Genomic DNA, 113,309 nt, shown 5'->3' on the forward strand with positions numbered 1-113,309 from the left:
CGGGCGGCCTCGGTGGCGAAGGCGCCGCCGCCGCAGCCGATGTCCCAGACGAGGTCGCCGAGGCGCGGTCCGAGCCGGGCGAGTTGGGCGGCGCGCAGCAGGTCGGTCTCGCCCTCGCCGAGGCCGCCGCCGTACTCCTCGGCGGGCAGGCACCAGCCGCGCGGGCCGCCGGCCGGGCCGGGGCCGGCGATCCAGTTGCCGCCGTCGCCCGGGGTGCCGGGTCCGGTGGGGCCGCCGATGACGATGACGACATTGGGGTCGCGCCAGGTGTGGTCGGCGGCCTTGTCGGAGGTGACGACGGTGACCCGTTCGCGGTCGGTGCCGAGTTCCTCGCAGATGACGAAGGTGCGGTGGACGCCGTCCAGCAGCAGCCCGAGTTCGGCGGGGCCGGCGCCGGGGGCGGTGAGGACGGCGACCTTGGTATGGGCCCGGCATACGTTCACCGCGCGGCGCAGGGTGCGGGGGTGGGCGACGACCACATGGGCGTCGTCCCAGGGCATGCCGGCGCGGGCGAAGGCGGCGGCGACGGCGGAGACCGCGGGGACCACCTCGACCTCCAGGCCGAACTCGGGCGCCCGCAGCGTCCGTACGACGCCGAAGAAGCCGGGGTCGCCGTCGGCGAACACGACCGCCGTGCCGCGGTGGGCGGCGATGCGGCGGGCGGCGAGGGCGACGCTGCCGAGGCGGACCCGCTCGGCGGCGGGGGGCACTTCGGCCAGTGCCAGATGGTGGGCGGCGCCGGCCACCAGCGTGGCGGCGCCCAGGGCGGCGCGTGCCGCCTCGGTCAGCGGCGAGCCGTCCCAGCCGATCACCGTGACCCGGTCGGCCATCGTCGTCAGTCTCCTGAGGTTTGCGCAGGTCGTCGTGGGGTCGGGGCCCGCGGGCGGGCTTGGTGAGCGTACCCGGTGCGGCCTCGGTCCATGACGGGGGTGCCGCGGCGGGTCAGCTCCAGTCGCTGAAGGCGGTGAAGCCGTCGCCGCCGGCGAGGTGCTCGGCGGCGCCTTCCAGGTCCTCGGGGAGCAGGCTCCACACGATGAAGTCGGTGCGTACGTCGGTCCAGGTCCCGTCGTCGGCCCGGACGTGCGCTATGCAGGCGTTGCGCAGGACGCCTTCGCTGATGCAGCCGATCTTCTGGGCGACCTGCTGGGAGGCGGTGTTGTCGGCGGCGGTGCGCAGTTCGATGCGCTCGAACTTCTGGTCGCCGAACAGCCATTGGGCGGTGGCGAGGGCGGCCTCGGAGGCGTACCCCTCGCCGCGGGCCCAGTGGGCGACGATGTACGACAGTTCGGTGGCCCGCACGTGCCAGTTGGTCCGGGTGAGCCGGACGACGCCGACCAGGCGCTGGGTGAGGAACTCGGTGACGGCGAGGTCGAGTCCGCGGCCGGCCGCGCGGGCGGCGGGGGCCTGCTCGGTGATCCAGGCGCGGGCGGCGTCCTCGCCGAAGGGCTGGGGGACGTCGGTCCAGGCGCCGACCTGCTCGTCGTTCATCATGGCGGCGAGGGCGGGGACGTCGTCCTCGTCGAGGGGACGCAGCACCAACCGCTCCGTGCTGATGGAGATGTTGGGGAAGGTGCTCGTCATGCGCCGCTCCGTAACCTTCGAACCGTCGTAGCCGTCGGGGCCCTGCCTGCTGAACTGCCCAGCATGCAGCATGGCGGCCCCGAACCGCACCACGGGGTCCGCTCCGGTCGGGAGCGGACCCCGGGGGCGGCGGGCGGGGTGATCAGAAGGAGGGGATCACGGAGCCGGCGTACTTGTCCTCGATGAACTTCTTCACCTCGGGGGAGGTCAGGAGCTTGGCGAGCTTCTTGACGCGCGGGTCGTCCTCCTGGCCCTCCTTGACGACGAGGAGGTTGACGTTCGGGTTGTTCTCCGCGGACTCCAGGACCAGGGCGTCGTCGGCGGGCTTGAGGTCGGCTTCGAGGGCGTAGTTGCCGTTGATGACCGCCGCGTCGACGTCGTTCAGGGAGCGCGGGGTCTGGGCCGCCTCCAACTCCTTGAACTTGAGGTTCTTGGGGTTCTTGGTGATGTCGGCGGTGGTGGCCGCGGTGCCGACGCCGTCCTTGAGGGTGATCAGCCCGCCTGCGGCGAGCAACTGCAGGGCGCGGGCCTCGGTGACGCTGTCGTTGGGGACGGCGACGGTCGCACCGTTCTTCAGGTCCTCCGCCTTGTCGGCCTTGTTGCTGTAGAGGCCGAGGGGCTCCAGGTGCACCGAGGCGACGGACTTCAGGTGGGTGCCGTTCTTCTTGTTGAAGTCCTCGAGGTACGGCTCGGTCTGGAAGTAGTTGGCGCCCACCGAGCCGTCCTCGGTCGCCGTGTTCGGCGTGACGTAGTCGGTGAACTCCTTGACCTCCAGGTCGAGGCCCTCCTTCTTCGCCAGGTTGTCCTTGACGTAGGTGAGGATCTCGGCGTGCGGCACGGGCGTCGCGGCGACGACCAGCGGGCCGGAGGTGTCGGAGGCGGCGTCCTTGTCCGAGCCGCAGGCGCTGAGCCCGAGGGTGAGGGCTCCGGCGGCGAGGACGGCGGTGGTGATCTTGGCGGTGTTACGCACGAAAAGTGCCTTTCCTGAATGGGTGGTGCGACCCCGTCTCGGGTGTTACGGGGGAGTCTGGGGGGTTACGGGAGAGTCCGGGGGCGGTTACGCGATCTTGCCGACGTCGGCCGCGGCGGGCTCCTTGGCCTTGAGCAGCCGGAGCCGGGGCGCGGCTCCGGAGCGTCCGCCGCGCCGGTACAGGGCGCGGGCGGCGAAGTCGCCGGCGAACTGGATGAGGGAGATGACCACGGCGAGGATCGCGACGGTGACCCACATCAGGCCGGTCTCGAAGCGGTTGTAGCCGTAGCGGACCGCGAGGTCGCCGAGGCCGCCGCCGCCGACCGTGCCGGCCATGGCGGAGTAGCCGATGAGGGCGATGACCGTGGTCGTGGTGGAGGCGATCAGGGACGGCAGCGCCTCGGGGACGAGGACCTTGCGGACGATGGTCCAGGTGTTGCCGCCCATCGCCTGCACGGCCTCGACCAGGCCGCCGTCGACCTCGCGCACCGCCGTCTCGACCAGGCGCGCGAAGAAGGGGATGCCGCCGATGGCGAGCGGCACGATCGCGGCGGTGGAGCCGATGGTGGTGCCGGTGATCCAGCGGGTGAAGTTCATCAGCGCGACCATGAGGATGATGAACGGCATCGAGCGGGCGATGTTCACGATCTGCCCGAGCACCTTGTTGACCACGGTGTTCTGCAGCAGGCCGCCCGTGTCGGTGAGGACCAGCAGGACGCCGATGGGCAGGCCGCCGACGACGGCGATCAGGGTGGACCAGCCGACCATGATCAGCGTCTCGGTACACGCCTGCTCCAGCAGGGGCTGCATCTCGGACCAGGTCACCGGGCACCTTCCTTCACGAGTTCCGGGCCGTCCTCGTTCACCACGTCGATCTGCAGTCCCTGCTCGCGCAGGAAGCCGACCGGCACGACGTTGTCCTCGTAGCGGCCGGGCAGTTCGATGCGCATCCGGCCGACCTGGAGGCCGCCGACGGTGTCGATGGCGGCGCCGAGGATCGATATGTCGATGTTGTAGGTACGGGACAGTTGGGAGATGACCGGCTGGGTGGCGGCCTCGCCGTGGAAGGTGACGTCGAGGACGGTGCGGTCCTCGGCCGAGGGGTCGCCGGTGACCGGGAACAGGGCGGCGGCCAGTTCGGAGCCCGGGGTGGCGAGCAGTTCGCTGACGGTGCCGGACTCCACGATGCGGCCGGAGTCCATCAGGGCGGCCGAGTCGCAGATGCTCTTGACGACGTCCATCTCGTGCGTGATGAGCAGCACGGTCAGGCCGAGCTGCCGGTTGAGGTCGCGCAGCAACTGCAGGATGGAGCGGGTGGTCTCCGGGTCCAGGGCGCTGGTGGCCTCGTCGGAGAGCAGCACCTTGGGGTCGCCGGCCAGGGCGCGGGCGATGCCGACCCGCTGCTTCTGGCCGCCGGACAACTGGGCCGGGTACGCCTTGGCCTTGTCGGCGAGGCCGACCAGGTCGAGCAGTTCCAGCGCCTTGCGGGACCGCTCCCCGCCGGAGGTGCCGAGGATCTCCAGCGGCAGTTCGACGTTGTCCTGCACGGTCCGGGTGGAGAGCAGGTTGAAGTGCTGGAAGACCATGCCGATGCGGCTGCGCGCCTGCCGCAGTTCCCGGCCGGCCCGGGGCCCGCGGCCGGCCAGCGCGGTGAGGTCCTGTCCGGCGACGGTGACCGTGCCGGAGGTGGGACGCTCCAGGAGGTTGATGCAGCGGATGAGCGAGGACTTGCCGGCGCCGGACTGGCCGATGACGCCGTAGACCTCGCCTTCGCGGACGTGCAGGTCGACCCCGTCGAGGGCGGTGACCTCGCGGCCGCGTGAGCGGTAGACCTTGGTGAGGCCCGAGGTGGTGATCACTGTGTTTCCGTCACTGTCGAGTGCGCGGGCGCAGGTCTGCCCGGCACGGGTGCATTCGGTCAGGACGCGGCACGGTTCTCGCGGTGGCGAGGTGACCGGGGAGAAGCGTGTGCGCGGGGCGGTGGCCCTCTCGCCGCGAGGGCTCGGGAGCCGGCTCTCGCTTCGGGGCGCGAGGCTCAGATGGTGCGGGGGCCCTCTAGCAGGCGCACATTCGACGCATACACAGACAACGAGCACCGGGCGTCGGGGTCGCCTCGGTCGCAGGGGTGCGTACGCTCGTCGTGGTCATGCGTTCAGTAAAGCAGACGTATGGTCCGGACCGGACGCCGCTGTCCGCATTCTGGACAGGGGTGGGACGGCCGGGGAACGGCGGGGTGCCGGGTCAGCCCCGCGGGGCGATCTCCACTCCCTCGTCGGTGACCTGTACGGACAGGGCGGAGAGGTCCTCGACCACCAGGTCGGCGTCGAGTCCGGCGGCCCGGTGGGTTGTGGCCAACGCCACGGTCCTCATGCCGGCGGCCCGCCCGGAGCGCAGTCCGGCGGGGGCGTCCTCGAAGACGACGCAGTCGGCCGGGTCGACGCCCAGGGCGCGGGCGCCCAGCAGGTAGGGCTCGGGGTCGGGCTTGCCGCGGGTGATGTCGTCGGCGGCGATCAGGGTCTTGGGCAGGATGCCGACGGCGGCCAGCCGGGCCTCGGCCAGGCGCCGGGTGGCGGAGGTGACGACGGCCCAGCGGTCGGCGGGCAGCGCGTCGAGCAGGGCGCGGGTGCCGGGCAGCAGGCGCACGCCCCCGTTGGGCACGTCCTCGACCTCGAGGTCCTCGATGCGCGCGACCGCCTCGGGCACGACCTCGGCGGGCAGCAGGTCGGCGGCTATCTCGGCGGCCGGGCGGCCGTGCAGCTCGACCTTCCCGAACTCCTCCGCGGTGATCCCGTACTCCCCGGCCCACCGCGACCAGCAGCGGTCGACGGACTCCAGGGAGGAGACGAGGGTGCCGTCGTTGTCGAACAGGAGGGCGGTGGCGCGGATCTTCATGCCCCCGACCCTACGGCGTACGCCGGGGTCGGCCGCACCGGGCCATTTCCGCCGTAATAAGGTCACTGCCATGCTTGACGTCCTGACGCTGGTGACCGCGGTCGCCGCGCTGCTGCTCGCCGCCTGGTGCGGCTGGGCCGCGTACCGGAGCCAGCCGACCAAGGACTGGCACTTCATCGGCATGGCCGTGGTGACGGTGCTGGCGCTGGCGCAGTTGGTGATCGGCGTCGTCGAGCTCGCGCAGGGGCAGGACCCGGAGCAGGGTACGACGATCTTCGTGGCGTATCTGCTGGGGGCCTTCGCCTGCGTCCCGGCGGCGGGGTTCATGTCGCTGGCCGAACGCACCCGCTGGGGCTCGGTGACGGTGGCGGCCGGCGGCGTCGTCCTCGCCGTCCTCCAGGTGCGGCTGTACGACATCTGGGGAGGCTGAGGTGGCGGTGACCGAGGAGAAGACACCGAGGACCCGGCTGATCGCCGGCCCCGGCATCCTGCTGGTGTGGCTGTACGGGGTGATGGTCGTCGGCGCGGTGTCGCGCTCGGCGTACCAGATCGCCACCGAGTTCGACCGGGCGCCGCTCGCGTACGCGCTGTCGGCGCTGGCCGGCGTGGTCTACGGCTTCATCACGTACACGCTGGTGCGCGGCGGGGAGACGGCCCGCCGGGCGGCGCGGTTGTGCTGCGCGGCGGAGCTGGCGGGGGTGCTGGTCGTGGGCACCTGGACGCTCATCGAGCCGTCCGCCTTCCCGGACGCGACCGTGTGGTCGGACTACGGGATGGGCTATCTCTTCATCCCGGTCCTGCTGCCGGTCTCCGCGCTGTACTGGCTGCGCGGGTCCCGGCAGCAGGCTGCCGCGGTCTGAGGCTCAGGCCGTCTTGACGTACGCCCCGGCCTGCTTCTCCAGCACGATCATCGGTACGCCGTCGGCGCCCTCCTGGATGCCGACCCGCTCGTAGCCGACCCGGCGGTACAGCCGCAGGTTGCCCTCGCTGCGGTGGCCGGTGTGCAGCCGGAAGCGGGTGGCGCCGCGCTCCTCGGCGAGGGCCGCCTCGGCCGCCCTCAGCAGCCGGGCGCCGATGCCGTGGCCCTGGAGCCGGGGGTGGACGCAGAGCTTGCCGATGGCGGCGGCGCCCTCCTCGGTGATCCGGCCGCGCACCGATCCGACCACCTCGTCGCCGAGCCGCGCCACGAAGACGCAGTCCCCGGCGACCTCCTCGCGCACGGAGTCGAGGGTCTGGACGAGCGGGTCGATGCGGTAGTTGCCGTACAGTGCGGCCTCGCTCTGGAAGCAGAGGTACTGCAACCGGAAGATCTGCTCGGCGTCCCGTTCGGTCGCCGCCGCGATGGTCACGCTCATGCCCATGTGCGCATGCCTCCCGCTCACCTGATCTCCTGTGGTCCCTCACTCCTATCCCCGTCCTCAGCGAGCCGCAACCTCCGGCGTCAGCAATCGGCGCAGACATCCCAGGCATCTGGAACGTTCCGGTCCAAGACTGCCCTGTGAGATACCCAACTCCCCCGCGATTTCCCGGTATGTCAAGTCCTCCGGCGACAGCAGCGCCTCCATCAGCCGGGGGCAGCGGCCGGGCAGTTTGCGGACCGCCTCGTGCAGCGCCCGGTGCCGGGCGGCGGTGAGGACGAGCTGTTCCGGAATGCGGTCGTCGGTGTCGGCGGGCTCGGCCCCGCTCTCGTACGGTCGTTCGTGCCGGGCGGTGCGGCGGGTGCGGCGGGCCTCGGTGCGCACGACGCTGCGCAGCCAGCGGTGCGGGTCGCGGGGCGGGCCGTCGGCCTCCAGGCGTTCCAGGAGGCGGAGCCAGACGGCCTGCTCCAGGTCGCCCGGCTCGGTTCCGATCGCATATGCCTCGGCCGTGGCCTCGGCGGTGAGCAGCGGGCGCAGGGTGATAAGCAGGTCGTCCGTCATATGCAGCACGACGCGACCGCCCTGGGGCGGGTTGCCCCGGGCGGTCGAAGGTCCCCCTACCGGGGGGTGTGCCGCTCAGTTGTTGACGAAGTCCTCGCGGGCCAGCAGGCCGGTGTCGGGCTGGTCGGTGAAGATCCCGTCGATGCCGGTGGCGAAGTACGCCCGGTAGGCGCCGAAGACGTCGCCGTAGCCGTCCGCGTCGGTGCCCCGGCGGAACTCGGCGGGCAGGAAGGGGTTCTCGTTGCGCAGGGTGTAGGGGTGCAGGATCAGGCCCGCGCGGTGGGCGTCGCGGACCAGGGTGGTCGGCTCGGCGAGGCGGCCGGCGGCGTCGCGCGGGATGATCAGGTCCAGGGTGGGGCCGATGCCCTGGGCGTAGGAGGCGATCTCCTTCAGGCCCGCGGGCGTGATGAGGTCGGCGGTGGTGCGGGGGTCGCCGCCCGCGACGAAGTCCCAGGGGCGGGTGGTGGCGCCGGAGAGCAGCACGGCGAGCGGGTTGCCGACCAGCCCGCTCATCCGCCGGATGCTGGTGGGCTCGAAGGACTGGATGACGACCGGCGAGTTCCTCCGGTCCTTGCCGTGCTTGCGCAGCAGCTTGGCGAGGCGTTCCTCGGTGGGCAGGCCGAGGCCGCGGAAGTAGGTGGGGTGCTTCAGCTCGGGGTAGATCCAGACCTGCTTGCCGCGCTTGCGGGTCTGCTCGTCCTGCCAGTGCAGGACCTCCTCGAAGGTGGGGATCTCCCAGCGGCCGTCGTAGAGGGTGTTGCGGGGGCGGTTGGCGGGGATGCGCTCGGTGGCGCGGAGCGTCTTCAGCTCGGCGAGGGTGAAGTCCTCGGTGAACCAGCCGGTGGTGGAGACGCCGTCCAGCACCTTGGTGCGCTTGCGGCCGGCGAACTCGGGACGGGCGGCGACGTCCGTGGTGCCGCCGATCTCCGGCTCGTGCCGGCAGACCAGGTGGCCGTCCTTGGTCGGGACGAGGTCGCCGGCCTCGACGATGTCGGCACCCAGGTCGAGGGCGAGTTGGTAGGAGCCGAGGGTGTGCTCGGGGCGGTAGCCGCTGGCGCCGCGGTGTCCGATGATCGTCGGGACCGGGAGGCCCTTGAGTCCCTTGCCGCCGCCGTGGCCGTGGCCGGTGGCCGCCGCCGTGCCGGACAGGCCCAGTACCGCGCCGCCCGCGCCGAGCACCGCGGCGCCGAGCAGCGCCCGCCGTCCGGTGCCGTCCGCCCGCTCGTTCGACTCCTGCGTTCCCATGAGCGCCCCTTCGCCGTCGCCTGATCGGATGCGGGCCGATCGTAGGGGCGCGGACATGACGGACGGGAGGCTCCGGACCGAACAGGGGGGTGACGGTGGATGTCGTGTGCGGGGCGGGAACTGACCGTCCGTCGGCTTGGCCCGGCGCGGCCCGGGTACCCGGTCGGCGGCCGGTGCCGCAGGGCGTCCGCGGGGCCTCGCCGGACGCGACCTGCCTCACATCGTTCCGGGCGGGTTTCCGGGACGCTACGCGGCTCCGTCCCAGGTGAACCCACGTCAACACGGCGTAAGGTCCGGCGAACCCGACGTGCGCGACCCCCCGCGCCGCGAGTAATGTCCTCACCTGCACAGACTCATACCGCTTCCCCAGACACTTCCCGTACCGGAGGGCCCGTTGTCCCGCTTCGCGCTCATCAAGGCAGTGCTCGGTCCGATCATGCGCCTGATGTTCCGCCCACAGGTGGAGGGCGCGGAGCACATCCCGGGCGACGGCCCGGTGATCCTGGCCGGCAATCATCTGACGTTCATCGACTCGGTCGTGCTGCCGCTGGTGACCAAGCGGCAGGTGGTCTTCATCGGCAAGGACGAGTACGTCACCGGCAAGGGCCTCAAGGGCCGGCTGATGGCCTGGTTCTTCACCGGCGTCGGCATGATCCCGGTCGACCGGGACGGGGCCAACGGCGGGGTCGCGGCGCTGATGACCGGCCGCCGCGTCCTGGAGGAGGGCCGGATCTTCGGGATCTACCCCGAGGGCACCCGCTCCCCCGACGGCCGGCTGTACCGGGGCCGCACCGGCATCGCCCGGCTCACCCTGATGACGGGCGCGCCGGTGGTGCCGTTCGCGATGATCGGCACCGACAAGCTCCAGCCGGGCGGCAAGGGCATCCCGCGGCCGGGCCGGGTCACGGTCCGCTTCGGCGAGCCGATGGAATTCTCCCGGTACGAGGGCATGGACCGCGACCGGTACGTGCTGCGGGCGGTGACCGACTCGGTGATGACCGAGGTCATGCTGCTCTCCGGCCAGGAGTACGTGGACATGTACGCGACGAAGGCGAAGAAGGCCGCGTAAACCGCGGCGGGGATGACGAACGGCGGGCCGCTCCGGGGAGCGGCCCGCCGTCGTCGTACACCGGCTTCACCCGGTCGTGTCCTCCAGCTTCTGGCCGCGCAGCAGGAACCAGGCGGCGACCGCGGCGGCCAGGAGTATCGCCGCGCCGACGCCCGCGGCGAGCGTCAGCCCGTCGACGAAGGACTGCCGGGCGGCGTCCAGCAGTGCCGAGGCGGTGCCGGCGGGCAGGTGGGCGGCGCTCTCCACGGCGCCGCCGAGCGACTCGTGGGCCGCGTCGGGGGTGCCGGGCGGGCCGGTGAAGCCCCGGTAGACGCCGGTCACCACGGAGCCGAGCAGGGCGATGCCGAGGGCGGCGCCGAGTTCGTACGCCGTCTCGGAGACCGCGGAGGCGGCGCCGGCCTGCTCCTTGGGGACGCTGGAGAGGATCACGTCGGCGGTGACGGTGAACGAGAACCCGGCGCCGACGCCCACGACCAGCAGGGCGGTGCCGAGCAGCGGGTAGCCGGTGGACTGCCCGAGGACGGTGAGCCCGGCGAGGGCCAGCCCCACGGCGGCGAGCCCGCCGGAGACGACGGAGCGCACCGAGAACCGGCGGGCCGCGCGTCCGGCGATCAGACCGGCCGCCACCGCGCCGATCGCGGCGGGCAGTTCGGCCAGACCCGCCTCGAACGGCCGCCTGCCCTGCACCAGTTGCAGGTACTGCGAGAGGAAGAAGACCAGCCCGGACAGGCCGAGGACGGTCATCAGGTCGGCCAGCACCGCCCCGCTGAAGCCCCGGCTGCGGAACAGCCGCATGTCGAGCAGCGGGGCCGGCAGGGTCAACTGGCGCCGGACGAACCCGTACAGCGCGGCGGCGCCGAGCAGGCCCGCGGCGAGCGTGGCCCACGCCAAGCCGTGCGCGGCCGTCTCCTTGACGGCGTACACGATGCCGACCAGGCCGGCCAGGGACAGCACCACGCTGGTCAGGTCCCAGGGACCGGGGCTGGGGTCGCGGGACTCCGGCAGCGTCCTGATGCCGACCAGGACCAGCACGGCCATCACGGGCAGGTTGATCAGGAAGACCGAGCCCCACCAGAAGTGCTCCAGGAGGAAGCCGCCCACGATCGGGCCGACCGCGGTGCCGGCGGAGGCGGTGGCGCCCCAGATGCCGACGGCGAGGCTGCGCTCGCGCGGGTCGTGGAAGAGGTTGCGGATCAGAGCCAGGGTGGCCGGCATCAGGGTGGCACCGGCGACGCCGAGCAGGGCTCGGGCCAGGATCAGCAGCTCGGGGCTGGTCGCGTAGGCGTTGAGCACGGAGACCGCGCCGAACGCCGTGGCGCCCAGCAGCAGGATGCGTTTGCGGCCGATGCGGTCGCCGAGGCTGCCCATGGAGACGAGCAGGCCGGCGATGACGAACGAGTACACGTCGCCGATCCACAGCAACTGGGTGCCCGAGGGCCGCAGGTCCTCACTGATGTACGGGGTGGCGAGACCGAGGACGGTCGCGTCGACGGCCACCAGCAGTACGGCGAGGACGAGGACGGCGAGTGCCAGCCAGCGGCCGGGGCGCCTCACCGCCCCGGTCGGGTCGGCCGGCCGCAGGGTGCTGGTCATGGTTCCTCTCTCCGGACGGCGCCGCCGAGCAGCAGCTCGGCGATCATGTGGGTGAAGTCGTTGCGGGCCACGCGGCCCTCGCTCACCGCCCAGGCGCCGGAGGCCAGCAGGCCGTACAGCGCCTCGGTGAGCCAGGCCGGGGTCAGGTCGATGCGGAACTCGCCGCTCTCCTGGCCCCGCCGGAACAGCGCGGCGAGCCGGGCGTCGATACGGAACCACCCCTCGTTCTGCTGCTCGCCCTCGAAGAGCTGGTTCTCCGTGTAGAGGAAGGCGAGCAGACCGGCGGAGGGCTCGATCGCGCGGATCAGCCGGCGCACCGCGTCGGCGGCCGGTCCCTCGTCCGGGCGGGCCGCGTCCAGCGCGGCCTCGCACTCGGCGATGCCGAGGGCCTCCAGGGCGCGGACGAGGGAGTCCCGCCCGGCGAACTGCCGGTGCAGCGTGGCCCGGCTGATCCCGGCGGCGCGGGCGACCTCGTCCATGGTCGCGGTGGCTTTGCGGGTCAGCAGGGCCGCGGCGGCGCGCAGCACGTGGTCACGATCGACAGCCATGAGACAAGCGTAACCCATATGAGACGTCGATGTCTCATCACGGGCATGAGTGACTCACCGGTCGGCGAGGACGGGCGGGCTTTTCAGTGCCAGGGCAGGCGTCCGCGCCGCTCCCAGTACTCGCGGGGTTCCTCGGCGAGCGGGGCGAGGGCGGCTGCCCGGTCGTCGTCGAGGCGGACGGTCGCGGCGCGCAGGTTGGCGCCGAGCTGGGCGAGGGTCGCCGCGCCGGACAGCACGACGCCGGCCCAGGGCTGCCGCAGGATCAGCGCCAGGGCGACGGCGTCGCAGGTGAGGCCGGTCTCCTCGGCCACGGCCCGCAGGGCGGCCGGGGCGTGCGGTCCGGCGAGCCGGCCGTTGGCCATGCCCTCCTTGACGATCACCGTGAGCCCGGCGTCGTGCGCCTCGGCGAGCGCGGGACCGGCGGAGGTCTCCAGCGCGTTGTACGTCGACTGCACGGTACGGAAGAGGGGTTCGCCGCCGACGGTCACGGCGAGGGCGGCGCGGATGGCGTCGGCCTGGGCGGGGCCGCTGGTGGAGAAGCCGACGGTGAGGCCCCCGGCGGCGGCCTCGGCGAGCCGGGCGTGCAGCTCGCGGTCGGTGAGGGCCGGGCTGCCGGGGGTGACCGAGTGGATCTGGTAGAGGTCGAGCCGGTCGCCGAGCAGGGCGTCGGTCTCGGCGCGCTGCCGTTCGTAGGTGGCGAGGCCGTGGTCCTTGACCTCGTGCCGCTCGGCGTCGGTGGTCCAGCCGGCGGTGTAGGTGTAGCCCCACTTGCTGCCGACGACCACGTCGCCGGCGTCGGGCCGGGCGGCCAGCCAGGCGGCGAGGAACTCCTCGGAGCGGCCGTAGGAGCGGGCGGCGTCGAAGTAGCGGACGCCGTGCGCGTAGGCGGCGTCGAGGAGGTCGTGGGTGCGGGTGCGCAGCGCCTCGACGCTGCGGTCCGCTCCGAGGTCCGCCTCCCGGCCGAGGGTGATGTAGCCGGGGCGGGCCACCGCGGCGAGGCCGAAGCCGAGGCGGTTGGGGAGGGTGAGGGGCATCGCGGGTCCGTTCGGTCGGCCGTTTGGGACCAACGTAACCCGCGACGACCTGCGTCCCGGAGGGCGGTTCGGCGGGTGCGGGGGCGCCGTGGTCTCTCGCGGCCGCGCGGCGGAGCAGGAGAGCGATGCGGCCCCGCGCCCCTACCGCGCCTTGCCCTTGGCGCCGGCCCAGAGGTGCTGGTCGGCCACGTCCCGCTTCACCTCCGCCAGTTGCACCGCCACCGCGCTCGGGGCCGTGCCGCCCCTCGCGTCCCGGGAGGCCAGGGCGCCGGGGACGTCGAGGACGGTGCGGACCTCGGGGGTGAGGTGGGGGGAGATCTTGGCGAACTGGTCGTCGGTGAGGTCGGCCAGTTCCTTGCCGTCCGCCTCGGCGGCCTTGACGCACTCGCCGGCCACCTCGTGGGCGACGCGGAACGGCACGCCCTGCTTGACCAGCCATTCGGCGATGTCGGTGGCCAGGGAGAAGCCGGCCGGGGCCAGCTCCTCCAGGCGCTCGCGGTGCACGGTGAGGGTGGCCGTCATGCCGGTGAAGGCCGGCAGCAGGACCTCCAACTGGTCGATGGAGTCGAAGACCGGCTCCTTGTCCTCCTGGAGGTCGCGGTTGTACGCGAGCGGCAGGGCCTTGAGGGTGGCCATCAGGCCGGTCAGGTTGCCGATGAGGCGGCCGGACTTGCCGCGGGCCAGCTCGGCGATGTCCGGGTTCTTCTTCTGCGGCATGATCGACGAGCCGGTGGAGAAGGCGTCGTGGAGGGTGACGAAGGAGAACTCCTTCGTGTTCCAGATGATGATCTCCTCGGCGATCCGGGAGACGTTCACCCCGATCATCGCGGTGACGAAGGCGAACTCGGCGGCGAAGTCCCGGGAGGCGGTGCCGTCGATGGAGTTGCCGACGCTGCCGTGCTGGAAGCCCAGCTCCTTGGCGACCGCCTCCGGGTCCAGGCCGAGGCTGCTGCCCGCCAGCGCGCCCGAGCCGTACGGCGACACGGCCGTCCGCTCGTCCCACTGGCGCAGCCGCTCGGCGTCCCGGGAGAGCGCCTGGACATGGGCGAGGACGTGGTGGGCGAAGAGGACGGGCTGGGCGTGCTGGAGGTGGGTGCGGCCGGGCATCGCCACGTCCGGGTGGGCCTCGGCGAGGCCGATCAGGGCGTCCTGGAGGTCGGCGATCAGACCGCCGATGACCCGGGCGTGGTCCCGCAGGTACATCCGGAACAGCGTCGCCACCTGGTCGTTGCGGGACCGGCCGGCCCGGAGCTTGCCGCCGAGGTCGGGGCCGAGCCGCTCCAGCAGTCCCCGCTCCAGGGCGGTGTGCACGTCCTCGTCGGCGACCGTGCCGGTGAACGAGCCGTCGGCGACGTCGGCCTCCAGTCGGTCGAGGCCGGCGATCATGCGGGTCAGCTCGTCGTCGGTGAGCAGGCCCGCCTGGTGCAGCACACGCGCGTGGGCGCGGGAGCCGGCGATGTCGTAGGGGGCGAGCCGCCAGTCGAAGTGGACGGACGCGGACAGTTTCGCCAGGGCCTCGGCGGGCCCGTCGGCGAACCGGCCGCCCCAGAGTCGTACGTCACCGCTGCTGCTCACTCGAAGCTCCTCACCGTGCCAACGCTGCCTTGCATGATTATGCAGACCTCTGCATGACTCGTCAATTTCGTCCGGCGGGCGGGTCGGGCCCGGACGGACGTCCCGGGCTGCCGCCGCCGCTGCCGCGCCCTACCGTCTGAGCCATGCGTCCCGGTGCCGTCGCCGCCCTCGTCTCCGCGTCCTTCCTGCTGCCGGCCTTCGCCGCGCCGCCGGGACCCCTGCCGGAGCGGATGGCGGACACCGGCGGCGGCACCCAGTTGATCACCGCCGTGGCCCCGGACACCGGCTCCACGGCCGGCACGGTCACCTGGTGGGACCGCCGGGACGGGGGCTGGGCGCGGGCCGGTTCGGCGCCCGCCCGGTTCGGCGCGCGGGGGCTGGCCGACGGCAGGACCCGGCGGCAGGGCACGAACACCACGCCCACGGGCCTGTACGGCCTGCCGTACGCCTTCGGCGTCGAGCAGGCGCCGCGCGGGACGGCGTACCGCTACCGGCCGGTGCGCGAGGACTCCTGGTGGTGCCAGGACAACGGCTCCCGGGCCTACAACCGCTGGACCGAGCCCCGCCCCGCCGACTGCGCCGCCGAGGAGGCCGAGCACCTGATCGCGTACGGCCGGCAGTACGCGCACGCCATGGTCGTGGCGTTCAACTACGCCCGTCCGGTGCGGGGGCGCGGCGCGGGCATCTTCCTGCACGTGAACGGGGCGGGGGCGACCGCCGGGTGCGTGTCGGTGCCGAAGTCGGCGATGCGGCGGGTCCTCGACTGGGCCGACCCGGCGGCCCGGCCGCATCTGGCGATCGGCACGGCGGGCGGGCCGACGGCCGTCACGCGGTACTGAGCGGCTCGCGGTCGCGGCACGTACGGGTGGGCCGAGGCTCTCGTCCCCCGGCGGAGAACCGTGCCCGCCGCGCTCGCCTGCGGCCGTGCCGCCCCCGTCAGTGCCCGTTCTGCGCCAACCGCAGCAGATGGTCCGCCAGCGCCTGCCCGCCCGTCGGATTCCGGCTGATCAGCAGCAACGTGTCGTCGCCCGCGATGGTCCCGAGGATGTCCTGCAGCTCCGCCTGATCGATCGCCGACGCCAGGAACTGCGCCGCCCCCGGCGGCGTCCGCAGGACCACGAGGTTCGCGGACGCCTCGGCCGAGATGAGCAGCTCCTGCGACAGCCGCCGCATCCGCTCCTCCTTCGCCGACTCCCCCAGCGGCGCACGCGGCGTCCGGAACCCCCCCTCGCTGGGCACCGCGTAGATCAGGTCCCCGTCGTTGTTCCGGATCTTGACCGCGTTCAGCTCGTCCAGGTCCCGGGAGAGCGTCGCCTGCGTGACGCTCAGCCCGTCGTCGGCGAGCAGCTTCGCCAGTTGGCTCTGGGAGCGGACCGCCTGCCGGTTGAGGATGTCCACGATCCTGCGGTGCCGGGCGGTGCGGGTCTGCGGCACGGCGGGCCCGGCCGCCGCGCTGTCGTGGTCCTGCGCCTGGCTCATCGTCGTCTCATTCTCCGGATCGTCCGTCCCCGCCTGCCTCGTCGAGGATGCCGGGCAGCGCCCCGAGGAACGCGTCCACCGCGTCGTCGCCGAGGTTCAGCGGCGGCATCAGCCGTACGACATCGGGTGCGGGCGCGTTCACGAGGAATCCGGCGTCCTGAGCCGCCTGCTGCACCTGGGGCGCGAGCGGCTCGGTGAGCACGATACCCAGGAGCAGGCCCGCGCCCCGGACATGGGCGACCAGCGGGTGGCCGAGCCCCTCGACGCCGTCGCGGAGCCTGGCACTCTGCCGCTTGACGTTCTCCAGCAGGCCCTCGTCGGCGATGGTGTCCAGGACGGCGAGTCCGGCGGCGCAGGCGACGGGGTTGCCGCCGAACGTGGTGCCGTGGTGGCCGGGCCCGAGCAGGTCGGCGGCGCGGCCGAAGGCGACGGTGGCGCCGAGCGGCAGTCCGCCGCCGAGGCCCTTGGCGAGGGTGACGACATCGGGCAGCACGCCCTCGTGGGCCTGGTACTCGAACCAGTGCCCGGTCCGTCCGACGCCGGTCTGCACCTCGTCCAGGACCAGCAGCGCTCCCGTCGCGGCGGTGATCGCGCGGGCCGCCTTCAGATAGCCGGGCGGCGGCACGACCACGCCCTTCTCGCCCTGGATCGGCTCGATGATCACCAGGGCGGTGTCCTCGGTGACCGCCGCCGCCAGCGCCTGGGCGTCGCCGTACGGCACATGGGTGACGTCCCCCGGCAGCGGCAGGAACGGCTCGCGCTTGCCGGCCTGCCCGGTCAGGGCCAGCGCGCCCATGGTGCGGCCGTGGAAGCCGCCCTCGGTGGCGACCATGTGGGGCCGCCCGGTGAGCCGGCCGATCTTGAACGCGGCCTCGTTGGCCTCCGCGCCGGAGTTGCAGAAGAAGACCTTGCCGTCCCGGCCGAAGCGCTGCAGGAGCCGCTCGGCGAGGGCGACGGGCGGCTCGGCGACGAAGAGGTTGGAGACGTGCCCGAGGGCGGCGATCTGCCGGCTCACCGCCTCGACGACCGCCGGGTGGGCGTGGCCGAGGGCGTTGACCGCGATGCCGCCGACGAAGTCCAGGTACTCGGTGCCGTCGGCGTCCCAGAGTCGTTCGCCCGCGCCGCGCACCAGGGGGAGCTTCGGGGTGCCGTAGTTGTTCATGAGCACGCCCTGCCACCGCGCCGTCAGGTCCTGGTTCGCGGTCATGACTGGTCCCCCTCGGTCTCGTCGGGCACGACCATGGTGCCGATGCCCTCGTCGGTGAAGATCTCCAGCAGGATCGAGTGCTGGACCCGGCCGTCGATGACCCGGGCGGTGGTGACGCCGTTGCGGACGGCGTGCAGACAGCCCTCCATCTTCGGCACCATGCCCGAACTCAGCTCCGGCAGCAGCTTCTCCAGTTGGGAAGCGGTGAGGCGGCTGATCACCTCGTCGGAGTGCGGCCAGTCCTCGTAGAGGCCCTCGACGTCGGTGAGGACCATGAGAGTCTCGGCGCCGAGCGCCGCAGCGAGTGCCGCAGCCGCCGTATCAGCATTGACGTTGTAGACATGGTGGTCGTCCTGGGAACGGGCGATCGAGGAGACGACCGGGATGCGGCCGTCGGCGAGCAGGGCCTCGATGGCGCCGGTGTCGATGTCGGTGATCTCGCCGACCCGGCCGATGTCGACGCGCTCGCCGTCTATCTGGGGCCGGTGCTTGACGGCGGTGATGGTGTGCGCGTCCTCGCCGGTGAGGCCGACGGCGAGCGGTCCGTGCTGGTTGAGCAGCCCGACCAGCTCGCGCTGGACCTGCCCGGCCAGCACCATCCGTACGACGTCCATGGCGTCCTCGGTGGTGACGCGCAGGCCCGCCTTGAACTCGCTGACGATGCCGTGCCGGTCGAGGGCGGCGCTGATCTGGGGACCGCCGCCGTGCACCACGACGGGCTTGAGGCCGGCCTGGTGCAGGAACACGATGTCCTGGGCGAACGCGGCCTTCAGATCCTCGTCGATCATGGCGTTGCCGCCGAACTTGACGACGACGGTCTTGCCGTTGTGCCGGACCAGCCACGGCAGCGCCTCGATGAGGATCTGTGCCTTGGGGAGCGCGGTGTGCTTCCGCGTGGGAGTGCTCATGAGGAGTAGGCGCTGTTCTCGTGGACGTAGTCGGCGGTGAGGTCGTTGGTCCAGATGGTGGCGGTCTCGGTGCCGGCCGCGAGGTCGGCGACGATGTGGACCTCGCGGTAGCGCATGTCGACCGTGTCGCGGTCCTCGCCGACGCCGCCGTTCTTGCAGACCCACACGCCGTTGATGGCGACGCCCAGCCGGTCCGGTTCGAAGGCGGCCTTCGTGGTGCCGATGGCGGACAGCACCCGGCCCCAGTTGGGGTCCTCGCCGTGGACGGCGCACTTCAGGAGGTTGTTGCGGGCGATGGAGCGGCCCACCTCCACGGCGTCGTCCTCGGTCGCGGCGTTGACCACCTCGACCTTGATGTCCTTGCTGGCGCCCTCGGCGTCCCGGATGAGCTGCTGCCCGAGGTCGTCGCAGACGGCCCGCACGGCCGCGGCGAACGCGTCGTACTCCGGGGTGGTCCCGGAGGCGCCGGAGGCGAGGAGCAGCACGGTGTCGTTGGTGGACATGCAGCCGTCGGAGTCGACCCGGTCGAAGGTGACCCGGGTGGCCGCGCGCAGCGCCTTGTCCAGCGTCGCACTGTCCAGGTCGGCGTCGGTGGTGAGCACGACCAGCATGGTGGCCAGGCCGGGGGCGAGCATGCCCGCGCCCTTGGCCATGCCGCCCACCGTCCAGCCGTCCCCGGTCACGACGGACGTCTTGTGCACGGTGTCGGTGGTCTTGATGGCGATGGCCGCCTTCTCGCCGCCGTGCTCCGACAACTGGCCGGCGGCGCTCGCCACGCCGGGCAGCAGCTTGTCCATGGGGAGCAGCACGCCGATCAGCCCGGTGGAGCAGACGGCGACCTCGCCCGCGCCGATCCCCAGCACCTCGGCGGCCTTCTCGGCCGTGGCGTGCGTGTCCTGGAAGCCCTTGGGACCCGTACAGGCGTTGGCGCCGCCGGAGTTGAGGACCACCGCGGTCAGCTCACCGCTCTTGAGGACCTGCTCCGACCAGAGCACCGGCGCGGCCTTGACGCGGTTGGAGGTGAAGACGCCCGCGGCGGCGCGGCGGGGGCCGGTGTTGACCACGAGGGCCAGGTCGGGGTTGCCGTTCTCCTTGATCCCGGCGGCGATCCCCGCCGCCGTGAATCCCTTGGCTGCCGTCACACTCACGGCGCGACTCCGATCGTCGTCAGTCCGGTGGTCTCGTCCAGGCCCAGGGCGATGTTCATGCTCTGGACGGCACCGCCCGCGGTGCCCTTGGTCAGGTTGTCGATGGCGCTGATGGCGATGATGCGGCCCGCGGCGGCGTCGTACGCGACCTGGATCTGAACGGCGTTGGAACCGTGGACGGACGCGGTGGCCGGCCACTGCCCCTCGGGCAGCAGGCGGACGAACGGCTCGTCGGCGAACGCCTTCTCGTACGCGGCGCGGACCGACTCGGCGGTGGTACCGGGGCGTGCCTTCGCGCTGCACGTGGCGAGGATGCCCCGGGGCATCGGCGCCAGCGTCGGCGTGAAGGAGACGCGGACCCGCTCGCCGGCCGCCGCGGAGAGGTTCTGGATCATCTCGGGGGTGTGCCGGTGGACGCCGCCGACGCCGTACGGGGACATCGAGCCCATGACCTCGCTGCCCAGCAGGTGCGGCTTGGGCGCCTTGCCCGCGCCGGAGGTGCCGGAGGAGGCGACGATCACCGCCTCGGGCTCGGCGAGGCCGGCCGCGTACGCCGGGAAGAGGGCCAGCGAGACGGCGGTCGGGTAGCAACCGGGCACCGCGACGCGCCTGGACCCCTCCAGCGCGTCGCGGGCGCCCGGCAGTTCGGGCAGTCCGTAGGGCCAGGTGCCGGCGTGCGGGGAGCCGTAGAACGCCTCCCAGTCGCCGGGGTCCTTCAGCCGGAAGTCGGCGCCCATGTCGATGACGAGGACGTCCGGTCCGAGCTGCTCGGCGACGGCGGCGGACTGCCCGTGCGGCAGCGCGAGGAAGACCACGTCGTGCCCGGCGAGCACCTCGGCGGTGGTCGGCTCCAGCACCCGGTCGGCCAGCGGCAGCAGGTGCGGCTGGAGCGCGCCGAGACGCTGCCCGGCGTTGGAGTTGCCGGTCAGGGCGCCGATCCGGGCCCCGGGGTGGGCCAGCAGCAGACGCAGCAGCTCTCCGCCCGCGTACCCGCTCGCTCCGGCCACCGCCACACGTACCACCATGGAAACCTCCTCCTGGACGGCATGATTATACGTATCGATGCACGTTTATGCAATCTAGATGCGTACGCCATCCAGGAGGAGTCCGGCCGCGGGGCCTACCGCTGCTTGATCCGCAGGAAGGTCACCGAGTTCGCCGGGAAGGTGTACGAGAACGTCGGCGCGACCCCCGAGAAAGTGGACGTGACCGGGGTGACCGGGGCGTCCGTCTCGGTGTTCACCGCCTCCTGGTCGGCGGCGAGCGTGGTGACCCGGGCCCGGGAGGCGGTCCGCGCGCCGCCGAGGTCGATCTCGGTGCGGGCGACGGTGTCCTGGGCGTTGACCACCTTGACGATCAGGTCGCCGGTGCGGGCGTCCTCGGTGACGACCTGGCGGAACGGTTCGGCCGGCTTGTCGTCGGTGAAGGCGCCCCACTCCTGGCCGTCGAGGTAGAGGGTGACCTGGCGGCCCCGGACCTTGATGTCGATGTCGTAGGCGCGGCCCGTCTCGATCGACCCGGCCTTGGACAGCAGGGTCGACTTGCCGCCGTCGGCGGCCCGCTCCACGGCGGACTGGGTGTTGTTCCAGCCGCCCAGGTTCCACCAGTAGTAGTTGCCGGTGTCCTTGACGCCGAAGGCGACCAGGAAGCCCTCCTTGCCGGACCTCTTGGTGGCCTTCACCTGCAGGTCGTAGTCCTTCCAGGCCGGGTCACCGGCCGTGACCAGGGTGTTCTCGGCGGCCTCGTCGGTCTGCACGTACTGCCCGTCCTGTACGGTCCAGGCGCCGGCGCCGCTGTGCGTCCACCGCGAGGCGTCGCCGGAGAAGTCGTCGCTCAGCAGGGTGGCACCGTCGGCGGAGGTGACCTTCACGTCGTCGTACGCGGCACTGGTCGCCCAGGTCGACAGGCCGACGGCGCCGGTGATGGGGCCGCCGACCCCGGGGGTGGTGGTGGCCGTGGAGGGGACGACCCGGTCGCCGGTGTTGTTCATGAACAGCTTCTGGACCTCGTAGTTCGCCGAGTTCCAGGACGCCCGGTTGTTGAACCAGATCAGGTCGGGGCGCCACTGCACGTAGTCCTCGTTGGCCAGCAGCGGCGCGTAGGAGGCCAGCTCGACGACGTCCGCGTTGCGCTCCAGGCCGGTCATGTACGCGGCCTCGGCCAGGCCGTTCTTCCAGGCGTTGCCCTGGGAGGCGTACTCGCCGAGGAAGACCTTCGGTCCCTGGCGGTCGTAGGAGTCGTAGCGGTCGTTGTTCTGGAGGAACCACTCGGGGCTGTTGTAGTAGTGCTCGTCGACCATGTCGACGCCGCCCTCGCGGTTGAGCTGCCAGGCGGTGTCGAAGACGGTGCCGGAGTCGTCGGGGCCGGAGTTGGAGATGACGGTGATGTCCGGGTACTTCGCCTCGATGGCGGCACGGAACTTCTCGAAGCGGGCGTAGAACTCCCTGGGGAGGTTCTCCTCGTTGCCGACTTCGAGGTGGGTGAGGCCGAAGGGCTTCGGGTGGCCCATTTCGGCGCGGACCTTGCCCCAGGTGGAGGTGGCGGGGCCGTTGGCGAACTCGATGAGGTCCAGGGTGTCCTGGATGTGCCGCTTCAGCAGCGCCTCGTCGTCGACGGCCCTGTTCTGGCCGCAGCCGGTGACCAGGGCGGGGACGACGGGCAGCGGCATGGCGCCGATGTCCTCGGCGAAGCGGAAGTACTCGTAGTAGCCGAGGCCGTAACTCTGGTTGTAGCCCCAGAAGTTGGCGTTGGTGGCGCGTTCCTCGACCGGGCCGACGGTGTCCTTCCACTGGTAGGCGCGCTTGCGCTGGTAGCCACTGGCCGCGCTGTAGTCCGCCATGGAGCCGGTGTTGACCAGGCAGCCGCCGGGGAAGCGGACGAAGCCGGGGTGCAGGGCCTCGATCTTCTCGGCGAGGTCCTTGCGCAGGCCGCCCGGCTGGTTCTTGTAGGTGTCGCGCGGGAAGAGGGACACCATGTCGAGGGCGGTCGCGTGCGTGCTGGCGACGGTGAGTCGGCCCCGGTTGCTGGTGCGGGTGGCGGTGAAGGCGGCGGTGTACTTGCGCCACTCGCCCCGCGCGGCGACCTGGCGGGCAGTGGCCAGCGGGCCGGCCGCGTCCTTCAGGCCGACGGTGAGGGTGGTGCCGGACCCGGCGCGGGCCCAGACCGAGAAGTCGTACCGCTTGCCCTGCTCGACGCGGATGCCGGTGTTGTAGCCGGCGTTGGTGACGGACGAACCGGCGCCCAGGGAGAGGTAGTTGCGGTTGCGTTCGCCGAGCCGCCCGGCGTCGTCGAGCACCTCGGCCGTGCCGTCGGCCGTCCAGGAGGTCAGCGGGGTGTAGGAGGCGTTGTCGGCGGTGGAGTACTCGAAGGACCGGTTCTGCACCAGCTCGGCGTAGAGACCGCCGTCGGCCGCGCGGTTGATGTCCTCGAAGAAGACGCCGTACATCGTGTCGTCGATCGCGGCGCCCTTCGCCGCCGGGTCGAGGGTGATGGCGTAGTCGGCGGTCGCCTCGGCGTGCGCGGGGGTCGGGAGCAGGGCGGCGGCGGACAGGAGGGCCGTCGCCGTCAGCCCGGCTCTCAGCCGGGTGCGGTGCGTGCGTGACATGGATACTCCGCGGCTCTGGCTGGACGCGTCCAGCTATGTTCGAAATATCGAGCATTGATCAGCACTTCGAACGGCAAGATAGGGAGGTGACCGAAGGGCGTCAATGGGTCGCGCGGCGGCGCACGGGGTGCGGGGAGAGACGGATGGACGAGTTCTGGCCGGTGACCGACGTCCTGGCCTATCTGGCCGGGCGCTGGCGGGTGGCCCGGACGGTGCGGGACCTGGCGACCGGCGACGAGGGCCGGTTCACCGGCACGACCGGCTTCGACCCCCTGCCCGGGGGCGGGCTGCTGCACCGGGAGGCCGGGACCTTCACCTGGCGGGGCGTGGCCCGGCCGGCCGAGCGGACGCTGCGCTTCCTGCCGGGCGCGGTGCCGGGGACGGCGGACGTGCGGTTCGCCGACGGGCGGCCCTTCCACGACCTGGACCTGACCTCGGGGCGGTACGTCGCCGACCATCCGTGCGCCGCCGACCTGTACCGCGGCGAGTTCACCGTCCGGGACGCCGGCCACTGGCGGACGGTGTGGCGGGTCGGCGGCCCGCACAAGGACCTGCGCCTGGTCACGGAGTACGCCCGCGTGTCCTGACGCCGGGCCCGGCCCGGACGCCCCGGGCGGCCGCGCCGCGCTCAGATCCCGCCCCGCACCTCGTCCCGGGCCGCCCGCAGCCTCCGTACGCCCTCGGTGATCTCGCCCGTCCCGGCGACCGCCGCGAAGCTCAGGCGCAGGTGGCCGGCCGGGGGCTCGGCGCTGAAGTAGGGACGGCCGGGGGTGACCGCGACGCCCGCGCGGAGGGCGGCGGCGCTCAGCGCGGCCTCGCCGGTGTCGTCCGGCAGCTTCAGCCACAGGTGGTAGCCGCCGGACGGGACGTGCGGCAGGGCGAGTTCGGGCAGATGCAGCGCCAGGGCGCCGGTCATCGCCTCCCGGCGGGCCCGCAGCTCGGCGGAGACCGCCCGCAGATGGCGCGGCCAGGCGGGCGAGCCGACCAGTTCCAGCGCCGCCTCCTGGAGCGGGCGGGGCACGAAGAAGCTGTCGACCACCTGGATCGCGCGCAGCCGCTGGAGCACCGGGCCCCGCGCGGCCAGAGCGCTGACCCGGAAGCTCGGCGAGGTCGCCTTGGTCAGTGAGCAGACGTGCACCACCACGCCGTCGGGGTCGTCGGCGGCCAGCGGACGCGGCAGCGGCCCCGCGTCCTCGTGCACCAGCTTGCGCACGAAGTCGTCCTCGACGACGAACGCCCCGGCCTCGCGGGCGATCCGCAGCACCTCCCCGCGCCGGTCGGCGGCGAGCACCGCGCCGGTCGGGTTCTGGAACAGGGGCTGGCAGACGAAGACCCGGGCGCCGCTGGCCCGGAAGGCGTCGGCGAGCAGTGCCGGCCGCACCCCGTCCGCGTCCACCGGGACCGGCACCGGACGCAGCCCGGCCGCGCGGGCGATGGCCAGCATCCCGGGGTACGTCGGTGACTCGACGAGCACGGGGGCACCGGGCGGCGCGAGCGCGCGCAGCGCGGTGGTCAGCGCGGACTGGCCGCCCGCGGTGACCAGTATCTCGGCGGCGGTGACCGTACCGCCGGGTCCGCCGATGCCGCGGGCGAACCACTCGCGCAGCTCCGGCAGGCCCTCCATGGGCGGCCGGCCCCACGCGCCGGGCCGGCGTCCGGCCCGGGACAGGGCCGCCGCGAGTGCCTGTTCCGGTTGCAGCGAGGGGTGCAGATAGCCGCCGTTGAACTCGATCACGCCGGGCGGCGGCGCGGCCAGCGAGACCAGCACCCCGGAGGCGTCCACCGAGCGCGGGACCAGGTCGCCGGCGCTGTCCGCGCTGAGCGCGACCTCCTGCCAGGAGGTGTCCCCGGCCGGGGAGGCCGGGGTGTGCGGGGCGGCGCGGAACGCCCCCGCGCCCGGCCGGGTCACCACCAGCCCCTCGGCGGCGAGCTGGGCGAGGGCCCGGGAGACGGTGACCGGACTGACCCGGAACCGTTCGACGAGGGTCCGGCTCGACGGGAGCTTTCCGCCCGGTGAGTAGCGGTTCAGCTCCTGCCGCAGGCGATCGGCCAGTTCGGCGACACTGCTACGCTCATGCATGAGAATACAGAGTAGCGCTACCACCCCGGCCGCGATAGCGGTGCCCGGTCCGGGCGGGGCCTGGGCCGGCACCCTCCAGGCCGCACTGGGCGTCACCGCCTTCTCCCTCACCTTCCCCGCCACCGCCTGGGGCCTGGAGGGCTTCGGCCCCTGGTCCCTGGTCACCGTGCGCTGCGTCCTCGCGGCGGCGATCGCGGGGGGCTGCCTGCTGGCGCTGCGCGTCCCGCTGCCCGAGCGACGGCACTGGGCGGGGCTCGCGGTGGTCGCCGCCGGGGTGGTCGTCGGCTTCCCGCTGCTGACCACGCTCGCGTTGCAGACCTCCACGACCGCGCACGCCGCCGTCGTGGTCGGCCTGCTGCCGCTGACCACCGCGCTGCTGTCCGCGCTGCGGACGGGCACCCGCCCCTCGCGCACCTTCTGGGCGGCGGCGCTGGCGGGCGCGGCGGCCGTGGTCGCCTTCACCGTGCGGCAGAGCGGCGGCGCGCTGACCACGGCGGACGCCTGTCTGTTCGCGGCGCTGCTGGTGTGCGCGGCCGGGTACACCGAGGGCGGGCGGCTGGCCCGGGTCATGCCGGGCTGGCGGGTCATCGGGTGGGCGCTGGTGCTCTGCCTGCCGCTGGCCGTGCCGGGGGCCGCGCTGGCACTGGCGTACGAGCCGGTGCACCTGACCGCGCACAGTGTGACCGGGCTGCTGTGGGTGGCGGCCGGCTCGCAGTTCCTCGGCCTGGTCGTCTGGTACCGGGGCATGGCGGCCATCGGCATCCCGAAGGCCAGCCAGTTGCAGTTGGCACAGCCGCTGCTCACCCTGGTCTGGTCGGTGCTGCTGCTGGGCGAGCACCTCACGCCGGCCGCCCCGCTCACCGCCGCGGCGGTGCTGGTCTGCATCGCCGTCACCCAGCGGGCGCGGGGCTGAGCGGCCCCCTCCGGACCGGTCCCGGCCCGGCGTCCGCGCCGTAGACTCGACAGCAGGGACCACTGCTTCCGCGACGGTGAGGAGGCCCCCAGATGCGTGCGACCGTGGGCGACCGGCTTGTCCAGCACGGCAGGGTGGTCGGTCAACACGACAAGGTGGCCGAGATCGTCGAGGTGCTGGGCCAGGGGGGCACTCCCCCGTACCGCGTCCGTTTCGAGGACGGGCACGAGGCGGTGTGCTCACCCGGCCCGGACACCGAGATCCGCCACCCGGAGATCCAGTACTGAGCCGTCCGGGGCGGGCGGATCAGCGCGGGGTGCGGGCGGGCCGCCCGTAGTGGTCGGCGGCCACCCGCGCCATCGCGCCGATCCGGTCCGCCCGGACGTCCCGGGCGCCGAAGAAGACGTGCCCGCGCACCCGCGGGTGGTCCGCGGCCAGGGACAGGTGCCGGGAGAGTTCGTCGGTCCGCTGCCACGCCGGGGCCTGCGCCGGGTCGCCCGCCTTGTAGAGCGCCTCCCCCACGTACAGCTCGGTGCGGCTGCCCTCGGCGACCGCGGCCCACCAGGGCAGCAGCTTCGCGTAGTCGGCGGCCTCCTGCCCGATGTGCCAGTAGAGCTGCGGCACGATGTAGTCCAGCCAGCCCTCCCGCACCCACTTGCGGGTGTCCGCGTACAGATCGTCGTACGTCTGGACGCCCGCCCGGGTGGCCGAGCCGCGCGGGTCGGTGGCGGCGTTGCGCCACACCCCGAACGGGCTGACGCCGAACCGGGCGCCGGGCCGCACCCGCCGGACCTGGGCCGCCGTCTCGCGCACCAGCTTGTCGATGTTGTCGCGGCGCCAGGCGGCCCTGGTCTTGAAACCGCTGCCGTGGGCGCGGTAGGCCGCGTCGTCACCGAAGCTCTGCCCGGCCACCGGATAGGGGTAGAAGTAGTCGTCGAAGTGGACGCCGTCCACCGGGTACCGGCGCACCGCGTCCAGCATCGCCTGCTGCACGAAGGCGCGGACCTCGGGCAGCCCCGGGTTGTAGTACAGCTTCCCGCCGTACGGCAGTACCCACCCGGGGTGCCGGCGGGCCGGGTGGCCGTCGGCGAGCCGGTCGCGGTCGGAGTGGACGGCGACCCGGTACGGGTTGAACCAGGCGTGCAGTTCCAGCCCCCGCGCGTGCGCCTCGGTCACCGCGGTGCCCAGCGGGTCCCAGCCGGGGTCGCGGCCCTGCACCCCGGTCAGGTACTCCGACCAGGGCTCGTGCGGGGACGGCCACAGCGCGTCGGCCGTGGGCCGGACCTGGAGGAACACCGTGTTCAGCCCGTACGCCACCGCCATGTCGAAGTGGGCGATCAGATCCCGGCGCTGTTCGTCCACGGACAGGCCGGGCCTGGACGGCCAGTCGCGGTTGGCCACCGTGGCCAGCCACATGCCGCGCATCCGGGGCGGCTCGGCACCGCCCCCTCCGGGCGCCCCGGCGCCCCGGGTGGACGTCCCGGCGCCCCGGCGGCCCGGTGCCGCGGACGCCCCCGGCGCCATGGCCAGCGCCGAGAGCGCGGCGACCGCGAAGGCCCGGCGCGACATCCGGCTGCCGGGCACCCTGACGGGAAGACTCATGGGAAGGACCCCAAACGCTCCGGATCGCGATCCGCTCGGTCACGGATCGTCCTGGGGCCACAGCATGCCCGACCCGGAGGACCGATCGGCGCCGCCTCGGGGGTAACGTGCACGATCGGAGCAGACGCCGGCGATCCCGGCGCTGCCACAGGCGTAGATCAGCGAAAGGGACGATGTGACCGGCTTCTCGGGAGATATCGCACGCGTCGGAGTGGTCGGCTGCGGTCAGATGGGAGCAGGCATCGCCGAGGTGTGCGCGCGGGCCGGCCTGGACGTCATGGTCGCCGAGACCACCGGTGAGGCCCTGGAGATAGGGCGTACCCGGCTGTTCAACTCGCTGGCCAAGGCCGCCGAGCGCGGCAAGATCACCGAGGAGGAGCTGGCGGCCACGCAGGCGCGGCTCGGTTTCACCACCGACCTGGGCGCGTTCGCCGACCGCGACCTGGTCATCGAGGCCGTCGTCGAGAACGAGCAGGTCAAGACCGAGATCTTCCAGGTGCTCGACCAGGTGGTCACCCGCCCGGACGCGATCCTCGCCTCCAACACCTCCTCCATCCCGCTGGTGAAGCTGGCGGTCGCCACCTCGCGGCCCGACCACGTCATCGGCATCCACTTCTTCAACCCGGCCCCGGTGCAGCAGTTGGTCGAGCTGATCCCGGCGCTGACCACGTCCGAGGGCACGCTGAGCCGGGCCCAGTTGTTCACCGAGAAGGCGCTGGGCAAGCACGCCATCCGGGCCCAGGACCGCTCGGGCTTCGTGGTCAACGCGCTGCTGATCCCGTATCTGCTCTCCGCCATCCGCATGTTCGAGTCGGGCATCGCCAGCCGCGAGGACATCGACAACGGCATGGAACTGGGCTGCGCCCACCCCATGGGCCCCCTGAAGCTCTCCGACCTGATCGGCCTGGACACGGTCGCCTCGGTCGCGCACTCGATGTACGAGGAGTACAAGGAGCCGCTGTACGCCGCTCCCCCGCTGCTCCAGCGCATGGTGGACGCGGGCCGGCTGGGCCGGAAGTCCGGCTCGGGGTTCTACACCTACGTCTGAGCACGCTCCGTCACCACCGTACGGGCCCGGCACCTTCTCCAGGTGCCGGGCCCGCCGGGTTCACACGGTGTGTGCGGGGTGGGCCCGCATATGCCTGTCGCACACTCTCCCCACGCGCCCACCAGGCGAGTTGACTCGTGAGACGTACGGAAGGGATGAGTTCCACTTCCCCCACACGAGCAGAGAGGAGCGGATTCGTGAGCGCCGAACCCCGGCATTCCGTGATGGATGGTGAACTCGCGGAGTTACGGCGCCGCCTCGATGTCGCCCACGCGCGCGTCGAAGGCGGGCTGGCCCTGCTCAGTCATCGCACCGAGGAGACCGTCAAGACGCTGGACGAGCTGAGCACCCGTCTCGTCACTCTTGAACACGCCCGTTGGCCGCTGCGCTCGATCGCGGCCATGACGGCGGTGGGCACGCTCATCGTGGCGGTCTGGCAGGTGTTCGGCCGGTAAGAAGACCCGGGCAGGGACTCGGGGGATCAGGACAGGGCGTCCTGCCCGAGCCTGAGGTGGTGCAGCAGGAACAGTGCGGCCGCCATGTTGGCGGCCGGGACCTCCCCCCGGGCGACCAGGTCGGGAACGAGCTTCAGCGGGACCCACTCCCGGCGGTCCGACTCGAAGTCGTCCACGGGGTGTCCGACGTACTCGCCCTCGTCGGCCCAGTAGATGTGGTGCCGGGCGTCGGTGAGGCCGTTGGACGGCTCCACGCTCATGAGGTGGCGCAGGGGTCCCGGTCGCCAGCCGGTCTCCTCCTCCAGTTCCCGGGCCGCGGCGACGGCGATGTCCTCGCCGTCCTCGACGACTCCGGCGGCGAGTTCCCAGCCGTAGCTGTCGGTGATGAAGCGGTGGCGCCACAGGAGGAGCACCTCGTTGGCCTCGTTCACCACCGTGGCCACGGCGACGGGCCGCAGCCGGATGAGGAAGTGGTCCAGACGGCGCCCGTCGGGCAGCTCGACGTCTGCCAGATTGACGCTGAACCAGCGATTTGAGTACACAGCTTGTTCGTTCTTGCTCATCCACTGCACTGTTCTGCCACCTTCCGTTGGGTAGGTGGCAATATCGCAGGTGAAGCGGTCCGGCAGCAGGCGCACGGTGGTCGTCCGCCGAGCGGCGGCGGGCGCGGGAGCCCGGTCATGGGCGCGCGGTGACGGTGCCGGGGCGCCGGGTCACAGCGGGACGCGCAGCGCCCCGGCGATCAGCTCGGCGGCCTCGGCGGTGCCCGCGCCGCCGCTGCTCACCAGGTGCTCGCGGACCGCGCGGAGCCGGTCCCTGAGACGCTGGGACTCCATTCCCCTGGCCTGTTCGGCCATCCGCACCGCGGTGGCCACCGCCTTGTCGGCGTGGCCCTGGCGCAGCTCGATGGTGCTGAGCATGGCCAGCCGGTGCACCCGGCCCCGGTCGTGGGCGGGGGTGTCGACGGCCGCCGTGGCGTGCTCGGCGGCGGCGGCGACCTCGCCGAGGCTGAGCAGTGCCTCCGCCACCTGCACATTGACCAGGCCCGGCTGGACATAGCCGGTCTCGTCGGGCTCGTAGCCGCGCCTTATCCGCTCGGCGGCCCGCTCGGCCCGCCGGATGCAGGACAGCGCGCTGGTGCCGTCGCCCAGATGGGCGTACGCCTTGGCCTGCATCGCGTACAGGTCGGAGGCGAGCGCCGGGGTGATGTGCCGGCCGGCGGTGCGCAGCGCGGCCTCGGCGAAGGCGACGGCCTGGCGGTACTCCCGCATGTAGAGCGCCTGGTTGACGAGGAGCGCGATGACGTACGCGCCCAGGCCCCGGTCGCCGCTGGCCTTGGCGAGGCGGAGCGCCTGGTGGAAGTAGCGCTGGGCCAGGCCGTGCGCGTCGGAGTCGTAGGCGCAGATGCCGGCGACGGCCACCAGACCGCCGGTGGCGCGGTACAACTGGCGGCCGGTGGCGTCGGTGTAGCCGCCGCGCAGCAGCGGGGCGGCCTCGGCGTTGAGGAAGCCGACGATCCGGGCGCGGGTCGCCACCCCGCCGGCCTTGCGGTACATCTGCTCGTAGTGGGCCCGCGCCGAGCGCGGCATCTCCAGGTCGGCCGGGGTGACCCGGTGCCGGCCGCCGCGGGAGACGTCCACGTCCTCGGGCGGGTTCTCCCACTCCCACACCGGCATCACCGCGGGCGTGCCGGTGAGCGCGGGCGCGCCCAGGATGTGCGGGCGCTGCTGCTGGTCGGAGCGCCACAGCGCGGTGGCGCGCTCCACGAACCCGGACAGCGAGCCGGTGTGCGCGACGGCCGGCTCGCCGGGCACGCCGAGGCCGATGTCGTCGAGGGTGACGGGGCGGTGCAGCCGGACCGAGAGGACCTCGCAGATCAGATCGGGGACCTGGCCGCGGGGCCGCTGTCCCTTCAGCCACCGCGCGACGGCGGTGTGCTCGTATCTCAGGGCGAGCCCGCGGCCGCGTCCGGCCTGGTTGACGTGGGCGGCCAGTCCCGCGTGGGAGATGCCGGCCTCGTCCATGATCGCGTCGAGCAGGGTGTTGGGCTGCATGGGAGCCTCCGGTTGCTCGTTGCCGTGGAGCGTAGTACCGGTGCCTTCGCACGGGGTGTGAACGCAGTACGCGTCTCCGCGCCGTGTGCGCGCTGTCGCGCAGCGTGCCGGGCCGGTTGACTTGGTGGTCTCGCAAGAGGTCGGCCGGGCCGCCGGCTCCTGTCGAACAGAGCGGCGGCCCGTCGTCGCCGTCCGTCCCGCCTCCTGCCCGAACTCCCTGGCGGGGCGGACGGCATGTCGGCCGGGCGCGAGGTCAGCGGGGGTACACCGACACGGCCGGGTCCGCCGGGGTCCGCGTACCGAGCGGGGCGTTCTCCTTCTGGAGGACGAGCAGGGACACGTCGTCGTCCGGGGGCCCGTCGGTGTGGCTCAGCAGGGCGGCCAGGGTGCGTTGCAGCAGCGTGTGGGCGCACAGCGGCTGTTCGCCCACGGCCTCGGCCAGCACCTGGCGCAGGGGGAAGAACCGGCCCCGGGAGTCCCGGACGTCCTTCGCCCCGTCCGTGTGCAGGAACAGGGCCTCTCCCGGCAGCAGATGACGGAAGTGCAGGGCCGGGATCTCCAGCGGCAGCGGGAGGAGCCCGAGGGGCGGCAGGGGGTCGGCGCGGGCCAGCGGGACCAGGTCGGTGCCGCTGATCAGATAGGGCCAGGGGTGCCCGCAGTTGAGGGCGTGCACATCGCCGTCGACGCCGATCTCCAGCAGCAGTACGGTGACGAACTCCTCGGCGGCCGTGTCGTCGCCGAGCCGGGTGCGCAGATGCCGGGCGAGGGTGCGCTCCAGCCGGCGCAGCACGTCCGCGAGGTCCTTCTCGTCGTGCACGGCCTCCCGGAAACCGCCGAGCACGGCGGCGGCCGTCGCCATCGCGGCGATGCCGTGGCCCCGCGCGTCGCCGATCACCACCCGGACCCCGTACTCGGTGCCGACCACGTCGTACAGATCGCCGCCGACGACGGCGTCCCGGTCGGCGCAGAGCTGGGCGGCGGCGACGTGGAGACCGTCGACGCAGGCGGGCGGCGGGCGCAGCAGGGCGCCCTGCAGCGCCCGGACGATCCGGCGGGCCTGGCGCAGCTCCCGCAGCAGCTTCCGCCGGACGTGCAGGACCAGCCCGGTGCCGGCGGTGAAGACCACGGCGGTGGAGACGATCCGCGCGCCGATCCCCTCCTCCTGGGCGAGCGGGCACGCCAGCTTGTACACGAGCGGGGTGGCACCCCAGGCCGTGGGCAGCCCCAGGGCGCGCACCCGACGGGGAACTCCCGTCTTGACACGGATCATCCCGGTGGCCCCCCAAGGCCCAGACAGAATCGGACCGGCTCCGCGGAGCCGGTCCGATTCTGTCGACGGCATGGCCCAGATGAACCATGGGACCGCCGATAGTCACCCATATGAGTGACGGGGTCGGGAACATCCCTCGGGGGGACGGAAAACCGCGCGACTAGCCGCGCAGCACCGCCCCCGTCCGCTCCCCGGCCAGGGCCACCGCCGCGTCCCGGGCGGCCGACGCCTCGTCGACGGTCAGCGTCCGGTCCCCGGCGCGGAACCGCAGCGCGAAGGCCAGGGACTTGCGGCCCTCGCCGAGCTGCTCGACGTTGTCGTACACGTCGAACAGCCGGATGGACTCCAGCAGCTCGCCCGCGCCCTCGCGCAGCGCCGCCTCGACCTCGGCGGCCGGCACGGACGCGTCCACGACCAGGGCGACGTCCTGCGTGGCGACCGGGAAGGTGGAGATGCCCGGCGCCTGCGGGGTGTCGTCGCCGACCCGCTCGACGGCGTCGAGGTCCAGCTCCATCGCGCAGGTGCGCGCGGGCAGGCCGAGCGTCTTCACCACCCGGGGGTGCAGCTCGCCGGCGTGGCCGACGACGTGCTCGGTGCCGTCGGCGGTGACGACCAGCTCGGCGCAGCGGCCGGGGTGCCAGGGCCCGTACTGGCCCTTGCGGACGGTGAGGTCGGCGCCGGCCTCGCGGGCGACGGTCCGGGCGGCCTCGACCGCGTCGGCCCAGTCGGCCGGGCGGCCCTTGCCCCACCAGCCGGCCTGTTCACGGGCGCCGGCGAGGACGACGGCGACGTGCCGGGGCTGGTCGGGCAGCACGGCGTTCAGCGCGGCGACGTCCTCCTCGCTGGGGCGCCGGTCCACGGGGAGCCGGGCGGCGGTCCGCTGCTCCTCGCGCGGCCGGAAGACCAGGCCGGTCTCGAACAGCGCGAGGTCGTGGCTGCCCCGGCCGTCGTTGCGGCGCAGCGCGCCGAGCAGGCCCGGCAGCAGCGAGGTGCGCAGCGCGGGCTCCTCGTCGCTGAGCGGGTTGACCAGCTTCACCACCCGGCGGGCCGGGTCGTCGGCGTCCAGGCCGAGCTGGTCGAAGACCTGCTCGCTGACGAACGGGTAGTTCGGCGCCTCGACGTATCCGGCGCCCGCCAGGGCCCGGCCGACGCGGCGGTGCAGCCGCTGCCGGTGGGTCAGGCCGCGGCCGGAGGGCGGCTTGGGCAGCGTGGCGGGCAGGTTCTCGTAGCCCTCCAGCCGGATGACCTCTTCGGCCAGGTCGTTGGGGTCGGTGAGGTCGGGCCGCCAGGACGGCACGGTGACGATCAGCTCGTCCTGGCCGTACACGTCGCAGCCGATCTCCTGGAGCCGCCGCACGACGGTCTCCCGGCCGTAGGCGACGCCCGCGACCCTGTCCGGATGGTCGGCGGGGAGCGTGACGGTGTGCGGCGCGTGCGGCGCGCTGATCTCGGTGACGCCGGCCTCGGCGGTGCCCCCGGCGAGCAGCACCAGCAGGTCGACGGTGCGCTGCGCGGCGGCCGCCGCGGCGTGCGGGTCGACGCCGCGCTCGAAGCGGCGGGACGCCTCCGAGGACAGCTTGTGCCGGCGGGCGGTGCGCGCGATGGAGACCGCGTCGAAGTGCGCGGCCTCGATGACCACGTCGCTGGTGGCGTTCTGGAGGGTGTCGTGGTCGGCGATCTCGGTGTTGGCGCCGCCCATCACCCCGGCCAGGCCGATCGGGCCGCGCTCGTCGGTGATCACCAGGTCCTCGGCGGACAGGGTGCGCTCGACGCCGTCGAGGGTGGTGAGCTTCTCGCCCGCCTCCGCGCGGCGCACGCCGATGGTGCCCCGGACCCGGCCGCGGTCGTAGGCGTGCAGCGGCTGGCCCAGCTCCATCATCACGTAGTTGGTGACGTCGACGGCGAGGGAGATCGGGCGCATGCCGACCTTCTGGAGCCGGCGCTGGAGCCAGATCGGCGAGCGCGCCTCGGGGCTGAGGCCGGTCACCGTACGGGCGGTGAAGCGGTCGCAGCCGAGGGGGTCGGCGATCTTCACCGGGTAGCCGTAGGCGTTGGGGCCGGGGACGTCGAGGAGGGCCGGGTCGCGCAGCGGCAGGCCGTAGGCGATGGCGGTCTCGCGGGCGACGCCGCGGATGGACAGGCAGTCGCCGCGGTTGGCGGTGACGGCGATGTCCAGCACCTCGTCGACCAGTTCGAGCAGCTCGACGGCGTCCTTGCCGACCTCGGTCTCGGGCGGCAGCACGATGATGCCGTGCGTGCCGTCGTCGCCCATGCCCAGCTCGTCGCTGGAGCAGATCATGCCGTGCGAGACCTTGCCGTAGGTCTTGCGCGCGGCGATCGAGAAGCCGCCGGGCAGGGTGGCGCCGGGCAGGACCACGACGACCTTGTCGCCGACGGCGAAGTTCCGGGCGCCGCAGACGATCTCCTGCGGCTCACCGGTGCCGTTGGCCGCTCCGACGTCGACGGCGCAGGAGCGGATCGGCTTCTTGAAGCCCTCCAGCTCCTCGATGGTCAGCACCTGGCCGACCACCAGCGGGCCCTTGAGGTCGGCGCCGAGGTGCTCGACGGTCTCGACCTCCAGACCGGCCGAGATCAGCTTGGCCTGTACGTCACGGCCGGTCTCGGTGGCCGGCAGGTCGACGTACTCCCGCAGCCAGGAAAGCGGGACCCGCATCAGATCTCCATCCCGAACGGCCGGGTGAACCGGACGTCACCCTCGACCATGTCTCGCATGTCCTCGACGTTGTGGCGGAACATCAGCATCCGCTCGATGCCGAAGCCGAAGGCGAACCCGCTGTACTTCTCCGGGTCGACGCCGCAGGCGGTCAGCACCTTGGGGTTGACCATGCCGCAGCCGCCCAGCTCGATCCAGCCCTCGCTGGAGCAGGTGCGGCAGGGCCGGTCGGGGTTGCCGACGGACGCGCCCTTGCAGACGTAGCAGAGCATGTCCATCTCGGCGCTCGGCTCGGTGAAGGGGAAGAAGTTCGGCCTCAGCCGGGTCTTCATGCCCTCGCCGAACAGCGACTGCACCATGTGGTCCAGGGTGCCCTTGAGGTCCGCCATGGTCAGGCCCTCGTCCACGGCGAGCAGCTCGACCTGGTGGAAGACCGGGGTGTGGGTGGCGTCCAGCTCGTCGGTGCGGTACACGCGGCCGGGGCAGATCACGTACACCGGCAGCTCGCGGTCGAGCAGCGAGCGGACCTGCACCGGCGAGGTGTGGGTGCGCAGCACGGCGCCGGACTCGGTGCCGCCGTCCGGGCCGGCCACGAAGAACGTGTCGGCCTCGCCGCGGGCCGGGTGGTCCGGGCCGATGTTCAGGGCGTCGAAGTTGAACCACTCGGTCTCGATCTCGGGACCCTCGGCGACCTCGTAGCCCATGGCGACGAAGACGTCCTCGATCCGCTCCGAGAGCGTGGTCAGCGGGTGGCGGGCGCCGGCCGGGACCCGGTCGTAGGGCAGGGTGACGTCCACCGCCTCCTCGACCAGGACCCGGGCGTCGCGCTCGGCCTCCAGCTCGGCCTGGCGGGCGGCGAGGGCCTTGTTCACCGCGCCGCGGGCCTGGCCGACGCGCTTGCCGGCCTCGGCCTTGGCGTGCGGGGGCAGGGCGCCGATCTCGCGGTTGGCGAGGGCCAGCGGGGAGGTGCCCCCGGTGTGGGCGACCTTGGCCTCCTGGAGCGCGTCGAGGGAGTCCGCGGCGGCGAACGCGGCGAGCGCCTCGTCCCGCCTGCGCTCGATCTCTTCCGGTTTCAACGCCTCGACCTCGACAGGGTCGTACGACTTATTCGGTGCCGACATCTCTTCCCGTGCTTCCGATTGGCTGGCTGGAGGTCCCCGTCCCGGATCTGTTGACAGATCGTCGCCGACTTCGGGACACAAAGGTGCCAAAGGCCGAGTCTAACGGGGTGGGGCTGGGCGGATGCGCCCGCGGTCGCTCAGGCCAGGTAGGCCGGGGCCGCCACGGGCAGCGTAAATCGGAACTCGGCGCCGCCGCCGGGGGCGCGGCCGACCGTGATGGTGCCGCCGTGGGCCTCGACGATGCCCTTGACGATGTAGAGCCCGAGGCCGGTGCCGCCGCGCTTGCTGCCCCGCCAGAAGCGGGTGAAGACGCGGTTCATGGACTCCTCCGGGATGCCGGGCCCCTCGTCGCTCACCGTGACCGACGTGCCGGTGTCCTCGCCCTCGCGGGGGGACGCCGTGGCCGTGACGTCGATGGTGACAGTTCCCTCGCCGTGCCGCACCGCGTTTTCGATGAGGTTGCTGAGCACCTGGTCGATCTTGTCGGGGTCGGCCCACAGGTCGGGCAGCGGCTGGACGAGACGGAGCAGGAACCGGTCGGCGGGCTGGCCGGCGGCGACGTACGCCTGGATGTGGCGGCCGACGGCGGCGCCGATGTCGACGGGCTGGCGGCGGACCTCCAGGCGGCCGGAGTCGATGCGGGAGATGTCGAGGAGTTCGGCGATGAGCCGGGTGACGCGGTCGGCGTCGGCGTCGACCGTCTCCAGCATCAGCCGCTTCTGGTCGTCGGTGAAGCGCTCCCACTTGGCGAGCAGCGTGGCCGTGAACCCCTTGACGGAGGTGAGCGGGGAGCGCAGTTCGTGGGCGACGGTGGCGATCAGCTCGGCGTGGCTGCGCTCGGTGCGGCGGCGGGCCTCGGTGTCGCGCAGGGTGACCAGGACGCGGCGGACGGGGCCGGTGGGGGTGCCGCGCACGTAGCGGGCGGTGACCAGGACCTCCCGGCCGCCCGGCAGCAGCAGGTTCCGCTCGGGCTGGCGGCTGCGGATGGCGAGGCCGCCGTAGGGGTCGGTGAGCTGCCACCAGCGCCGGCCCTCCAGGTCCTCTAACGGCAGGGCCCGCTCCAGGCTCTGGCCGAGGGCGTCGGCGGCCCGCCGGTCGGTGATCCGCTCGGCGGCGGCGTTGAAGCAGATCACCCGCCCCTGCTCGTCGGCGACGACGAGGCCGTCGGGCAGTTCGTCGGGGTCGACACCGGCGCAGGCGGGGTCACCGGGCCGGGGCGCGGGCGGCCGCCCGGCCTCACGTGCTCCCGGTGCGCTGCTCGTGCCGACACTCATCCCCGTACCCCACCTTCCGAATGCGCAGGGGTCCCGAGTGGGTCACCCTACTAGCTCTCGGTGACGGAGCGGCACCCTCCGGCGGCGCGCTGTGCACGAGCCGACGCGTAGAGGCATACGGCGGCGGCGGTCGCGAGGTTCAGGCTCTCGGCCTTTCCGTGGATCGGGACCCGGACGACGGCGTCGGCGAGGGCGCGGGTCTCCTCGGGCAGGCCCCACGCCTCGTTGCCGAAGACCCAGGCGGTGGGTCCGCCCATGGTGCCCCGGTCCAGTTCGGCGTCGAGGTCGTGCGCGCCCGCGCCGTCGGCGGCGAGCACCCGGACGCCGGTCTCCCTCAGCCCGGCCACGGCCCGCTCGACGGGGACGCCGACGGCGACCGGCAGGTGGAACAGGGAGCCGACGGAGGCCCGTACGGCCTTGGGGTTGTAGAGGTCGACGGAGGCGTCGGTGAGCACGACGGCCTCGGCGCCGGCGGCGTCGGCGCAGCGCAGCACGGTGCCGGCGTTGCCGGGGTCGCGGACGTGGGCGAGGACGGCGACCAGCCTGGGGCGGGCGGCGAGGATCTCCTCGAACGGCGTGTCCAGGAACCGGCAGACGCCGACCAGGCCCTGCGGGGTGACGGTGGTGGAGATGTCGGCGATCACCTGCTCGTCGGCGAGGTGGACGCGGGCGCCGACGGCGCGGGCCTCGCCGATGATGTCGGCGTACCGCTCGGCCGCCTCGACGGTGGCGAACAGCTCGACGAGGGTCTCCCCGTACGCCGCCGCCTCCCGCACGGCCTGCGGCCCCTCGGCCAGGAACAGCCGCTCCTTGCCCCGAAAATTCCGCTTCCCGAGCCGCCGTGCGGCAGAGACACGGGGGGACCGGGGGGAGATCGGCTCAGGAGCAGCAACCATGGCGACGTACCTTCAGGGAAGCGCCCCTCAGGGGCGCGGGGAACTGCGCGACAAGCCACGACGAACCGGCACACGCAACACAACAGAGGACACCGGACGTAGACGCAAGCGGACCCGCAGGTCACCCCGCGGGTCCGAACAAGTCACGTCGGCTCAAGGCCAGCGCGGCGTCACGCGGCCTTCGGCGCGTTGACGTCGCTCGGCAGCGCCTTCTGCGCCACCTCGACGAGCGCGGCGAACGCGCCCGCGTCGTTGACGGCCAGCTCGGCGAGGATCTTGCGGTCCACCTCGACGTTGGCGGCCTTCAGACCCTGGATGAAGCGGTTGTACGTGATGCCGTTCGCACGGGCAGCGGCGTTGATGCGCTGAATCCAGAGCTGGCGGAAGTCGCCCTTGCGCTTCTTGCGGTCGTTGTAGTTGTAGACCAGCGAGTGGGTGACCTGCTCCTTGGCCTTGCGGTACAGGCGCGAACGCTGACCGCGGTAGCCGGAGGCCTGCTCGAGGATCGCCCGGCGCTTCTTGTGGGCGTTGACTGCCCGCTTGACGCGTGCCACTTGTTAACTCCTTGTAGCGGGGCCGTGGTGGTCGCCACACGGCCCGAAAACGACTGGGTCCCGGTCCTGACGTACGGCGCTCAGTGAAGGCGCCGGGGCGTCACTTGCCGAGAAGCTTCTTGATCTTCGCGGCGTCGCCCGGGGCCATCTCGGCGTTGCCGGTGAGGCGGCGCGTCACGCGGGACGACTTGTGCTCGAGCAGGTGGCGCTTGCCGGCGCGCTCGCGGAGCACCTTGCCGGAGCCGGTGACCTTGAAGCGCTTGCTGGCACCGCTGTGCGACTTGTTCTTCGGCATGGCGCCGTCTTCTCCTCGTCGGTGGCGCTCCGATGCCCGGTCGCGAAAACCGGGCACGGTGGAGCGTCGCTCTTGTTTCGGTTGCATCCTGGGACTCGCGTCCCCGGAGGTCACGCCTCGGCGGATGCCTCGGCAGGGGCCTCGGCAGGCGCCTCGGCCGGGGCCTCGGCGTTGGCGGCGTCGGGGTCCGCGGCGTTCATCGAACGGCCGGGGTTGGCCTTCGCCTCGGCCTTGCGGGCCTCCTGCGCCTGACGGGCCTCGGCCATCGCCTCGGTCTTCTTCTTGTGCGGACCGAGGACCATGATCATGTTGCGGCCGTCCTGCTTCGGGTTCGACTCCACGAACCCGAGGTCGGCCACGTCCTCCGCGAGGCGCTGCAGCAGCCGGTAGCCGAGTTCCGGCCGGGACTGCTCGCGACCACGGAACATGATCGTGATCTTGACCTTGTCGCCCTGCTTGAGGAACCGGACGACGTGACCCTTCTTGGTGTCATAGTCGTGCGGGTCGATCTTCGGCCGGAGCTTCATCTCCTTGATGACCGTGTGCGCCTGGTTCTTGCGCGCCTCACGGGCCTTCATGGCCGACTCGTACTTGAACTTCCCGTAGTCCATGAGCTTGCACACGGGCGGACGGGCGTTCGCCGCGACCTCGACGAGATCGAGGTCGTACTCCTGCGCAAGCTCCAGGGCCTTGGCAAGCGGGACAATCCCGACCTGCTCGCCGCTGGGACCGACAAGTCGCACCTCGGGAACGCGAATCCGGTCGTTGATGCGGGGCTCGGCGCTGATGGATCCTCCTCGGTAGCACCACACGACTGCCTGGGGGGCAGCCGCGTAACGTCTCTTTTCGACAGACCTAACCGCGCCGGCGCACAAAAAATGCCCCGGACGATCACGAGCGGGGCTCCTCGAACTGCTACCGGAGCACCGCCGCGATGGCCGCGGGGCGCGCTTTCGGGCGGGTGCCGCCGCTGGGACGGGACCGCCTGACCGGTGACCCGCCGTCCCTGAGGACAGCCAGGTGGGAGTTCGAAAGCCTCCACTTGTGGGCCGGGCCCGTCGCCGCGAGGCATACGTGTCCGACCGGTCGTTACACAAGGTTAGCAGCTCCGGCCCGGCAGGTGCCAACCGAGGCGGTGCGCCTATCGTGTGCGGCATGAGTGAGACCCCTGCCGCCAGTCCCGAGAATCCCGACTTCGACGCCATGACCCGCGACATCGCCGAGGTCCCCGCGGTCGAGGTGATCGTGACGGTCGCCGTCAACCTGATGAGCGCCGCCGCCGTGAAGCTCGGTCTGACCGAGGAGGGGGACGCGCACAAGGACCTGGACGAGGCCCGCAAGCTGATCCACGCGCTGGCCGGGCTGCTGGACGGCAGCGCGACCGAGATCAGCTCCTTCCACGCGGCGCCGCTGCGGGACGGACTGAAGTCCTTGCAGCTCGCCTTCCGCGAGGCGTCCCTGGTCCCGGACCAGCCGGGCCAGGGTCCGGGCGAGAAGTACACGGGCCCGGTCTACGGCTAGCCGTCACCGCTTCACGTACAAGGGCTCGCCCGGTGGGGTGGTCCCGGCCGGCAGGAGTGCCAGGTCGAGGCCGCGGACCAGGCGGGCCCGCAGTGTCTCGTCGGCGGCCAGGCGTTCGGCGACGGACCGGGCGGCCTCGGCGGGCGCGGCGGCCGGGTCGAGGACCAGGGCGAGGGTGCCGTCGGCCTGTCCCGGCCCGAGGTGGGCGCGGAGCACGGCGGGTTCGGCGGCCACGGCACCGCGTACGGCCTCCACGACGGCCGGGTCGGCGAGCGGGTCGGTGGTGGTCCGGCCCTCGGCCAGCGCCCGCAGCGCCGGCCCGGTCAGTTCGAACGGCACCGGCCCGGCCAGGTCGAGGACGACCGTGTCGGCCCGCTCGTGCGCGGCGGCCTGGAGCGCCTGGTGCAGGGGTACGGCGACGGGGCGGGCCGCCGGGTCCCAGCGGGCGAGGGAGTCGGTGGAGGTGAAGGCGGGCAGCGCGGTCCGGCCCCCGGCCTTGAGGGTGGGCACGGCCATGTCGCTGGTCTTCTCCCGACGAAGACCGCCCGCCCGTCGCCCGCCGCCACCCTTCCGAGGAGCTTCGCCCCCCTCTTGCTCGTCCTCTTCGACCTCGCCGAGGACGGCCACCACGGGAACGAGCAGCCGGGCGCCCCGGAGCGCTTCGAGGACGGGGGCCAGGGCGGTGCGGTCCTCGGCCCAGGCGGCGAGCGCGGCGCTCAGCCCGGGGTCGGCGGAGCCGTCGTCGTCGGAGAAGCCGGGGTCGGGAATGTTCTTGTTCGCCACGGTCCCCGACCCTATCGGGGGGTTGCCGTTGCGCCTGTGCGGGCCCTGAAACCTGGCTGTGACCGTTCTCAGGGGTTTCTCAGGCAGCCCTGATCCGAATTTAACCTCCGTCCCACACACCCCTCAGCCGCCGCCCCGAGCATCGCCGCATGGGGTCCTCCAAAGCACGGCTGGCCTGTGCCGCCCTCGCCGGTGTCGTCGTCCTCGGCGGTGCGGCGGCGGGGACGGCGTACCTGAACGCGCACGCGGACACGTCCGCCGTATCCTCGCCGTCACCGGTGCCGGCGTCCGCGTCGGCACCGTCGTCGGCGCCGGCGGGCGGGGAGGCATCGGTGGAAGAACCTTCGGCGGAACCGTCCGTCGACCGGGACGCGCTGCTGGCGAAGGCCGTGGCGGCGGTGCCCGTGGCGGACAGCACCGAGCTGGCGGTCTCGGTGCTGGACACGGAGACCGGGGAGAGCGCCGCGTACGGCGACGGGGCCTTCACCACGGCGAGCATCGTGAAGGTCGACATCCTGGCGACGCTGCTGCTCCAGGCGCAGGAGGCGGGGCGGAGGCTGACCGCGACGGAGCGGACGTACGCCACCGCGATGATCGAGAACAGTGACAACGCCTCGGCGACGGCTCTGTGGCGGACGATCGGCCGGGCGAAGGGGCTGGACGCCGCCAACGAGCGGTTCGGGCTGACGGACACCGAGGGCGGGGACGGGGACCTGTGGGGGCTGACCCGGACCACCGCCGCCGATCAGCTCGTGCTGCTGCGCCAGGTGTTCGAGGAGGAGGACTCGGAGCTGAGCACGGCCTCGCGGGCGTATGTGCGGGGGCTGATGGGGCGGATAGCGGCGGGGCAGGACTGGGGGGTGTCGGCGGCGGGGTCGTCGTTCGCGCTGAAGAACGGCTGGCTGCCGCGGAGCGCGACCGGGCTGTGGGTGATCAACAGCATCGGGCGGGTGACGTCCGGCGGCCACTCCTACCTGGTGGCCGCGCTGTCGCAGGGCAACACCACGCAGGCGGCCGGCATCTCCCTGGTCGAGGCGGTGGCGAAGGCGGCGGTGTCGGTGTGCGGGGACTCTGCGGGGCAGACCTCGCAGGAAGCCACTGCCGCTGAGGAGACCGCCGGGCAGACCGCCGGAGCGACCGCCGGGCGGACCGCCTGAGAGGGTGCCGGAGCGACCGCCGGGCCGGGCTCTCGTCCTAGGGGAAGCGGCGGCTGCGCCACAGCATGACCGACGCGACGAGCAGGACACCGCCGGCGCCGCCCGCGAGCGGGGCCGGCCAGGCGGACGGGGAGTCCTCGGTGGAGGCGGTGTCCGGGCCGGGGCCGAAGTACTCGTCGCCGTGGGCCGCCGCCTTCCGGTGCTCGGGCCGCAGCCCGCCGGCCGCCGCGAGGGCGGCGGCGGGGTCGACGAAACCGAAGCCGCGGGAGTCGTCGCGTCCGTCGGCCGGGGCGTTGCGGGCGGTGTCCTCCAGGAGGTCCTTGATCTGCGCCGGGGTGAGTTCGGGGTGGGCGGCCCTGACCAGGGCGACGGCGGCGGAGACGAACGCGGCGGCGGCGCTGGTGCCCCAGCCCTCGTAGTACTTGCGGTCCGGGTCGGCGATGATCACGTCGACGCCGGGGGCGCTGACCGTGGCGTACCAGCGGCGGGTGGAGAAGGAGGCGCGGGTGCCGTAGCGGTCGACGGCGGTCGCGGCGATGACGCCGGGGTAGGCGGCCGGGTAGGAGACGTGGTCGCCCTTCTCGCCGCCGTTGCCGGCCGAGGCGACGACGACGACGTTCTTCTCCAGGGCGTACTGGATGGCCTCGTCCTCGGCGGCCTCGGGGTGGGCGGAGGCGGAGTCGTCGCCGAGGGAGAGGTTGATGACGTCGGCGCCGTGGTCGGCGGCCCAGCGGATGCCCTCGGCCAGCGCGTTGCCCCGGGTCTCGCGGGCGGTGGCGCGGGAGGGGTCGCCGTCCTCCAGGATGACGCGGACGGGGAGGATGCGCGCCTCGGGGGCGATGCCCATGACGCCCTCGGCGCCCGCCGGGCCGTGTCCGTGCCCGGCGATGATCCCGGCCATGGCGGTACCGTGCCGGGCCCAGGCGCGGTCGCCCTGTTCGGCGCCGAAGCCGACGAGGTCCTTGCCGGGGAGGACGTTGCCGGCCAGGTCGGGGTGGTCGTCGTCGACGCCGGTGTCCAGGACGGCGACGGTGACGCCGGCGCCCTTGGTGGTGCGCCACGCCTGGTCGGTGTGCATGGCGTCGAGGCCCCACTGCCGGGCGCGGATGCCGTCGGCGTGCGCGGCGGTGGCCGGCACCAGGGCCAGGCAGACGGCGAGAAGCAGGCCGAGGGCGGCGGCGCGGCGGGAGGGTGCGGCGTTCACGACCGTTGCTCCGTGGCCGGGCGGGCGTTCTTGCGCAGGGCGCGTTCGACGCGGTCGGCGAGGCCCTGGGCCTCGTGGCCGAGGCCGGACTGGGCGGCGGCCGAGGTGGCGCCGGAGGCCATGGCCGCCTCGGCGGGCTGCGGCTCGGCGACGGCACGGGCGTCGGCCCAGCCGGAGACGGCGTAGACGACGACGGGGGCGTCGGTGAGGACGGAGACGGTCCAGGCGGCGCGCTGGCGGGCGCCGAACCCGGCGGCGACGGTGCCCTTCGCGGCGTAGGGCAGCGGCACCAGGTCGGTGCGGCTGCCGAGGTCCTCCCGTTCGAACCGGGCGGCCAGTTCGGCCATGGCGGCGGCGTCGCCCTTGGTGAACAGCAGGCCGACGGTGGTGACATGGCTGCGCGTGGCGTCCGTGTAGGTGGCGCGCAGCAGGCGGGCGCAGCCGACCGGGGCGAGGGCCTCGCGCAGCAGCCTGTCGAAGGCGCCGGCGCAGGTGCCGTCCGGGGCGACCGCGACGCGGGTCCAGACGCGGTCGGCGCCGCCGGGTCCGGCGCCGCGGCCCTCGACGGTGGGCGGGAAGAGCTGGTCGACGGGCACGCTGTGCCACAGTCGCCCGGCGGTGGCGAAGGCGTTCCGGGCGCCGCCGTCGCCCGGGTCGTCGGCGAGCCAGCTCCCGGTGACGGCGCCGGTGACCAGTCCCAGGCCGAGCACCAGGCAGACGGCGGCGGCGACCGTCCGCGCCCGCAGCTTCCGGCCGAGCCGCCGGGGGCGGGCCAGTTCGTCGTACCCCTCGGGCTCGCCGAGCGATACGTAGGGGCGCGCGGTGGCGGCCCAGGACGGCGCGGGGGCGGGTCGGTCGCCGCGCGGGCCGGGCGACGGCGGCTGCGGGTCGGGGTGCGCCACGGAGTCCGGGTCCGGCTCCGGGTCCGGGTCCGGCGCCGGGGGGACGGGACGGAGACGGGTCGCGGTCCCGGCGGGGGGCTGTACGGGGGTCCGGGCCGGGGCCGGCCGCTCGGCGCCGGGCTCGTGACCGGTCCGGGGCCGGGGGGTCCGGGCCGGGGCCGGCCGCTCGGCGCCGGGCTCGTGACCGGTCCGGGGCCCGACGGCCGGGGGCGTGTCCGGGAAGCGGGCGGACGCGCGGGGCGGGGGCGCGATGTCCCCGGCCGTGTCCATGGACGACCGCGCGTCGGCCGACGGGGCGGCGGGCTCGGCCGCTGGGGTGTGATGGCGGGGCGGTGTCACGGAGGTGGGTGGGGGTTCGGTCGGGCGGGGCGGCGCGGACGGTCGTGGCGGGGGCGCCGTCGGCGGAGGCGGGGATGGAGAGGGGGGCGGGGATGGGGAGGGGGGCGGGGAGTGGGAGGCGCGTCGCGCTTCCGTGCTCATGCGCCCCCCGTTCCGTCAATGCCCAGGGCCGTCCGCTGGCCGTGGGCCGTGCGCGTCACTCTACGGCGTGCCCCCCGGGGAGGGGGAACCCGTGCGCGGCCCCGGGGCATTGGCCCGGAACATCCCCCTACCCTGCGGTAATCAGGTCTGGCAGGCTGCGTCCATGACTGCGCGCTCCGCCGACCGGGCCCGTTACGACCGGGCCACCGCCCATCTCGACGCCCCCGTCGCGATCGTGGACCTCGACGCCTTCGACGCCAACGCCGACGACCTGGTCCGCCGGGCCGGCGGCAAGCCGGTGCGGGTCGCCAGCAAGTCCGTACGCTGCCGGGCGCTGCTCGAACGCGTCCTCGCCCGGGACGGGTTCGCGGGCGTCATGTCGTTCACGCTGGCCGAGTCCCTGTGGCTGGCCCGCTCCGGGTTCGAGGACGTGCTGCTGGCCTATCCGTCGGCGGACCGCGCCGGGTACGCGGAGCTGGCCGCCGACCCCAAGCTCGCCGCCGCCGTGACCGTCATGGTGGACGACGTGGCGCAGTTGCGTTTCATCGACGCGGCACGGGACGGCGGCCGCGAGGTCGTCCGGGTCTGCCTGGAACTGGACACCTCCCTGCGGCTGCTCGGCGGGCGGGTCCGGGTCGGCGCCCGGCGCTCGCCGCTGCACTCCCCCGCCGAGGTCGCCGACCTGGCCCGCGCGGTGGCCCGGCGGCCCGGGTTCCGGGTGGTCGGGATCATGGCGTACGAAGGTCATGTGGCCGGTGTCGGGGACGCGGTGGCGGGGCGTCCGCTGCGCTCGCGGGCGGTGCGGCTGATGCAGGCCGCCGCGAAGCGGGAGCTGGCCGAGCGGCGGGCGGCGGTGGTGCGGGCGGTCCGCGCGGTCGTGCCGGACCTGGAGTTCGTCAACGGCGGCGGCACGGGCAGCGTGCAGCACACCGCCGCCGAGGACGCGGTCACGGAGATAGCCGCCGGGTCGGGGCTGTACGTGCCGAGGCTGTTCGACAACTACACGTCGTTCCGGGGCCGTCCGGCGGCCCTGTTCGCCCAGCCCGTCGTACGGCGCCCGGGGGTCGGGGCGGTGACGGTGCTCGGCGGCGGCTACCCGGCCTCCGGTGCGGCCGGCCCGGACCGGCTGCCGGTGCCGTATCTGCCCGAGGGGCTGCGCTACGACCCCCAGGAGGGCGCCGGAGAGGTGCAGACGCCGCTGCTCGGCGCGCCCGCCGACGATCTGCTGATCGGCGACAAGGTGTGGTTCCGGCACGCCAAGGCCGGTGAGCTGTGCGAACGCTTCGACGCGCTGCACCTGGTGGCGGAGGACCGGGTGACGGCGACGGTGCCGACGTACCGGGGCGAGGGCCGCACCTTCCTCTAGGGCCTGCCGTTCGGATCATGCCGCGGACACGGGGCCTGGCACGCACACCTGCGGCGTTGTCGTCACTCGCCGACTCCCCCACGCTCGCGCGGGGGACCCCCAGCGCGTCGGCTCCCTCCTCCTCCTTGCATCCGCACGCACCGGACCCCGCTCACCAGCACGACTAAGGCGCAGCCGGTTCCCCGCGACCCGATCCGAACGACAGGCCCTGGGGCAGCGGGCCGCTGCCCACGCCGCCGCCCGGGTCCGGGTCGCCGACCGGGCGGATGCCCTTGGTGATGCGGTCCATGTCGGCGAGCGGCGGGCCGTCCTCGCCGGCGTCGAAGACGTAGCGGACGACGATCGGGGACTCGGTGCCGACGGTGGACGGGAAGACCAGCGACTGCACGTAACCGCCGGGGCCCTCGGCGGTCCTGACCCGCCAGCGGACGTAGTACCCGGCGCGGCCGGCGACCGCGACCGCCCCGGAGCCGACGACCCGGTGGGACTCGATACCGCCGAAGGGCTCGGCGCCGACCGGGTCGCGGTCGTAGGCGTCGTCGGCCGCGTCCGCGATGTCCCGTTCGGCGAGGGTCTTCGGGGACCGCTCGGCGGTGGCGGTCACCGTGCGGGAGACGACCAGGCCGTGCCGGCAGACGCCGCCGTCGCCGGGGCACTCGTAGGTGCCCTCGGTGGTCATCACCACGTCGTCCTCGGCGACGTCGCGGGGCCGCACCCAGTGGTCGAGCAGCGGGAAGGTGATGCCGTTGAGCTGGTCCTCGACGACGGCGGGGTCGTCGGCGGACGGTTCCGAGGAGGGCGCGGACGGGGCGGGCGACGGCGGCGAGGCGGACGGGGCCGGTACGCCGACGTCCGGGGTGCGGACCGCGGGGCCGCCGTCGCCCTCGCCCAGCACCACCGCGCCGGTGACGATGGCGGTGACCAGGACCGCCGCGGCGGCCGTGAGGGCGATGGCCCTGCTCCGCCCGCCGCCGCCGGGCACGGGCGGCGGCACGACGGGCTGCCCGTACGCCGTGGCCGCCCGCGCGTGCTCGGTCCAGGCCGAGCCGTCCCACCAGCGTTCCTGGTACGGGGCCGACGGGTCGGAGTACCAGCCGGGCGGGGGCGACATGCTCATGCGGGCACTGTAGGGGGCGGCTACAGCGGTGTGACGTAGGCCCCGGAGATCCCGCCGTCCACGAGGAAGTCGGTGGCGTTGACGAACGAGGCATCGTCGCTGGCCAGGAAGGCCACGGCGGCGGCGATCTCCTCGGCCTCGGCGAACCGGCCGACCGGAATGTGCACCAGCCGGCGGGCGGCGCGCTCCGGGTCCTTGGCGAACAGCTCGCGCAGCAGCGGGGTGTCGACCGGGCCGGGGCACAGGGCGTTGACACGGATGCCCTCCCGCGCGAACTGCACGCCCAGTTCCCGGGACATGGCGAGCACCCCGCCCTTGGACGCCGTGTACGAGATCTGCGAGGTGGCGGCGCCCATCCGGGCCACGAAGGAGGCGGTGTTGATGATGGAGCCCTTGCCCTGGCGCCGCATGTAGGGCAGGGCGGCCTTGCAGCACAGGTAGACGGAGGTGAGGTTGACCTCCTGGACGCGCCGCCACGCCTCCGGTCCGGTCTCCAGGATGGAGTCGTCGTCGGGCGGTGAGATACCGGCGTTGTTGAAGGCCACGTCGACACTGCCGTAGGTGTCGTACGCCGTCTTGAACAGCGCCTCGACCTGGTCGGGGTCGGTGACGTCGACCTTGACGAAGGTGCCGCCGGTCTCCTCGGCGGCGGCCTTGCCGCGGGTCTCGTCGATGTCGCCGCACACGACGTGGGCGCCCTCGGCGGCGAGCCGGCGGGCGGCGGCGAGGCCGATGCCGCTGCCGGCGCCGGTGATGACGGCGGTGCGGCCGACGAGCCGCCTGCAGATGATGTCCGGGGTCACTGAGCGGGGCCCTCCGTACTGATGAAGACGTTCTTGGTCTCGGTGAAGGCGGTCAGCGCGTCCGGGCCGAGTTCCCGGCCGATCCCGGACTGCTTGAAGCCGCCGAACGGGGTCCAGTAGCGGACGCTGGCATGGGAGTTGACGGACAGGTTGCCGGCCCGGACGGCGCCCGCGACCCGCAGGGCGCGGCCCACGTCCCGGGTCCACAGGGAGCCGGACAGGCCGTAGTCGGTGGCGTTGGCGAGCCGGATCGCGTCCGCCTCGTCGTCGAAGGGCAGCACCACGGCGACGGGCCCGAAGACCTCCTCGACGGCCACGCGCGCATGCGGGTCGACACCGGTGAGGACGGTGGGCGGGTACCAGAAGCCGGGGCCCTCGGGGGCCTTGCCGCGGATGCCGGGCGCGTCGGCGGGGACGTAGGAGCGGACCCGGTCGCGCTGGGCGGCGGAGATCAGCGGGCCCATGTCGGTGCGCTCGTCGGCCGGGTCGCCGACGGTGACGGCCTCGATCGCGGGGGCGAGCAGGTCGAGGAAGCGGTCGTGGGCGGTGCGCTGGACCAGGATGCGGGTGCGGGCGCAGCAGTCCTGGCCGGCGTTGTCGAGGAAGGACAGGGGGGCGGCAGCGGCGGCGGCCTCCAGGTCGGCGTCGGCGAAGACGATGTTGGGGCTCTTGCCGCCGAGTTCCAGGGTGACGCGCTTGAGGCGGGCGGAGCCGCGGGCCAGGACGTCCCTGCCGACGGCGGTGGACCCGGTGAAGACGATCTTCGCCACGTCCGGGTGGTCGACCATGGCCCGTCCGGCGACCGGGCCGCGGCCGGGCAGGACCTGGAAGAGGTGTTCGGGCAGGCCCGCGTCGAGGGCGAGTTCCGCGAGGCGGAGCGCGGTGAGCGGGGTGGTCTCGGCGGGCTTGAGGAGGACCGCGTTGCCGGCGGCGAGCGCGGGGGCGGTGCCCCAGGCGGCGATCGGCATCGGGAAGTTCCAGGGGGCGATCACGCCGACCACGCCCAGCGGTTCGAGGATCGTCACGTCGAGGCCGCCGGGCACCGGGATCTGCCGGCCGGTGAGCCGCTCCACTCCCCCGGCCGCGTAGTCGAGCAGGTCGCGGACGTTGCCCGCCTCCCAGCGGGCGTTGCCGAGGGTGTGCCCGGCCTCGGTGACCTCCAGGAGGGCCAGTTCCTCCAGGTGTGCGTCGACGGCGGTGGCGAACCGGCGCAGCAGCCGGGCGCGGTCGCCGGGCGCGCGGGCGGCCCAGTCGGCCTGGGCCCGGACGGCGCGGGCGACGGCCGTGTCGACGTCGGCGGCGGAGGCGGCCGGGACGGTGGCGACGACCTCCTCGGTGGCGGGGTTCAGTACCTGGAGCGCGTCGGTCAACGGGGCCTCACATGCGGTCGGTCGGTCAACTGGGCCTCATGCGGTCGGTCGGTCAGCGGGGCCTCATGCGGTCGGTCGGTCAACGGGGCCTCACATGCGGTCGGTCGGTCAGCGGGGCCCCATGCGGTCGGTCGGTCAGCGGGGCCTCACATGCGTTCGAAGGAGCGGCGCAGCTCCCAGTCGGTGACGGCGGCGTCGAAGGCGTCGAGTTCGACCCGCGCCATGTTGCGGTAGTGGGCGACGACCTCGTCCCCGAAGGCGGCCTCGGCCAGCGGGCTGCGCTCCCAGAGGCCGGCGGCCTCGCGGAGGGTGGCGGGGACGTGCGCGAAGTCGGCGGTGTAGGCGTTGCCGGCGCAGGGTTCGGGCAGTTCCAGCTTCTGTTCGACGCCGTGCAGGCCGGCCGCCACCATCGCGGCGACCGCGAGATACGGGTTGACGTCGCCGCCGGGCAGCCGGTTCTCGAAGCGCAGGGAGGGGCCGTGGCCGACCACGCGCAGCGCGCAGGTGCGGTTGTCGTGGCCCCAGGCGACGGCGGTCGGCGCGAAGGAGCCGGGCTGGAACCGCTTGTAGGAGTTGATGTTCGGCGCGTACAGCAGCGAGAAGTCGCGCAGCGCGGCCAGTTGCCCGGCGAGGAAGTGCCGCATCAGCGGGGACATCCCGCCGTCGGGTCCGGCCATGACGCTCTCCCCGTCGGCGTCGGCGAGGGAGAGGTGGATGTGGCAGGAGTTGCCCTCGCGCTCGTTGTACTTGGCCATGAAGGTGAGGGAGAAGCCCTCCTGGGCGGCGATCTCCTTGGCGCCGGTCTTGTAGACCGCGTGCTGGTCGCAGGTGACCAGGGCCTCGTCGTAGCGGAACACGATCTCGTGCTGGCCGGGGTTGCACTCGCCCTTGGCGGACTCCACGGTGAGGCCGGCGCCGGCCATCTCGTTGCGGATGCGGCGCAGCAGGGGCTCTATGCGGCCGGTGCCGAGGATGGAGTAGTCGACGTTGTACTGGTTGGCCGGGGTGAGGCCCCGGTAGTTCGCCTCCCAGGCCCGCTCGTAGGAGTCCTTGAAGACGATGAACTCCAGCTCGGTGCCGGCCCGCGCGGTCAGGCCGTGCTCGGCCAGGCGCTCCAGTTGGCGGCGGAGGATCTGCCGGGGCGCGGCCACGACCGGGGAGCCGTCCGCCCAGGCGAGGTCGGCGACGAGCAGCGCGGTGCCCTCGTGCCAGGGGACGCGGCGCAGGGTGGCGAGGTCGGGGCGCATCGCGAAGTCGCCGTAGCCGCGGTCCCAGGAGGACATGGCGTACCCCCCGACGGGGTTCATCTCGGCGTCGACGGCGAGCAGGTAGGCGCAACCCTCGGTGCCGTGGCGCAGCACCTCGTCGAGGAAGAAACGGGCGGCGAACCGCTTGCCCTGGAGTCGCCCCTGCATGTCGGGGAAGGCGAGGACGACGGTGTCGATCTCACCGCCCGCGACGAGACGCCGCAGGTGCTCGGCGGAGAGCGGGGGTGTGCGGTCTGCCACGGGTCGGCCTCCTGGGGCTTCTTCGGTCAGCCGGGAGCCATAAGGTATGGCTCGCGACCATTGCTTGGGAAGGGGGCACCGCCGGATGCCGGAGGGGAGCGGGGGCCCGGTGCCGGACCGGCTCGCGCCGGTGCTGCGGCCGGTCCGGGCGGGCAACGGGTTCGAGGAGGCGCTGGAGCGGATTCTCCAGGTCGTCCGGCTGGGCCTGGTCCCGGAGGGCGGCAGGCTGCCCGCCGAGCGGGAACTGGCCGCGCGGCTGGGCATCAGCCGGGTGACGCTGCGCGAGGTCCTGAAGGTGCTTCAGGAGCAGGGCCTGGTGCAGGCCCGGCGCGGCCGGTACGGCGGAACGTTTGTGCTGCCCCGGCGGCCGGACCCCCGGGCGGGCGACGGGGACGAGCTGCGGCGCCGGGTGGCGGGGGTGGACCTGGAGGACGTCCTGCGTTTCCGGGAGGTGCTGGAGGTGGGCGCGGCGGAGCTGTGCGCCACGCACGGGCTGCCGGCGCCGGGCGCCGAGCGGCTCCGGGCGGCGCTGGCCGGCACGCGGGACGCGCCGCCGGCCGACTACCGGCGCCGGGACACCCTGCTGCACCTCGCCCTGGCCGAGCTGTCCGGCTCGCCGACGCTGGCCGCGCGGTACGCGGAGGTCCGGGCCACGCTGAACGACCTGCTGGACTGCATCCCGCTGCTGGTACGGAACCTGGAGCACTCCCAGCACCAGCACGCCGCGCTGGTCGAGGCGGTGCTCGCGGGGGACCCCCGGGCGGCGCGGGAGACGATGCGGGAGCACTGCGCGGGGACGGCGGCGCTGCTGCGCGGGTTCCTCGCGTGAGGCGGGGGGCGGGCAACGGCGGGTGGTGACGTGCGGGACTTCCGGGGTCCGGGAGGGTAGAGGTAGGGGCGTGGGCCATGGTGGGAGGGGTGGATGACGGGCAGGCCGCTGATCGGGGTCAGTACGTATCTGGAGACCGGGACGCGCTGGGGGGTGTGGCATCTGGAGGCGGCGTTGCTGCCCGCCGGGTACCCCCTGCTGGTGCAGCGGGCGGGCGGGATCTGCGCGATGCTCCCGCCGGACGCGCCGGAGCACGCCGCCGCGGCGGTGGCCCGGCTCGACGGCCTGGTGATCGCGGGCGGCCCGGACGTGGAGCCGGTCCGCTACGGCGCCGCCCCCGACCCGCGCACCGGGCCGCCCGCCCGTGCCCGGGACGCGTGGGAACTGGGGCTGATCGGGGCCGCGCTGGCCGCCCGCGTCCCGCTGCTGGGGATCTGCCGGGGCATGCAGCTCCTGAACGTGGCCCTGGGCGGCACGCTCGTCCAGCACCTCGACGGCCACGCCGAGACGGTGGGCGTCTTCGGCGGCCACCCGGTGGTGCCGGTGCCGGGCACGGTGTACGCCGGGATCGTCCCGGAGGAGACGCTGGTGCCGACGTACCACCATCAGGCGGTGGACCGTCTCGGCGCGGGCCTTCTCCCGTCGGCCCACGCGGCGGACGGCACGGTCGAGGCGATCGAACTGCCCCCCGCCGGCCCGTGGGCCCTCGGCGTCCAGTGGCACCCGGAGATGGGCGAGGACGACCGGGTGATGCGGGGCCTGGTGGCGGCGGCCCGCGGCACCCGCGACCGGGGCGCGACGCCCTGCGGGTGATACGCCCGCCTACGCGTCACGGGGCGCATCGCGCGCACGCGTACCGGTTGCCGCGCGACCCGACGCACCCGTGACCGGCGGGACGAGCCACCCCCGTACGCCCAAGGCCCCGGGCACCCCCAAGGCCCCAGGCACCCGAAGGTCCGCAGGCGCCCTAAGACCCGCAGGCGCCCCAAGGCCCCAGCCACCCGAAGACCTGCGAGCACCCGAAGACCCGCAGGCGCCCCGAGGCCCTAGGCGCCCGAAGACCCGCAGCCACCCCCTAACCCCCAGCCACCCCAAGGCCCCAGCCACCCCAAGACCCCCAGGCACCCCAAAACCCCCAGTCACCCCAAGGCCCCTAGGCCCGCTGCGACCGTGTCAAGGACAGCAGGTGCCGGGCCGGTCCCGTCGGCCGGTGGCCCGTGGGCCAGACGGCGCGCAGGTCGCGGGCGAGGGAGACGTCGGCGACCGGGACGCGGACCAGGCGCCGCGTCGACAGTTCCTCGCCGACGGCGAGTTCGCTGAGGACGGCGGGGCCGGCGCCGCTGACGGCGGCGGCCTTCACCGCCGTGGTCGAGGACAGCTCGATCAGGGGCCGGGCCAGGCCGCCCAGCGCGGCGTCCAGGACCTGCCGGGTGCCGGACCCCTTCTCGCGCAGGATCAGCGGCGTCCGGGCCAGCTCGCACGCCGCCAGCGGACGCCGGCGGCGGCCCCAGGCGTGGCCGGGCGCGGTGACGACTATCAGCCGGTCGTGGGCGATGACCGTGGAGTCCAGGCCGGCCGGCACGCTGACGCCCTCCACGAATCCGAGGTCGGCCTCGTCGGACAGCAGCCGCCGGGCCACCGCCGAGGAGTTCCCGGCGAGCAGGGAGACCGCCGTGTCCGGCCGCTGGGCGCGCAGCGCGAGCAGCCAGCCGGGCAGCAGGTACTCGGCGATGGTCATGCTCGCCGCCACCCGCAGCCGGGAGTCCCGCCGGTCGCGCAGCGCCTGCGCCCCGGCGTCGAACGCCTCCGCCGCCTCCACGATCCGCCGCGCCCAGTCCGTGACCAGCGCCCCCGCGTCGGTGAGCCGGGAGCCGCGCGGGGAGCGGTCCACCAGGGCGACCCCGAGCTGGCGTTCCATGGACCGCACGCGGCTGCTGGCGGCCGGCTGGCTGATGCCCAGGTGCCGGGCGGCGCCGCCGAGGCTGCCCAGCCTGGCCACCGCCAGCAGCAGTTCCAGGGCGCCGAGGTCCGGCACCCGGTGGGCCAGCGACCCGTCGCGCGTGCGCCCGCCCGGCTCGCCGTCGCCCTGCTCCTCCGCGCTGCTCATAACTCCAGCTTATGTCCTCATAGGGACGTGCTCCCTGGTCAGCGGCGCGCGTCCCGGCGACGGTAGAGGCATGGTCACCGCTGTCCCACCCGTCGGCACCGCCGGGGGTCTTCCCCGCGCGGCCCGCCGCCCGCCCCGCGTCCCCGCCCTCCGGCACCTCGGCCCCAACTGGTACGCCTGTGTCATGGGCACCGCCATCGTCGCCACCGCCGGTGCCGCGCTGCCCTGGCGCGTCCCCGGCCTGCGCGCCGCGTGCGCCGCCGTCTGGGTGCTCTCCCTGATCCTGCTGGCAGCTCTGCTCGTCGCGCGGTCCCTGCACTGGCGGCACCACCGGGACCAGGCCCGCGCCCATCTGCTGGACCCGGCGGCGGCCCCGTTCTACGGCTGCCTGGCCATGGCGCTGCTCTCGGTCGGCGGCAGCGCGCTCGCGGCCGGCCGGGACCTGCTCGGGGTACGGGCCGCGGTGGCCGTGGACGCCGTGCTGTTCACCGCCGGTACGGCCGTCGCGGTGACCGTGGCCGTCGCCGTGCCGTACCTGATGGCCGTACACCACCGGATCGAGCCGGGGCAGGCCGGTCCGGTGTGGCTGCTGCCGCTGGTCGCGCCGATGGTGGCCGCCGCGCAGGGGCCGCCGCTGGCCGCGCACCTGCCGGCCGGGCAGGCGCGGGAGACCCTGCTGCTGGCCTGTCTCGCGCTGTTCGGGGCGAGCCTGCTGGCGACGCTGCTGACGCTGCCGCTGATCCTCGCCAGGCTGCTCACCACCGGTCCGCTGCCGCTCGCCCTCACCCCGACGCTGTTCCTGGTGCTGGGCCCGCTGGGCCAGTCCACCACCGCCGTCGGCCACCTCGCGGACGCCGCCGCACCCGGGTACGCCGTGCTCGCCGTCCTGTACGGCGTGCCCGTGACGGGCTTCGCGCTGCTCTGGCTGGCGCTGGCCACGGCGCACGTGGTGCGGGCCGGCCGGCACGGCATGGGCTTCTCGATGACCTGGTGGTCGTTCACCTTCCCGGTGGGCACCTGTGCCACCGGCGCCGCCTCGCTGACCCGGCACACGCAGCTCGCCGTCTGCGCCGGACTGACGGTCCTGCTGTACGCCGTCCTGGTCGCCGCGTGGGGCGTCGCCGCCGTGCGGACGGTCCGCGGCCTGGTCAGCGGCGAGCTGCTCGCAGCGCCTCGCCCAGCACCCGGGGCGCCTCGGCCAGCGACGGCCCGTACCAGGTGAGGTGCCGTCCGCCGACCAGGGCGCAGGGCAGCCCGGGGAAGGCTTCGGGGCCGTCGTCGGCGGTGAAGCGGTACGGCTCGTCGGGCAGCACCACCAGGTCGGGGCGGGCGGCCCGCAGCTCCTGGACCGGCACCCTGGGGTAGCGGTCGGCGTGGCCGGCGTAGAGGTGGTCGACGCCGAGCCGGGCGAGGACGTCCCCGGCGAAGGTGTCCCGGCCGAGCACCATCCAGGGCCGCCGCCACACCGGCACCACGGCGGTGTGGCGGTGCCCGGACGGCGGCAGGGAGGTCCAGGCGGCCTCCGCCTCGTCCAGCCACCGGGGCCGGGACCGGGCGCCGCAGGCCGCCAGCACCCGGGCCAGCTCGGCGAACGCCCCCGGCACCGTCCGTACCTCGGTGACCAGCACCTCGACGCCCGCCGCGCGCAGGGCGGCCAGGTCGGCGGCGCGGTTCTCCTCCTCGTTGGCGATCACCAGGTCGGGGGCGAGGGCGGCGATCCGCCCGGTGTCCGGGTTCTTGGTGCCGCCGATCCGGGCGACGTCGAGGCCGGCCGGGTGGGTGCACCAGTCGGTGGCGCCGACCAGGGCGCCGGGCAGGGTCCGGGCGACCGACTCGGTCAGCGACGGCACCACGGAGACGACCCGGGGCGGGGCGCTCACCGGCCCGGCCGGTCCCGGACCGCCTCGATGTGCTCGGCGACCGCCACCACGAGCAGCCGGGTGTCCGCGACCGTCGCCCGCCACCGGTGCCGTACGCCACCGGTCAGGTACAGGGTGTCGCCGCGGCCGAGCCGGTAGGCGCGGCCCTCGGCCTCGATCTCGACGGCGCCCTCGGCGACGTACATCAACTGGTCGTTGCGGTACTGCAGTTCCCGGCCCGCGTCGTGGTCGCCGGTGAACTCCAGGGCGTGCATCTGGTGGTGGCCGCGGACCAGGGAGCGCACCCGGGGGTCGGGGCCGGGCTCGCCGTCCTCGGCGCGGACCACGTCCACGCTGCACGCCGGGTCGGCGGCGGCCAGCAGTTCCACGGCGGTGGTGCGCAGCGCGTCGGCCACCTTCTCCAGGGAGCCGGTGCTGGGCCGCGCCCGGTCGTTCTCGATCTGGCTGAGGAAGGGCACGGACAGGCCGCTGCGCTCGGCCACGACGGCGAGCGTGAGCTCCAGCGCGCGGCGCCGCCGGCGGACGGCCGCGCCCACCCGGAGGGGCTGTTCTTTGTGGTCGCCCATCGCTCGGCTCCCTCCTTCGCTCGTCGTCGTGTCGTCCTCGGTGCCCGGACCCGGGCGCCAACCCCTCGGGGGGTTCCTTGCACCCTACGCATGTTCGGCAAACCGTTTCATGCGCCCGTCACATGGACGTAAACGCTCCGGTGGCACGGACCTCACGGTTCTCGCCACCGGTTCGGTCCGTCCACCGACCGGCCGGCCGGCCCCGGGGAGGGCGCCCGGCCCCCCTTCCGTGTTCCCGCCCGCGTGCGACATCCGACACGCGTGCGGCTCGGGCGGGGACTTGGCGCTCCGTGGTTGTCCGGATTCTTACGGTACTTCGCCGGGCCCGGTCGGGGAACGCCCGAGGGGCGGGGGCCGGGGGCCCCCGCGGGGGGGGGGGCGGGGGCCCCCCCCCCCCCGGCCCCCCGCCGGCGGGGGGGGGGGCCGGGGGGGGGCGGGCGGGGGGCCCCCCCGGGGGCGGGGGGGGTTTGGGGGGGGGGGGGGGGGCCGCCGGGGCCCCCGCCCCTCGGGGGCACCTCGGGCCGTAGGGCGTCAGGCCGGGGTCATCCGGGCGGCGACCTCCGGGTTCTCCTTCAGCCAGGCGGCCACCGCGTCCTCCTCGTGGCCCTGGCCGCGGTCCTTGATCTCGCTCTCCAGGCTGCCCAGCTCCTCCTCGCTCATCCGGAAGTTCTTGATCCACTCGGTGAGCCGCGGGTACCGCTCGGGGAACTCCTTGTTGGCGATCGTGTGGATCGTGTTGTTCTCGCCCCAGAGCTTCTTCGGGTCCTTGAGCTTGGTCAGCTCGTAGTCGCTGTACGCCCAGTGCGGCGACCAGAGCACCACGGCGACGGGCTCCTCCTTGGCGAGGGCGCGCTTGAGTTCGGCCAGCATCGCGGGCGTGGAGCCGTCGACCACCTCGTACTCCTGGTCCAGGCCGTAGCCCGGCAGGACCTTGCTCTTGAGGAGGTCCATCTCGCCGGTGCCCGGCTCGATGCCGATGATCTTGCCGTCGAAGAGGCCGGCCTTGCCCTTGAGGTCCGCCATGGACTTCACGTCCTCGACGTACGACGGGACGGCGATCTCCAGCGACGTCGGCTGGTACCAGGTGCCGAGGTCGGTGAGGTCGTCCTTGCTCTTCTCCCAGTAGTTGGCCTGGGCGTGCGGCAGCCAGGCGTCGAAGTTGAGGTCGAGGTCGCCGGAGGCCAGGCCGGTGTAGACCGGGCCGACGTCCATCTGCTTCAGGTTCAGCTTGTAGCCGCGCTTCTCCAGGACGTTCTTCCACAGATGGGTGACGGCGACGTCCTCGTCCCACGGGAACCAGGCCACGTCCAGCGCCCGCTTGGCCTCCGCGGGCTTGCCCCCCGACCCGGCGGCGACCGGGGCGAGCTTGTCGACGACGCCGGGGTTGGCCTTCAGCCAGGTGCGGACGGCGTCCTGCTGCCTGCCCTTGCCGGACTTGTTGATCTCGGCTTCGAGGCTGGTGAGCTGCTTCTCGGTGAGCCGGAAGTCCTTCAGCCACCCGGCGGCCGTGGGGTCGTCGTCCGCGAAGCCCTTGCGGGAGAGGCTGTGCACTCCGTCGCCCTCGCCCCAGGCGCCCTTGGGGTCCTTGAGCTTCTTCAGGTCGTAGTCGTTGTACGCCCAGTGCGGCGACCAGAGCGGGACGACGATCGGTTCCTTCTTGCTGATCGCCCGCTTCAGCTCGGCCAGCATCGCCGGGGTGGAGCTGTCGACGACCTTGTACTCCCGGTCCAGGCCGTACGCCTTCAGCACCTTGCTCTTGAGCAGGGCCGTCTCACCGGCGCTGGACTCGATGCCGGTGATCTTGCCGCCGAAGCGGGCGCCCTTGCCCTTGAGGTCGGCCAGGGTGTCGACGTCCTTCAGGTACGCGGGGACGGTCAGCTCCAGGGACGTCTCGCCGTACCAGGCGCCGAGGTCGTCGAGCCGCTGGCCGTACTTCTTCCAGTACTGCTCGTGGGTGGTCGGCAGCCAGGCGTTGGTGAAGACGTCGATGTCGCCCTGGGCGAGGGAGGTGTAGAGCGGCCCGGCGTCGAACTGCTTGGCCTCCACCTCGTAACCGCGCTGTTCGAGGATCTCCTTCCACAGGAAGGTGGAGGCGACGCCCTCGTCCCAGGGGATGTAGCCGAGGCTGACCTTCTTGCCCTGGCCGACGTTCGTGCCGTCGGCGGTGTTCTCCGCGTCGCCGGAGCCGCCGAACATGCCCATGCCGCCGGCGACCAGGGCCAGGACGACGACGCCGATCACGGCGACCTGCGGGCGGGGCCGGTACGACCAGATCTTCATGCCGCCCGTCGCGCGGGCCCGAGCGGCGGCGCGCCGGCCCAGCGGGGAGACCTGGGTGCCCAGGGCGCTGGTCATCCGGTCCAGGTAGATCGCGAGGATCACGATGGCGACGCCGGCCTCGGAGCCGAGGCCCACGTTGAGCTGGCCGATGGCCTCGTTGACGTCGCCGCCGAGGCCGCCGGTGCCGACCATGCCGGCGATCGCGGCCATGGACAGACCGAGCATGATCACCTGGTTGACGCCCGCCATCACGGTGGGCAGGGCCAGCGGCAACTGCACGCGCAGCAGGGTGTTGCGGGGCGTGGTGCCGAACGCCTCGGCCGCCTCGACCAGTTCCTTGTCGACCTGCCGGATGCCCAGCTCGGTCATGCGCACGCCGGGGGCGAGCGCGAAGATCAGGGTGGCGACGATGCCCGCGGAGGCGCCGGTGCCGAAGAACAGGATGGCCGGGATGAGGTAGATCATCGCGGGCAGCGTCTGCATGAAGTCCAGCACCGGCCGGACCAGGCCGCTGACCCGGTCGGAGCGGGCCGCCCAGATGCCCACGGGCACGGCGACCACCAGCGCGATGATGGTGGCGACGAGCACCAGCGACAGGGTGATCATCGCGTTCTCCCACAGTTCGAGGGAGACGATGAAGGCGAATCCCGCGAAGGTGAGGACACCGGCGAGGGTGCCGCGCAGCCAGAAGGCGATCACCGCGAAGATACCGGCCAGCAGCAGCGGCTCGGGCGCCTGGAGGACGGCGTCGATGCCGTCGTAGGTGCCGGTGAAGACGGTCTTGAAGAAGTCGAACAGCCAGGACACATGGTCCAGGAGCCAGTCGACGGCGCTGTTGACCCAGTCGCCGAGCGGGACCCTAGGCACGGGCCATCACCTTCTCGCCGCCCTTGTCCCGGGGGGTGTCGCAGGTGCCGGGGTCGGCCTGCTCGTCGCCGAGGAAGCCGATCAGGCGCTGCCGCGGGACGACCCCGACCAGGCGCTCGCCGTCCAGGACGGCCACGGCGTGCGGCACCCGGGCGCTGATCGCGCACAGCTCGGTGAACGGCGTCTCGGGCGTCGCGGTCTCGCAGGCGCAGTCGGCCTCGTCGCCGCGCGTCCCGGTGTCCATCACGGCGCCGGCGGTCAGCACGCGGGAACGGTCGACGTCCTGGGTGAAGGAGGCGACGTAGTCGTTGGCGGGGCGCAGCAGGATGTCCTGCGCGCTGCCTATCTGCACGATGCGGCCGTCGCGCATCACGGCGATGCGGTCGCCCAGGCGCATGGCCTCGTTGAGGTCGTGGGTGATGAAGACGATGGTCTTCTTCAGCGTCTTCTGCAGTTCCAGCAACTGGTCCTGCATGTCGCGGCGGATCAGCGGGTCGAGCGCGCTGAACGACTCGTCCATCAGCAGCAGGTCGGCGTCGGTGGCGAGCGCGCGGGCCAGGCCCACCCGCTGCTGCATGCCGCCGGACAGCTCGTCGGGCCAGGACTTCTCCCAGCCGGCCAGGCCGCACAGGGCGAGCGCCTCGTCGGCGCGGCGTTCGCGCTCGGCGCGGGGCACGCCCTGCACTTCGAGGCCGTATGCGGCGTTGTCGCGGACACTGCGGTGCGGGAAGAGCGCGAAGTGCTGGAAGACCATGCTGATCTTCCTGGAGCGGACCTCGCGCAGCCCCCGGTCACCGAGTTCGGTCAGGTCCTGGCCGCCGAACCGGACGTGTCCGGCGGTCGGCTCCAGCAACCCGTTGAGCATGCGCAGCAGCGTGGACTTGCCGGACCCGGACAGGCCCATGACGACGAAGATCTCGCCGGGTTCCACGGTGAAGGAGGCGTCGATGACCGCGGCCGTGATGCCGTCGGCGCGCAGCTCCTCCCGGTCGGTTCCCTGACGCAGCCGTTCGACTGCCTGATCCGGTTTTCTGCCGAACACCTTGTAAAGATGCTCGGCCTCAAGCCTTGCTGACACGCTGACCTCTTGGCTCGGGGACAAGGACAGGGCACGAAGACCGGCTCACGGTCCGACAAAGTTGAATAAGACAACCAGCTTTGGCCCGGCAGCGCGCCTGCCCTGTTCCTTATCGGCCAAACACAACAGTGACCTGGTTCACATACCGCCCCTGGGACCTGCGGCATGATGCGGAGCGTGACCGGACGACTGATGCTCCTCGACACCGCCTCCCTCTACTTCCGCGCCTACTTCGGCGTCCCCGAGTCCGTGAAGGCTCCCGACGGCACGCCGGTGAACGCCGTGCGCGGACTGCTGGACTTCATCGACCGACTGGTGAAGGACCACCGGCCCGACCACCTGGTGGCCTGCATGGACGCCGACTGGCGCCCGGCCTGGCGGGTGGCGCTGATCCCCTCCTACAAGGCGCACCGGGTCGCCGAGGAGCGCCCGGCCGGTCCGGACCGGGAGGAGGTGCCCGACACGCTGTCCCCGCAGGTCCCGGTCATCGAGGCGGTCCTGGACGCCGTCGGCATCGCCCGGGTCGGTGTGCCGGAGTACGAGGCGGACGACGTGATCGGCACGTACACCGCGCGGGCGGACGGCCCGGTCGACATCGTCACCGGCGACCGCGACCTGTACCAACTGGTCGACGACGCCCGCGGGGTGCGGGTGCTGTACCCGGTCAAGGGCGTCGGCACCCTGGCGCTCACCGACGAGGCGGCCCTGCGCGAGAAGTACGGCGTCGACGGCGCCGGGTACGCCGATCTGGCGCTGCTGCGCGGCGACCCCAGCGACGGCCTGCCGGGCGTGCCGGGCGTCGGCGAGAAGACGGCGGCGAAGCTGCTCGCCGAGTTCGGGGACCTGGCCGGCGTCCTGGCCGCGATCGACGACCCCGGCGCGAAACTCACCCCGGCGCAGCGCCGCAGGCTCGCCGAGGCCCGGCCGTATCTCGCGGTGGCGCCCAAGGTGGTCCGGGTCGCGGACGACGTGCCGCTGCCCGACCTCGCCACCGCGCTGCCGAAGGCGCCGCGCGACCCGGAGGCGCTGGACGCGCTGACCGCCCGCTGGGGCCTGGGCGGATCGCTGGAGCGGCTGCTGACGACGCTGCGCGCCTGACCCGTGCCACCGGGCGACCCTCGCGCCGCGGCGCATCACGGTGGCACCGGTGGGAAACCGTAGGAGGCGGGTCCCGGTGGGCACGGGGAAGGCCATCGCCCGGTTCCGCCATCAGGTGTCGACTGGGGAAGGGATGCTAACTTAGGTATACCTAACTCAGGGACAGGGAGGCCGTCATGGCAGACCGACCGGGACGCAAGCCGCGGAAGCCGCATTCCGCACAGGTCGTCCGCACCGAGCGGCTCACCCCGCACATGCAGCGCGTCGTCCTCGGCGGTGCGGGACTCGCCGGCTTCTCGGCGGACACCTGCACCGACCACTACGTGAAACTCCTCTTCCCCGCCGGGGGCGCGAGCTACCCGGAGCCCTTCGACATGGAGCGGATTCGCGCCGAGTTCCCCCGCGAGCAGTGGCCGGTGACCCGGACCTACACGGTGCGGCACTGGGACGCCGAGCAGCGCGAACTCACCCTGGACTTCGTGATCCACGGCGACGAGGGCCTGGCCGGGCCCTGGGCACGGGACGCGCGGCCCGGCGAGACCGTCCTCTTCATGGGCCCCGGCGGCGCCTACGCCCCCGATCCCGCCGCCGACTGGCATCTGCTCGCCGGTGACGAGAGCGCGCTGCCCGCGATAGCGCGCTCCCTGGAGTCGCTGCCGGACGGCGCCCGCGCCTTCGCCTTCGTGGAGGTCGCCGGCCCCGAGGAGGAGCAGAAGATCGACTCCGATGTGGAGGTGGTCTGGCTGCACCGCGGGGACCGCCCGGTGGGCGAGGCCCTGGTCGAGGCCGTGCGGGGCCTGGACTTCCCCGAAGGGCGGGTGCACGCCTTCGTGCACGGCGAGGCGGGCTGCGTGAAGGAACTGCGCAAGCTGCTCCGCGTGGAGCGGCGGATCGCCCGCGAGCAGCTCTCCATCTCCGGCTACTGGCGGCTCGGCCACAACGAGGACGGCTGGCAGGCGTCGAAGCGGGAGTGGAACGCCCGCGTCGAGGCCGAGCAGGAGGGCACCTCGGCGGCCCCCGCGGCGTAACCCTCCCGGGCTCGCGCCGCCGGGTGCCGCGTCCGGACCCGGCCGCTCAGTCGCCCCGGACGCGGGCGTGCAGGTGCATGTCGTGCCAGCCGTCGGGGTGGAGCAGGGCGCTGCGCTTGGTGCCCTCCAGGGCGAACCCGGTCCGCCGGGCCACCCGGCAGGACGCCTCGTTGGCCACGGCGTGGCTCAGCTCCAGACGGTGGAAGCCGACCTCGTCCAGGGCCCAGCGGGCGAGCGCCGCCGTGGCCCGCGCGGCGACGCCCTGTCCGCGGGCCGCCGCCACCGTCCAGTAGGCCACCTCGGCCACTCCGTCGCCGAGCACGATGCCGCGCAGGGCGACCCGGCCGAGCAGCCGGCCGGTGGCCGCGTCGGCGACCGCCCACTGCGCGTCCCGCTCCGCCGCCCAGCCGTCCCGCCATTCGGCGATCCAGCCCCGCACCTCGCTCACGGAGTCGGCGGTGCGGATGTGCCACTGGTGCATCGCCGGGTCCTGGAAGGCGTCGTGGACGGCGGGCGCGTCGTCGTCCCGCCACGGCCGCAGCACCAGCCCGTCCCCGGTGGGCACGGTGGGCTGCGGGACACGGGAGAGGGTGCCGGCGGACAGGACCGGTCGGGTGAGGTAGGGCATGATCCACATCCTGCCAACGGCACCGCCTGCCGGGACAGCCGTTTTCCGCCGCCGTACGCCCCCGCCTACCCTTGCCGTCGATGAGACGCCGCACCCCTCCCCCGCCCTCCCCGCTCCCCCAGCGCGACGGGGTCGATCCCGTACGGCTGCGGCTGCCCGCCCACGGACCCTGGACCACCGTCCGCGAGCATCTGATCGAACGGCTCTCCGGCGCGGGACCCGGCGTCGTCGAGGCACTCTTCGCCGACGGCCGGGTGGTCGGCGCGGACGGCCGCCCGGTCGCCCCGGACGCGCCGTACGAACCCGGCCGGTACGTCTGGTTCCACCGCGATCTGCCCACCGAGGTCCCCGTCCCCTTCCCCCTGGAGGTCCGCTACCGCGACGAGCACATCGTCGTCGCCGACAAGCCGCACTTCCTCGCCACCACCCCGCGCGGCAGCCACATCACCGAGACCGCCCTCGCCAGGCTGCGCCGGGAACTGGGCGTCCCCGCCCTCAGCGCCGCCCACCGCCTCGACCGGCTCACCGCCGGTCTGGTCCTGTTCACCGTGCGGCCCGGGGAACGCGGCGCCTACCAGACCCTGTTCCGCGACCGCCTGGTCCACAAGGAGTACGAGGCCGTCGCCCCGTACGCCCCCGGCCTCGCCCTGCCCCGGACCGTACGCAGCCGGATCGTCAAGGAGCGCGGGGTGCTCACCGCCCGCGAGGTCGAGGGCGAGCCCAACGCCGTCAGCCATGTCGAACTGCTCGGCCACCGCCCGGGGCCGGGCTCCGGACTGGGCCGGTACCGCCTGGTGCCCGGCACCGGGCAGACGCATCAGCTCCGGGTCCACATGACCGCGCTCGGCGTACCGATCCTCGGCGACCCCCTCTACCCCGAGGTGACCGCCCCCGGGCCGGCCGGCGACTTCCGGCGCCCGCTGCAACTGCTCGCGCGGACCCTGGCGTTCACCGATCCGCTCACCGGACGGGAGCACCGCTTCCACAGCGAGCGCGCCCTGACCGCCTGGACCTCGTACGAGGACTGGGCCGCCGGTCAGTAGCCCTGCCACCACCGCAGGAACCGCTGCCAGACGCCCCGCGCCCGCTCCGGCCCGCCGATGGCCGCCGGCGACGACGCGGGGACACCCGGCACGGGCGGGTCGGCCGGGGCGTCCCGCCCGGACTCCCGCTCGGGCCGGTCCGCTGACGGCGTCTCCGGCCGGGGAGACGCGGTGACGGCACCGGCCGTCGGGCCCACCGACGCCTCCGGCAGCGGGTCGCCCACCTGCCAGGGCGCTCGCGGCGGCGGCACCGGGCGCCCGAACCTGTGGTCCGGGCGCCCTGAGCGTCCCTGTGTCGCGCGGCGCGAACCGCCGCGGATCTACCCCACCGACGAGTAGGCGACGACCCCGCGCAGCAGTCCGTCGACCGCCTTGCGGGCGTTCTTCGGCACCGTCGAGTCCCCGCCGGGCGCGGCGGCGGCGATCTGGCCGAGGACGTCGATGACCTGCTTGCACCAGCGCACGAAGTCACCGGCCGGCATCTCCGCCTCGCGCAGCACCTCGTCCAGGCCCTTGCCGGACGCCCACATGTAGGCGGCCCAGGCGAAGCCGAGGTCGGGCTCGCGCTGGCCGACCCCCTCGCTCTGGGTGATCCGGAACTCCTCCTCCAGCGCGTCCAGCCTGCCCCAGATCCGCACCGTCTCCCCCAGCGCGGCCTTGGCCTTGCCCGAGGGCACCTTCGGGGCCATCGCCTCGTCGGCCGCCCGGGACTCGAACACCAGGGCCGAGACGCACGCGGCCAGTTCGGCCGGGCCGAGGCCCTCCCAGACGCCCTCGCGCAGGCACTCGCTGGCCAGCAGGTCCAGCTCGCCGTAGAGCCGGGCGAGCCGCTTGCCGTGCTCGGTGACCTCGTCGCCGCGCAGATAGTCCAGCTCGGTCAGCAGCGCCACGATCCGGTCGAAGGTCCGGGCGATGGTGTTGGTGCGGCCCTCGATCCGGCGCTCCAACTGCGAGGTGTCGCGCAGCAGCCGGTGGTACCGCTCGGCCCACCGGGCGTGGTCCTCGCGGTCGTCGCAGCCGTGGCAGGGGTGGGCCCGGATGGCCTTGCGGAGCTGGGCGATCTGCCGGTCGTCGGCCGCCTGCGAGCGCTTCTTGCGGGCCCGCTCCGGCGGGATGTGCCCCGCCTTGGTGCGCAGCGCGGAGGCGAGGTCGCGGCGGGACTGCGGCGAGCGCGGATTGAACGACTTCGGGATGCGCATCCGCTCCAGCGCCTCGACCGGCACCGGGAAGTCGATCGACGCCAGCCGCTTGACCTGCCGCTCGGCGGTCAGGACCAGCGGACGCGGCCCGTCGTGGTGCTCGAAGCCGCGGTGGCCGTTGGACCGCCCGGCGGGCAGCCCCGGGTCCAGCACCAGGGCGAGCCCCGCGTACTTGCCCGTCGGCACGTGGATGACGTCGCCCGGCTTCAGCTTCTCCAGCGCCACGGCCGCCTCGGCGCGGCGCTGGGCCACGCCCTGCCGGGCCAGCTCGGTCTCCCGGTCCTTCAGCTCGCGGCGCAGTCGCGCGTACTCCTCGAAGTCGCCGAGGTGGCAGGTCATGGATGCCTTGTAGCCCTCCAGCCCTTCCTCGTTGCGCTGCACCTGCCGGGAGATCCCGACCACCGACTTGTCGGCCTGGAACTGCGCGAACGACGTCTCCAGCAGTTCCCGCGAGCGGTGCCGGCCGAACTGCTCGACCAGGTTGACCGCCATGTTGTACGACGGCTTGAAGCTGGAGCGCAGCGGATACGTGCGGGTGCCCGCGAGCCCGGCGAGGTGCTCGGGATTCATGCCGCGCTGCCAGAGCACCACCGCGTGGCCCTCGACGTCGATGCCGCGGCGGCCCGCACGGCCGGTGAGCTGCGTGTACTCGCCCGGGGTGATGTCGGCGTGCTGCTCGCCGTTCCACTTGACGAGCTTTTCCAGGACCACCGAGCGGGCGGGCATGTTGATGCCGAGGGCGAGGGTCTCGGTGGCGAAGACGGCCTTGACCAGTCCCCGCACGAACAGCTCCTCGACGACCTCCTTGAAGGTCGGCAGCATGCCCGCGTGGTGGGCGGCGATGCCGCGCTCCAGTCCCTCCAGCCACTCGTAGTAGCCCAGGACGTGCAGGTCCTCGGCCGGGATGGAGGCGGTGCGCTCCTCGACCAGGGCGCGCACCCGCTCCCGGGCGTCCTCGTCGTTGAGCCTCAGGCCCGCGTGCAGGCACTGCTGGACGGCGGCCTCGCAGGCGGCGCGGCTGAAGATGAAGGTGATCGCCGGGAGCAGGCCCTCGGCGTCGAGCCGCTCGATGACCTCGGGGCGGCTCGGCGTCCAGATCCGCGAACGCTGTCTGCGCTCGCGCTCCCGGTCCGCCTCACGCATGTGCCGGCCGCGGCGGCGGTCCTGGTACGACGGGCGGCTCGCCTCCATGCGCGCCATCCGCGTCAGGTCCGGGTTGACGGCCTTCTTGTGGCCCTCGGCCTCCTCGAACAGGTCGTACATCCGGCGTCCGGCCAGTACGTGCTGGAACAGCGGCACGGGCCGGTGCTCGGAGACGATCACCTGTGTGTCGCCGCGGACGGTGTCGAGCCAGTCGCCGAACTCCTCGGCGTTGGACACGGTCGCGGACAGCGACACCAGCGTCACCGACTCGGGGAGGTGGATGATCACTTCCTCCCAGACGGCGCCGCGGAAGCGGTCGGAGAGGTAGTGCACCTCGTCCATGACCACGTAGCCGAGGCCGAGGAGGGTCTGGGAACCGGCGTACAGCATGTTCCGCAGGACCTCGGTGGTCATCACGACCACCGGGGCGCCGGAGTTCACGCTGTTGTCGCCGGTCAGCAGGCCGACCTTGTCGGCGCCGTAGCGGCGGCACAGGTCGGAGTACTTCTGGTTCGACAGCGCCTTGATGGGGGTCGTGTAGAAGCACTTCTTGCCCTGCTGGAGGGCGAGGTGGACGGCGAACTCGCCGACGATCGTCTTGCCGGAGCCGGTGGGCGCCGCCACCAGCACACCCTTGCCGGTTTCGAGCGCCTGGCAGGCCTCGATCTGGAAGGGGTCGAGGCCGAAGTCGTACATCTCGCGGAAGGACGCGAGCGCGGTGGCCTGCTCGGCGGCCCGCCTGCGGGCCGCCGCGTACCGCTCGGCCGGGGAGAGATCCTCTGTCATCGTGCTTTCGAGCGTACCGGGCCGCACCGACAACAGGACGATCATTATCCGCATCGGGCCCCGCGCGGGGTGCCGGACCGCGCCGCCGGGGGCGCGCGGTCCGGGAGGGCGTCACGTCACGTCGTCGTACCCGTTGACCCGGTCCGTGCGGGACTGCTCGGGCAGGGCGGGGCTGGTGGTGACGGGCTCGATCTCGCCGATGTCCTCGGGGGTCAGGTCGAGGTCGGAGGCCTCGTCGTCGGCGGGGCCGAGGGCCTCCCGGCGGTGCCTGCGACGGTCGTTCAGCAGCGAGAAGAGGACCGCGCCGAAGTACAGCACCCAGATCGGCCCGGCCAGCAGGAGCATGGTCACCGGGTCGGTGCTGGGCGTGGCGATGGCCGCGAAGAGGGTGATGCCCATGATCATCCCGCGCCACCAGCCGAGCATCCGCTTGCCGGTGAGCACGCCCGTGAGGTTGAGGAAGATCAGCAGCAGCGGGAGCTCGAAGGAGAGGCCGAAGACCAGCACCATGCGCAGGACGAGGTCGAGCAGGTCGTCCAGTGGCAGCAGGTTGGTCGTGTTGCCCGGGGTGAAGTCCAGCAGGACCTTCGCCGTGGTGGGCAGGACCGAGTACGCGAAGTAGGCGCCGATGATGAAGAGCGGCGCGCCGGTGGCGACGAAGGCGTAGGCGTACTTCTTCTCGTGCCGGTGCAGCCCGGGGGCGACGAACGCCCAGAGCTGGTACAGCCAGACCGGGGAGGCCGCCACGACACCGGCCATCAGCGACACCTTCAGGGCCAGGGTGAAGGGGGTGAGCAGGCCGTTGATGGTGATCTGCGCACAGGGCTCGCCCGACGTCGACTTCGCCAGTTGATCGAACGTCTTCTCACAGCCGACCGATTCGAGGATCGGCCGGGTGATCAGATTGATGATGTCGGTGTAGAAGAAGGCGGCGACGACCGTGACGGCGACGATCGCGAGCAGCGCCTTCGCGAGCCGGTTGCGGAGCTCACGAAGGTGTTCCGCGAGGGGCATCCGCCCCTCGGGATCTCTCTCCTTGTTGCGGGCAGGCTTCAGCAACCCACGTTCCCATCTCGTGCGGGCGGGCCGGAGGTCACCGGCCCCGCGTCAGCGCTTGGTCGTGTCCGTCGGCTCGGTGACCGGGCGGGAGCTGGTCACGTCACCGGGGGCGGCCTGGATGGTGCGCTGCGACACGGACTGCTCGCCGGTGGCCGGCGGGTCGGCGGGGGCGGCGGACTTGTTGTCGTCCTTCATCGCCTTGGCCTCGCTCTTGAGGATTCGCGCGGACTTGCCGAGCGACCGCGCCATGTCGGGAAGCTTCTTCGCGCCGAACAGCAGGATGATGACGACGAGGATGAGAATGATCTCGGGGGCGCCGAGCCTTCCGAACATAAGTCTTTACCTTCTCACCGAGGCGGCTGGGTGGGGGTGCTGTCCGACCGGTCGGACTTGCGTCTGAACGGCCGTGTTGTGCAGCGATCGTAACGCTCAGGGGTAAACGCGAGGCAATCCCTGTGCGTACTCCCGTCCGCGACCGGGCCTCGTTTTCCGGTCCGCGACCAGCAGCGTACCTGTCCGGTCCGGCCGGATGACAGGGCGAAGCGGCCCAAAACGCAAGTCACAGGCGTCCCGTGGACCGCTCTGCGCCGGCCCCCCGGCCCCGGGCCGGGCGCTTCCCGGGGCGCTCCGCCCCGCCTGCCGGATGCGTCACAGCGCGTCCACGGCCCGGCCCGCGCTCGCGGCGGCCCGCTCCAGGTCCTCCGCCGCCCGGTTGATCCGGCGGGTGGAGTCGGCCACCTGCCGGCCCAGCTTCTGCGCCTCGACGAAGACCCGTACGGCGAGCACCCCGAGAACGGCGAGACCCAGAAACCCCATGGCAATCGCGAGCATCGGCCAGAACATGGGCACGAGCCTAGACCGTCGCGTGCCCCGGGCGTGAACCGGCGCTACACCGTGGAGTGCAGCCGCAGGGTGCGGACCCCGCCGCCGGTGAGCAGCTCCACGATCCGCTCCCCGGCCGGCTTGCGGACGGTGCTCCGGCAGTCGGGGCAGGTGAACGAGTAGAACGTCGTCCGGCTGGTGGCGCCGATGGCCAGTCGCAGGGCGCTCGCGGCCAGCTCGAAACGGCCCCGGCAGTCCGGGCAGCCCGCCCGGAACACCACCGGCGAAGCGCTCGTCATCCCCGCGAACGCGGACGCCACCGTCATGCCCGGCTCCCGGGGCTCGGCCGACTCGCTCAACGCGCCTGCTCCTGCCTGTCGTGCTGCCGGTCACCGACCGCGGGCCCCACCGGCACGGCCGGCGCACGGCCCGCCACCGCCTCGATCCCGTCGTACGCCGCCAGCGCGTCGCGGGCCGCCCGCCGGGCGCTGTCGGCCAGCTCACCCGGCGCCACGATCCGGCCGTCCCGCCCCAGCCGCAGCGCCAGGCGCCGCAGCGACGCCGGGTCGGGGGTGCGCAGGGTGATGCGCAGCCCGCCGTCGGCCAGCTCCTCGGCGCTGTCGTGCGGGTAGTACTCGGCGACCCAGCGGCCGCCCGGACCGACCTCGATCACCACCTCGGGGTCCTCGGCGGCGGGCTGCACCAGTGCCTCCGACAGGTCCCGCAGCTCTATCTCCGGCGGCGCGGAGGGCTCGTCCAGGATCTTGATCTCGGCGACCCGGTCGAGCCGGAAGGTGCGCCGCGCCTCGGAGCGCCGGCACCACGCCTCCACATAGGTGTGACCGACGCTGACCAGGCGGATCGGGTCGATCTCGCGCTCGGTGACCTCGTCGCGGGCCGGTGAGTAGTAGCGGACCCACAGGCGGCGCCGCTCGGAGATGGCCCGGTCGACGTCGGCGAAGACGCCGCCCTCGGACTCGAAGGTCACCGACAGCCGGGAACTGGCGCCGGCCGTCTCACCGGCCGCGGCCTCCACCTTGGCGGTCGCCCGCAGCAGCGCCTGGCGGTCGCTCTCGCGCAGGCCGGGCAGGGTGGCCACCGCGCGGGCGGCGACCAGCAGGGCAGTGGCCTCGTCGGCGGCCAGGCGCAGCGGCTCGGCGGCGTCGGCGCCGAGCGCGGCCGGGTTGTGCCACCAGATGCGCTCGCCGTCGGTGTCGATGTCGAGCAGGTCGCCGCCGCGGAAGCTGGTGCCGCACATGGGCAGCACGTCGAGGTCGGAGACCAGCTCGTCCTCGGTGATGCCGAAGGCGCGCGCCACGTCCTCGATCCGGGCGCCGGGGCGCTCGCGCAGATAGGTCACCAGGGAGAGCATCCGCCGGGTCTGGTCGATGGCGCTCGTGGGCCTGACCGGTTTGCCTGCCACTGTGTTGTCCGCTCCCCCTCAGCCCTTGGCCACGGCACGTAGCCGGTCCACCACGTCGGCCCGCAGCTCGGCCGGCTCCAGCACCACCACGTCGGGCCCGAACTCCACCAGCCAGGCGTCCAGGCCGTGCCCGTACGGAATCTCCAACTCGTCCCAGCCGTCGCCGAGTTCCCGCACCGAGGTGGCCTTCGCCCGAAGGGGGTAGCCGGCGCCGGCGCGCAACCGGATCAGCGCGGAGCGGTCGGCGGTCTCCCCCGCCCAGCTCGCGACGGTCTCACGGACGGTGACGACGTCGGGCACCGGCGCGGTGAACCGTCCGGCGCGCGAGCGGACCTTGCCGGTGATCCGGGAGAGCCGGAAGACGCGCTCGGCACCGCGGTCGCGGTCGAAGCCGGCCAGGTACCAGTGGCCGCGCCAGCACTCCAGCGCCCAGGGCTCGACGTGCCGGGCCTCGGGACGGGCGGCGGTGGCCTTGCGGTAGTCGAAGACCACCGGGCGGCGGTCGCGGCAGGCCAGCATCAGCGGCTCGAAGGCCGCCTCGTGCACGGGGATGCGCGGTTCCAGGGCGCTGTGCGCCTCGTAGGGGTCGACGTCCTCGGGCAGTCCGGCGGCGCGCAGCTTCTGCAGGGCGCCGCTGGCCGCGCCGGCCAGCCGGGCCTGCTGCCAGACCTTGGCGGCCAGGCCCAGGGCGGCGGCCTCCTCGGCGTCCAGGGTGATGGGCGGCAGACGGTTGCTGTCGCGGCGGGCGAGGTAGCCGATCTCGCCGTCGAGGCTCTCGACGGTCTCGATGACCAGGCCCAGTTCGCGCAGGTCGTCCTTGTCCCGCTCGAACATGCGGTTGAAGGCGTCGTCGGAGCCGGTGGCGGCCTGGTCCGGTCCGAGGGGCGCGCCGCCGCCCGGCCCGAACGCCTCGACGTAGGCCTCGATGGACTCGCGCAGTTCGCGCTTGCTGAGCGGCCGGCGGGTGCCCAGCAGGCACAGCGCCAGGTTCATCAGCCGCTCGGCCTTGGCAATGGCCATCGACGCCCTTCGCCTCCTTGTCGTCCCTTTGACCGTGACCGTACCGCCCCGGGGTGTCGTGGCAAAAGCCGAGGGCCCATGCCCGGACAGGCATGGACCCTCGGCGATCAGCTCCGATCGGATACCGACCCGGTCGGTGCGCCGATCCGCACACCCGTGCGGGTGGTACGCCGGTCAGACCCCGAGCAGGTCGACGACGAAGATCAGCGTCTCGCCGGGCTTGATCGCCGGGGTCGGGCTCTGGTTGCCGTAGGCGAGGTGGGCCGGGATGGTCAGTTGGCGGCGGCCGCCGACCTTCATGCCCTGCACGCCGCGGTCCCAGCCCGCGATGACGCGGCCGCCGCCCAGCGGGAAGCGGAACGGGGTGCCGCGGTTCCAGCTCGCGTCGAACTCCTCGCCGGTGGAGAAGGCCACGCCGACGTAGTGGACGGTGACGGTCTGGCCCGCCTCCGCGACCGCGCCGTCGCCCTCCCAGATGTCCTTGATCTCGAGGTCCGCCGGGGGCTCGCCGCCCGGGAAGTCGATCTCGGGCTTGTCGATGCTCACGTCTCTAGCTCCTGCTTGTCTGCGGAAAGGCAACGGGCCAAGTCTTACATCCCGAGGGCGTCACATCTTCGCCAGGATGTCGACCGAGAAGACAAGGGTGGAGTCCTTCTCGATGCCGCTGCCCTCGGGCGGGCTGTCGCCGTAGCCCAGCTTCGGCGGGATGACGATGAGGACGCGGCTGCCGACCTTCTTGCCGGTCAGGCCCTGCGCCCAGCCCTTGACGACCTGCTGGAGCGAGAACGACGTCAACTGCTTGCGGCTGTACGTGGAGTCGAACTCCTTGCCGCCGTCCCAGATGACGCCCTTGTACTGCACCAGGACGCTGTCCTCGGCGCCCACCTCGGCGCCGTCGCCCTCGATGACGTAGTTCGCGACCAGCTTCGTCGGCGCGTCGGTGTCGGGCACCTCGATGGAGGGCGCCTTGCCGTCGGTGCCGGTGCCGACCTTGGGCAGCGCGGTGTCGTCCTGGGCGACCTCCTCGCCCTTGGCGGAGCTGGAGGCGTTGAACGTGTCCCGGACGTCGACGACGAAGACCAGCGTGTCGGTGCCCTTGATGCCCGCCTGCTCATTGCCCTGCTCGCCGTAGCCCCAGGCGGGCGGGACGGAGAACAGCAGGCGGCTGCCGGTCTTCTTGCCGGTGAGCGCGTACCGCCAGCCCTCGATGATGCTGCCCTGGGCCAACTGCAGGGCGAGCGGGGTGCCCCGGTCGTAGGAGTTGTCGAAGACCTTGGCGGTGGACCAGATCTGGCCGAGGTAGTTCGCCACGACGAAGTCGTTCTCGGCGATGCTCTTGCCGCCGCCGGCGATGACCGTCTTCACCGCGAGCTGGTCGGAGGGGTCCCCGGAGCCCTTGGCCACGGTCGGCTTCTGGTCGAACTTCGTCCCCTTGGTGATGGCCGGCAGCGGGCCGTCCACGATCTTCGGCGGCGGCACCGAGGAACTGGCCGACGCCGAGGGCGAGGCGCTGTCGCTGGATTTACTCCCCTCGCCACCGTCGTCACCGCATGCGGCGAGGGTGGCCAGTCCGGCGGGTACGGCGATGAGGAGTGAGCGTCGGCGCACGATGGGGGACCTCGTAATCGGTCGATCTTGGCTGATGGCGTGCGCGCAACTCTACGGCGTGAGAAGGGCGCCGTACGAGAAACGTACGGCGCCCGTGTGGCGTTCCGGCCTTTTCCCACCGGATGAGCTACATGCCGGCGATCAGCTTCTCCACGCGGTCGTCCACGGAGCGGAACGGGTCCTTGCACAACACCGTGCGCTGGGCCTGGTCGTTCAGCTTGAGGTGGACCCAGTCGACCGTGAAGTCGCGGCGCTGTTCCTGGGCCCGCCGGATGAAGTCGCCGCGCAGCCGGGCCCGAGTGGTCTGCGGAGGCACGGACTTGCCCTCGAAGATCTTCAGGTCGTTGGCGATCCGGGCGGCCTGGCCCTTCTTCTCCAGCAGGTAGTACAGGCCACGACGGCGGTGGATGTCGTGGTAGGCGAGGTCTATCTGGGCGACCCGCGGATGCGACATGGTCATGTTGTGCTTGCTGCGGTACCGCTCGATGAGCTTGTACTTCATGACCCAGTCGATCTCGGTGTCGATGCGGTCGAGGTCCTCGGCCTCGATCGCGTCCAGGGTGCGGCCCCACAGTTCCAGCACCCGCTCGACGGTGCCGGTGCGGATGCCGCGGCGCTCGCAGAAGTCCACGGCCTTGTCGTAGTACTCGCGCTGCACCTCCAGGGCCGATGCCTCGCGGCCGCTGGCCAGGCGCACCTTGCGCCGCCCGGTGATGTCGTGGCTGACCTCGCGGATCGCCCGGATCGGGTTCTCCAGGGTGAGGTCGCGCATCACCGTGCCGGCCTCGATCATGCGCAGCACCAGGTCGGTGGCGCCGACCTTGAGCAGCATGGTCGTCTCGGACATGTTCGAGTCGCCGACGATGACGTGGAGCCGGCGGTAGCGCTCGGCGTCGGCGTGCGGCTCGTCGCGGGTGTTGATGATCGGCCGGGAGCGGGTGGTCGCCGAGGAGACGCCCTCCCAGATGTGCTCGGCGCGCTGGCTGACGCAGTACACGGCACCGCGCGGCGTCTGCAGCACCTTTCCGGCGCCGCAGAGCAACTGCCTCGTCACCAGGAACGGGATGAGGATGTCCGCGAGCCGGGAGAACTCCCCGTGCCGGGCCACCAGATAGTTCTCGTGGCACCCGTAGGAGTTGCCCGCCGAGTCGGTGTTGTTCTTGAACAGGTAGACGTCGCCCGCGATTCCCTCCTCGTGCAGGCGTCGTTCGGCATCTACCAGGAGTCCCTCGAGAATGCGCTCGCCCGCCTTGTCGTGGGTGACGAGTTCGGTCACGTTGTCACATTCGGGTGTGGCGTATTCCGGATGCGATCCGACATCGAGATAGAGGCGGGCGCCGTTGCGCAGAAAGACATTGCTGCTGCGGCCCCATGACACGACACGGCGGAAGAGGTACCGCGCCACCTCGTCAGGCGACAGGCGGCGCTGTCCCCTGAACGTGCACGTGACGCCGTACTCGTTCTCCAGCCCGAAAATGCGGCGGTCCATGACTGAACATTACGCCCGATCCCCGGAACTGAAACGGGGTTCGACGGCACGGTTTGGATCATTTTCCGATGAAGCCGCAACCACCCCGTGCCGCGCGGGAGCTGCGAGGACCCGTCCGGTGGCCGCCAGCACCAGCAGCGACAGGGCTCCCGCGGCACCCGGCACGGCGAAGCCCCACAGCGCCCCGCCGGCCTCGACGACCGGCCCGGTCAGGCCCGTTCCGACCGAGGCGCCCACGGTGAACGTCGTCACCAGCCAGGAGAACGCCTCGGTGACGGTCCCCCGGGGGGCGTGCCGGTCGACGAGCACGAAGGCGCAGGCGATGGCCGGGGCCAGGAAGATCCCGGCCACCGCGGTGAGCAGCACCATGGGGACCACGTCCGGCATCAGCGTCAGCGGCAGGTAACACACCGCCAGCAGGGCGACCAGCGCGCGCAGTCTGCGCGCGGGCTCCCCGGACCACCGCCGCGCCCCGTACACGGACCCGCCGATCAGCGCGCCGAGCCCGAGCGCGGCCATCAGCCAGCCGTACACGGCGTCGCCGCCGTGGTCGTCCGCGTACGGGACGGCGGCGACGGTGATGGAGCCGAGCGCCATCCCGACGAACAGGAAGGCGCCGAGCAGCGCCAGCAGCCCCGGGGAGCGCAGCGCGCCCAGCCAGTGCGCCTCGCGCGGAGCCGACCGCCACGCGCGTGCGGGCGGCGACACGGCGACCGAGAGGGCGCCGAGTATCCCGATCACGTTGAGCACGAGCAGGGCGGCCTGCGCCGACCACAGGGACACGCACAGCGTCACCAGCAGCGGCCCGACGGTGAACATGACCTCCTGGGCGACGGCGTCCATCGCGTACGCCGTGTGGACCTGGCCCTCCTTGGGCAGCACGCTGGGCCACAGCGCCCGCAGGCCGCCCTCCAGCGGCGGGGTGAACAGGCCGGCCGCGGCCACCGCCGCGTAGGCGACGGCGACCGGATCGGTGCCGGCGAAGGCGAACACGGCCATCGCCGCGCCGGACAGCAGCGCGGCGGGCAACTGCACGCGAGGCTGCCCGTAAAGGTCGACCAGCCGGCCGAGCACGGGCTGCCCCACCGCGTTGGCGACCCCGTACACGGCCGCCAGCGCCCCGGCGAGGCTGTACGTCCCGCCCTCCGCCCTGACGAACAGCACGACGGCGATCGCCGCGGTGGCGTTGGGCAGCCGCCCGACGAGCGTGCCGACCAGCAACCGGACGGCGTGCCGCGCCCGGAGGATCTCCAGATACCCCGTGGCCACGCTCGACTCCCCTCACCCGACGCAAGACGTTTTACGTATAACTAGCGTCCCCATACGTACCATGGCCGCTGTTCACGAGTCCAGACGAAGGAGCGGGCCCACGGTGGCACGAGGCAGCACACGCCCCACGAGCCGGGACGTCGCCCAGGCCGCCGGCGTCTCCCAGGCCGCGGTCTCCCTGGTGCTGGGCGACAAGTGGCGCGGGCGGGTCTCCGAGCCCACCGCGGAGCGGGTACGCCGGGCCGCCCGGGACCTGGGCTACCGGCCCAACCTGGCGGCCCGCAACCTGCGGCTGGGCCGCACCCGGACGGTGCTGCTGGTGGTCCCGGCGCTGACCACGGAGTTCTTCGCCGGTGTCTACACGGGCGCCGCCCGGGTCGCCGCCGAGCACGGCTTCGGTGTGGTGCTCTACCCGTCGCCCGAGGGCATCGGCCCGGCCCGGGACCCGTTCGCCTCGGCGCAGGCCGCGCTGGACGGGGTGATCGCCTCCTCGATGGCCGCCGACGCGCTCACCGCGATCCGCGGCGACCAACTGCCGCTGGTGATGCTGGACAGCGAACCGGCGGGCAGCCTGGGCGCGGCCACGGTGAACCTGGACATCACCGACGGCATCCGCCAGGTCGCCGGTCATCTGCTGGGCCTGGGCCACCGACGCTTCCTGCACCTGGCGGCGGACGTGGCGTCCTGGACCTTCGAGGTACGGGCCCGGGAACTGGCCGCTCGCCTGGGCGCGGTGCCGGGCACCGAACTGCGGACGGTCCGCGCCCCCCTGTCGTTCGAGGGCGCGCGGGCGGCCACGGAGACCGCGCTGACGGGGGCCGGGGCGGGCCGGCCCACGGCGGTGGTCTGCGACGACGACAAACTCGCGGCCGGCGCCTACAAGGCGCTGCGCCGCCTCGGGCTCCGGGTCCCCGACGACGTGTCCGTCACCGGCCTGGACGACCTCGCCCTGGCCACCGCCATCGACCCGGAGCTGACGACGGTCCGCCTGGACGCGGAACTCTTCGGCGAGCGCGGCATGAGGGCACTGCTCGCGGTCCTCGAGGGCCACGCCCCCGAGGACGGCGACATCCCGGTGGAACTGGTCGTACGGGGGTCCACCGCGCCCCCGCGGTGACCCGGCCGCCCGCAACCGGGTGGCACGGTGTCACTCCCGCTCGGAGTCACTCCTTTTCGGAGTCGCTCTCCGTGGCCGGTGTCCCGTTCGCGGACGCCTGGTCGAGGAGCCGCGACAACTGGCCCCCCGTGATGCGCTTGAACTTGCGCTTCTGCGGGCGCGTGCGGTCCAGCACCGCCACCTCCAGCTTCTCGGCGGGGATCTCCCGCTGGCTGCCGTTGGTGTCGCGGGACAGGGCCTGCACCGCCAGGTGCAGCGCCTCCGCCAGCGTCATGCCGTCGCGGTGCCGCTGGTCGAGGTACCCGCTGATCTGCTCCGCGTTGCCGCCGACCGCGACCGAGCCGTGCTCGTCCACGATCGAGCCGTCGTGCGGGAGCCGGTAGATCTGGTCGCCCTCGGGCGTCTCCCCGACCTCGGCGACGACCAGCTCCACCTCGTAGGGCTTCTCGGCCGCGCTGGAGAAGATCGTGCCCAGCGTCTGCGCGTAGACGTTGGCCAGGCCCCGGGCCGTCACGTCGTCCCGGTCGTAGGTGTAGCCGCGCAGGTCGGCGTAGCGCACGCCGCCGATGCGGAGGTTCTCGTACTCGTTGTACTTGCCGGCCGCGGCGAAGCCGATCCGGTCGTAGATCTCGCTGAACTTGTGCAGCGCGCGGGACGGGTTCTCGCCGACGAAGACGATGCCGTCGGCGTACTGGAGCACGACCAGGCTGCGGCCTCGGGCGATGCCCTTGCGGGCGTACTCCGCCCGGTCGGCCATGGCCTGCTGGGGTGAGACATAGAACGGCGTCGACACCGGTTATCCGTCCCTTTCTGATGAAGTCACGTGAGCACCTGACAACAAAGCGACCGCCCGCTACAGCAGCGCGGCCCGCGGGCCGTCGGGCAGCTCCAGCCGCCGCTCCAGCACCGCGCGGGCCAGGTCGGAGGACTCGTCCTCGGTGAGCCTGCGGAAGCCGTCCTCGGTGATCACGGTGACGATGGGGTAGATCCGGCGGGCGACATCGGGACCACCGGTCGCCGAGTCGTCGTCTGCCGCGTCGTAGAGCGCCTGCACCACCAGGGTGGTGGCCTGCTGCTCGCTCAGGTCGTCGCGGTAGAGCTTCTTCATGGCACCGCGTGCAAAGATCGATCCCGATCCCGTGGCGGCGAAGTGGTGCTCCTCGGAGCGGCCGCCCGTCACGTCGTAGGAGAAGATGCGGCCCTTGGCGCGGTCCACGTCGTACCCGGCGAACAGGGGGACCACGGCCAGGCCCTGCATGGCCATGCCGAGGTTGGACCGGATCATCGTCGACAGGCGGTTGGCCTTGCCCTCCAGGGACAACTGGGCGCCCTCGACCTTTTCGAAGTGCTCCAGTTCGAGCTGGAAGAGCTTCACCATCTCCACGGCCAGGCCCGCCGTGCCGGCGATGCCGACCGCCGAGTACTCGTCGGCGGGGAAGACCTTCTCGATGTCCCGCTGGGCGATGACGTTGCCCATGGTGGCGCGCCGGTCACCGGCGAGGACCACGCCGCCGGGGAACGTCACGGCCACGATCGTGGTGCCGTGCGGGGCCTCGACGACGCCCTGCACCGGCGGCAACTGACGCCTGCCCGGGAGCAGCTCCGGCTGGTGCTCGGCGAGGAAGTCCATGAACGAGGAGGACCCCGGCGTCAGGAAGGCAGCCGGCAGACGCCCGGTGCTACGAGTGTTGGCTTCCACGCGATTCCTTCCACGTATGCGACAGCCCGCCGTGGGACGCCGGGCCGATCCTTCGACTGCCCCAGCGGCCTGACGGCTGGGGCTCAGGTATGCCACGGACCCTACCCGCCCCACGGCGGTGATCCACATACCCGGTGGAAGCCACGGAAACGCCCCACGGCCCCCCGGCGGAAGCCGTGTGCGGCGCGGCCGGAACCGCGCCGCACACGACTGCTCGCACTCCGCTCATCCACTGCTCGTACGGCCCGCGGACCGTAGGGACGAAGGCAGGGCGGCCTACTGGCCGCCCTTTTGCACGAAGGACCGCACGAAGTCCTCCGCGTTCTCCTCGAGGACGTCGTCGATCTCGTCCAGGACGGAGTCCACGTCGTCGCTCAGCTTCTCCTGGCGCTCCTTGAGGTCCTCGGAAGCCTGCGCGTCCTGCGCCTGCTCCTCGACCTCCTCGGTGGAACGCGTGGCCTTCTGCTGCCCGCCGCCGGTGTCCTTGGTCGCCATCACCCTCACCCCGCTCGGTTCGCCCGACACAGTTGCTCGGTCAAGATCAGACCCTACAAGCCCGGTCTGACATCGGCCCCGCAGTTCACTCAACGTGCGGAGGCCATCTCGATGATTCCCGGAGCGGGGCCTTTCACCCCGTCCGGCCTTGCCCGCCCGGGTACCCGCTCAGTGCCCGGACAGCACCCTGACCAGGTCCTCCGCCGTACGGCAGCGGTCCAGCAGCTCCTTCACGTGATTACGCGTTCCGCGAAGCGGTTCCAGGGTTGGGACGCGCTGGAGGGAGTCCCGGCCCGGCAGATCGAAGATCACCGAGTCCCAGGAGGCCGCCGCCACGTCGTCCGCGTACTGCTCCAGACAGCGCCCGCGGAAGTACGCGCGGGTGTCCTCCGGCGGCTTGGTGCGGGCCCGCTCGACCTCGCTCTCGTCCAGCAGCCGCTTCATGCGCCCGCGGGCCGCCAGACGGTTGTAGAGGCCCTTCTCGGGGCGTACGTCGGCGTACTGGAGGTCGACGAGGTGCAGCCGGGGCGCGTCCCAGTCGACGTCGTCGCGGCGCCGGTAGCCCTCCATCAGCTCCCGCTTGGCGACCCAGTCCAGCTCGCCGGCCAGGCTCATCGGGTCGTTCTCCAGGCGGTTGAGGGTGTCCTCCCAGCGGGCCAGGACGTCCTTGGTCTGGTCGTCGGCGTCCGCGCCGTAGCGCTCCTCCACGTACTTGCGGGACAGCTCGTAGTACTCCATCTGGAGCTGGACCGCGGTGAGCGTCCGGCCGCTGCGCAGGGTGACCAGGCGCTTGAGGGCCGGGTCGTGGGAGACCTGGTGGAGGGTGCGGACCGGCTGGTCGACGGCCAGGTCGACGGCGATGAAGCCGTCCTCGATCATCGACAGGACCAGGGCGGTGGTGCCCAGCTTGAGGTAGGTCGAGATCTCGGACAGGTTGGCGTCGCCGATGATCACGTGCAGCCTGCGGTACTTCTCCGCGTCGGCGTGCGGTTCGTCGCGGGTGTTGATGATCGGGCGCTTCAGCGTCGTCTCCAGGCCGACCTCGACCTCGAAGTAGTCGGCGCGCTGGCTGAGCTGGAAGCCGTGCTCGTGGCCGTCCTGGCCGATGCCGACGCGGCCGGCGCCGGTGACGACCTGGCGGGAGACGAAGAACGGCGTCAGGTGGCGCACGATGTCCGAGAAGGGGGTCTCCCGCTTCATCAGGTAGTTCTCGTGCGTGCCGTAGGAGGCGCCCTTGTTGTCGGTGTTGTTCTTGTAGAGGTGGATCGGCTGCGCCCCGGGCAACTGGGCGGCCCGCTCCGCGGCCTCGGCCATGATCCGTTCGCCGGCCTTGTCCCAGAGCACGGCGTCCCGCGGATTGGTCACCTCGGGGGCGCTGTACTCGGGGTGCGCGTGGTCGACGTAGAGCCGGGCACCGTTGGTGAGGATCACGTTGGCCAGGCCGATGTCCTCGTCGGTGAGCTGGCTGGAGTCGGCGGCCTCGCGGGCGAGGTCGAAGCCTCGCGCGTCCCGCAGCGGATTCTCCTCCTCGAAGTCCCAGCGGGCCCGCCGGGCCCGGTGCATCGCCGCCGCGTAGGCGTTGACGATCTGGGACGAGGTGAGCATGGCATTGGCGTTGGGGTGACCGGGGACGGAGATCCCGTACTCCGTCTCGATGCCCATTACTCGCCGTACGGTCATGCGGCCCTCCTTGCCCGGCGGCGCCCTCGGTCGTGGACGCCGCTCAAGTACCGCTGGCGCTCCGGTGCGTGTGCGGTGTCCGTCCCCGCACTGCGCGACTCGGCGGTACGAGAGAGCCTAGAACGCCTCTGCGCTGGTGGGGAGATCATTTGCGTCATTGCCTTGCTCCAGCCGTGGCCCCGTAAAACAGTCGGCTGCGGGTACCCGCCGAGGGCACCCGCAGCCGCCCCGCCTTTTACAGGTACTGACCGGTGTTCGCCACCGTGTCGATGGAGCGCCCGGTGTCCGCGCCCTGCTTTCCGGTGACGAGCGTACGGATGTAGACGATCCGCTCGCCCTTCTTTCCGGAGATGCGGGCCCAGTCGTCCGGGTTGGTGGTGTTCGGCAGGTCCTCGTTCTCCTTGAACTCGTCCACGCACGCCTGGAGGAGGTGGGAGACGCGCAGGCCCTTCTGGTTCTTCTCCAGGAAGTCCTTGATCGCCATTTTCTTGGCGCGGCCCACGATGTTCTCGATCATGGCGCCGGAATTGAAGTCCTTGAAGTAGAGGACTTCCTTGTCGCCATTGGCGTAGGTGACCTCCAGGAAGCGGTTCTCCTCGGATTCGGCGTACATCTGTTCCACCGCCGTCTGGATCATGCTCTGGACGGTGGCGGCCCGGTCCTTGCCGTGCTCCGTGAGGTCCTCCTCGTGCAGCGGGAGGCGCTCGGTCAGGTACTTGCCGAAGATGTCCTTGGCCGCCTCGGCGTCCGGACGCTCGATCTTGATCTTCACGTCCAGCCGGCCGGGACGCAGGATGGCGGGGTCGATCATGTCCTCGCGGTTGGAGGCACCGATCACGACCACGTTCTGCAGGCCCTCCACACCGTCGATCTCGGCGAGCAACTGCGGGACGATGGTGTTCTCCACGTCCGAGCTGACGCCCGATCCACGGGTGCGGAAGAGGGACTCCATCTCGTCGAAGAAGACGATGACGGGGGTGCCCTCACTGGCCTTCTCCCGGGCCCGCTGGAAGACCAGGCGGATCTGCCGCTCGGTCTCGCCGACGTACTTGTTCAGCAGCTCGGGGCCCTTGATGTTGAGGAAGAAGCTCTTGCCGGCGGCCTGGCCGGTGACCTCGGCGACCTTCTTGGCCAGCGAGTTCGCGACCGCCTTGGCGATGAGCGTCTTGCCGCAGCCGGGCGGCCCGTAGAGCAGGACGCCCTTGGGCGGACGCAGCTCGTGCTCCTTGAACAGGTCGGGATAGAGATACGGCAGCTCGACCGCGTCGCGGATCATCTCGATCTGCCCGCCGAGGCCGCCGATCTGCTCGTAGCCGATGTCGGGGACCTCTTCGAGGACGAGTTCCTCGACCTCGCTCTTGGGGACGACCTCGTAGACGTAACCCGACCGGGGTTCGAGCAGGAGGGCGTCGCCGGCGCGGATGGTGACGTTCCGCAGCGGCTCGGCGAGCCGGACCACTCGCTCCTCGTCGGTGTGCCCCAGCACCAGGGCGCGCTCGCCGTCCTCGAGGATCTCCTTGAGGGTGACGATGTCGCCGACGCTCTCGAACTCCATGGCCTCGACCACGTTGAGCGCCTCGTTGAGCATCACTTCCTGGCCGCGCCGCAGTCCGTCGAGCTCGACGCTGGGGCTGACGTTCACCCGGAGTTTGCGGCCTCCGGTGAAGATGTCGGCCGTGCCGTCCTCATTGGCCTGCAGGAAGACTCCGAAGCCGGCCGGTGGCTGGGCCAGCCGGTCGACCTCCTCCTTGAGGGCCACGATCTGGTCGCGGGCCTCGCGGAGCGTGTTGGCCAGTCGCTCGTTCTGCGCGGACACGCCGGCCAGATTGGTCTGCAACTCGACGATCCGCTCTTCGAGAATCCTCGTGTGCCGCGGAGAGTCGGCGAGCTTGCGTCGCAGGACGGCGATCTCCTGCTCGAGATAGGCAATCTGACCGGTCGGGTCGTCGGACCCGCGTCCCGGGCGGATGCCGCGGTTCATGTCGTCGTCGTGGGCTGCCACGGTCCTCACCTCCTCCAAGGGGAGCTGGACGCTTCCAGACCCTACCTGGGTGGGTGTCGATTGAAACCCCTAGATCACAAAGACGGTCGGGGTGTGTCCGATCTTCACCCTTGCGCTCTCCCTCACGCCAGGCCAATACCCAACGAACGCGACGGGAAAGCAACCGGAGGTAGGGTCGAAGCGTTCAACACCCGTCAGAGCTGGCCGGATTCCCGTCGGCTCGGCGCCGAAACGGCAGGAGAGATGAGCGTGCAGCAGGAGGCCGGAGTCGACAGCGAGGCGCTGGAGGTCTGGATCGATCAGGACCTCTGTACCGGCGACGGCATCTGCGCCCAGTACGCGCCCGAGGTGTTCGAGCTGGACATCGACGGTCTGGCCTACGTCAAGGGCGCGGACGACGAGCTGCTGCAGCAGCGGGGCGCGGCAACACCCGTGCCGTTGCCGCTCCTCACGGACGTCGTGGACTCCGCCAAGGAGTGTCCGGGCGAGTGCATCCACGTACGTCGGGTTTCGGACAGGGTCGAGGTCTACGGTCCGGACGCAGAGTAATCAAATCGTGACCGTTCGTGCACAATCCGTGACCGCTGTCTGATTGCTCACAGCCGTCGGACGGCCGGTTCCGTCAGACCGCGTGCGCCTCGGAGGGCGTGGAGCGGACGAACGCGCCGTTCTTCCACTGCCACTTCGCGCCGTCCTTCAGGTCGGGGCAGCAACTGGGCACCTCCTGCGACGAGTAGCCGAGCAGGGTGGCCAGTACGGCGCCGTCGCGCACGGAGAAGTCGGTGACCGTGCGGCGGTCCGCGGGGTCCACCAGGGTGGCCACCACGCGGGGCTTGCCGCCGACCGGGTCCCGGGTGAGGACGTAGACGCCGTCGGGCGGGGTGCCCATGGGGGCGTCGCAGTGCACCACGGCCACGGTTTCCGGGCGGCCGTCGCCGTCGAGGTCGCCGCTGGCCTTCTTCCGCACCAGCGCCTTGACCGGGCCGCACTCCAGGGGGAACGCGACGTCGGCCGGGTCGGGCGGCGTGAGCCGCGCCGGGGCGGTCTTCGTCTCGGGGCCGGCCGCCTGGGCCGCGGTGGCCGCATCGGGCTGCAGGACGGCGGAGAGGGCCACCACGGCGGCGACCGCGGTGGCGGTGGCGACCCAGTGGATCGGACGGGTGTGGGTGTGTGCCAGGTCCGGAACGGCGGGGTGCTGCACGAGGAGTGTCTCCTGTGAGGGCTGTGCCGGTGGGATGGCCAGCATCGTGCCACACGTCACAGTGCGGGGGAACGGCGGGGTGGGTACCCGGGGTGGTTCACCGGCCGGTGTCGCGTGTGGTTCGTCTTCCGGGCCGCCGGTCCGACGTCCCGCCGGCCAACGGAACGACACCGTGGCCGAGTTCCCGGTCGGTCGCGGGAACTCGGCCACGGTGTCCGTACGTTGGTGCTGGTGGCGGGGTGGCTCAGCGGCCGGCGCCGCCGCCGGCGTTGGGGCCCTCGTAGTCCTCGCCGTAGGCGCCCTTCGCGGGGCGTCGGCGGCGCATGGGCGGCTCCACGCCGTCGGCGAGGCGGCGGGCGGTGAGCAGGAAGCCGGTGTGGCCGATCATCCGGTGGTCCGGGCGGACGGCCAGGCCCTCGACGTGCCAGTTGCGGATCATCGTCTCCCAGGAGGTGGGCTCGTTGAAGCAGCCGATCTCCCGGATGGACTCCACGGTCCGGGCCAACTGGGTGGTGGTCGCCACGTAGCAGCAGAGGATGCCGCCGGGGACGAGCGCCTTGGAGACGGCGTCCAGGCACTCCCAGGGGGCGAGCATGTCGAGGATGACGCGGTCGACGTCCGGGTCGGACAGGTTGTCCTGGAGGTCCCCGACGGTGAGCTGCCAGGCGGGGTGCGGGCCGCCGAAGTAGCGCTCCACGTTCTGCCGCGCGATGTCGGCGAAGTCCTCGCGGCGCTCGTAGGAGTGCAGCATGCCCTGGTCGCCGATGGCGCGGAGCAGGAAGCTGCTGAGCGAGCCGGAGCCGACACCGGCCTCCACGACGCGCGCACCGGGGAAGATGTCGGCGAAGGCCAGGATCTGCCCCGCGTCCTTGGGGTAGACCACGGCGGCGCCGCGGGGCATGGACAGGACGTAGTCGGGGAGCAGGGGGCGCAGCGCGAGATAGGCGACGTTCCCGGTGGTACGGACAACGCTGCCCTCGGGAGCGCCGATCAGCTCGTCGTGCGGGAAGGAACCCTTGTGGGTGTGGAAGTTCTTCCCGGCCTCGAGCGTGAACGTGTAGTGGCGGCCCTTGGGGTCGGTCAGCTGAACCTGGTCCCCGACCTTGAAGGGCCCGCGCCTGCGGGCGGCACCGGTCGGTTCGGACATGTGACCAGCCTACCGGTCCGCTGAGGGGGCGCCGACCACAAGGGGCTGTCGTTCGGATCAGGTCGCAGGGAAGCTGCCGCGCCTCCTGCCAGGCCCCGCGTCTGCGGGCTGATCCGGACGACAGGCCCTAGGAGGGGCGGGCCATCGCCTTCACGAAGGCGCGCTCCACGTCGGCCGCGGACAGCACGCCGTAGATCTCGCCGGTCTCCTCGACCACGAGGTATTCGCTGGCCGGGGTGGCGCGCAGGACGTCGAGGAGGTCCTCGCCCGCCAGCTCGGCGGAGACGCGCATGCCGTCGGTGAGGTCATGGGCGAGGCCGCCCACCGCGACCCAGGGGCGGCGGTGCTCGGGTACGCCGACGATGGCGGCCTCGCGGACCAGCGAGAGCGGGGTGCCCTCGGGGTCGACGACGACCAGGGCGCGGGCCCCGGCGGCGTTGGCCCGGCGCAGCGCCTCGGAGAGCGGGGTGTCGGTCTCGACGGGGACGGCACGCCGGGTGAGGTTGCGGGCGCGCAGCTCGGGCAGGTGTTCGCGCAGGCGGGCCATCCGCAGGCTGTTGCCGGCGCCGGTCCAGATGATCGCGGCGAGGATCGCGGCCAGCAGGGCGTCCATGACGGTGTCCATGCCGACGTTGTCCACGGCGTCGGAGCCGAGGGCGCCGGACTGGGTGAGCAGCGGCAGTCCGATCAGGACGCAGATGGCGAGCGCCCGGCCGACCCAGGCGGCGGCGACGGTGCCGGTCATCGGCCTGCCGCTGATCTTCCAGACGACGGCGCGGAGCATCCGGCCGCCGTCCAGGGGGAGGCCGGGGAGCAGGTTGAAGGCGGCCACGATGAGGTTGGAGATCATCAGGCCGGCCAGCAGGACGCCGGGGACGGTGCCGGGCTCGACGGGCAGCAGGGCGAGGTAGAAGACGCCGGAGAGGACCAGGGAGAGCAGCGGGCCGACGAAGGCGAGGACGAACTCGCGGCCGGGGGTCTCGGCCTCCTTCTCGATCTCGGAGACGCCGCCGAAGAACTGGAGCTGGATGCGGCGGACCGGGAGGGCGAAGCGGAGCGCGGCGACGGTGTGGGCCAGCTCGTGGACGAGGACGGAGGCGTAGAAGGCGACCGCGAAGAAGAGGGAGACCAGGTAGCGGGCGGCGCCCAGCTCGGGCAGCACGCGGTCGAGCTGGCCGCCGAAGACCCAGGTGATGAGGGCGGCGACCAGGAACCAGCTCGGGGCGACGTACACGGGCACACCGAACGGGCGCCCCATCAGCAGCCCGCCGCCGGGCTCCCGGGGCCGCCGCGGCGGGGGACCGGACGCGGGCGCGGGGCGCCCGGCGCCGCTTTCGACGGCCCGCCTCTGCCCCGCGTCTCCCCGCCGCCCTTCCTGACCGTCCGGCCCGTCCGGCCCGTCCGAAGCGTCGTGTTCCGCCCGTACCTCCTCGGCGGGTACGTCGTGGTCCCGGGCCGGCGGAGGCGAGGCAGGGGCGCCGGGGTCCGGCCGGGAGGTGTCGCCGTCGGGGGCCGGGCCGGGGCGTGCCGGGCCGGGGGCCGGGGGCCCGGCGTGGTGCTCGGCCGACTCGTCGCTGCCGGACCGCGGCTGCCCGCTCCCGCCGCTCACGTCCACGGTGTCCCCTCGTTCGAAGCGTCTCCCGCGCCTGCCGGGCGCAAGGGTCTCCAGTCGATGGTATGCGGCGGTCGCGAACCGTTCCGCCCCGGCACCCCACTGCTTCCCCCGCGTCACACCGGTCACACGGGCCACGGCGACGGCGACGGCGACGGCTGGGGCGATGTCGGTGGCGGCCCGTAAGGTCTGTGGGCATGGAGACGAGCATCGAGGGTGTCGTGCCGGACACCGGCGGTCCCGCCGTGCCGGTGGGCCCGCCGGGGCCGGCCGGACCGCCGGCGGCGACGGCCGCGGCGACAGTGACGGCCGTGCGGGAGCGCGCGGCGGGTGCGGACCCGGCCGCCGGGTCCCGGCCCGCCGCGACGGCGCCCGCCTCGCTCTCCCCCTCACGGGCCGGCGACTTCATGCAGTGCCCGCTGCTCTACCGCTTCCGGGTGATCGACAAGCTGCCGGAGAAGCCGAGCGAGGCGGCGACCCGGGGCACCCTGGTCCACGCGGTGCTGGAGCGTCTTTTCGACTCCCCGGCGGCCGAGCGCACCGCACCGCGCGCCAAGGCGCTGGTCCCCGGCCAGTGGGACCGGCTGCGCGAGAGCCGGCCGGAGGTCGTGGAGCTGTTCGCGGACGACCCCGAGGGCGAGCGGCTGGCGCGCTGGCTCGCCGAGGCCGAGCGCCTGGTCGAGCGCTGGTTCACGCTGGAGGACCCCAGCAGGCTGGAGCCGGCCGAGCGGGAGCTGTTCGTCGAGGCGGAGCTGGACTCCGGGCTGAGGCTGCGCGGCATCATCGACCGGGTCGACGTGGCGCCCACCGGTGAGGTGCGGATCGTCGACTACAAGACCGGCAAGGCGCCCCGCCCGGAGTACGCCGAGGGCGCGCTGTTCCAGATGAAGTTCTACGCCCTGGTGGTGTGGCGGCTGAAGAAGGTCGTGCCCCGGCGGTTGCAACTGGTGTATCTCGGCAGCGGTGACGTCCTGACGTACGACCCGGTCCTCGCCGACCTGGAGCGGGTCGAGCGCAAGCTGCTCGCGCTGTGGGAGGCGATCCGGCTGGCGACCGAGACGGGTGACTGGCGACCGCGTCCCACCAAGCTCTGCGGCTGGTGCGACCACCAGGCGCACTGCCCGGAGTTCGGCGGCACTCCCCCGCCGTATCCGCTGCCGGTGAGGGCGGCCGACCCGGGGGCCGGCGCGCAGGGCAGAATGGGGCCGGACTAGCGAAGGAGACTTACGTGGCCATCCGCGTCCTACTGGTCGACGACCAGCCGCTGCTGCGCACGGGCTTCCGGATGATCCTGGAGGCCGAGCAGGACATCGCGGTCGTCGGCGAGGCCGGAGACGGCCTCCAGGCCCTCGACCAGGTGCGGGCGCTGCAGCCCGATGTGGTGCTGATGGACATCCGCATGCCGCGGATGGACGGGGTGGAGGCGACCCGTCAGATCACCGGCCCCGGGCGGGACGGCCCGGCGAAGGTGCTGGTGCTGACCACCTTCGACCTCGACGAGTACGTGGTGGAGGCGCTCCGGGCCGGGGCCAGCGGCTTCCTGCTGAAGGACGCCCCGGCCGATGAACTGGTGCAGGCGATCCGGGTGGTGGCGGCCGGCGAGGCGATGCTCGCGCCGAGCATCACCAGGCGGCTGCTCGACAAGTACGCCACGCATCTGCCCTCGGGTGACGAGCCGGTCCCGGACACCCTGCACACGCTCACCGACCGCGAGGTGGAGGTGCTGAAGCTGGTGGCGCGGGGGCTGTCCAACGCGGAGATCGCCGCGGACCTGTTCGTCAGCGAGACCACCGTCAAGACGCATGTCGGGCACGTCCTGACCAAGCTGGGGCTGCGCGACCGGGTGCAGGCGGCGGTGTACGCGTACGAGAGCGGACTGGTGCGTCCCGGCGCGCAGTGACCGCGCCGCGCACGCGAAGGGCGCCCCTCCCGTCGAGGAGGGGCGCCCTTCGCGTGTGCGCGGTGCGGGGCGGATCAGCCGCTGACGCCCCGGCTCAGCTCCCACAACTGGAGCGAGGCGGAGGAGTTCAGGACGTAGGCCGTGCCCGTGATGTCGTCGCGGGCGGCGACGTACTGCTTGCCCTGCCACAGCGGCAGCAGCGGGACGTCCTGGGCGGTGATGTTCTGGATCTCCGTCAGGCTCTCCACGGCGGACAGCCGGTCGGCCTCACGGCGCGACTCCGGGATCAGCGTGTTGATGATCTTGGAGTTGGAGTACGGCGAGTTGAGGGTGTTGTCCTTGTCCAGGAAGGGCGCGATGAAGCTGTCGGCGTCCGGGAAGTCGGGGAACCAGCCCATGCCGTAGACGTCGTACTCGCCCTTGCGCTCCGCCACGCTGTACTTGCTCCAGGGCGTGCCCTGGATGTCGATGTCGAACAGACCGCTGTCGTTGAGCTGCTTCTGCAGCTCCTCGAACTCCTTCTTGGTGACGGAGCCGTAGTGGTCGGTGGTGTAGTGCATCGTCAGCTTCACCGGGGTGGTGACGCCGGCCTGCTCCAGGTCGGACTTGGCCTTGGCGGGGTCGGGGTCGCCGTACTCGTTGAAGAAGGAGTTGGAGTGGCCGGTGATGCTGGCCGGGACCATCGAGTACAGCGGCTCGGCCTGGGAGCCGTAGACCTTGGAGACCAGCTCGTTGCGGTTGATGAGCTGGGCCATGGCCCGGCGGACGGCCTTGTCCTTGACGGACGGGGCGGTGGTGGTGAAGGCCAGGTAGCGGATCTCCAGGCCGGACACCTCGACCAGGTCCACGGCGCCGTCGGAGGCGTTGGAGAGCTTCTGGACCTGCTCCGGCGTCATCGAACGGGTCATCAGGTCGATGTCGCCCTTGTCCAGGGCGGAGCCCATGGTCTCGGCGTCCTCGAAGGAGACGATCTCGGCCTTGTCGTTGTTCACCTTCAGACTCCCCTGGTAGTTGGGGTTCTTGGTGAACACGGCCTTGGTCATCTCGTCGCCGCGGACCTCGGGCTTCATGGTGTACGGGCCGGAGCCGGACACCTCGAAGCCGTCGCGCAGCTTGTTCTTGTCGTAGTCGTCGGGGTTGACGATGCCGGCGACAGGGGTCGACAGCTTGAACGGGAAGGTGGCGTCCGCGGTGTTGAGATGGAAGATGATCTCGCGGTCGCCCTGCGTCTCGATGGTGTCGATGGTCGACAGCAGCGCGAAGACACCGTTGTCGGCCTTGATCGACAGCGCCCGCTCCATCGAGTACTTCACGTCGGCGGCGGTGACCGGGTCGCCGTTGGAGAACTTCAGGCCGTCGCGCAGGGTGCAGGCGTACCGCTCGTTGCCGGTGTCGGTGAACCCGCACTTCTCGGCGGCCTCGGGTACGGGCTCGCCGTCGCCGCGCGGCATGGTCATCAGCGTCTGCTGGGTCTGACGCAGGATGTTCCAGGTGCCGACGTCGTAGGCGTACGCCGGGTCGAGGGGCGCGGGGGCGGCCTCCGAGGTGGTGAACCGGTCCGTGGTGCCGACGACGATCGCGTCACCATCGCCGCTGCCACCGTCGGACCCGCCACACGCGGCGAGCACCGGCGCGAGCAGGCCGACCACGGCCGGCAGCACCAAAGTCTTGCGGTTCATGCTCGAGTTTCTCCAGAGCTGTCGGGTCCGTGTATCAGGCAAGCGGGGGTGTTGCCGCCGATCACGGGGGTATAGGACCGAGGTTTCTCGCGACGAGATTAGTCCGCGCCCGCAGGAGGGCCCGCAGCCACCGGAGTTGGGTCGCCATCACGCAGCGAAACCGGGTGTGGACGCACCGAAAACCCGACAGCGGAAGCTTTGGTGCACGGTTTCACCAATCAGGACACATGGGCACGCCGCCGACCCGCGCAACCCCGTCGACAGCACACGCGCCGCGCCCTGTCGACCCCCAGGTGAGTGGGGAACGTCACAGAGCGGGTGGTCCGGCCGACCGGGAGAATTCGGCCGCGCCGAGGGGCGGGAATTACTCACGGGTCATCTTCGCGCCCGCGTGGCGACGCCTTCCGGGAATTACCTCGCAATCGACGTTGCACGCTGGGTGAACGGATCAGCGCATTTGCGTCATCAGTCCGCGCAGAAATGCCAGGTCGACCTCTTCGAGCGAGCCGACGACGGTGCGCCGGGCGGCCGGGGCGATGGGGGCGACGGAGGGCACGGCGACGACATGGCAGCCCGCCGCCTCGGCCGCGGCGACGCCGGTCGCGGTGTCCTCCACGACGGCGCACCGGGCGGGGTCCACGCCGAGGCCGGCCGCGGCGGCCAGGTAGGGGTCGGGGTGCGGCTTGGTGCGCGGCACCTCGTCGCCGGCGACCGTCAGCGCGAAGTGGTGGGAGCCGAGGGAGTCGAGCACCTGGTCGACGACGCGCCGGTGCGAGGCGGTGACCAGGGCCGCCGGCATCTTGTGCGCGGACAGCTCCGCCAGCAGTCGCCCGGCGCCGGGCATCAGCGGCAGTTCGCGGCCGATGCGCTGTTCGAAGCCCTCGTTGAGCAGCACGCTCAGTTCGGCCAGCGAGATGCCGGCGCCGGTGGCCTCGATCAGGAAGCCCGCGCTGCGGCTCATGGGGCCGCCGACCACGACATGGCGCCAGGACTCGTCCAGGGTGTGGCCCAGGGCGGCGAACACCTCGACCTCGACGTCCCACCAGAAGCCCTCGGTGTCCACCAGGGTGCCGTCCATGTCGAGCAGTACGGCCTGCAGGGCGGACCCCTCGGCCGTACGGGTGCTGAGCGCGGGAACCGTACTGGTCATCCACATACCTCCTTGAGGGACGATCAGGCCGGTTCCCTGGAACGGGAACCGGCCTGCGGTGGACCGACCAGTGTACGTCGCCCGCGCGTGAAGCGCCTGGCACGGGCTCAGCGGGCGTTGAAGTACTTCGCCTCGGGGTGGTGGATGACGATGGCGTCCGTGGACTGCTCGGGGTGCAACTGGAACTCCTCGGAGAGGTGGACGCCGATGCGCTCGGGCTCCAGCAGACCGGCGATCTTGGCGCGGTCCTCCAGGTCGGGGCAGGCGCCGTAGCCGAGGGAGAAGCGGGCGCCGCGGTACTTCAGGGCGAACATGTCCTCCATGGCGGCCGGGTCCTCGCCGGCGAAGCCGAGTTCGGCGCGCACGCGGGCGTGCCAGTACTCGGCGAGGGCCTCGGCCAACTGGACGGACAGGCCGTGCAGTTCCAGGTAGTCCCGGTAGGCGTTGGCCTCGAACATCCGGGCCGTCTCCGCACCGATGCGGGAGCCGACGGTGACGACCTGGAAGCCGACGACGTCCCGCTCGCCGGACTCCTCCGGGCGGAAGAAGTCGGCCAGGCACAGGCGCCGGCCGCGGCGCTGGCGGGGGAAGGTGAACCGGGTGCGCTCGTTGCCCGCCTCGTCCAGGACGATCAGGTCGTCGTCCTTGGAGACGCACGGGAAGTAGCCGTAGACCACGGCCGCCTCCAGCAGGTTCTCCGTCTGGAGCCGGTCCAGCAGGCCGCGCAGCCGGGGCCGGCCCTCGGTCTCGACCAGTTCCTCGTAGCCGGGCCCGTCGCCGGAGCGGGCCTGCTTCAGGCCCCACTGGCCCTTGAACAGGGCGCCCTCGTCCAGCCAGGTGGCGTACTCCTTGAGCTGGATGCCCTTGACCACGCGGGTGCCCCAGAAGGGCGGCTCGGGGACCGGGTTGTCGGTGGCGACGTCGGAGCGGACGTGTCCGGCCTCGGGGCGCTCCTCGACCTCTACGGTGGCGGCCCGGACCCGGCGCTGGCGCAGCTCGGGCAGCTTGGCGCCGGGGACGCCGCGCTTGATGCCGATCAGGGCGTCCATCAGGCGCAGGCCCTCGAAGGCGTCGCGGGCGTAGCGGACCTCGCCCTCGTAGATCTCGTGCAGGTCCTGCTCGACGTAGGCCCGGGTGAGGGCGGCGCCGCCGAGGATGACCGGGAAGTCGGCGGCCATGCCGCGCTGGTTCAGCTCCTCCAGGTTCTCCTTCATGATCACCGTGGACTTCACCAGGAGGCCCGACATGCCGATGACGTCGGCCCGGTGCTCCTGGGCGGCCTCCAGGATCGCGGAGACGGGCTGCTTGATGCCGAGGTTGACGACGGTGTAGCCGTTGTTGGACAGGATGATGTCGACGAGGTTCTTGCCGATGTCGTGGACGTCGCCGCGGACGGTGGCCAGCACGATGGTGCCCTTGCCGTCGTCGTCGGTCTTCTCCATGTGCGGCTCCAGATGGGCCACCGCGGTCTTCATGACCTCGGCGGACTGGAGCACGAACGGCAACTGCATCTGGCCGGAGCCGAACAGCTCGCCGACCACCTTCATGCCGTCGAGCAGCGTCTCGTTGACGATGTCCAGGGCCGGGCGCTCCCGGAGGGCCTCGTCCAGGTCCTTTTCGAGGCCGTTCTTCTCGCCGTCGATGATCCGCCGCTTCAGGCGCTCGTCCAGCGGCAGCGCGGCCAGCTCCTCGGCCTTGGAGGCGCGCAGCGACTTGGCGGTGGCGCCCTCGAACAGGGCCATCAGCTTCTGCAGCGGGTCGTAGCCCTCGGAGCGGCGGTCGTAGATCAGGTCGAGGGCGGTGGTGACCTGCTCCTCGTCGAAGCGGGCGATCGGCAGGATCTTGGAGGCGTGCACGATCGCCGAGTCCAGGCCGGCCTTGACGCACTCGTCGAGGAAGACGGAGTTGAGCAGGATGCGGGCGGCCGGGTTGAGGCCGAAGGAGATGTTGGACAGGCCGAGGGTGGTCTGCACGTCGGGGTGGCGCCGCTTCAGCTCGCGGATGCCCTCGATGGTGGCGACGCCGTCCTTGCGGGACTCCTCCTGGCCGGTGCAGATGGTGAAGGTCAGACAGTCGACGAGGATGTCCTCCTCGCGGATGCCCCAGTTGCCGGTGAGGTCGTCGATCAGCCGTTCGGCGATCTCGACCTTCTTCTCGGCGGTGCGGGCCTGGCCCTCCTCGTCGATGGTCAGCGCGATCAGGGCCGCGCCGTGCTCCCTGGCCAGCTCGGTGACCTTGGCGAAGCGGGACTCGGGGCCGTCGCCGTCCTCGTAGTTCACCGAGTTGATCACCGCGCGTCCGCCGAGCTTCTGCAGACCGGCGCGGATCACCTCGACCTCGGTGGAGTCCAGCACGATCGGGAGGGTGGAGGCGGTGGCGAACCGGCCGGCCAGTTCCTCCATGTCGGCGACGCCGTCCCGGCCGACGTAGTCCACGCACAGGTCCAGCATGTGGGCGCCCTCGCGGATCTGGTCGCGGGCCATCTCCACGCAGTCGTCCCAGCGGCCGGCCAGCATCGCCTCGCGGAACTTCTTCGACCCGTTGGCGTTGGTCCGCTCGCCGATGGCCAGGTACGAGGTGTCCTGGCGGAACGGCACGGACTGGTAGAGGGAGGCGGCGCCGGGCTCGGGGCGGGGATCGCGGGCCGGCGGGGTGACGCCCCGGACCCGCTCCACGACCTGCCGCAGGTGCTCCGGCGTGGTGCCGCAGCAGCCGCCGACCAGGGACAGGCCGTACTCGCGGACGAAGGTCTCCTGGGCGTCGGCCAGCTCGGGCGCGGTCAGCGGGTAGTGGGCGCCGTCCTTGCCGAGGACCGGCAGACCGGCGTTGGGCATGCAGGACAGCGGGATGCGCGAGTGCCGGGCCAGGAAGCGCAGGTGCTCGCTCATCTCGGCGGGGCCGGTGGCGCAGTTCAGGCCGATCATGTCGATGCCGAGCGGCTCCAGCGCGGTCAGGGCCGCGCCGATCTCGGAGCCGAGCAGCATGGTGCCGGTCGTCTCGACGGTCACCGACACGATCACCGGGAGGTCGAGGCCGAGGGCGTCCAGGCCGCGGCGGGCGCCGAGCACGGCGGCCTTGGTCTGCAGCAGGTCCTGCGTGGTCTCCACCAGCAGCGCGTCGGCGCCGCCCGCGACCAGTCCCTCGGCGTTGCGCTGGTAGGCGTCGCGCAGGGTGGTGTACGGGGCGTGGCCGAGGGTGGGGAGCTTGGTGCCGGGGCCCATGGAGCCGAGGACCCAGCGCTGCCGGCCGTCCCGGGCGGCGAACTCGTCGGCGACCTCGCGGGCCACCCGGGCGCCGGCCTCGGACAGCTCGTGGACGCGGTCGGCGATGTCGTACTCGCCGAGGGCGGAGTGGTTGGCGCCGAAGGTGTTGGTCTCCACGCAGTCCACGCCGGCGGCGAAGTACTCCGCGTGCACGGAGCGGACGATGTCGGGCCGGGTCAGGTTCAGGACCTCGTTGCAGCCTTCCAGTTGCTGGAAGTCGTCCATCGACGGGTTCTGGGCCTGGAGCATGGTGCCCATCGCCCCGTCGGCGACCACCACACGGGTGGCGAGGGCCTCGCGGAGGGCGGTGACACGGGTCCGGGTGTCGGCGGGCGGGGTGGACGGCGACGAGGCCATGAAAAGGGGCTCCCTTGGTGCGACGGCTGTCGGCTTTGCGCCTTCCGGCGGGGCGTCCGGGCGGGGTGCGCGCGGAACGTCCCGGGGAGGACGCACGCGGCCAGGGTAGCCGGGACCCGGGGCTGATGGTCAGTGCGTCCACGGGACGGACGAGGATGAGGAAGCTGCCGGGGCGCGCCGCCGGGCGGTGTGCCGGGGCGCGGGCGCGGCGGCCGGATGCCGATCTGCCATTGGCGGCAGGTCGGCATGGACCGGTAGTGTTCGGCATTGCCGAACAGTGGTACTGCCGAACTGCGGCAGCGACGTCGCGGGTCGGCGGTCGAAGGGACGGAGGCACTACGGCGATGGCACGGAACATCCAGTCGCTCGAACGGGCGGCCGCGATGCTGCGCCTGCTCGCGGGCGGCGAGCGGCGGCTCGGCCTGTCGGACATCGCCTCGTCGCTGGGCCTCGCCAAGGGCACCGCGCACGGCATCCTGCGCACCCTCCAGCAGGAGGGCTTCGTCGAGCAGGACGACGCCTCCGGGCGGTACCAGTTGGGCGCGGAGCTGCTGCGCCTGGGCACCACCTACCTCGACGTCCACGAACTGCGGGCGCGGGCCCTGGTGTGGACGGACGACCTGGCCCGCTCCAGCGGCGAGAGCGTGCACCTGGGGGTGCTGCACCAGCAGGGCGTGCTGATCGTGCACCACGTCTTCCGCCCCGACGACAGCCGGCAGGTGCTGGAGATCGGCGCCATGCAGCCGCTGCACTCCACCGCCCTGGGCAAGGTGCTCGCCGCCTACGACCCGGTCGCGCACAGCGAGGTGATGGAGACCGAGCGCAAGGCGTTCACCGACCGCACGGTCTGCGAACCCGCCGCCTTCGAGCAGGTGCTCGACCTCACGCGCGCCCGGGGGTACGCGGCGGACGTCGAGGAGACCTGGGAGGGCGTCGCCTCCATCGCCGCCCCCATCCACGACCGGCGGCGGATGCCGGTCGGCTCGGTGGGCATCACCGGGGCCGTGGAGCGGCTGTGCCGGGACGGCGAGCTGCGGCCCGAGCTGGTCGCGGCGGTCCGGGACTGCGCCCGCGCGGTGTCGCGGGACCTGGGCGCCGGACGTTTCTGAGCCCTACCGGCGCAAACGGGCCCGGTACGCCGGACGGCGTTCCGGGCCGTCGACCTGCCCCGATGTCCCCGGAAAGCGCATGGATCACCTGTAAACCGACATAAGCGCAGGAAGATCGACAAGCCGCACCAGCCGATAACGATCGTGGTTTCGGTAACAGAGCACTTGACTCATGTGCGACGCCGGGACAAGACTCCCGTCCATCGGTCGGCATTGTCGAACACTTACCGGCAATAAGCGTTAGAGTGTGGCAACGCCAAGGGCCGCCATCCCCTGGACGAAGGACAAAGGAGTCGCGGGTGTCCAGCTCCGACATCTTCATCGGCGAGACCATCGGTACCGCCATACTCATCCTGCTCGGCGGTGGCGTCTGCGCCGCCGTCACGCTCAAGGCGTCGAAGGCGCGCAACGCCGGCTGGGTCGCCATCGCGCTGGGCTGGGGCTTCGCCGTCATGGTGGGCGCCTACATCTCGACCCCGCTCTCCGGCGCGCACCTGAACCCGGCCCTCACGCTGGCCCTGGCGATCAAGGACGGCAACTGGAGCGACGTCCCGGTCTACTGGGGCGGCCAGCTCCTGGGCGCCATGATCGGCGCCACCCTGGTCTGGATCGCCTACTACGGGCAGTTCCACGCCCACCTCACCGACAAGGAGATCGTCGGCGGGCCCGGCGCCCAGACCGGTACGGCCAAGGCGGTCGAGGCCCAGGAGAAGGGCGCGGGCCCGGTCCTCGGCGTCTTCTCCACCGGCCCGGAGATCCGCAACACCTGGCAGAACCTCGCCACCGAGATCATCGGCACCTTCGTGCTCGTCCTCGCCATCCTCACCCAGGGGCTGAACCAGGACGGTGACGGTCTCGGCGCGCTCGGCGTCCTGATCACCTCCTTCGTCGTGGTCGGCATCGGCCTCTCGCTCGGCGGCCCGACCGGTTACGCCATCAATCCGGCCCGTGACCTCGGCCCGCGCATCGTGCACGCCCTGCTGCCGCTGCCCAACAAGGGCGGCTCGGACTGGAGCTACGCCTGGGTCCCGGTGGCCGGCCCGCTGATCGGCGCCGCCGTCGCCGCCGGCGTCTACAACGTCGCGTTCGCGTGAGCGCCGCCGAAACCACCACCGCCACCACCACGGACCACGGACCCCAGGAGCACACAGTGACCGACGCCCACACTGCCGGACCGTTCATCGCCGCCATCGACCAGGGCACCACCTCCTCGCGCTGCATCGTCTTCGACCGCGACGGCCGCATCGTGGCCGTCGACCAGAAGGAACACGAGCAGATCTTCCCCAAGCCCGGCTGGGTGGAGCACGACGCCAACGAGATCTGGGCCAACGTCCAGGAGGTCGTCGCCGGGGCCGTGCAGAAGGCCGGCATCACCCGCGACGACATCAAGGCGATCGGCATCACCAATCAGCGGGAGACCACCCTCGTCTGGGACAAGAACACCGGCGAGCCCGTCCACAACGCCATCGTCTGGCAGGACACCCGCACCGACGCTCTCTGCCGCGAGCTGGCCCGCAACGTCGGCCAGGACCGCTTCCGCCGCGAGACCGGCCTGCCGCTGGCCTCCTACTTCGCCGGGCCCAAGGCCCGCTGGCTGCTCGACAACGTCGACGGCCTGCGCGAGCGCGCCGAGGCGGGCGACCTGCTCTTCGGCACCATGGACACCTGGGTCATCTGGAACCTGACCGGCGGCGTCGACGGCGGCAGGCACGTCACCGACGTCACCAACGCCTCCCGCACCCTGCTGATGAACCTGCACACCATGGCGTGGGACCAGCGGATCTGCGACTCGATCGGCGTGCCCGCCCAGATGCTGCCCGAGATCCGCTCCTCCGCCGAGGTCTACGGCGAGATCAAGGGCGGCAGGCTCGGCGAGCTGCTCGGCGGCATCCCCGTCGCCTCGGCGCTCGGCGACCAGCAGGCCGCCCTGTTCGGCCAGACGTGTTTCGCCGAGGGCGAGACCAAGTCGACGTACGGCACCGGCACCTTCATGCTGATGAACACCGGCGACAAGATCATCAACTCGTACAGCGGCCTGGTCACCACCGTCGGCTACCAGATCGGCGAGCAGCAGCCGGTCTTCGCCCTGGAGGGCTCGATCGCCGTCACCGGTTCGCTGGTGCAGTGGATGCGCGACCAGATGGGCCTGATCTCCACCGCCGCCGAGATCGAGACCCTCGCCCTGTCGGTCGAGGACAACGGCGGCGCCTACTTCGTCCCGGCCTTCTCCGGCCTGTTCGCCCCCTACTGGCGCTCCGACGCCCGCGGGGTGATCGCCGGCCTGACCCGGTACGTGACCAAGGCGCACCTGGCGCGCGCCGTGCTGGAGGCCACCGCCTGGCAGACGCGGGAGATCGCCGACGCCATGACGAAGGACTCCGGCGTGGAGCTGACCGCCCTCAAGGTCGACGGCGGGATGACCTCCAACAACCTGCTGATGCAGACGCTCTCGGACTTCCTGGACGCCCCCGTGGTGCGCCCGATGGTCGCCGAGACCACCTGCCTGGGCGCCGCCTACGCCGCCGGCCTCGCCGTCGGCTTCTGGAACAGCACCGACGACCTGCGCGCCAACTGGCGGCGGGCCGCCGAGTGGACCCCCCGCATGGACGCGGACACCCGCGCCCGTGAGTACAAGAGCTGGCTCAAGGCCGTCGAGCGGACCATGGGCTGGATCGCCGACGAAAGCTGACGAGGAGTAAGAACCGCAATGACCACTGAGTCCACCCTGACGTCCGTACCTGCCCTGGGGACGCACCCGGCCTCCGGCTCCAACCCGAGCCGGGCCGAGACCCGGGAGCAGCTCGCCAAGGCGTCGTACGACCTTCTCGTCATCGGCGGCGGCATCCTGGGCATCTCCACGGCCTGGCACGCCGCGCAGTCCGGCCTCAGGGTGGCCCTGGTCGACGCCGGTGACTTCGCCGGCGCCACCTCCTCCGCCTCCTCCAAGCTGCTCCACGGCGGACTGCGCTACCTCCAGACCGGCGCGGTGAAGCTGGTGGCGGAGAACCACTTCGAGCGCCGTGCGGTCTCCCGCCAGGTCGCCCCCCACCTGGCGAACCCGCTCACCTTCTACCTCCCCGTCTACAAGGGCGGCCCGCACGGCGCGGCGAAGCTCGGCGCCGGTGTCCTCGCGTACTCGGCGCTGTCCGCCTTCGGGGACGGCGTCGGCCACCTGCTCTCCCCCGCCCGCGCCCAGCAGGACGTGCCCGAGCTGCGCACCGAGAACCTCAAGGCCGTGGCCGTGTACGGCGACGACCAGATGAACGACGCCCGGATGGCCCTGATGACCGTCCGCGCGGCCGTCGAGGCGGGCGCGGTCGTCCTCAACCACGCCGAGGTGACCGGCCTGCGCTTCACCCGGGGCCGGGTGACCGGCGCCGAGCTGCGGGACCGGCTCTCCGGCGACGAGTTCGGTGTCGGCGCCCGCCTGGTGCTCAACGCCACCGGCCCCTGGGTCGACCACCTGCGCCGGATGGAGGACCCGGGCGCGGCCCCGTCCATCCGCCTCTCCAAGGGCGCGCACCTGGTGCTCAAGCGCACCTCGCCCTGGAAGGCCGCGCTCGCCACCCCGATCGACAAGTACCGGATCACCTTCGCCCTCCCCTGGGAGGACATGCTGCTGCTCGGCACCACCGACGAGGAGTACGAGGGCGACCCGGCGGACGTCGCCGTCAACGACAAGGACATAGCCCAGATCCTGGACGAGGCCGCGTTCTCCGTCCGGGACCAGCAGCTCGACCGGGACCTGATCACGTACGCCTTCGCGGGCCTGCGGGTGCTGCCGGGCGGCCCCGGCGACACCGCGAAGGCCAAGCGGGAGACGGTCGTCACCGAGGGCCGGGGCGGGATGCTGTCCGTCGCGGGCGGCAAGTGGACCACCTTCCGCCACATCGGCCGTACGGTGATGAAGAAGCTGGAGGCGCTGCCGGGCCACCCGCTGGGCGACGACTTCGAGCCGATCGCCTCGCTGCCGCGCAAGCTGCCGCTGCCCGGCGTCGCCAACCCCCGCGCGGTCGCCCACCGGCTGCTGGCCGACGGCCCGGCGCCCGGCCCGCGGATGGCCGCCGACACCGCCAGGCACCTGGCCACCCACTACGGCTCGCTGGCCTTCGACATCGCGCGGCTGGCCAACGAGCGCCCGGAGCTGGCCGAGCGCGTCCACCCGGACGCCCCGGAGATCTGGGCGCAGGTCGTCTGGGCCCGGGACCACGAGTGGGCCGAGACCCCGGACGACGTGCTGCGCCGCCGCACCACGCTGACCATCCGGGGCCTGGCCACGGACGAGGTCCGCGCCAAGGTCCAGGACCTGCTGGACAAGAAGTAACCCCACGGGCCCACGGCCCCTGGGCCCCTTTCGCGCCCGCTTCCGGCCCGTCCCCGGTCCACCGCCCCCGGTGGGTCCGGGGCGGTCCGGGGCAGCCCGGCGGCACCCCCATAATGGCCTGATACATCGGATGTCTGAGCGGCATCCGCGCGAGGCAGGGAGGCCGACCGTGGCAGTCACCGACGAGGCGATCGAGAAGATCAAGGGCATGATCGTCTCCGGCGCGCTGCGGCCCGGCGACCGGCTGCCCAAGGAGAGCGAGCTGGCCGGTGAACTCGGCCTGTCCCGCAACTCCCTGCGGGAGGCCGTCCGGGCCCTGTCGCTCATCCGCATCCTGGACGTGCGCCAGGGCGACGGCACCTACGTCACCAGCCTGGACCCGCAGCTCCTGCTGGAGGCGCTCAGCTTCGTGGTCGACTTCCACCGCGACGACACGGTCCTGGAGTTCCTCGCCGTACGCCGCATCCTGGAGCCGGCCGCGACCGCGATGGCGGCCGGCCGGATCGGCGAGGCGGAGCTGGACGCGCTGGACGCCCAGTTGGACGCGCTGGGCGCGCAACCGTCGGTGGAGACGCTGGTCGCCTGCGACCTGGAGTTCCACCGGGGCATCGTGCGCGGCTCCGGCAACACGGTGCTCTGCTCCCTGCTCGACGGGCTGTCCGGGCCCACCACCCGGGCCCGGGTCTGGCGCGGTCTGACCCAGGAGGACGCGGTCGGCCGCACCCTGCGCGAGCACCGGGCGATCCTCGCCGCGCTGCGCGACCGGGACGCGGAGGCGGCCCGGTCGTGGGCGACCGTGCACATCGCGTCGGTGGAGCAGTGGCTGCGCTCGACCCTGTGAGTCCCCGGGTGTTCGAGTGCGGGGAACGGGGCAGTGATCCGTTCACTCCCCCGCGCAAGGGGGTCGCGGGCGCCCCCGCGGCACGCCGTAAGGTTGGGACGTACGCGAGGGCACGTCGGAAGGAGGCGCTGGGTGATCGAGCTGGAGGGGGTTCCCGAGCTGATCGACCCAGTCATGGTGGCCGCGTTCGAAGGCTGGAACGACGCCGGCGACGCCGCCTCCACCGCGGTCGCGCACCTGGACCGGGAGTGGAAGGGCGAGGTCTTCGCGGCGCTGGACGCCGAGGACTACTACGACTTCCAGGTCAACCGGCCCACGGTGTTCATCGAGGCCGGCGTCCGCAAGATCACGTGGCCGACGACCCGGTTGTCGGTGGTCCGGGTCGGTGGTGAGAAGCCGCGCGACCTGGTGCTGGTGCGCGGCATCGAGCCGTCGATGCGCTGGCGCTCGTTCTGCAACGAGCTGCTGGGCTTCGCCCACGAGCTGGGCGTGGAGCTGGTGGTCATCCTGGGCGCCCTGCTCGGCGACACCCCGCACACCCGCCCGGTGCCGATCAGCGGGACCACCTCGGACGCGGACCTGGCCCGCCGGATGGACCTGGAGGAGACCAAGTACGAGGGCCCCACCGGCATCGTCGGCATCCTCCAGGAAGCCTGTGCGCACGCGGGCGTACCGGCGGTGTCGCTGTGGGCGGCGGTGCCGCACTACGTGTCGCAGCCGCCGAACCCCAAGGCCACGCTGGCCCTGCTGAACCGGCTGGAGGACCTGATCGACGTGCGCATCCCGCTGGGCGAGCTGCCCGAGGACGCGCGGGCCTGGCAGGTGGGCGTCGATCAGTTGGCCGCCGAGGACAGCGAGGTCGCCGAGTACGTCCAGACGCTGGAGGAGGCCCGGGACACCGCGGAGCTGCCGGAGGCGTCGGGCGAGGCGATCGCGCGGGAGTTCGAGCGGTATCTGCGCCGCCGGGACGGGGCCGGACCGGGCGGGCACGCCACGGCGGACGGCGGCGACGCCTCGCCCGGACCGCCGTTCCTGCGGGGCGAGCCGGGCGGCCGTTCGCGTCCGCCGAAGCCGCCGAAGACAGGCGGCGACGACGAGGAGTCGTCGGAGGAGTGACCCCGGCGGGGGCGCGTTCCACAGGGAGCGCGCCCCCGCCGCCGTGCCGGCCCGGGGCCGCCGTTCCCGGGCCCGGCGCCGCCGTGGCCGCCGCCCGGCGCGGCCGTCGGATGCGGTCCACGGCCACCGCGTCGCAGTCGGTGTCGGGCTGCGGCGGGTCCATGTCGAAGCGGGCGGCGGGCAGGTGCAGCCGGTCACCCCAGGCCGCCACCGTCGTCGGGACGCGGAACCGCGGGTCGGCGACCGCGTATCTCGCCGCTGTCGCCGCCGCCGGCGAAGAGCCTGCCGGGCCGGCCGTCGTCCGGCCGGCCGTCTGCGGAGGATCACAGCCCCGCACACGGGCGGGGCCTCCGCGGCGGTTGCGCGCGAAGGCCCCCCTGTCACTCGGTCCCGGCCGGTCCCGGTTACAGGGCGACGCCCAGCAGCGCGTCGACGGCGCGGGAGACGACTCCGGGGGCGCCGGGGTCCGTACCGCCGGTCTCCTGCTGGCGCGCGGCCCAGCGGTCGACCGCGGCGAGCGCGGCCGGGGAGTCCAGGTCGTTCGCGAGGGCCTCGCGGATCTCCTCGACGAGCGCCTCGGCGGGCGGGCCGTCGGGCCGGGAGACGGCGGCCCGCCAGCGCTCCAGGCGGGCCACGGCGTCCCGCAGCACCTGGTCGGTCCACTCCCAGTCGGAGCGGTAGTGGTGGGCCAGGAGGGTCAGCCGGATGGCGGCCGGGTCGACGCCGTCGCGCCGCAACCGGGAGACGAAGACCAGGTTGCCCTTGGACTTGGACATCTTCTCGCCGTGCAGGGCGACCATGCCGGCGTGGACGTACGCCTTGGCCATGGGGAACTCGCCGGTGAGGACCTGGGCGTGCGAGGCGCCCATCTCGTGGTGCGGGAAGGCGAGGTCGGAGCCGCCGCCCTGGACGTCGAAGCCCATGCCGAGGTGGTCCAGGGCGATGGCGACGCACTCGATGTGCCAGCCGGGCCGGCCGCGGCCCAGCGAGCCGCCGTCCCAGCTCGGCTCGCCCTCGCGGGCCGCCATCCACAGCATCGGGTCGAGGGGGTTCTTCTTGCCCGGACGGTCCGGGTCGCCGCCGCGCTCGGCGGAGAGCAGCTTCATCGCGGCGGCGTCGAGGTGGGACACCTCGCCGAAGTGCGGGTCGCACTCGACGGAGAAGTAGACGTCGCCGTCCAGCTCGTAGGCGGCGCCCGCGTCCCGGAGCCGCTCGACCAGCGGGACGATCCCGGGTATGGCCTCCACGGCGCCTATGTAGTGCCGCGGCGGGAGCATCCTGAGCGCGGTCATGTCCTCGCGGAAGAGGGCGGTCTCCTGCTCCGCGAGGGCGGTCCAGTCGACGCCGTCGCGCTGGGCCCGCTCCAGGAGGGGGTCGTCGACGTCGGTGACGTTCTGGACGTAGTGGACCTGCCGCTTGGTGTCGAGCCACACGCGCTGCACGAGGTCGAACGCGTTGTAGGTCGCCGCGTGTCCCATGTGGGTGGCGTCGTACGGGGTGATGCCGCAGACGTAGATACGGGCGACGGGACCGGGGTCGAGGGTCACCAGGCCCCCGGTCGCGGTGTCGTGAATCCTCAGGTCGCGGCCCTGACCGGGCAGGGCGGGGACCTCGGAAGCGGGCCAGGCATGCATGTCTTGAGCGTAACCGGACGGATGTTCCGTACACGAACCGGACCGGCCGGATGACCGGTTAGGCGCTCTTGCCGGTTGCGCGCGTCTGTGCTGCTAGACCGGAGGCCAGGGGATCGCCGGCCAGTCCCCGGTCGGTTCCGGATGGCGGCCCGAGGCGAGCAGCGCGGCCACCCGCGTGCGCGTGGCGTCGATCTCGGCGGGGGTGATCAGTTCCGCCAGTCGGGTCGCGAGGGCGGCGCCGTCCTCCAGGGCGTCCCGCAGGGCGCCGAGGACCTTCACGGCCTCGGGCGTGAGCGGCTCCCCCGCCCAGCCCCACAGCAGGGTGCGCAGCTTGTTCTCGGCGTGGAAGGAGACGCCGTGGTCGATGCCGTACAGGCGGTCCCCGGCGGGCAGCAGGTGTCCGCCCTTGCGGTCGGCGTTGTTGATCACGGCGTCCAGGACGGCGACGCGCCGCAGCTTCTCGTCGTCGGCGTGCACCAGCAGCGCGGTCCGGTCCTCGGCGACCTCGGCGAGCCCGATCGCCTTCCAGCCGGGCTCGGGCTCCTCGCCGTCCACCAGGGCGAGCAGTTCGGCGTCGGGCGTGGCCTCGATCCACAACTGGACCATGCCCTGGCCGTACGGCCCGTCGCGCAGCACGGTGGGCGGCACCAGGCCCCACCCGGTGGCCTCGGAGACCTGGTAGGCGGCCACCTCGCGCTGGGCGAGGGTGCCGTCGGGGAAGTCCCACAGGGGCCGCTCCCCGGCGACGGGCTTGTAGACGCAGGCGGCCTCCTGGCCGTCGTGGGAGACCGCGCAGTACAGGGCCGCGTTGGAGGCGTCGCGAATCCGGCCGCGTACGGTCAGCTCACCCCGGGTGAGCAGGTCGACGGCCGTCACGCTCCGCGGCGGTATCCGTTCTGGCGCGGACATACGTGTCCTTCCGGGTCGAGCGGGAGGCTGCACAGCGGGCACGGCGGCCGCCCGGCGTTGACGACGTCGAGGGCGCGCTTGGCGAAGGCCCTGGCCTGCGCGCCGGTGAGCCGGACCCGCAGCATCGGGGGGCCGTTCTCCTCGTCCTGGAGGAGTCGTTCCTCCGCCTCCGCGAGGTCCTCCTCGGAGTCGGCGTCCAGTTCGACCAGGGCCTGCGCCTCGACGATCATGCGCTGGTCCTCGCCGTCCCAGGCGAGCGCCATGGTGCCGACCCGGAACTCCTCCTCCACGGGGGTGTCCAGCGGGGCGGTGTCGGTGACCTCCGCGGGGGCCACGGCGGGCACGGCCGCGCTGCCGCCGCTGCGGCGGACCACCTCGTCCAGCAGCTCGTCCATGCGTTCGGCGAGCGCGGCGACCTGGGTCTTCTCCAGGGCCACGCTGGTCACCCGGGAGCCGGCGATGGCCTGGAGGAAGAACGTACGGCGTCCGGGCAGTCCGACCGTGCCGGCCACGAAGCGGTCCGGCTGGTCGTAGAGGAACACCTGACGGGACACGTCCTGTCTCCATTGCGAGTCGGGGGTGGGCGTTACCGGGACCGCTTCACCCTACTGCGGCCGACGATCACGGTGCGCCCGCGCCGCCCCCGACGGTGGCGTCGCCGCCGTGCGGCTCCTCGGGCGGGGCCAGGGAGGTGAGGTCGCCGGTGTCGCCGAGGCGGACCAGGAAGGGCCGCAGCCGGGTGTAGCGGATCGCGGTGACGGAGCACGGGTCCACGTGGATGCGCTGGAAGAGGTCGAGGTGGAGGCCGAGGGCGTCCGCCACCAGCGACTTGATGATGTCGCCGTGGGAGCACATCAGGTACACCGCGTCGGCGCCGTGGTCGCGCTCCACGCGTGCGTTCCACTCGCGTACCGCCTCGGCGGCGCGGGTCTGCATGGCGCGCATCGACTCGCCGCCGGGGAAGGCCGCCGCCGAGGGGTGCGCCTGGACGACCTGCATCAGCGGTTCGTCGTTCAGCTCGGCGAGCTTGCGGCCGGACCAGTCGCCGTAGTGGCACTCCCCGATCCGTTCGTCGGTGTGCACGCGCAGCGCGGGCCGGGCGTCCAGCAGTGGCCGGATCGTCTCCTGGCAGCGCTGCAGGGGGCTGGTGACCACCTCGGAGATCGGCAGCCCGGCGAGCCGCTCGGGCAGGGCGGCGGCCTGTGCGGCGCCGCGTTCGTCGAGGGCGACGCCGGGCGTCCAGCCGGCGAGCAGCCCTTCGGTGTTGGCGGTGGAACGTCCGTGCCTGACGAGGATCAGCGTGGGCATGCGCCAAGGGTAGGCGTAGCTGACCGGGCACCGGTGCTCGGGCGAGGGGAGAATGGGTTCGGTGATCGTGGACTGTGCCATCTACCGGGACGGACATCGTTCCGGCGGGCCGGAGGACCTCTCCGACGCGCTCGGCGAGGCCCGAGCGGCGGGCGGCTTCGTGTGGATCGGGCTGCACGAGCCCTCGGAGCAGGAGTTCGACCACGTCACCCGGGAGTTCGGGCTGCACCCACTGGCCGTCGAGGACGCCCTGAAGGCGCACCAGCGGCCCAAGCTGGAGGTGTACGAGGACTCGCTGTTCGTGGTGCTGAAGCCGGTGGTGTACGACGCGGAGCACGACACGGTGTCCTCCGGGGAGCTGATGATCTTCCTGGGCGACGGGTTCGCGGTGACCGTCCGGCACGGCGAAGGCGCTCCGCTGGGGACCGTGCGGCAGCGGCTGGAGAAGGAGCCCCATCTGCTCGGCGAGGGGCCCACCTCGGTGCTGTACGCGATCGCGGACGCCTGCGTCGACCACTATCTGGACGTGGCGACCGAGCTGGGCAACGACCTGGAGGAGCTGGAGGCGGAGGTGTTCTCGCCGGACGGCGGCGGCTCGCGGAACACGGCGTCCAGGATCTACAACTTCAAGCGGCAGATCCTGGAGTTCCGCCGGGCGACGGTGCCGATGATGCCGCCGCTGACCAGGCTGGCGGGCACCGGGGCGTTCGGCATGGCGGTGCCGTTCGTCAACGACGGGGCGCGGCCCTTCTTCCGGGACGTGCACGACCACCTCACGCGCGTGAACGAGTCGGTGGAGGGGCTGGACCGGCTGGTCTCGGACATCCTCTCGGCGCATCTGGCGCAGATGAGCGTCCGGCAGAACGACGACATGCGGAAGATTTCCGCGTGGGCGGCCATGGCCGCGGTCCCCACCATGATCGCGGGGATCTACGGCATGAACTTCGACCACATGCCCGAGCTGCACTGGGTGTGGTCGTATCCGGCGGTGATCGTCGTGATGGCCGCCCTGGAGGTGCTGCTGTTCCGCCTGTTCAAGCGCCGGGGCTGGCTGTAGCGGGGTTCAGGCGAACTCGGCCGCCGGGGCGGCGGGGCCGCCGAGGGCGTCGCGCCGCTCGGGCGTCCGCAGGGTCACCATGCGCCGCCAGCTTCCCAGCCGTTCGTAGGCGTACACCGCGTGGATGCCCGCCGCGAGCAGGGCCGACCTGGCCCGGGACCAGTGCAGGACCCGCCCCATGCGGGCCATGACCGCGAGGCTGACGTCCCGGTGGACGCGGATCTCGGTGAGCGCGCACGCGCGCAGCGTCCGCTGGATGTACCGGCCGTGTCCGGCGGCGGCGAAGCGGAGCAGTTCCTCGTGGCAGTACGCCAGGTGGTTGTCCTCGTCGCCGGCGATCATCCGGACCGCCCGGCCGATGTCCGGGTGGCCGGCGAAGTACTTGCGCAGCATCCCCATCTGGTCGGCCGCCCGCTGCTCGGTGACCCTGCTGTGCGCCAGGTACGTGATGACGTCCCGCACGGTGAGCGGCCGGTCGGCCCTGAGCCTGTCGTGGGCGAGGCCGATGCCGTGCCGTTCCAGGAGCATGGTGTAGTCGGTCTCCGGGGGCACCTCGACCGGCTCCAGGCCGCGCTTCTTGAGCAGGGCGTGGAAGATGCGTCCGTGCTTGTCCTCGTCGGCGCCGTGCCGGGCGATCTTCGGGGCCAGGGCGCGTTCGCTCTCGGGCACCAGGGCCGCGATCCGGCCGTTCTCCCAGCCGCCCTGGGACTCGCCGCCGGCGGCGATCGAGCAGAAGAGACGGAACGACTCGTCGTGGTCGAGGATCTCCTGGAACAGACTCCTGGCCGAAAGCATCACCGGTCACCTCTCTGCCTCTGCGGTCCGCAAGGAGAGAGTCAAGTCCCGGACGCTGGGTCCGGCAACAGGTGCGTCGGCCGACTGCGCCAGAAGGCGGACGGCGGGGCCGGCCCGAGCGTAACCACGCCCGCGTGACGGCGTTGTTCCCCGTGACGGCCGTGGCGGGGAAGACTCCCGAGCCCCCACCACGGCCGTGAAAGACTTCCCGCCGCTACGCCACTCCGGCGCGCTCCAGGGCCTCGGTGCCGGCCCGCAGCGAGGCGATCCGCTCCTCCAGGGTGAAGCCGGAGGGGGCCAGGGTCAGGGTGGTGACGCCGGCCGCGGCGTAGGCCCGCATCCGGTCCGCGATGCGGTCCACGGAGCCCAGCAGCGTGGTCCGGTCGATCAGGTCGTGCGGTACGGCGGCGGCGGCGCCCTGCTTGTCGCCGGCCAGGTACTTGTCCTGGATCTCGGCGGCCTCCTTCTCGTACCCCATGCGCTGGGCGAGCCGGTTGTAGAAGTTCTGCTTGCGGCTGCCCATGCCGCCGACGTAGAGCGCGGTGTACGGGCGGAAGGTGTCGGCGAGGGCGGGGACGTCCTTGTCGTCGCCGACGGCCAGCGGCACGGTCGGGCAGACGTCGAAGCCGTCGAGGGTCTTGCCGGCCTTCTCGCGTCCGGCGCGCAGCGGCCGGATCGCGGTCTCCTCCAGGTGCTCGGCCGAGGGGAAGATCAGCAGGGCGCCGTCGGCGATCTCGCCGGTCTGCTCCAGGTTCTTCGGGCCGATCGCCGCGATGTAGAGCGGGATGTGCTCGCGCTGCGGGTGCACGGTCAGCTTGATCGGCTTGCCGGGGCCGCCGGGCAGCGGCAGCGTCCAGTGCTCGCCCTCGTAGGACAGGCGTTCGCGGGTCATCGCCTTGCGGACGATCTCGACGTACTCGCGGGTGCGGGTGAGGGGCTTGTCGAACTTCACGCCGTACCAGCCCTCGGAGACCTGCGGGCCGGAGACGCCGAGGCCGAGGCGGAACCGGCCGCCCGAGAGGGAGTCCAGGGTCGCGGCGGTCATCGCGGTCATCGCGGGCTGGCGGGCCGGGATCTGGAAGATCGCCGAGCCCACGTCGATCCGCTCGGTCTGCGCCGCGACCCAGGAGAGCACCGTGGCGGCGTCCGAGCCGTACGCCTCGGCGGCCCAGCAGACGGCGTACCCGAGGCGGTCGGCCTCCCGGGCGACGGCGAGATTGTCCGCGTCCATTCCCGCGCCCCAGTAGCCGAGGTTGATCCCGAGCTGCATGGCCGATTCCCCTTACCGATCAGTAACGTCCCTGGTGCACCGACCTTAGCGCGGTGGAACCGGTTGTCCACAGGCCCCCACGGGGGAAGACCTGGCCAGTAATCTCGGCGTTCATGGAGCAGAGGCATCTCGGCCGCACCGGCCTGCGCGTGTCCCGCATCGGTCTCGGCACCCTGACCTGGGGCCGCGACACCGACGAGCACGACGCGGCGGACCTCTTGAAGACCTTCTGGGAGGCGGGCGGCACGCTCGTCGACACCGCGGACGTGTACGGCGACGGGGAGGCCGAATACCTGCTGGGGCGGCTGATGGAGGGCCTGGTGCCGCGCCGGGACCTGGTGATCTCCACCAAGGCGGGCAGCGTGCCCGACCCGGACCGGCGGTTCGACGGCTCGCGCGCCCATCTGCTCTCCGCGCTGGACGCCTCCCTCGCCCGGCTGGGCACGGACCACGTCGACGTCTGGCACATCCACGCCTACGACCCGCATACCCCGCTGGAGGAGACCCTGCACGCCCTCGACCTGGCGGTGAGCAGCGGGCGCGCCCGGTACGCCGGGGTGTCCAACTTCTGCGGCTGGCAGTTGGCCAAGGCGGCGACCTGGCAGTTGGCGGCGCCGGGGGTGCGCACCCGGCTGGCGAGCACGCAGCTCGAGTACTCGCTGGTGCAGCGCGGGATAGAGCGGGAGGTGCTGCCGGCCGCGCTCGACCTGGGCATCGGGCTGCTGCCGTCCTCGCCGCTGGGGCGGGGGGTGCTGACGGGCAAGTACCGGGGCGGGGCGACGCCGGGCGACTCGCGGGGGGCCTCGGAGCACATGGCGCCGTTCGTCGCTCCCTGACGACGCGGCGAGCCGGATCGTGGACGCGGTGGCCACGGCGGCGGACGGGCTGGCGGTGACCCCGCTCCAGGTCGCGCTGGCCTGGGTGCGGGACCGGCCCGGGGTGGTCGCGCCGGTCGTCGGCGCGCGCAACGCGCGGCAGCTCACGGCGGCGTTGTCAGTGGAGGCGCTTAGTCTTCCTGACGAGATCTGCCGGGCCCTGGACGATGTGTCGGAGCCCGTGCACCGCTATCCCGATCACGACTGGAGCACGCTGTGAGCACGGAACCCGAGCCCACCGAGGAGGCCACGGCCGCCCCCGAACCGGCGACGCCGGGGACCCCGGAGCACGGGGGGTCGCCCGCCGGGGAGCGCGGTGGGGCGGGGGACGGGGCGGCGGCCGAGGATGACGGCACGGCGGGCGACGGCGGTACGGCGGGCGCGAGCGGTACGGCGGACGCGAGCGGTACGGCGGACGCGAGCGGTACGGCGGACGAAGGCGGTGCGGGTGTCGGTGCCGGTGTGGGCAAGGAGTTGTCCGAGGCCGAGGCCGAGTTGCTGGCGCAGCAGGTGGAGCGGGAGCGGATCGAGCGGCGGAAGGCGGAGAAGAAGGGGCCGGTGGCCGCCGGGACCAAGCTCAGCGGGACCGCGGCCGAGCTGCTGGCGGCCGTCCGCGCCGTGGAGAGCGGGGAGAAGCCGCCGGCCACGGTCTTCGCCGAGCCCCGGCCGGCCCCGCGCCGCCCGGCGCCCGAGCCGGTACGACGGCCGGCGCCGGCGCCGGACCGCTCGGCGGGCGCTCCCCCGGCCCCCGCGCCGGAGGCCGTGCAGGCCGTGCGGGCCGTCCTGACCGCGGGCGGCGCCCCCGAGACGCTCGCGCCACAGGTCGTCGCGGCGCTCGGCGAGGGCGCGGACGAGGCCCTGCGCGCCGACCCCTGGCAACTGCTGCGGGTCGCCGGGGTCCGCCCCGAGCAGGCGGACGGTTTCGCGCGGGCGCTGCTCGGCGCGGAGTGCGGCCCGGACGACGAGCGGCGGGGGCGCGCGGTCACCGTCTGGCTCCTGGAGCAGGCCGCGCTGGCCGGGCACACGGCCCTGGAGCTGCCGAGGCTCACCGACACGCTCGCCCAGCGCGGTGTGCCGGACCCCGACGCCGCCGTACAGAGCGCGCTGGCGGAGGGCGAGGCCCTGGCCTTCCAGGACGCCCTGGAGGAGACCGGCGCCCCGGCCCGGCGCGCACCGGTGGCCGAGGACGGGGGCGACGACGAGGACGGCGGCGAGGAGGAGCGGCCGGTCCGGGTGCTGGTCGGCCTGGAGCGGTACGCGCTTGCCGAGGAGAGCCTCGCCGACGGCCTGGCCAGGCTGGCGAACTCGGTGCCGAAGCAGGACGGCTCCACCGCCGACTGGGAGGGCGCCGCCGCCTCGGCGGAGGGTTCCGCCGCCGACCTGTTCCGCGCGGTGGCCGGTCACGGCCTGGTCCTGCACACCGGCGGCGAGGCGTCCCTGGCCGAACCGGCGGCCCTGCTGTCCGCCGCGCCCGGCCTCGGCCTGCGCGCCTGGGCCGCCTCCCCGAGCCCGGCCGGACGCGCCCGCTTCGCCGGCCTGCTGGGTCCGGGGTCCGCACAGGCGCCGGTCGTCACCGTCGCCGGGCTGCTGGCCGGGACGGAGGGGCCGGGACGGGACCCGGACGGCGCCCTCGACCTGGACCTGCTCATCGTGTTCGACGCACCCCAACTGGACGTGGAGTCGGCGGCCCTGCTGGCGGAGTCCCTGGCGGACGGGGCGCGGCTGGTTCTGGCCGGCGATCCGGCGGTGCTGTGGTCCGTGGGCCCCGGGCGGGTCTTCGCGGACCTGCTGGCGGCCCGGATCTGTCCGCAGGTCGCCTCCCGCCGGCCGGACCCCGGCCCGCTGGGCGAGCTGGTCTCCGGGATCGGCATCGGCGAGCTGACCCAGGTCGAGGCGCCGGGCAAGGAGGTCGTGATCGTGCCGGTGCGGGACCCGGGCGAGGCCGTGCACCGCACCGTGCAGCTCGTCGCGGACTCGGTGCCCCGCGCGATCGGCGTGCCCGCCGAGGAGACCCAGGTGATCACCCCGGGGCACGGCGGCGCGGTCGGCACCCGCGCGCTCAACGCAGCGCTGAAGGAGCGGCTCAACCCCGGCCCCGGCCGCTTCGGCGGCTTCGACCCCGGCGACCGGGTCGCCTACTCCCCCGTACCGGGCCGTACGCTGCCGGGCCGGGTGGTGGGGGCCGACGCGGAGGGGCTGCGGCTGTCCTGCGCGGGCGGAACCGTGGTCGTACCGAAGGAGCGGGTGGCCGGTTCGGTGCGGCACGGGTGGGCGCTGACCGCGCACCAGGCGGCCGGCGGCCGGTGGCCCGCGGTGGTCGTGGTGCTG

Annotated in this window: 103 protein-coding genes and 1 pseudogene (2 of these 104 running past the window's edge); 31 read left to right on the forward strand and 73 right to left on the reverse strand. The window is 72.8% G+C overall.

All coding sequences use genetic code 11. The features are described from left to right. From cbiE to ACFY32_RS09635, 6 genes are all read right to left on the reverse strand, one after another. Nucleotides 1-830 carry the 5' portion of a precorrin-6y C5,15-methyltransferase (decarboxylating) subunit CbiE gene (gene cbiE, locus ACFY32_RS09610; RefSeq protein ID WP_359194298.1) on the reverse strand. It extends 400 nt beyond the left edge of the window, so only the first 830 of its 1,230 coding nucleotides appear in the window; it begins with the start codon at nt 828-830; the stop codon falls past the left edge of the window. Between the two features lie 112 nt (nt 831-942). Continuing rightward, nucleotides 943-1,581, reverse strand: coding sequence for a GNAT family N-acetyltransferase (locus ACFY32_RS09615; RefSeq protein WP_359194301.1), 639 nt, complete (start codon nt 1,579-1,581; stop codon nt 943-945). Between the two features lie 142 nt (nt 1,582-1,723). Then, nucleotides 1,724-2,551: a MetQ/NlpA family ABC transporter substrate-binding protein gene (locus ACFY32_RS09620; protein WP_390673826.1), complete on the reverse strand. Its 828-nt coding sequence runs from the start codon at nt 2,549-2,551 to the stop codon at nt 1,724-1,726. Between the two features lie 87 nt (nt 2,552-2,638). Then, nucleotides 2,639-3,376 carry a methionine ABC transporter permease gene (locus ACFY32_RS09625; RefSeq protein WP_359194307.1) on the reverse strand — a complete coding sequence of 246 codons (738 nt, stop codon included), beginning with the start codon at nt 3,374-3,376 and terminating at the stop codon, nt 2,639-2,641. Then, on the reverse strand, nt 3,373-4,410 hold the full coding sequence (locus ACFY32_RS09630) for an ATP-binding cassette domain-containing protein (RefSeq protein ID WP_359194310.1): 1,038 nt from the start codon (nt 4,408-4,410) through the stop codon (nt 3,373-3,375). Before ACFY32_RS09630 ends, ACFY32_RS09625 begins: the two co-directional genes overlap by 4 nt. Nucleotides 4,411-4,792: 382 nt before the next feature. Next, nucleotides 4,793-5,443: an HAD family hydrolase gene (locus ACFY32_RS09635; RefSeq protein WP_359194313.1), complete on the reverse strand. Its 651-nt coding sequence runs from the start codon at nt 5,441-5,443 to the stop codon at nt 4,793-4,795. A 70-nt stretch (nt 5,444-5,513) separates the two neighbouring features. Between ACFY32_RS09635 and ACFY32_RS09640 the strand changes: the two genes are divergently transcribed. Both ACFY32_RS09640 and ACFY32_RS09645 read left to right on the forward strand, forming a co-directional pair. Beyond that, entirely contained in the window at nt 5,514-5,873 is a 360-nt protein-coding gene (locus tag ACFY32_RS09640; RefSeq protein WP_359194316.1) for a hypothetical protein, read from the forward strand. A gap of 1 nt (nt 5,874) precedes the next feature. Further along, on the forward strand, nt 5,875-6,303 hold the full coding sequence (locus tag ACFY32_RS09645; protein WP_390673827.1) for a hypothetical protein: 429 nt from the start codon (nt 5,875-5,877) through the stop codon (nt 6,301-6,303). Between the two features lie 3 nt (nt 6,304-6,306). Here ACFY32_RS09645 and ACFY32_RS09650 read toward each other — a convergent pair whose 3' ends face one another. From ACFY32_RS09650 to ACFY32_RS09660, 3 genes are all read right to left on the reverse strand, one after another. After that, a complete protein-coding gene (locus ACFY32_RS09650; RefSeq protein WP_359194430.1) occupies nt 6,307-6,804 on the reverse strand; it encodes a GNAT family N-acetyltransferase in 498 nt (165 codons plus the stop codon). Nucleotides 6,805-6,861: 57 nt separating this feature from the next. Continuing rightward, nucleotides 6,862-7,362, reverse strand: coding sequence for a sigma-70 family RNA polymerase sigma factor (locus ACFY32_RS09655; protein ID WP_359194321.1), 501 nt, complete (start codon nt 7,360-7,362; stop codon nt 6,862-6,864). 75 nt (nt 7,363-7,437) lie between these two features. After that, a complete protein-coding gene (locus ACFY32_RS09660) occupies nt 7,438-8,607 on the reverse strand; it encodes a glycerophosphodiester phosphodiesterase (protein WP_359194324.1) in 1,170 nt (389 codons plus the stop codon). Nucleotides 8,608-9,001: 394 nt separating this feature from the next. Here ACFY32_RS09660 and ACFY32_RS09665 point away from each other — a divergent pair, with 394 nt between their 5' ends. Then, entirely contained in the window at nt 9,002-9,676 is a 675-nt protein-coding gene (locus tag ACFY32_RS09665; protein ID WP_359194327.1) for a lysophospholipid acyltransferase family protein, read from the forward strand. A 66-nt stretch (nt 9,677-9,742) separates the two neighbouring features. On the opposite strand, the gene ACFY32_RS09670 is transcribed toward ACFY32_RS09665, so the two are convergent. The 4 genes from ACFY32_RS09670 to argH all read right to left on the reverse strand — a co-directional run bounded on the left by ACFY32_RS09670 (nt 9,743) and on the right by argH (nt 14,426). Further along, on the reverse strand, nt 9,743-11,269 hold the full coding sequence (locus ACFY32_RS09670) for an MFS transporter (RefSeq protein ID WP_390673828.1): 1,527 nt from the start codon (nt 11,267-11,269) through the stop codon (nt 9,743-9,745). Continuing rightward, on the reverse strand, nt 11,266-11,817 hold the full coding sequence (locus ACFY32_RS09675) for a TetR/AcrR family transcriptional regulator (protein ID WP_390673829.1): 552 nt from the start codon (nt 11,815-11,817) through the stop codon (nt 11,266-11,268). The genes ACFY32_RS09670 and ACFY32_RS09675 overlap by 4 nt, the downstream gene beginning before the upstream one ends. 83 nt (nt 11,818-11,900) lie before the next feature. Then, nucleotides 11,901-12,851 carry an aldo/keto reductase gene (locus ACFY32_RS09680; protein ID WP_359194334.1) on the reverse strand — a complete coding sequence of 317 codons (951 nt, stop codon included), beginning with the start codon at nt 12,849-12,851 and terminating at the stop codon, nt 11,901-11,903. Nucleotides 12,852-12,992: 141 nt separating this feature from the next. Next, nucleotides 12,993-14,426 (reverse strand): argininosuccinate lyase, encoded by a 1,434-nt coding sequence (gene argH, locus ACFY32_RS09685; protein WP_390673830.1) that lies wholly within the window; start codon nt 14,424-14,426, stop codon nt 12,993-12,995. A gap of 143 nt (nt 14,427-14,569) precedes the next feature. On the opposite strand from argH, the gene ACFY32_RS09690 reads away from it, so the two are divergent. Then, entirely contained in the window at nt 14,570-15,265 is a 696-nt protein-coding gene (locus ACFY32_RS09690) for a L,D-transpeptidase family protein (RefSeq protein WP_359194339.1), read from the forward strand. Nucleotides 15,266-15,362: 97 nt separating this feature from the next. On the opposite strand, the gene ACFY32_RS09695 is transcribed toward ACFY32_RS09690, so the two are convergent. From ACFY32_RS09695 to ACFY32_RS09720, 6 genes are all read right to left on the reverse strand, one after another. Beyond that, entirely contained in the window at nt 15,363-15,905 is a 543-nt protein-coding gene (locus ACFY32_RS09695; RefSeq protein WP_359194341.1) for an arginine repressor, read from the reverse strand. Nucleotides 15,906-15,912: 7 nt separating this feature from the next. Beyond that, nucleotides 15,913-17,112 carry an acetylornithine transaminase gene (locus ACFY32_RS09700; protein ID WP_359194343.1) on the reverse strand — a complete coding sequence of 400 codons (1,200 nt, stop codon included), beginning with the start codon at nt 17,110-17,112 and terminating at the stop codon, nt 15,913-15,915. Next, a complete protein-coding gene (gene argB, locus ACFY32_RS09705) occupies nt 17,109-18,020 on the reverse strand; it encodes an acetylglutamate kinase (protein ID WP_359194346.1) in 912 nt (303 codons plus the stop codon). The genes ACFY32_RS09700 and argB overlap by 4 nt, the downstream gene beginning before the upstream one ends. Continuing rightward, entirely contained in the window at nt 18,017-19,168 is a 1,152-nt protein-coding gene (gene argJ, locus ACFY32_RS09710; protein WP_359194349.1) for a bifunctional glutamate N-acetyltransferase/amino-acid acetyltransferase ArgJ, read from the reverse strand. Before argJ ends, argB begins: the two co-directional genes overlap by 4 nt. After that, nucleotides 19,165-20,193, reverse strand: a complete 1,029-nt coding sequence (argC, locus tag ACFY32_RS09715; protein ID WP_390673831.1) for an N-acetyl-gamma-glutamyl-phosphate reductase — start codon at nt 20,191-20,193, stop codon at nt 19,165-19,167. The genes argJ and argC overlap by 4 nt, the downstream gene beginning before the upstream one ends. Nucleotides 20,194-20,288: 95 nt before the next feature. After that, entirely contained in the window at nt 20,289-22,772 is a 2,484-nt protein-coding gene (locus ACFY32_RS09720) for an alpha-L-arabinofuranosidase C-terminal domain-containing protein (protein ID WP_390673832.1), read from the reverse strand. 143 nt (nt 22,773-22,915) lie between these two features. Between ACFY32_RS09720 and ACFY32_RS09725 the strand changes: the two genes are divergently transcribed. Beyond that, on the forward strand, nt 22,916-23,359 hold the full coding sequence (locus ACFY32_RS09725; RefSeq protein ID WP_390673833.1) for a DUF6314 family protein: 444 nt from the start codon (nt 22,916-22,918) through the stop codon (nt 23,357-23,359). Nucleotides 23,360-23,400: 41 nt separating this feature from the next. Here the strand turns inward: ACFY32_RS09725 and ACFY32_RS09730 are convergent, their stop codons facing one another. Further along, nucleotides 23,401-24,852, reverse strand: a complete 1,452-nt coding sequence (locus ACFY32_RS09730; RefSeq protein WP_359194357.1) for a PLP-dependent aminotransferase family protein — start codon at nt 24,850-24,852, stop codon at nt 23,401-23,403. On the opposite strand from ACFY32_RS09730, the gene ACFY32_RS09735 reads away from it, so the two are divergent. Next, entirely contained in the window at nt 24,851-25,765 is a 915-nt protein-coding gene (locus ACFY32_RS09735) for a DMT family transporter (RefSeq protein WP_390673834.1), read from the forward strand. The two genes, ACFY32_RS09730 and ACFY32_RS09735, sit on opposite strands and share 2 nt — an antisense overlap. Nucleotides 25,766-25,857: 92 nt before the next feature. Beyond that, nucleotides 25,858-26,052: a DUF1918 domain-containing protein gene (locus tag ACFY32_RS09740; protein ID WP_359194363.1), complete on the forward strand. Its 195-nt coding sequence runs from the start codon at nt 25,858-25,860 to the stop codon at nt 26,050-26,052. Nucleotides 26,053-26,071: 19 nt separating this feature from the next. On the opposite strand, the gene ACFY32_RS09745 is transcribed toward ACFY32_RS09740, so the two are convergent. Beyond that, complete coding sequence (locus tag ACFY32_RS09745) at nt 26,072-27,367, reverse strand: glycoside hydrolase family 10 protein (RefSeq protein ID WP_390673835.1); 1,296 nt, start codon at nt 27,365-27,367, stop codon at nt 26,072-26,074. A 175-nt stretch (nt 27,368-27,542) separates the two neighbouring features. On the opposite strand from ACFY32_RS09745, the gene ACFY32_RS09750 reads away from it, so the two are divergent. Both ACFY32_RS09750 and ACFY32_RS09755 read left to right on the forward strand, forming a co-directional pair. Next, complete coding sequence (locus ACFY32_RS09750) at nt 27,543-28,415, forward strand: 3-hydroxybutyryl-CoA dehydrogenase (protein WP_390673836.1); 873 nt, start codon at nt 27,543-27,545, stop codon at nt 28,413-28,415. Nucleotides 28,416-28,612: 197 nt separating this feature from the next. Beyond that, the gene (locus tag ACFY32_RS09755; protein ID WP_359194370.1) at nt 28,613-28,870 is read left to right on the forward strand and encodes a hypothetical protein; all 258 of its coding nucleotides are present in this window, start codon (nt 28,613-28,615) and stop codon (nt 28,868-28,870) included. Nucleotides 28,871-28,896: 26 nt separating this feature from the next. On the opposite strand, the gene ACFY32_RS09760 is transcribed toward ACFY32_RS09755, so the two are convergent. The 10 genes from ACFY32_RS09760 to infC all read right to left on the reverse strand — a co-directional run bounded on the left by ACFY32_RS09760 (nt 28,897) and on the right by infC (nt 39,820). Further along, nucleotides 28,897-29,442, reverse strand: a complete 546-nt coding sequence (locus tag ACFY32_RS09760) for an NUDIX hydrolase (RefSeq protein ID WP_390673837.1) — start codon at nt 29,440-29,442, stop codon at nt 28,897-28,899. A gap of 141 nt (nt 29,443-29,583) precedes the next feature. Continuing rightward, on the reverse strand, nt 29,584-30,924 hold the full coding sequence (locus ACFY32_RS09765; protein ID WP_390673838.1) for a transcriptional regulator: 1,341 nt from the start codon (nt 30,922-30,924) through the stop codon (nt 29,584-29,586). A 253-nt stretch (nt 30,925-31,177) separates the two neighbouring features. Next, the gene (locus ACFY32_RS09770) at nt 31,178-32,194 is read right to left on the reverse strand and encodes a PP2C family protein-serine/threonine phosphatase (protein ID WP_359194377.1); all 1,017 of its coding nucleotides are present in this window, start codon (nt 32,192-32,194) and stop codon (nt 31,178-31,180) included. A 160-nt stretch (nt 32,195-32,354) separates the two neighbouring features. Next, entirely contained in the window at nt 32,355-34,868 is a 2,514-nt protein-coding gene (gene pheT / locus ACFY32_RS09775; protein WP_390673839.1) for a phenylalanine--tRNA ligase subunit beta, read from the reverse strand. After that, nucleotides 34,868-35,989, reverse strand: coding sequence for a phenylalanine--tRNA ligase subunit alpha (pheS, locus tag ACFY32_RS09780; protein WP_390673840.1), 1,122 nt, complete (start codon nt 35,987-35,989; stop codon nt 34,868-34,870). The genes pheT and pheS overlap by 1 nt, the downstream gene beginning before the upstream one ends. 137 nt (nt 35,990-36,126) lie before the next feature. Further along, nucleotides 36,127-37,263 carry an ATP-binding protein gene (locus ACFY32_RS09785; RefSeq protein WP_359194386.1) on the reverse strand — a complete coding sequence of 379 codons (1,137 nt, stop codon included), beginning with the start codon at nt 37,261-37,263 and terminating at the stop codon, nt 36,127-36,129. A 50-nt stretch (nt 37,264-37,313) separates the two neighbouring features. Next, the gene (locus ACFY32_RS09790) at nt 37,314-38,159 is read right to left on the reverse strand and encodes a TrmH family RNA methyltransferase (RefSeq protein WP_390673841.1); all 846 of its coding nucleotides are present in this window, start codon (nt 38,157-38,159) and stop codon (nt 37,314-37,316) included. Nucleotides 38,160-38,329: 170 nt separating this feature from the next. Continuing rightward, nucleotides 38,330-38,713, reverse strand: coding sequence for a 50S ribosomal protein L20 (rplT, locus tag ACFY32_RS09795; RefSeq protein WP_004002577.1), 384 nt, complete (start codon nt 38,711-38,713; stop codon nt 38,330-38,332). Nucleotides 38,714-38,813: 100 nt separating this feature from the next. Then, nucleotides 38,814-39,008 (reverse strand): 50S ribosomal protein L35, encoded by a 195-nt coding sequence (gene rpmI / locus ACFY32_RS09800; protein WP_004933563.1) that lies wholly within the window; start codon nt 39,006-39,008, stop codon nt 38,814-38,816. Between the two features lie 110 nt (nt 39,009-39,118). Next, on the reverse strand, nt 39,119-39,820 hold the full coding sequence (gene infC, locus ACFY32_RS09805) for a translation initiation factor IF-3 (RefSeq protein WP_359194432.1): 702 nt from the start codon (nt 39,818-39,820) through the stop codon (nt 39,119-39,121). Nucleotides 39,821-40,163: 343 nt separating this feature from the next. Here infC and ACFY32_RS09810 point away from each other — a divergent pair, with 343 nt between their 5' ends. Further along, complete coding sequence (locus tag ACFY32_RS09810) at nt 40,164-40,529, forward strand: DUF1844 domain-containing protein (protein WP_359194391.1); 366 nt, start codon at nt 40,164-40,166, stop codon at nt 40,527-40,529. A 3-nt stretch (nt 40,530-40,532) separates the two neighbouring features. Here the strand turns inward: ACFY32_RS09810 and ACFY32_RS09815 are convergent, their stop codons facing one another. Continuing rightward, nucleotides 40,533-41,312 (reverse strand): SseB family protein, encoded by a 780-nt coding sequence (locus ACFY32_RS09815; RefSeq protein WP_390673842.1) that lies wholly within the window; start codon nt 41,310-41,312, stop codon nt 40,533-40,535. 149 nt (nt 41,313-41,461) lie between these two features. On the opposite strand from ACFY32_RS09815, the gene ACFY32_RS09820 reads away from it, so the two are divergent. Further along, nucleotides 41,462-42,469: a serine hydrolase gene (locus ACFY32_RS09820; protein WP_359194396.1), complete on the forward strand. Its 1,008-nt coding sequence runs from the start codon at nt 41,462-41,464 to the stop codon at nt 42,467-42,469. A 37-nt stretch (nt 42,470-42,506) separates the two neighbouring features. On the opposite strand, the gene mycP is transcribed toward ACFY32_RS09820, so the two are convergent. After that, a complete protein-coding gene (gene mycP / locus ACFY32_RS09825) occupies nt 42,507-43,673 on the reverse strand; it encodes a type VII secretion-associated serine protease mycosin (protein WP_390673843.1) in 1,167 nt (388 codons plus the stop codon). Beyond that, nucleotides 43,670-44,575, reverse strand: a complete 906-nt coding sequence (locus tag ACFY32_RS09830) for a hypothetical protein (protein ID WP_359194403.1) — start codon at nt 44,573-44,575, stop codon at nt 43,670-43,672. The genes mycP and ACFY32_RS09830 overlap by 4 nt, the downstream gene beginning before the upstream one ends. A gap of 643 nt (nt 44,576-45,218) precedes the next feature. Here ACFY32_RS09830 and ACFY32_RS09835 point away from each other — a divergent pair. Beyond that, nucleotides 45,219-46,421, forward strand: coding sequence for an amino acid deaminase/aldolase (locus ACFY32_RS09835; RefSeq protein WP_390673844.1), 1,203 nt, complete (start codon nt 45,219-45,221; stop codon nt 46,419-46,421). A gap of 163 nt (nt 46,422-46,584) precedes the next feature. Here the strand turns inward: ACFY32_RS09835 and ACFY32_RS09840 are convergent, their stop codons facing one another. The 4 genes from ACFY32_RS09840 to ACFY32_RS09855 all read right to left on the reverse strand — a co-directional run bounded on the left by ACFY32_RS09840 (nt 46,585) and on the right by ACFY32_RS09855 (nt 51,219). Continuing rightward, on the reverse strand, nt 46,585-47,532 hold the full coding sequence (locus tag ACFY32_RS09840) for a DUF2510 domain-containing protein (protein WP_390673912.1): 948 nt from the start codon (nt 47,530-47,532) through the stop codon (nt 46,585-46,587). Between the two features lie 26 nt (nt 47,533-47,558). Then, a complete protein-coding gene (locus tag ACFY32_RS09845) occupies nt 47,559-48,341 on the reverse strand; it encodes a 3-oxoacyl-ACP reductase (protein WP_359194409.1) in 783 nt (260 codons plus the stop codon). Then, nucleotides 48,338-49,711: an aldehyde dehydrogenase family protein gene (locus ACFY32_RS09850; protein ID WP_359194411.1), complete on the reverse strand. Its 1,374-nt coding sequence runs from the start codon at nt 49,709-49,711 to the stop codon at nt 48,338-48,340. The genes ACFY32_RS09845 and ACFY32_RS09850 overlap by 4 nt, the downstream gene beginning before the upstream one ends. Nucleotides 49,712-49,857: 146 nt before the next feature. Next, nucleotides 49,858-51,219 (reverse strand): glutamine synthetase family protein, encoded by a 1,362-nt coding sequence (locus ACFY32_RS09855; protein WP_390673845.1) that lies wholly within the window; start codon nt 51,217-51,219, stop codon nt 49,858-49,860. An 85-nt stretch (nt 51,220-51,304) separates the two neighbouring features. On the opposite strand from ACFY32_RS09855, the gene ACFY32_RS09860 reads away from it, so the two are divergent. Further along, complete coding sequence (locus ACFY32_RS09860; protein ID WP_390673846.1) at nt 51,305-52,048, forward strand: FadR/GntR family transcriptional regulator; 744 nt, start codon at nt 51,305-51,307, stop codon at nt 52,046-52,048. A gap of 93 nt (nt 52,049-52,141) precedes the next feature. Next, nucleotides 52,142-52,861, forward strand: coding sequence for a gamma-glutamyl-gamma-aminobutyrate hydrolase family protein (locus tag ACFY32_RS09865; RefSeq protein ID WP_390673847.1), 720 nt, complete (start codon nt 52,142-52,144; stop codon nt 52,859-52,861). 340 nt (nt 52,862-53,201) lie between these two features. Here ACFY32_RS09865 and ACFY32_RS09870 read toward each other — a convergent pair whose 3' ends face one another. Then, nucleotides 53,202-54,155, reverse strand: a complete 954-nt coding sequence (locus ACFY32_RS09870; RefSeq protein WP_390673848.1) for a LysR family transcriptional regulator — start codon at nt 54,153-54,155, stop codon at nt 53,202-53,204. A gap of 70 nt (nt 54,156-54,225) precedes the next feature. Between ACFY32_RS09870 and ACFY32_RS09875 the strand changes: the two genes are divergently transcribed. Next, entirely contained in the window at nt 54,226-55,377 is a 1,152-nt protein-coding gene (locus ACFY32_RS09875) for a C4-dicarboxylate ABC transporter (RefSeq protein WP_390673849.1), read from the forward strand. Here ACFY32_RS09875 and ACFY32_RS09880 read toward each other — a convergent pair. The 4 genes from ACFY32_RS09880 to ACFY32_RS09895 form a co-directional block, all read right to left on the reverse strand. Then, nucleotides 55,304-56,035, reverse strand: coding sequence for a helical backbone metal receptor (locus tag ACFY32_RS09880; RefSeq protein ID WP_359204961.1), 732 nt, complete (start codon nt 56,033-56,035; stop codon nt 55,304-55,306). The genes ACFY32_RS09875 and ACFY32_RS09880 overlap by 74 nt on opposite strands. Next, nucleotides 56,032-56,601, reverse strand: coding sequence for an XRE family transcriptional regulator (locus tag ACFY32_RS09885; RefSeq protein ID WP_359204964.1), 570 nt, complete (start codon nt 56,599-56,601; stop codon nt 56,032-56,034). The genes ACFY32_RS09880 and ACFY32_RS09885 overlap by 4 nt, the downstream gene beginning before the upstream one ends. A 531-nt stretch (nt 56,602-57,132) precedes the next feature. Next, a complete protein-coding gene (locus tag ACFY32_RS09890; protein ID WP_359202290.1) occupies nt 57,133-59,748 on the reverse strand; it encodes an ABC transporter permease/substrate binding protein in 2,616 nt (871 codons plus the stop codon). Beyond that, nucleotides 59,741-60,826 (reverse strand): glycine betaine/L-proline ABC transporter ATP-binding protein, encoded by a 1,086-nt coding sequence (locus ACFY32_RS09895; RefSeq protein ID WP_359202288.1) that lies wholly within the window; start codon nt 60,824-60,826, stop codon nt 59,741-59,743. Before ACFY32_RS09895 ends, ACFY32_RS09890 begins: the two co-directional genes overlap by 8 nt. A 192-nt stretch (nt 60,827-61,018) precedes the next feature. On the opposite strand from ACFY32_RS09895, the gene ACFY32_RS09900 reads away from it, so the two are divergent. Continuing rightward, nucleotides 61,019-61,924, forward strand: coding sequence for a 5'-3' exonuclease H3TH domain-containing protein (locus tag ACFY32_RS09900; protein WP_390673913.1), 906 nt, complete (start codon nt 61,019-61,021; stop codon nt 61,922-61,924). A gap of 176 nt (nt 61,925-62,100) precedes the next feature. Continuing rightward, nucleotides 62,101-62,952, forward strand: a complete 852-nt coding sequence (locus ACFY32_RS09905) for a siderophore-interacting protein (RefSeq protein WP_390673850.1) — start codon at nt 62,101-62,103, stop codon at nt 62,950-62,952. Between the two features lie 46 nt (nt 62,953-62,998). Here the strand turns inward: ACFY32_RS09905 and ACFY32_RS09910 are convergent, their stop codons facing one another. Then, nucleotides 62,999-63,580, reverse strand: a complete 582-nt coding sequence (locus ACFY32_RS09910) for a GNAT family N-acetyltransferase (protein WP_359202284.1) — start codon at nt 63,578-63,580, stop codon at nt 62,999-63,001. An 80-nt stretch (nt 63,581-63,660) separates the two neighbouring features. On the opposite strand from ACFY32_RS09910, the gene ACFY32_RS09915 reads away from it, so the two are divergent. Beyond that, nucleotides 63,661-64,623 (forward strand): RluA family pseudouridine synthase, encoded by a 963-nt coding sequence (locus ACFY32_RS09915; RefSeq protein ID WP_390673851.1) that lies wholly within the window; start codon nt 63,661-63,663, stop codon nt 64,621-64,623. On the opposite strand, the gene ACFY32_RS09920 is transcribed toward ACFY32_RS09915, so the two are convergent. From ACFY32_RS09920 to ACFY32_RS09975, 12 genes are all read right to left on the reverse strand, one after another. Beyond that, nucleotides 64,617-64,874 (reverse strand): hypothetical protein, encoded by a 258-nt coding sequence (locus tag ACFY32_RS09920; protein ID WP_390673852.1) that lies wholly within the window; start codon nt 64,872-64,874, stop codon nt 64,617-64,619. The genes ACFY32_RS09915 and ACFY32_RS09920 overlap by 7 nt on opposite strands. 69 nt (nt 64,875-64,943) lie before the next feature. After that, nucleotides 64,944-67,796: a DEAD/DEAH box helicase gene (locus ACFY32_RS09925; RefSeq protein ID WP_359202278.1), complete on the reverse strand. Its 2,853-nt coding sequence runs from the start codon at nt 67,794-67,796 to the stop codon at nt 64,944-64,946. 66 nt (nt 67,797-67,862) lie between these two features. Further along, nucleotides 67,863-68,810: a twin-arginine translocase subunit TatC gene (gene tatC / locus ACFY32_RS09930; RefSeq protein ID WP_359202276.1), complete on the reverse strand. Its 948-nt coding sequence runs from the start codon at nt 68,808-68,810 to the stop codon at nt 67,863-67,865. A 48-nt stretch (nt 68,811-68,858) separates the two neighbouring features. After that, the gene (tatA, locus tag ACFY32_RS09935; protein ID WP_359202274.1) at nt 68,859-69,143 is read right to left on the reverse strand and encodes a Sec-independent protein translocase subunit TatA; all 285 of its coding nucleotides are present in this window, start codon (nt 69,141-69,143) and stop codon (nt 68,859-68,861) included. Between the two features lie 315 nt (nt 69,144-69,458). Next, a complete protein-coding gene (locus ACFY32_RS09940) occupies nt 69,459-69,653 on the reverse strand; it encodes a hypothetical protein (protein ID WP_359202272.1) in 195 nt (64 codons plus the stop codon). A 44-nt stretch (nt 69,654-69,697) separates the two neighbouring features. Further along, the gene (locus ACFY32_RS09945; protein ID WP_390673854.1) at nt 69,698-69,991 is read right to left on the reverse strand and encodes a hypothetical protein; all 294 of its coding nucleotides are present in this window, start codon (nt 69,989-69,991) and stop codon (nt 69,698-69,700) included. After that, nucleotides 69,988-71,055 (reverse strand): WYL domain-containing protein, encoded by a 1,068-nt coding sequence (locus tag ACFY32_RS09950; RefSeq protein WP_359202270.1) that lies wholly within the window; start codon nt 71,053-71,055, stop codon nt 69,988-69,990. The genes ACFY32_RS09945 and ACFY32_RS09950 overlap by 4 nt, the downstream gene beginning before the upstream one ends. Before the next feature lie 18 nt (nt 71,056-71,073). After that, nucleotides 71,074-72,075 carry a helix-turn-helix transcriptional regulator gene (locus ACFY32_RS09955; protein WP_390673855.1) on the reverse strand — a complete coding sequence of 334 codons (1,002 nt, stop codon included), beginning with the start codon at nt 72,073-72,075 and terminating at the stop codon, nt 71,074-71,076. A gap of 174 nt (nt 72,076-72,249) precedes the next feature. Further along, nucleotides 72,250-72,621 carry an FKBP-type peptidyl-prolyl cis-trans isomerase gene (locus tag ACFY32_RS09960; protein ID WP_359202266.1) on the reverse strand — a complete coding sequence of 124 codons (372 nt, stop codon included), beginning with the start codon at nt 72,619-72,621 and terminating at the stop codon, nt 72,250-72,252. Between the two features lie 60 nt (nt 72,622-72,681). Then, the gene (locus ACFY32_RS09965; RefSeq protein WP_359202264.1) at nt 72,682-73,683 is read right to left on the reverse strand and encodes an FKBP-type peptidyl-prolyl cis-trans isomerase; all 1,002 of its coding nucleotides are present in this window, start codon (nt 73,681-73,683) and stop codon (nt 72,682-72,684) included. Between the two features lie 127 nt (nt 73,684-73,810). Next, the gene (pafA, locus tag ACFY32_RS09970) at nt 73,811-75,172 is read right to left on the reverse strand and encodes a Pup--protein ligase (RefSeq protein ID WP_359202262.1); all 1,362 of its coding nucleotides are present in this window, start codon (nt 75,170-75,172) and stop codon (nt 73,811-73,813) included. 9 nt (nt 75,173-75,181) lie between these two features. Then, nucleotides 75,182-76,441 carry an MFS transporter gene (locus ACFY32_RS09975; protein WP_359202260.1) on the reverse strand — a complete coding sequence of 420 codons (1,260 nt, stop codon included), beginning with the start codon at nt 76,439-76,441 and terminating at the stop codon, nt 75,182-75,184. A 103-nt stretch (nt 76,442-76,544) separates the two neighbouring features. Here ACFY32_RS09975 and ACFY32_RS09980 point away from each other — a divergent pair, with 103 nt between their 5' ends. Beyond that, nucleotides 76,545-77,558: a LacI family DNA-binding transcriptional regulator gene (locus ACFY32_RS09980; protein ID WP_390673856.1), complete on the forward strand. Its 1,014-nt coding sequence runs from the start codon at nt 76,545-76,547 to the stop codon at nt 77,556-77,558. A 46-nt stretch (nt 77,559-77,604) separates the two neighbouring features. Here ACFY32_RS09980 and prcA read toward each other — a convergent pair whose 3' ends face one another. The 5 genes from prcA to arc all read right to left on the reverse strand — a co-directional run bounded on the left by prcA (nt 77,605) and on the right by arc (nt 83,434). After that, nucleotides 77,605-78,351 (reverse strand): proteasome subunit alpha, encoded by a 747-nt coding sequence (gene prcA, locus ACFY32_RS09985; RefSeq protein ID WP_359202256.1) that lies wholly within the window; start codon nt 78,349-78,351, stop codon nt 77,605-77,607. A 60-nt stretch (nt 78,352-78,411) separates the two neighbouring features. Beyond that, nucleotides 78,412-79,257, reverse strand: coding sequence for a proteasome subunit beta (prcB, locus tag ACFY32_RS09990; protein WP_359202254.1), 846 nt, complete (start codon nt 79,255-79,257; stop codon nt 78,412-78,414). A gap of 276 nt (nt 79,258-79,533) precedes the next feature. Beyond that, nucleotides 79,534-79,752: a ubiquitin-like protein Pup gene (locus ACFY32_RS09995; protein ID WP_016325855.1), complete on the reverse strand. Its 219-nt coding sequence runs from the start codon at nt 79,750-79,752 to the stop codon at nt 79,534-79,536. A gap of 168 nt (nt 79,753-79,920) precedes the next feature. Then, entirely contained in the window at nt 79,921-81,432 is a 1,512-nt protein-coding gene (dop, locus tag ACFY32_RS10000) for a depupylase/deamidase Dop (RefSeq protein WP_359202251.1), read from the reverse strand. A gap of 235 nt (nt 81,433-81,667) precedes the next feature. Next, nucleotides 81,668-83,434 (reverse strand): proteasome ATPase, encoded by a 1,767-nt coding sequence (gene arc / locus ACFY32_RS10005; protein ID WP_359202249.1) that lies wholly within the window; start codon nt 83,432-83,434, stop codon nt 81,668-81,670. A gap of 243 nt (nt 83,435-83,677) precedes the next feature. Between arc and ACFY32_RS10010 the strand changes: the two genes are divergently transcribed. Further along, nucleotides 83,678-83,983 (forward strand): ferredoxin, encoded by a 306-nt coding sequence (locus tag ACFY32_RS10010; RefSeq protein WP_359202247.1) that lies wholly within the window; start codon nt 83,678-83,680, stop codon nt 83,981-83,983. Between the two features lie 73 nt (nt 83,984-84,056). Here the strand turns inward: ACFY32_RS10010 and ACFY32_RS10015 are convergent, their stop codons facing one another. From ACFY32_RS10015 to ACFY32_RS10025, 3 genes are all read right to left on the reverse strand, one after another. Further along, the gene (locus ACFY32_RS10015) at nt 84,057-84,635 is read right to left on the reverse strand and encodes a hypothetical protein (protein WP_359202245.1); all 579 of its coding nucleotides are present in this window, start codon (nt 84,633-84,635) and stop codon (nt 84,057-84,059) included. Nucleotides 84,636-84,879: 244 nt separating this feature from the next. Further along, entirely contained in the window at nt 84,880-85,782 is a 903-nt protein-coding gene (locus ACFY32_RS10020; protein WP_359202243.1) for a tRNA (adenine-N1)-methyltransferase, read from the reverse strand. A gap of 127 nt (nt 85,783-85,909) precedes the next feature. Beyond that, entirely contained in the window at nt 85,910-87,397 is a 1,488-nt protein-coding gene (locus tag ACFY32_RS10025) for a site-2 protease family protein (protein WP_390673857.1), read from the reverse strand. A 194-nt stretch (nt 87,398-87,591) separates the two neighbouring features. Here ACFY32_RS10025 and ACFY32_RS10030 point away from each other — a divergent pair, with 194 nt between their 5' ends. Next, nucleotides 87,592-88,608, forward strand: coding sequence for a RecB family exonuclease (locus tag ACFY32_RS10030; protein WP_390673858.1), 1,017 nt, complete (start codon nt 87,592-87,594; stop codon nt 88,606-88,608). Between the two features lie 14 nt (nt 88,609-88,622). Next, nucleotides 88,623-89,294: a response regulator transcription factor gene (locus tag ACFY32_RS10035; protein ID WP_355930560.1), complete on the forward strand. Its 672-nt coding sequence runs from the start codon at nt 88,623-88,625 to the stop codon at nt 89,292-89,294. Nucleotides 89,295-89,368: 74 nt separating this feature from the next. On the opposite strand, the gene ACFY32_RS10040 is transcribed toward ACFY32_RS10035, so the two are convergent. From ACFY32_RS10040 to metH, 3 genes are all read right to left on the reverse strand, one after another. After that, nucleotides 89,369-90,973, reverse strand: a complete 1,605-nt coding sequence (locus ACFY32_RS10040; protein ID WP_390673859.1) for an ABC transporter substrate-binding protein — start codon at nt 90,971-90,973, stop codon at nt 89,369-89,371. A gap of 448 nt (nt 90,974-91,421) precedes the next feature. Then, entirely contained in the window at nt 91,422-92,123 is a 702-nt protein-coding gene (locus ACFY32_RS10045; RefSeq protein WP_390673860.1) for an HAD family hydrolase, read from the reverse strand. Nucleotides 92,124-92,230: 107 nt separating this feature from the next. Beyond that, nucleotides 92,231-95,743 (reverse strand): methionine synthase, encoded by a 3,513-nt coding sequence (gene metH, locus ACFY32_RS10050; RefSeq protein WP_390673861.1) that lies wholly within the window; start codon nt 95,741-95,743, stop codon nt 92,231-92,233. A 344-nt stretch (nt 95,744-96,087) separates the two neighbouring features. Between metH and ACFY32_RS10055 the strand changes: the two genes are divergently transcribed. The 6 genes from ACFY32_RS10055 (at nt 96,088) to ACFY32_RS10080 (ending at nt 103,133) form a co-directional block, all read left to right on the forward strand. Continuing rightward, nucleotides 96,088-96,852, forward strand: a complete 765-nt coding sequence (locus tag ACFY32_RS10055; RefSeq protein WP_359202230.1) for an IclR family transcriptional regulator — start codon at nt 96,088-96,090, stop codon at nt 96,850-96,852. Between the two features lie 299 nt (nt 96,853-97,151). Then, nucleotides 97,152-97,946 carry an MIP/aquaporin family protein gene (locus tag ACFY32_RS10060; protein WP_390673862.1) on the forward strand — a complete coding sequence of 265 codons (795 nt, stop codon included), beginning with the start codon at nt 97,152-97,154 and terminating at the stop codon, nt 97,944-97,946. Between the two features lie 56 nt (nt 97,947-98,002). Next, nucleotides 98,003-99,541 carry a glycerol kinase GlpK gene (gene glpK / locus ACFY32_RS10065; RefSeq protein ID WP_390673914.1) on the forward strand — a complete coding sequence of 513 codons (1,539 nt, stop codon included), beginning with the start codon at nt 98,003-98,005 and terminating at the stop codon, nt 99,539-99,541. Between the two features lie 18 nt (nt 99,542-99,559). Beyond that, nucleotides 99,560-101,176, forward strand: a complete 1,617-nt coding sequence (locus tag ACFY32_RS10070) for a glycerol-3-phosphate dehydrogenase/oxidase (RefSeq protein WP_359202226.1) — start codon at nt 99,560-99,562, stop codon at nt 101,174-101,176. 169 nt (nt 101,177-101,345) lie between these two features. Next, nucleotides 101,346-102,017: a FadR/GntR family transcriptional regulator gene (locus tag ACFY32_RS10075; protein WP_359202224.1), complete on the forward strand. Its 672-nt coding sequence runs from the start codon at nt 101,346-101,348 to the stop codon at nt 102,015-102,017. A 132-nt stretch (nt 102,018-102,149) separates the two neighbouring features. Then, the gene (locus ACFY32_RS10080) at nt 102,150-103,133 is read left to right on the forward strand and encodes a PAC2 family protein (protein ID WP_390673863.1); all 984 of its coding nucleotides are present in this window, start codon (nt 102,150-102,152) and stop codon (nt 103,131-103,133) included. A 404-nt stretch (nt 103,134-103,537) separates the two neighbouring features. Here ACFY32_RS10080 and mshC read toward each other — a convergent pair whose 3' ends face one another. From mshC to ACFY32_RS10100, 4 genes are all read right to left on the reverse strand, one after another. Then, complete coding sequence (mshC, locus tag ACFY32_RS10085) at nt 103,538-104,767, reverse strand: cysteine--1-D-myo-inosityl 2-amino-2-deoxy-alpha-D-glucopyranoside ligase (protein WP_390673864.1); 1,230 nt, start codon at nt 104,765-104,767, stop codon at nt 103,538-103,540. A 93-nt stretch (nt 104,768-104,860) separates the two neighbouring features. Further along, complete coding sequence (locus tag ACFY32_RS10090; protein ID WP_390673865.1) at nt 104,861-105,676, reverse strand: SCO1664 family protein; 816 nt, start codon at nt 105,674-105,676, stop codon at nt 104,861-104,863. Then, entirely contained in the window at nt 105,640-106,230 is a 591-nt protein-coding gene (locus tag ACFY32_RS10095; protein ID WP_190206286.1) for a DUF3090 domain-containing protein, read from the reverse strand. Before ACFY32_RS10095 ends, ACFY32_RS10090 begins: the two co-directional genes overlap by 37 nt. A gap of 67 nt (nt 106,231-106,297) precedes the next feature. Continuing rightward, on the reverse strand, nt 106,298-106,984 hold the full coding sequence (locus tag ACFY32_RS10100) for a histidine phosphatase family protein (protein ID WP_359202215.1): 687 nt from the start codon (nt 106,982-106,984) through the stop codon (nt 106,298-106,300). 61 nt (nt 106,985-107,045) lie between these two features. Here ACFY32_RS10100 and corA point away from each other — a divergent pair, with 61 nt between their 5' ends. Next, nucleotides 107,046-108,041 (forward strand): magnesium/cobalt transporter CorA, encoded by a 996-nt coding sequence (gene corA / locus ACFY32_RS10105; protein WP_359202213.1) that lies wholly within the window; start codon nt 107,046-107,048, stop codon nt 108,039-108,041. Between the two features lie 6 nt (nt 108,042-108,047). On the opposite strand, the gene ACFY32_RS10110 is transcribed toward corA, so the two are convergent. Then, the gene (locus tag ACFY32_RS10110) at nt 108,048-108,836 is read right to left on the reverse strand and encodes a ferritin-like domain-containing protein (RefSeq protein WP_359202211.1); all 789 of its coding nucleotides are present in this window, start codon (nt 108,834-108,836) and stop codon (nt 108,048-108,050) included. A 214-nt stretch (nt 108,837-109,050) separates the two neighbouring features. Continuing rightward, nucleotides 109,051-110,106 (reverse strand): LLM class F420-dependent oxidoreductase, encoded by a 1,056-nt coding sequence (locus tag ACFY32_RS10115; protein WP_359202209.1) that lies wholly within the window; start codon nt 110,104-110,106, stop codon nt 109,051-109,053. Between the two features lie 113 nt (nt 110,107-110,219). Between ACFY32_RS10115 and ACFY32_RS10120 the strand changes: the two are divergent. Both ACFY32_RS10120 and ACFY32_RS10125 read left to right on the forward strand, forming a co-directional pair. Next, a pseudogene (locus ACFY32_RS10120) lies at nt 110,220-111,201 on the forward strand (aldo/keto reductase). Further along, nucleotides 111,198-113,309, forward strand: the 5' portion of a protein-coding gene (locus tag ACFY32_RS10125) for a helix-hairpin-helix domain-containing protein (RefSeq protein ID WP_390673866.1). The gene runs 189 nt beyond the window's last position; the window shows 2,112 of its 2,301 coding nt (coding positions 1-2,112); it begins with the start codon at nt 111,198-111,200; its stop codon lies off the right edge, out of view. Before ACFY32_RS10120 ends, ACFY32_RS10125 begins: the two are co-directional and overlap by 4 nt.

Origin of the sequence: Streptomyces sp. NPDC000134 (genome assembly GCF_042899225.1) — a bacterium.
GTDB lineage: Bacteria > Actinomycetota > Actinomycetes > Streptomycetales > Streptomycetaceae > Streptomyces.

Coding starts and splice junctions, on each gene's coding strand:
- ACFY32_RS09650 (WP_359194430.1), bottom strand. CDS start 6,804: ATGGGCATGAGCGTGACCATCGCGGCGGCGACCGAACGGGACGCCGAG.
- ACFY32_RS09720 (WP_390673832.1), bottom strand. CDS start 22,772: ATGTCACGCACGCACCGCACCCGGCTGAGAGCCGGGCTGACGGCGACG.
- ACFY32_RS09675 (WP_390673829.1), bottom strand. CDS start 11,817: ATGGCTGTCGATCGTGACCACGTGCTGCGCGCCGCCGCGGCCCTGCTG.
- ACFY32_RS09635 (WP_359194313.1), bottom strand. CDS start 5,443: ATGAAGATCCGCGCCACCGCCCTCCTGTTCGACAACGACGGCACCCTC.
- ACFY32_RS10100 (WP_359202215.1), bottom strand. CDS start 106,984: ATGCCCACGCTGATCCTCGTCAGGCACGGACGTTCCACCGCCAACACC.
- ACFY32_RS09955 (WP_390673855.1), bottom strand. CDS start 72,075: ATGGCCATTGCCAAGGCCGAGCGGCTGATGAACCTGGCGCTGTGCCTG.
- ACFY32_RS10045 (WP_390673860.1), bottom strand. CDS start 92,123: ATGACCAGTACGGTTCCCGCGCTCAGCACCCGTACGGCCGAGGGGTCC.
- ACFY32_RS09915 (WP_390673851.1), top strand. CDS start 63,661: ATGAGACGCCGCACCCCTCCCCCGCCCTCCCCGCTCCCCCAGCGCGAC.
- ACFY32_RS09905 (WP_390673850.1), top strand. CDS start 62,101: ATGGCAGACCGACCGGGACGCAAGCCGCGGAAGCCGCATTCCGCACAG.
- ACFY32_RS09925 (WP_359202278.1), bottom strand. CDS start 67,796: ATGATCGTCCTGTTGTCGGTGCGGCCCGGTACGCTCGAAAGCACGATG.
- metH (WP_390673861.1), bottom strand. CDS start 95,743: ATGGCCTCGTCGCCGTCCACCCCGCCCGCCGACACCCGGACCCGTGTC.
- pheS (WP_390673840.1), bottom strand. CDS start 35,989: ATGTCGGCACCGAATAAGTCGTACGACCCTGTCGAGGTCGAGGCGTTG.
- ACFY32_RS09885 (WP_359204964.1), bottom strand. CDS start 56,601: ATGGGCGACCACAAAGAACAGCCCCTCCGGGTGGGCGCGGCCGTCCGC.
- ACFY32_RS09900 (WP_390673913.1), top strand. CDS start 61,019: ATGCTCCTCGACACCGCCTCCCTCTACTTCCGCGCCTACTTCGGCGTC.
- ACFY32_RS09740 (WP_359194363.1), top strand. CDS start 25,858: ATGCGTGCGACCGTGGGCGACCGGCTTGTCCAGCACGGCAGGGTGGTC.
- ACFY32_RS09910 (WP_359202284.1), bottom strand. CDS start 63,580: ATGCCCTACCTCACCCGACCGGTCCTGTCCGCCGGCACCCTCTCCCGT.
- ACFY32_RS09790 (WP_390673841.1), bottom strand. CDS start 38,159: ATGGTTGCTGCTCCTGAGCCGATCTCCCCCCGGTCCCCCCGTGTCTCT.
- ACFY32_RS09820 (WP_359194396.1), top strand. CDS start 41,462: ATGGGGTCCTCCAAAGCACGGCTGGCCTGTGCCGCCCTCGCCGGTGTC.
- ACFY32_RS10010 (WP_359202247.1), top strand. CDS start 83,678: ATGAGCGTGCAGCAGGAGGCCGGAGTCGACAGCGAGGCGCTGGAGGTC.
- ACFY32_RS09865 (WP_390673847.1), top strand. CDS start 52,142: ATGACGGGCAGGCCGCTGATCGGGGTCAGTACGTATCTGGAGACCGGG.
- ACFY32_RS09700 (WP_359194343.1), bottom strand. CDS start 17,112: ATGACCGCGAACCAGGACCTGACGGCGCGGTGGCAGGGCGTGCTCATG.
- argC (WP_390673831.1), bottom strand. CDS start 20,193: ATGGTGGTACGTGTGGCGGTGGCCGGAGCGAGCGGGTACGCGGGCGGA.
- ACFY32_RS09765 (WP_390673838.1), bottom strand. CDS start 30,924: ATGCAGCCCAACACCCTGCTCGACGCGATCATGGACGAGGCCGGCATC.
- ACFY32_RS10040 (WP_390673859.1), bottom strand. CDS start 90,973: ATGAACCGCAAGACTTTGGTGCTGCCGGCCGTGGTCGGCCTGCTCGCG.
- ACFY32_RS09860 (WP_390673846.1), top strand. CDS start 51,305: ATGCCGGAGGGGAGCGGGGGCCCGGTGCCGGACCGGCTCGCGCCGGTG.
- ACFY32_RS09940 (WP_359202272.1), bottom strand. CDS start 69,653: ATGTTCTGGCCGATGCTCGCGATTGCCATGGGGTTTCTGGGTCTCGCC.
- ACFY32_RS09680 (WP_359194334.1), bottom strand. CDS start 12,851: ATGCCCCTCACCCTCCCCAACCGCCTCGGCTTCGGCCTCGCCGCGGTG.
- rpmI (WP_004933563.1), bottom strand. CDS start 39,008: ATGCCGAAGAACAAGTCGCACAGCGGTGCCAGCAAGCGCTTCAAGGTC.
- ACFY32_RS10055 (WP_359202230.1), top strand. CDS start 96,088: ATGGCACGGAACATCCAGTCGCTCGAACGGGCGGCCGCGATGCTGCGC.
- ACFY32_RS09870 (WP_390673848.1), bottom strand. CDS start 54,155: ATGAGCAGCGCGGAGGAGCAGGGCGACGGCGAGCCGGGCGGGCGCACG.
- ACFY32_RS09835 (WP_390673844.1), top strand. CDS start 45,219: ATGACTGCGCGCTCCGCCGACCGGGCCCGTTACGACCGGGCCACCGCC.
- pafA (WP_359202262.1), bottom strand. CDS start 75,172: ATGGACCGCCGCATTTTCGGGCTGGAGAACGAGTACGGCGTCACGTGC.
- ACFY32_RS09735 (WP_390673834.1), top strand. CDS start 24,851: ATGAGAATACAGAGTAGCGCTACCACCCCGGCCGCGATAGCGGTGCCC.
- ACFY32_RS10030 (WP_390673858.1), top strand. CDS start 87,592: ATGGAGACGAGCATCGAGGGTGTCGTGCCGGACACCGGCGGTCCCGCC.
- ACFY32_RS09615 (WP_359194301.1), bottom strand. CDS start 1,581: ATGACGAGCACCTTCCCCAACATCTCCATCAGCACGGAGCGGTTGGTG.
- ACFY32_RS09695 (WP_359194341.1), bottom strand. CDS start 15,905: ATGAGCCAGGCGCAGGACCACGACAGCGCGGCGGCCGGGCCCGCCGTG.
- ACFY32_RS09745 (WP_390673835.1), bottom strand. CDS start 27,367: ATGAGTCTTCCCGTCAGGGTGCCCGGCAGCCGGATGTCGCGCCGGGCC.
- pheT (WP_390673839.1), bottom strand. CDS start 34,868: ATGCGGGTCCCGCTTTCCTGGCTGCGGGAGTACGTCGACCTGCCGGCC.
- ACFY32_RS09730 (WP_359194357.1), bottom strand. CDS start 24,852: ATGCATGAGCGTAGCAGTGTCGCCGAACTGGCCGATCGCCTGCGGCAG.
- ACFY32_RS10110 (WP_359202211.1), bottom strand. CDS start 108,836: ATGCTTTCGGCCAGGAGTCTGTTCCAGGAGATCCTCGACCACGACGAG.
- ACFY32_RS10090 (WP_390673865.1), bottom strand. CDS start 105,676: ATGTCCGCGCCAGAACGGATACCGCCGCGGAGCGTGACGGCCGTCGAC.
- ACFY32_RS09670 (WP_390673828.1), bottom strand. CDS start 11,269: ATGACCAGCACCCTGCGGCCGGCCGACCCGACCGGGGCGGTGAGGCGC.
- dop (WP_359202251.1), bottom strand. CDS start 81,432: ATGACCGTACGGCGAGTAATGGGCATCGAGACGGAGTACGGGATCTCC.
- argB (WP_359194346.1), bottom strand. CDS start 18,020: ATGAGCACTCCCACGCGGAAGCACACCGCGCTCCCCAAGGCACAGATC.
- ACFY32_RS09690 (WP_359194339.1), top strand. CDS start 14,570: ATGCGTCCCGGTGCCGTCGCCGCCCTCGTCTCCGCGTCCTTCCTGCTG.
- ACFY32_RS09875 (WP_390673849.1), top strand. CDS start 54,226: ATGGTCACCGCTGTCCCACCCGTCGGCACCGCCGGGGGTCTTCCCCGC.
- ACFY32_RS09660 (WP_359194324.1), bottom strand. CDS start 8,607: ATGGGAACGCAGGAGTCGAACGAGCGGGCGGACGGCACCGGACGGCGG.
- ACFY32_RS09810 (WP_359194391.1), top strand. CDS start 40,164: ATGAGTGAGACCCCTGCCGCCAGTCCCGAGAATCCCGACTTCGACGCC.
- ACFY32_RS09725 (WP_390673833.1), top strand. CDS start 22,916: ATGGACGAGTTCTGGCCGGTGACCGACGTCCTGGCCTATCTGGCCGGG.
- ACFY32_RS09640 (WP_359194316.1), top strand. CDS start 5,514: ATGCTTGACGTCCTGACGCTGGTGACCGCGGTCGCCGCGCTGCTGCTC.
- ACFY32_RS09840 (WP_390673912.1), bottom strand. CDS start 47,532: ATGTCGCCCCCGCCCGGCTGGTACTCCGACCCGTCGGCCCCGTACCAG.
- ACFY32_RS09655 (WP_359194321.1), bottom strand. CDS start 7,362: ATGACGGACGACCTGCTTATCACCCTGCGCCCGCTGCTCACCGCCGAG.
- tatA (WP_359202274.1), bottom strand. CDS start 69,143: ATGTTCGGAAGGCTCGGCGCCCCCGAGATCATTCTCATCCTCGTCGTC.
- ACFY32_RS10020 (WP_359202243.1), bottom strand. CDS start 85,782: ATGTCCGAACCGACCGGTGCCGCCCGCAGGCGCGGGCCCTTCAAGGTC.
- ACFY32_RS09785 (WP_359194386.1), bottom strand. CDS start 37,263: ATGAGTGTCGGCACGAGCAGCGCACCGGGAGCACGTGAGGCCGGGCGG.
- mshC (WP_390673864.1), bottom strand. CDS start 104,767: ATGCATGCCTGGCCCGCTTCCGAGGTCCCCGCCCTGCCCGGTCAGGGC.
- ACFY32_RS09995 (WP_016325855.1), bottom strand. CDS start 79,752: ATGGCGACCAAGGACACCGGCGGCGGGCAGCAGAAGGCCACGCGTTCC.
- ACFY32_RS10070 (WP_359202226.1), top strand. CDS start 99,560: ATGACCACTGAGTCCACCCTGACGTCCGTACCTGCCCTGGGGACGCAC.
- ACFY32_RS10115 (WP_359202209.1), bottom strand. CDS start 110,106: ATGCAGCTCGGGATCAACCTCGGCTACTGGGGCGCGGGAATGGACGCG.
- ACFY32_RS09770 (WP_359194377.1), bottom strand. CDS start 32,194: ATGATCCGTGTCAAGACGGGAGTTCCCCGTCGGGTGCGCGCCCTGGGG.